Raw genomic sequence first — 99101 nt, forward strand, 5'->3', positions numbered from 1 at the left:
TGCTGCAAGTGTAGCAATACCTTCAACTAGTTTTTCAACATAGAATTCTACAGGTGATGCATAACCAGCTGTACGGGTCATTACCGCTGCACGAGTTTCGCGAGGCAAACTTTCAATGTTCAGAAGAGCTTTAGGGTGAACACCGATCATACGGTTAATAATGAACTCTAGACGAGCAAGTCCAATACCTTCGTTTGGAATTTGAGCAAAGTCAAAGGCACGGTCAGGGTTACCTACGTTCATCATGATTTTGAATGAAAGTTTAGGCATAGATTCGATAGAGTTACGTTGAACTTCAAAATCTAACGCGCCTTCGTAGATGAAACCAGTGTCGCCTTCAGCACAAGAAACAGTAACTTCTTGACCATCAGTCAATACTTCAGTTGCGTTACCACAACCTACGATTGCTGGTACGCCAAGTTCACGGGCAATAATTGCAGCGTGACAAGTACGGCCACCACGGTTAGTAATGATGGCAGCAGCACGTTTCATTACTGGTTCCCAATCTGGGTCAGTCATGTCTGATACAAGTACGTCACCGTCTTGTACTTTGTCCATTTCTTTAATTGAGTTAACAATACGGACTTTACCAGAACCAATACGTTGACCGATTGAACGGCCTTCACAAAGTACAGTACCTTTTTGCTTGAGTAGGTAGCGTTCCATTGTGCCGACATTTTGACGGCTCTTTACAGTTTCAGGACGAGCTTGAACAATATAGATTTGACCATCGTCACCATCTTTTGCCCACTCGATATCCATTGGAGCACCATAGTGCTTTTCGATAATAAGCGCTTGTTTCGCTAACTCTTGTAACTCGTGGTCATTTAACGCGAATTGTTGACGTTCTTGTTTTTCAACGTCTACAACTACAACAGATTTACCCGCTGAACCTTCTTCACCATAAATCATTTTCTGGTGCTTAGAACCAAGGTTACGGCGTAATACCGCGTGTTTACCTGCATTTAATAATGGTTTAGAAAGATAGAATTCATCCGGGTTAACGGCACCTTGTACAACCATTTCACCTAAACCGTAAGATGCAGTAATAAATACAACATCACGGAAGCCAGACTCAGTATCAAGGGTAAACATTACGCCTGCAGCGCCAGTTTCAGAGCGAACCATACGTTGAACACCAGCAGAAAGCGCAACTAGACTGTGTTCAAAACCTTGGTGAACGCGATATGCAATAGCACGGTCATTAAATAATGATGCAAATACTTCTTTTACAGCAATTAATACGTTATCAATACCGCGAATATTCAAGAAAGTTTCTTGCTGACCGGCGAACGATGCATCCGGTAAGTCTTCTGCAGTAGCAGACGAACGAACAGCAACAGCAATATCTGGGTTACCATTTGAAAGTGCAGCAAATGCTTCACGAATTTCTTGTTCTAAGCCAGGTGTAAGTGGAGTCTCTACAATCCATTGACGAATTTTAGCGCCAGTTTCTGCTAAGGCATTTACATCGTCAACGTTAAGCTCTGCAAGTTCTGCTTGAATTCGAGCGTTAAGACCGCTTTGGTCTAAGAACTCACGATAGGCATCAGCAGTTGTTGCAAAACCACCAGGTACCGATACACCAGCATTTGATAAATGGCTGATCATTTCACCCAAAGATGAGTTTTTCCCACCTACGAGTTCGACATCGTGTTTCCCTAATTTTTCTAGACCGATTACGCGCGCTTCCAAAGTTTTCACTCCACTTTTGCAGTATTAATGTCTATCTTGGCATGAAATTAAAAAATAAAGTGCTTAGTTGAGAATTTTACTAAGCGACAGTCATGTAAGATCAGTTTACTATAAAGATTATATAGCACTAAGACAAATGTTTAAGGAGAATTTTAATGTCAGAAAGTAAACAATTTAAGCGGAGTGTTTTTTTTATTTCTGATGGAACTGCGATTACTGCCGAGACCCTTGGACATTCGTTATTAGCCCAATTTCCTAACGTAGATTTTGATATTCACATCATGCCTTATATTACCACTGAAGAGGCCGCAATGGCAGTGGTGGTCGAGATTAACAAGTGTCAGACCAGAGATGGTTGCCTGCCATTAGTATTTGATACTTTGGTCGATCCGCATGTGCGAGAAATTATTAATACGGCTAAAGCGGTTAATCTGGATGTGTTTGAAGGGTTAATTAGTAAGCTGGAACAGGAGCTTGGAACCCCGCCTACAACTTTAGTAGGACAGACTCATGCCGTGACCGATTCGGAGTATTACAAAGCCCGGATTGATGCTGTTCATTTTGCGCTTGATAATGATGATGGAGCACGTACCCGCCATTATGACAAAGCTGATTTAATTTTAATTGGGGTGTCTCGTTCCGGTAAAACACCGACTTCTATTTATCTATCTTTGCAATTTGGTATCCGTGTTGCTAACTATCCTTTAACCGAAGAAGATTTAGATGATAATCGTTTACCGGCAGTTTTAAGAGAGCACCGCAGTAAATTATTTGGTTTGATGATTGATGCAGAGCGCTTGGTTGCCATTCGAAGTGAACGTAAAGCGAATAGCCGATATGCAAGTTTTAGCCAGTGTCAGATGGAGTTGCGAGCTATTGAAGGTATTTATATTTCTGAGGGAATTAAATACTTAAATGTTACCGAAATGTCGATTGAAGAAATTTCTACTCGTATTTTACAAATGACAGGTTTAAAACGTCGTATTGGTTAATTAAGTCAATTATTTATTTTAACCATTCAATTTAAAATTTATTAATATTATTAAATTGAATGGTTTTAAATATAAAACAAATTAAAAATAAAAGTTTTAAATATAAAACCATTTATATAAAAATGTTTTTGATTGGTTAATGTTAGGTGTGTTTTGTGCAAATTAAATATATTCAAAAAGAATAATTTTGAAAAGAAATGTATATAAAAGAATAATCTATATTTTTGTAAATGTTTGTTTTTAGGTGGCTTTTAAAAAAACAAATACTTTTTTTCTCCATATTTATTATTTGTGATTAAAGTTGCTAGTTATTTGATTATTGTGATGTATGTCACATTTTTAACTATACTTTCCCATCTCGATATGGGACTATTCGATTCTCAAAATGCTAAAGAAATGTGTTTTTTCATTGGTCTATCTCTTGCCAATTCATTTATACGCTGCTCAGGTTGATGTATTGCGTGAGCAAGCTATTCAAAATTATAGAGCAGGACAAACTCAACAAGCTGTATCTCAACTAGATCAATTGCTAAATAAATACCCGCATGATCAAAAGCTGCTTGCTGATTATCTGTTTATTATGTCAAGTGAAAAAAGGGATCTTACAAATTTTTCACGGTTTTTGGTAAATATTAATTATGCAGACTTTCCAGAATATGCAAAGTTACCTTTAATTCAAAATTTCCGTGATTTTAAGCATTTTAAAACTGCAATTGACTGGTCAAAAAAGTTCAATATTCAAAAGTCAGTTGATGGGCGTATTTTATTATCGGTTTTGTATGCTGAAGCTCAAGATGTGGCGAATGCTAAAGATCAGTTGTCGAAGATCGATATTAAAGGTTTAACTGCTGATCAGTTGGTACGGGTTGCATATGCTTATCGTTTAATAAATTTACCAGTAGATGCTTTAGCTACAGTTGAGCATGCTTATCAACAACAACCAAAATCCTCATCCGTTTTACAAGAATATGTTTACGATCTAATTGCTATTGGCTCATATAAAAAGGCGCAGCAATTACTGCAAGCGAGCGAAAAAACTGAACAAACAGTGCAAATGTTAAAGACTTTACAAGTTAGTGAGTTTTCTCAACATATCAACAATGCAATTGCTCGATATAAATATTTAAATCGCGAAGGTCTATCCGATGCTGAAAGCTTTGCTGAATTAGATAAAGTGCTGGAGCAAGGACAAAAAATGCATCAGCAAATGAATCCTTCCGATCCTAATTACTTACGGTTTTATTACGATTATTTATATGGATTAGATTTTAGAGGGCGTTCAAAAGCAGTTATAGAGAGTTTCACCCAGTTGAATATTCCACTCGAAAAATTACCGGCATATGTACGTCATGCAATTGCGGATAGTTATTTGGCGGAGCAAAAACCGAAACAGGCCGAGTTTGCTTATAAAACGCTTTTAAGTGAAAAGAATTATCCGGATATGACCGTTTATACGGGACTGTATTATTCTTATATTGAACAAGAAAAATATAAGGAAGCTGAACAACTTCTCGCTGAAGTTGATCAGCTTATTCCGACTTATAAATATAGTCAGGCTAAGGGTGTAGATAAAACCAGTCATCCTGATCGTGATGATTATATTGCTTTACAAGGAATGCATTTAGCCTACGCTAATCATCTGGATCAAGCTGAAAAGCATTTTCAAAAAAAAGTAGAGCAGGCGCCTGCGAATGAGAGCCTGATTAATAATCTTGCGCGTGTAGAACGTTGGAGAGAAAAACCGCTAGAGGCAAAAAAAACAATTTCTCGGTTAAATGGTATAGATCCGATTGCTAAAGACACCCGCATTAATGAAATGCAAAATGCTCAAGCTTTGGGTGATATTCCGACATGGCGAAAAACCACACAAAACTTAGTGCAATATTACCCTGATGATAGTGGGGTCATTAAAAGTCGAAAAGAATTAGAAGATCGTAATAAAGCCACAATTTCACACTCAACTACTTGGGGCCAAAGTAAAGCCGACAGTCACGATACTGTAAGTGGGCAGAATGGTTTAAAAGACCGTGAAATGGAAACGCGTCTTAATAGCCCTTGGATTAAGGATAATTATCGTTTATTCGCTTGGCATCAAGATCGTTATGGTGAGTACCGTTTTGGCGATGTCCATGACCAGCGTTATGGGGTCGGAGCAGAATGGCAGGCGAACCGTAAGGCATTGGCGGCAATTGTGTCGCAAAGTACGGATGGTGGACAAGCAGGAGTCCGTCTTGATTGGTCCCAATGGCTAAATGACCATTGGCAGTATCAATTGCAATATAACAGTCAGGCTGACATTCCTTTACAAGCCCTTGATGCAGGGGAAGATGGTCAATCTTACCGAGCTGCTGTCACATGGCAAAAAGATGAATCTCGCCAGATTGGCGCGAGTTACGGTTTAACTGATATTAGTGATGGTAACAAACAACAAGAATTTTCAACATTTTGGCGTGAAAGACTATTCGACGCACCTCATCATATTACTTATGGCACTGTTCGAGGTTTCTACGGTACTAACAGCCAAGATCAAACAGCTTATTTTAGTCCAAGTTCACATTACAGCGCTGAGTTGAACTTAAGTCATGACTGGGTGACTTGGCGTGAATATGAGCGTTCATTTAAGCAGCATTTTGAAGCGGGTGTAGGCCTTTATAAACAGGCCGATTACTCTGCTAAACCTACTTACTCTTTGCAATATCAACATCAATGGCAGCTATCACGGACATGGCAGCTCAATTATGGAATCGGTTGGCAATACCATCCTTACGATGGACATGATGAACAACATACCTACGGTATTTTTGGATTTGAAGGGCGTTTTTAATGAATAATTTATTGTCGAAAATGTTGGGCTGTGCCTTGGTCTCAACATTGTTGCCGCTGCAATTTGCATATGCCCAGATAGAAAAAGATTTACCAAAAAATCATACGGTTTCTTTAACCTTTCATGATGTGAGAGATGATGTCTTAAAAGAAGGGGATCGGGATATTTATGCAATCCAAACGAAAAATTTAGCACAGTTCTTTGACTGGTTAAGTCAATCTGACTGGAAACCAATTCGCTTAAAAGATATTGAAGAAGCGCGTAAACAAGGTAAGGAATTACCTCATAATTCTATTCTATTAACTTTCGATGATGGCGCTTTAAGTAGTTATAGCCGTGTATTTCCATTACTTAAGCAATATCAGATTCCGGCAGTATTTGCACTTCCGACCAGTTGGCTAAATGGGAATACACAAGCTGGCTATGAAGCTTATGGACAAGGAAATCTAGTCAATTGGAAGCAAGTGCGAGAAATGCAAGCTTCGGGCTTAGCAGAGTTTGCAAGTCATAGTGATGATTTGCATCATGGAGTATTGGCTAATCCTCAAGGGAATGAACAGCCTGCTGCGACTTCTTACACGTATTTAAAATCCCAAAAGCGTTATGAAACGGATGTGGAATATCAACAACGTATTTTGCAGGACTTAAAAAAATCATACGCCGTTTTAAAGAAGGAAGTGGGTGTTGAACCTAAAGCAATTATTTGGCCTTATGGTGCTGTGAATGAGCAATTAGAAAAATTGTCTCAAGAAGCCGGCTTTATTTTTTCTTTCAGTTTAGGGCGTGATGGAATGAATAGAGTGAGTGACTCGACTTTTAAACGTAGTTTAGTCACTAATAATCCTACAGCTGAGCAGTTAACAGAGGGTATGATCAATATTCTCAACTTTGAAGAATTAGATTTATTTAAGCAACCTCGCCACTTTGTGAGTATGGACTTAAAACAGTTAGCTGCTTCAACTAATACTCAGTCAGATGAGAAACTAGGATCATTGTTATCCAAGCTTTATAGCTTAAAAAATAACACATTGATATTGAAACCTTTAGATGATCAAGATGGCGATGGGCAGTATGACATTGCTTATTTCCCAACAACTCAACTAAGCGTCCAGCAAGATATTTTGAACCGAACTTTATGGCAGGCACAAACTCGTGCCGGACAGTCGGTTATTTTAGAGTTGCCTGTATATCCTCAAAAAAATAAACCGTCTTTGGCGGCAGATTTAGCGAAGGATATCGCACGTTTCAATAGTAATTTAAGTGGTATTCAACTTAATGCTGGAACTACTTTAAATTGTGCTATGCAAAGCACAACAATAAAAGAAAATGCCTGTGCTGACCAATTAAAACAGCTTACATATGTGAGCCAGCTTACTCAAAAGGCTGTGAAGCCTTATTTAAACATGAGTAATCAGGCTCAGTTTAGTTTAATGCTTACACCTGATTTTGAACATATCGAAAATTTACCAACGCTTTTAAAAACGCTGTTATCCCAACATGATTTAGTAAATCTTAAGTTCAATATAGTGGGTAAGCAAAAACAGTTTAATCACGTATTAGCAATTTTAAATACGCTTGATGCGAAATATAAACAGCGCATTATGCTGACTTTATCATTACCCGAAAATAGTCAGCAAAATGCCTGGCAAGAAGTGAAACAAGGTCTTTTCAATATTCAGCGCATAGGTATTCAGAAATTTGGTATTGATGGCTATACCAATGAAAACTCAAAAAATGTTCATGAATATTTATATAACCCGATTAGCTTGAATTCGAGTTCGGTCATATATCAACCCTTTGCAGGTCTCGCGACTGAGGGGAAAAAGTAATGAAAGTATTACTCGATATCTTATTTGCTTTTGCCTTTTTATATCCGTTGCTGATGGCTTGGACATGGATGGTAGGAGGTCTCTGGTTTTTCTTTAAAAGGGAATATCATGAGCAGCAACTGCCTGAGCCATCAAGTGAAGGGTGCAGTATTATTATTCCTTGCTTTAATGAAGAAGCTCAGGTCCGACAAACGATTCGTTATGCATTACAAACAAAATATCCGAATTTTGAAGTCATTGCCGTAAATGACGGAAGTAGTGACAGCACTGCCGAAATTCTTGATGAACTGGCAGCTCAAGATGCCCGATTAAGAGTTGTGCACCTGGCAGAAAACCAGGGTAAGGCAGTGGCTTTAAGATCGGGAGTGTTAGTAAGTAAATACGAATATCTAGTGTGTATTGACGGAGATGCTTTATTACATCCTCATGCAGTACTTTGGCTTATGCAGCCTTTTTTAAATTTTCCAAGAATTGGTGCTGTAACTGGGAATCCTAGAATTTTAAATCGCTCAAGTATTTTAGGTAAATTACAAGTTGGCGAGTTCTCTTCAATTATTGGCTTGATTAAGCGCGCACAAAGAACATATGGCCGTATTTTTACAGTATCAGGTGTAATTGCAGCATTTAGAAAGACTGCTTTGGTTCGCGTGGGCTTTTGGTCTGATGACAAAATTACGGAAGATATTGATATCTCTTGGAAGCTCCAAATGGACCATTGGGACATTCAATATATTCCTCAAGCACTTTGTTATATCTATATGCCGGAAACCTTTAAAGGCCTTTGGAAACAGCGTTTACGCTGGGCACAAGGTGGGGTAGAGGTATTATTAGAATATATTCCGAAAATGTTCAAACTCCGCTTGCGCCGTATGTGGCCGGTAATGCTCGAAGCTTTAGTCAGCATTATTTGGTCATATGTGATGATTATGATTTTTATTCTATTTTTTGTGGGATTGTTTGTGGATTTACCGCAACAATTTCAAATTAATTCACTCATGCCGCAGTGGTATGGCGTGATATTAGGTGGAACATGTCTTGTCCAATTTCTAGTAAGTTTATGGATAGACCATCGTTATGATCGTGGTCGGCTTTTTAGAAATTATTTTTGGGTAATTTGGTATCCATTATTTTTCTGGTTACTGACGTTATTTACCAGTGTTGTTGCAGTACCCAAAACAATATTTAACACCAAAAAACGTGCTCGTTGGGTAAGCCCTGATCGAGGCTTCCGTGGAGATCACTCATGAAAAATGATGCAAATATCGACGTAGAAGTTTTAGATATACCTGAATATATTGATCAGCCTGAATATGTGAAAAATAAAACTGCAAACTATACCTTACAAACAATAGGTTGGTTTTGTTTAATGTGGCTGCTTTTTCCACTCGTTTCATTATTTTTATGGATTTTTGAAGGGCACCTCATCTATGACTATGTGTGGGTCGATCATGTTTCAGAAGTGAAAACTTTATTGCACTTACTTCTGCTAATAGGTCTGAGCGCGCTAATTTTAATTTTATGGGCAAGTTATAACTGGCTTAGATTTCATGGGGATGATCGTCGCAGCAAAGCTCCGAATAGCTCTGTTGAGTTGCTGGCCTCACAATTTATGGTCAGTACCGAATCATTATCAGAATTACAAAAGTCTCAGCGCATCATCTTACATTATGATGAGCAGGGGTATTTAACTCGATATGATTTGAAATGAGTGAAAAAAGCATGGTCTATCAACCATGCTTTTTTATTTTTAAGGTGTAGTTCTGATAATGATATCAACGGGTCGTTGAGTGCCATCCATACTATAAATGGCTGTATCGGTAACTTTTACAATCGGCCAAGTTTGTAGTTTGCAATTTGGTCTTTGCAGTGCCGTATAGTAGCTATCCGATTTAAAAAATGTTTTATTTGCCCGTGCGGTATTGGGCGTCAAAAGTCGTTTAAGCCATGTTTCATTTACTTGGGTTTCAAGAAAACGTAGAGCTAAGATGCTTTTAACACGATTGTTAAATAACCTCCGGTTCTTGGCAATAAGTGGATGGGTAATTAATCGATGTATACCGATTTGACTGTGAGGTAAAATAAAGTGAGGCGTAATTTGAAATACCGTTACAAATTTTGCCTGTTGGCAGATTTTTTCTAAATGCGTTACGGTCTCCTGATCCGTTCCAATAATGGCTACATTTAAATGAGAAAAATCAAATTCTTTAAGTTTATTTGATGGCAGAATTTGACCAGTGAAGGCTTCAAAATCCTCAACTGTATTTTGAAAAATAGCTGATTTAGCGACATTATTTTTAAGGTCAATACTCATTTTCCAAAAGTCCTTTTGGTTTTCATTTATGATGATTTTTTATCGTTTTAATATAAATAACCAAGCAAGGAGTCTGGGTAAAGTATTTTCAGATAGGTGGTTATCTCATGCTTGATATAGATTCAAACATGAGATGTTGCATATATATTAATTTCCTGATTTTACTTGCATTAATTGGGTGAAACTATCTAAGCGTTTAGCTGTGTCGTATACATCACAAGTAAAAATAAACTCATCGACTTCATAAGTGTCCAGAAGTTTTTGCAGACCCGAACGTACTGTTTCAACTGAACCGATTTGTGCCATCGTATAGAAGTTTTCAACAGAAAGTTGTTCTGCCGTGTTCCATAATCCCTGCATAGATGTAACTGGTGGCTTAAGTTTGAGGCTTTCCCCACGAATTAATCCTAATACACGTTGATAAGCACTTGTTGCCAAGAACTGTGCCTCTTCATCTGTATCAGCAACGACAACTGGAACACCCATTGAAACGTAAGGTTTATCTAGATATTCAGAAGGCTCGAAATTCTCACGATAAAGTTCAATGGCTTGACCAAGCATACGTGGTGCAAAATGTGATGCAAATGAGTAGGGTAAACCAAGTTTTGCAGCCAACTGGGCACTAAATAAGCTTGAACCTAACAACCAGACAGGTACATGAGTATTTTGTCCAGGTGTCGCAATAATCTTTTGGCCCACTTGAGGTGCTTTGAAATATTGCAAGATTTCTACAACATCTCTTGGGAACTGATCTTCTGTTTCCTGATGCCCACGGCGTAGGGCACGCATGGTGACCTGATCTGTACCTGGAGCGCGACCTAAACCTAACTCAATACGGTCTGGATATAAAGTAGCTAATGTACCGAATTGTTCTGCAACCACTAAGGGAGCATGGTTTGGCAGCATGATTCCGCCTGAACCTAAGCGAATGCGCTGGGTATGAGCCGCGATAAAACCAAGTAAAACAGCTGTTGCCGAACTCGCAATTCCATCCATATTATGATGTTCTGCAAGCCAAAAACGGTCATAACCTAACTTTTCTGCATGTTGGGCAAGCTCTAGTGCATGACGTAATGAAAACTCAATAGTTTTATCATCACGTATAGGGGCAAGCTCCAAAATTGAAAATTTAGTATCTTGAAGTGATCGCATGCGATATTCTCGGAAAACGTTATATCGAAATAATACGATATAAAGAAGCCAATGTATATCGTTTTTTTTCGATATGGCTTTCTTCCTAAACTAAAAAAGCACCACTAGGGTGCTTTTTTAGTTTGATATATAAATTAACGATGTTTGTACCAACCACGGTGTAAACCGTTGTCATGACGGTAGTTACCACCTCTGTAATAACGGCGATCACCATCATAATATCTACGGTCATCACGATCATAACGACGGTCATAACGGTCATCATAGTTACGATCTTGGGCAACTTTACGACCTAGAGCAGAACCACCAGCGGCACCAACTGCTGCACCGATATATCCGCCATTTGTACCGCCCATGTTTTTACCAACGGTGTAACCTGCGCCACCGCCTAAAGCACCACCAATAGCCGCTTCTGTACGGTTACGACGGTCACTTGCTGCTGCTGCACCACCAGCACCACCTAAAGCTGCACCAATTGTTGCACCTGATGTACCACCGATACTTTTACCGATTGCTGTTCCTACTACACTACCTAGAGCAGAAGTTGCCGCTACACGGGTACCATTATCTGCATGAGCAACTGTAACCATAGATGTTGTTGCGATTAATGCACTTGCTAACCAAACATTCATTTTCATTGTGGAACTCCATGCTCTTTTCAATAACGAGCAATCTTTATGTCTTGAGCTAAATGTAATTAAAAATTTCGAGAAAATTATGAAGAAGGCACATGCGGATACGATAGTTTTGTGTCTGCTTTGTATTGTTTCTATTAATATATGGATAAACTATGAGCAACTATCTTAGAAACCAAAATTTTTAGTTATAAAAAAACACCCGAAGGTGTTTTTAAGCCGATTTCATCACGGTAATTAGTGACGATGATGACGGTGTTTTTTCTTCCAATACTTAGAAGAATGGTCTGCATCACGGTCTTTAGAAATTTTATTACCTAAAGCAGAACCACCAGCTGCACCTAAAGCAGCACCGATGTAACCACCGTTTGTACCACCCATGCTTTTACCAACAGTATAACCTGCACCGCCACCTAAACCACCGCCAATTGCAGATTCTGTACGGTGACGACGGTCACTTGCAACTGCTGCACCACCAGCACCACCTAAAGCAGCACCAATTGTTGCGCCAGATGTACCGCCCATGCTTTTACCAATTGCAGTACCAGCGATACTACCTAAAGCAGAAGCTGCTGCTACATGAGTTGTGTTGTCAGCATGTGCTACAGTTACCATAGAAGTAGCTAAAACAGCACTACATAATAAAGCATTTAATTTCATCATTTACTCCGTGTCCCAAGTTACAGGACCTTAATATCTTTCGTTACGGCAAATGTAACAAAACACTTCTCTTTAAATGTGGAGAACCTTCATTCGATTATTGGAGTTTAGTGTCTTCTTTGTATGCTTTCTATTAAAATGGAATATTTACTATTCACCTAGAAAAATTAAATACCATTTACATATATTCAGTTTAGCTAGTCATCATTTGAACATAAGAAATCAATTAAAGCACGGGTAGCAGAGGACATGTGTTTATGCTGCGCATATAACAAAGAAAAAGGACGTGTATGACCTGCATATGTAGTAAGTATAGGTTGTAGTTTTCCTTGTTGAATTTTTTCATTAACAATAAAGTCGTAACTTTGACATATACCTAGCCCGCTTTCAGCAAGAGTTACCACACCCACAATATCTTCTTTTACTAAAATTCGATTTGTTGGTATCCATTGAATTTCCTCATTATCATTTTTTAAAAACCATGGGGTTATTTTGCCGCTACTGGGCAATTCAAAGGCAATACATTGATGATGTTTTAATTCTTCCAAATTTTTTGGAATACCCATGCGTTTCAAATAAGCAGGTGAGGCAACAAGTTTTAAAGGAGCTTGCTCTAAAGGTCTAGCAATAAGGGTGCTGTTAGGAAGTTGTCCTTGACGGATGGCTAAATCAAAACCCTCAGCAATTAAGTCAACGTTTCGATTAGAAATACTAATTTCAATTTGAATGTCCGGATATTTCAAAAGAAATTTTTCTAATAAGGGAGGCAGACGATAGTGCCCATAAGTCGTAGGTACACTTAATTTAATTTTTCCAGAAATTTGTAGCTGTTCACCTTGAACCACGCGTTCAGCATGGTCAATTAACTGAAAAGCATGTTGCATTTTTTCATAGTAAAGCTGACCTGCTTCGGTCAGACTTAAATGGCGTGTAGTTCTTCTAAAAAACTGGATACCTAATTTTTTCTCGAGTCTTGTAATTGTTCTACTAATGACTGAAGGCGTTGTAGATAAATCAATTGCAGCTGCACTAATAGAAAGCTTTTCGGCCACAATTAAAAACACTTCAACATCGGCAAGATGGTCAAATTGGCGAGACATTTTGTCCTCAAACGCAAAAAAGATTTGTGAAATGAGTTGTTTTTCTACCTCTGGGGTAAAAATAGAATATATCCATCCCAGTTATAAATCTAGCAAATGCTTGGAATGAAGGTCGAATAATGAAGAAGTTAAATCAAATAATGTTTGCAATGATTGCAGCTTCGGCAGCATTAAGTGCAAATGCCGCTCATGTATTGGTTGTATTGTCTGATGAAGGACAGTTACAGCTAAAGAATAAGCAGGTTTTTAAAACGGGCTTTTATCTTAATGAGTTGATGCAGCCTACAAAAATGCTTTTAGATGCAGGGCATACCGTAACATTTGCCACTCCAAAGGGGAAAGCTCCAACGTTAGATAAGTCATCAAATAATGCAATGTATTTTAATCAAGATGAAAAAGCATTAAAGCAGTATGCTGGTTTATTACATGATCTAAAGTTAACTTCTGCTCAAGATTCTCCTGTTGTAAGTCTGGCGCGTATTGAGCAAATTGGTATAGATCAATTTGATGCTATTTATATTCCGGGCGGACACGCGCCTATGCAAGACCTATTAAAAGATAAACAGCTTGGAAAAGTACTTACAGCTTTTCATAATGCAGGAAAGCCTACAGCTTTGGTTTGTCATGGTCCTATAGCCCTGATGTCAACTTTACCTCATGCTGCGGAAGCCATTAAGCAACTTGAACAAGGTAAAAAAGTTAAAACTGGAGAATGGATTTATAAAAATTATCAGATGACAGTAATTAGCAATCAAGAAGAAGAGCAAGCGAAGAGCTTATTAAAAGGTGGTGAGATGAAGTTCTATCCACAAACTGCATTAGAGTCACTTGGAGCAAAATATCAAAGCAATACGAAAGCTTGGTCGCCAAATGTAGTGATGGATCGTGAACTTATTACTGGACAAAATCCAGCTTCGGCTGTTCTTGTCGGTAAATCTTTATTAGAAAAATTAAAATAACTATAGAGGTTAAAGAGACTTTATAAATAAAGTCTCTTTTATTATATGGATTTGGAAAGTTAACGTTTTAAAGGATTACATATGTTATTTAATCGGCATAAACTGTAAACTATGCGCTATTTTTATGATTTGGCTTATCTTCTTATATTTATCTAGATAAGTTTTTTGGACTTTTGAGATATTTCCTCTTATGAAAGCGTCACTCCGTTTACGTCTTGATCAACTCTGTGATCGTCATGAAGAACTTACTGCATTGCTTGCAGATGCAGAAGTGATTTCCGATAACAAACGTTTCCGTAAACTGTCTCGTGAACATAGTGATTTAACTGAAATTACCGAAGTTTGGGGCAAATACCGTCAAGCAGAAGAAGATATTGAAACTGCTGAAATGATGAAGTCGGACCCTGACTTTAAAGATATGGCAGAAGAAGAAATTCAAGCAAATAAAGCATTGCTTGAAGAATTAGAAAGCCAGCTTAATATTTTGATGATTCCAAAAGATCCAAATGACTCTAATGCTGCATATTTAGAAATTCGTGCTGGGACGGGCGGTGATGAAGCTGCAATTTTCTCAGGCGATTTATTCCGTATGTATAGCAAATATGCCGAATCGCAAGGTTGGCGTATTGAAGTCCTTTCTGAAAATGAAGGCGAGCATGGTGGTTTTAAAGAAGTCATTTGCCGTGTAGATGGTGATGGTGTGTATGGCCGCTTAAAGTTCGAAAGTGGCGCGCATCGTGTACAACGTGTTCCAGCAACTGAATCACAAGGTCGTGTGCATACGTCAGCTTGTACAGTAGCAATCTTGCCTGAAATTGACGTTGATACTAACGTTGAAATTAACCCGGCAGATTTGCGTATTGATACTTACCGTGCATCAGGTGCGGGTGGTCAGCACATTAACAAAACCGATTCGGCAGTCCGTATTACTCACATTCCAACCGGTACAGTCGTTGAGTGCCAAGAAGAACGTTCACAGCATAAAAATAAAGCTAAGGCGATGGCATTGCTAGTATCACGTCTAGAAAATGCTAAACGTGCAGCAGCCGATGCAGCAACTTCTGAAATGCGCCGTGATTTGGTCGGTTCTGGTGACCGCTCTGAACGTATCCGTACTTATAACTACCCGCAAGGACGTATGACGGATCACCGTATTAACCTAACTTTATATAAGTTAGATGCCATTATGGAAGGTGATCTAACGGAATTGCTCGATAGTTTACATCGTGAATATCAGGCAGATCAGCTTGCGATGCTTGCACAGGAAAATGGCGGCTAATGAATATTGCTCAAGCGCTTGCAATTCGTGGTGAGCCTGACAGTTATGAACGACAGGAAAATGCTTGGTTACTTGAGCATTTTCTAAAAATCAATTCACTCGAATTAAAGTTCAGACTTGAGCAAGAGTTAACAGCCCAACAAGAGCAAGATTACTTGGCTGGTCTTGAACGTATCCAAAATGGTGAACCTTTAGCCTATGTGACAGGTTCGCAGCCATTTTGGACGCTCGATTTAAAAGTAACGTCGGATACTTTAGTGCCACGACCAGATACTGAGGTTTTAGTTGAAACTGTTTTAAATCTAAATTTGCCAAAGAATGCAAATATCGTGGATTTGGGAACGGGAACAGGTGCAATTGCGCTTGCATTGGCAAGTGAACGTCCAGACTGGTTCGTCACAGCAACTGATATTTACGCACCTACTTTAGAAGTCGCAAAAGAAAATGCACAAACACATGGCTTGCATCATGTGAAATTTGCTTGTGGCGCTTGGTTTGAAGCACTAGAACCCCAACAATTTGATTTAATTGTTTCTAATCCGCCGTACATTGACCCTGAGGATGAACACATGCAAGCTTTGGCAACAGAGCCGCGCCGTGCATTAGTTGCAGACCATCATGGGTTAGCCGATATTGAAATTATTATTGCTCAAGGCAAAAACTGGTTAAAACCGCAAGGCTGGATTGCACTGGAACATGGTTACGATCAGGGGCAAGCTGTTCGAGGCATTTTCGCAGAGCATGGTTTTAGTGAGATTAGAACTATACAAGACTATGGCCGAAATGATCGAGTCACTTTGGCATGTTGGATTTAAAGTTATTTTTGTAGCGTATCACGCCAACGTAACAACCAGTTTTCTATAAGTTTCATAAAAGTATCGGTTATTTTACCCAATAGCGCCAATAAAATAATTGCAATGATAACAATATCTGGTCGAGACGTTTCTCGGCCATCACTGAGTAAATAGCCAATCCCTTGTGTGGCCGCAATCAGTTCAGCTGCAATCATAAACATCCACGATAAGCTTAAGCTGTTACGTAAACCCGTTAAAATGCCCGGAGAGGCTGCTGGTAAAATAATAGATATAATTCGCTGAAAAGCATTAAGCCGATAAACTTTTCCAACTTCAATGAGCTTTTTATCTACATTATGAATCGCTGCAACTGTATTGGTGTAGGTTGGAAAAAATGCTCCAATTGCAATAAGCGTAATTTTCGAACCTTCGTCAATTCCTAACCAAAGCAATAACAGTGGAATCCAAGCAAGACTTGGGATCGACTTAATTGCTGAAAAAGTTGGTTCTAAATATGCTTCTGCCTCTTTACTTAATCCAACCCAAATCGCAAAAATTAAACCTAAACCACTCCCTATAATAAAGCCGAATAGAACACGCCACGTACTAATATAAATATGGGCAAATAGGTCGCTATGAGCTAAATCTAAAAAAGATTGCCATAAACTAGACGGTGCGGGGAGTAGATAAGCATCGATATAGCCATTTCTGACTAAAAACTCACAAGCCGCTAAAAAGATGAGTGGAATGAGTAACGCTTTAAACCACCGTGTAAATTTATGGTTTAAATGCTTTTTCTGTGATTTTAGAGCTTGCTGAGCTAAGAAATGATTTAGCTCAGCTTTGTTAAATGAATCACTCATATACTATTTCACGACTTTTTGAGCAAAACGTGGATCTAATAACTGATCAACCACTTGGTTGACATTGGTGCCTTTTCTAACCAAGTCTTCTTCAGTCAAAATTTTCCCAGAACGTTTTAGTGCTTGTGCTTGAGTTGCTGTTGGAATACTTTGATCAAAGTTGGTTCGGCTCAATTGTAGTTTAGCCACGGGTAGAGGAAGTTTCGATTCTTGAGCTAAAAGTGCTGCCACTTTATCTGGATTGGCTTTTGCCCATTTTCGGGCTTGTTCGTAGGCTTTAATAACTGCTTCAACCGCTTCAGGGCTTTGCTTTGCAAAGTCTTCTTTCACGCTAAGCACGCTATAACTATTAAATGCTATATTACGATAAAGCAATTTGGCACCTGATTGAATTTGAGCTGAAGCCATTAAGGGATCAAGCCCCGCCCAAGCATCTACTTGGCCACGTTCTAATGCGGTTTTGCCATCTGGATGTTGTAAATGGACCAGTTGTACATCGCGTTTACTTAAGCCTACTGTTTCTAGTGCTTGTAGTGTAAATAAGAAAGGATCGGTTCCTTTTGTAGCTGCAATTTTCTTACCTTTTAAATCTTTTAGACTTTTAATGGGTGAGTTTTTTGCGACAACGAGGGCGGTCCATTCCGGTTGGCTTTGTACATAAACAGTTTTAATTGGACTTCCATTCGCTCGACTTAATACAGCAGCTAATCCAGCAGTAGAAGCAAAATCGATACTATTACTGTTGAGATATTCTAATGAGCGGTTACTGCCTTGGCTGAAAACCCATTTAATTTGGGTATTTGGTAGTGCTTTTTCGAGAAGTTTTTGATCTTTTACCACTAGACTGGTTGGTGCGTAGTAGGCGTAATCAAGTTTAAGTGTAGTCGGAATTGCGGCAAAAGTAGATGAAGCAAATACAAACCCCAATGTTGATGCCAACAAAGTCTTTGGTAGAGAAAATTTTGATTTTAAAGACATGATAAAAATAAAACCGAAAATGAAATAATAGATCATCCTTTCATGTGTTTAGAGGCTTACAAACTTAGTTATTTTGATTTGTAAATCAGTTTGAAAGATAAAAGTTTGGATAAAATTGTAAATCTCTGTTTTTATAGTAATTATTAATTTTTTAAATAATGCATTTATCTGAAATATTGAATTTAAAAGACATAAATATCATAAGCTTAAGCCCTAATGCCTTAAACTTCATTCGATGTATATGTTATTGCTTGAATGTAGTTAAGTTATCTCGATAAGCGCCGGGGCTAACACCTGTCCATTTTTTAAAAGCACGGTGAAATGCACTCGGGTCATGGAAATTTAAGTCTTCACTAATGTCTTGTATTGAATCATTGCTTTTGCTTAAGCGTTCAATTGCAATATCACAGCGAATTTCATTTTTGATTTGTTGATAACTCACTCCTTCATGTTTAAGTCGGCGTTGAACGGTAGCTTCTGAAATATTGAGCTGCTGTGCGACATCTTTGAGTTCAGGCCATTCGGCTGGGTGAAGTTTCAATAAATGACGCCGAATAACAACACTTAATGCATTTTCATTTTTAAAGCGAACTAAAAGATTTTGTGGAGTTTGCTCTAAAAAATCGTAAAGCGCTTTTTTATCTTTTTTAATTTTTATATCTAAATAGTGCGCATCAAATTCAATCTGATTTATCTCGGCATTAAAGTCTATATCTTCACAAAAGCGTACCAAATAATCTTGAATATCGTTCGGTTTTGGACAACGTACCGCAATACTGTTTAAACTAATTCTTTGATCAACTAACCAACACATAAGCCCATGTACCAACATTAAAAAGGTTGCGTAGGTAAACATACGTTTGGGTTGTTCTTGATCATGAATCACCAAATAAGCTTTTTCTTGTTCTCGAATGAGTTCTCCTCGTATATCGTCAAGCACAAAATTAAAAAACTTCAAAATATCGTAGAGTGCTTTTTCTAAAGTTTCAGCCGTACTGACGAGTTTTGTAAGTAATTTATAACTACCACGGCGCATAGGGTGACTATCCATGCCAAAAAACTCGTCATCCATGGCATTGGCAAGTTCTATCCATAATTGTGCATACGTTGCTACCGGAACACGCGCTTTAGGTGTCATAAGTAATTCAGCAGGAATGCCAGCTTTATTCAAAATAATTTGAGTATTGAGCCCTTTGGCATAAGCCGCACTTAATGCTTCATGTACCAGTGCAATCGAAATTGTTCCTTTACTTAAAGAAGATTGGACAACCATGTCAAAGACTCATTTTTTAGGTATTTCACGTGAAATATTTCATATTCAAAATTTGGATTGATCAAAAGCTGCAAGCATTTTGAGGTTTTTTGAAATTGTATCGGAAAAAAACAACTTTTACTCTCACTACTAAGGTTAAAGAACATTTCTATAGGACGTTACATAATGAAAATTCAAGGAAAACATTTTGTGATTACAGGTGGTGGCTCTGGTTTAGGGGCTGCAACTGCTGAGTATTTGGTAAAGCAGGGTGCCTCAGTCACATTAGTAGACATGAATATAGAAGCAGGTGAGCAGCAGGCGAAACAGTTAGGGCCAAAAGCTGACTTTGTAAAACTTGATGTAACCGATGAAGCAGCTGCTGAGCAGTTCTTTAAAGATGTGTTGGTTAAACATGGTCATTTGCATGGTTTGGTGAACTGTGCCGGTATTGGCCCTTCTGCAAAAGTAGTTGGTCGTGAGGGCGTTCATGACTTGGGATTATTTGCAAAGACTTTAAATATTAATGTCACAGGTACATTTAACATGTTGCGTTTTGCAGCAGATGCAATGAGCAAAAACACGGTTGAAGAAGGTGAAGAGGACCGTGGCGTCATTGTTAACACTGCTTCTGTTGCAGCATTTGACGGTCAAATTGGACAGGCAGCTTATTCTGCATCAAAAGGCGCTATTGTTGCGATGACTTTACCGATCGCTCGTGAGTTAGCACGACATGCCATTCGTATTATGACCATTGCACCGGGAATTATGGAAACTCCAATGCTTAAGGGTATGCCACAAAATGTACAAGATGCTTTAGGGCAAATGGTGCCGTACCCATCTCGTTTAGGAAAACCAGAAGAGTTTGCTCGTTTGGTTGCCCATATTGCTGAAAACTCTTACTTAAATGGTGAAGTCATCCGTTTAGATGGTGCAATTCGCATGGCAGCAAAATAATAAAATAAGGATGTTGAAATGATTCTAAATGCTGAACAAAGTATGGTTCAGGAGATGATGCGTAACTATGCGCAAAATCAGTTAAAACCAACTGCTGCACATCGCGATAAGACCCATGAATTTCCGGCTCAGGAATTAAAAGACTTAGGCGCCCTAGGCGCTATGGGGATGACTGTGCCCGATGAATGGGGCGGTGCCGGAATGGATTATGTATCTTTGGTACTCGCAATTGAGGAAATTGCCGCAGGCGATGGTGCTATTTCGACAATCGTAAGCGTACAAAACTCTTTGATTTGCGGTATTACACTGGCATACGGTTCAGAGCAGCAAAAACAAACCTATTTGCCAAAATTTGCTTCTGGTGAATGGCTAGGATGCTTTTGTTTAACTGAGCCACATGTCGGTTCCGATGCGAGCGCGATTTTATGCAAAGCTGAGCGAGATGGCGACCATTGGGTACTCAATGGCGTAAAGCAATTTATTACCAGTGGTAAAAATGCTCAAGTGGCTTTGGTATTTGCGGTTACAGATAAACAGGCTGGCAAAAAAGGAATTTCGTGTTTTCTTGTACCCACGAATACACAAGGCTATTTGGTGACTCGTATTGAAGACAAAATGGGTCAACATGCTTCGGACACCGCAACCATTACGTTAGAGGACTGCCGGATTCCTTTAGAAAATTTGGTGGGACAAGAAGGTGAAGGTTATAAAATTGCGTTATCTAATTTAGCGGCTGGACGTATTGGTATTGCTGCTCAGTCTGTTGGTATGGCAAGAGCTGCTTTTGATGCAGCCGTGCAATATGCAAACGAACGTAAGGCCTTCGGTGTAGAGCTGGTTCAGCATCAGGCGGTTGGTTTTCGCTTAGCCGATATGGCAACTCAGATTGAAGCGGCACATCAGCTAGTTTTGCATGCTGCAACTTTAAAAGATGCGGGACTACCTTGTTTAAAAGAGGCCTCAATGGCGAAACTCTTTGCATCAACTATGGCTGAGCGAGTATGTTCGGATGCAATCCAGATTCATGGCGGTTATGGATACGTCAGTGATTTCCCTGTTGAGAGAATTTATCGGGATGTCCGTGTAAGTCAGATTTATGAAGGTGCTTCTGATATTCAACGTTTGGTGATTGCTCGTGAAGTGGCTCAAGTTTAGATCATAAGGTATTGAGTTTTTAAACTTAAAACTGCAAGAAGCCGCACACCATGTGCGGTTTCTTGCAATTGAAATGATGCATTTTTGCTATTAGTTTTGTTTGAAATAGATGGAAAAGTTGAAGAAATATTCTTCGAGCTTTAGCTAAAACAATAACAGTCAGGACAGATTTTGTGGCCTTACACAAAATCAATCATCAAACGGAATGAAGGTGAGCATCATGAAAACTTTGGCAGAAGCTTATCAGCAATTTGATCTTACAAGGCTCATCGAAGAGCAACTTGTTGGGCATCCCCAAGCAATAAATGCTTATGTTGAGTGCTGTGAGCGTTATGTAGGAAAAAATAAAACAGCGCTTATCTGGGAAGGAAAAAACGGGCAGGCAGAGCACTATACGTTCGAACAACTTGCTGAACTTTCTGGAAAACTTGCTAACTTCTTTAAAGCACAAGGAATTCAAGCTGGAGATTGTATTGCAGGACTTCTACCAAGAACGCCTGAGTTATTAATTACAATTTTGGCAGCATGGCGTATAGGCGCTATTTATCAGCCTTTATTTACTGCCTTTGAAGCAAAATCGATTGATCACCGAATTACGACTGCTCAAACTAAATTGATTGTGACCAATGATGAACAGCGCCCTAAACTGAATACCTTGAATGTTCCGGTTATTGTAACTGTTCATCAAACAGGTCTTTTATCTGAGCATGACTTTGATTTTTGGCAATCTTTACAACGCTATTCTGAGCAATGTGAGCCAGTAAATCGTAGCTTTGATGATGACTTTTTAATGATGTTTACCTCTGGTACAACTGGACTTGCGAAGTCTGTACCTGTTCCACTAAAAGCAATTTTGGCATTTAAAGGTTATATGACCCATGCCGTTGATTTGCGTGAAGAGGATATGTTCTGGAATCTGGCAGATCCGGGCTGGGCATATGGTTTGTATTATGGCATTACCGGGCCTTTAAGCTTGGGTCATGGCATTATTATGGATGAGCGTTCATTTAATGTAGATCAGGCAATTGAGTTAATTAAAAAGTATAAAGTAAGTAATTTAACAGGATCACCAACAGCATTTCGAATGTTCTTTGGTTTTAAGGAAAAATTTGACCCTTCAATTAAACAACATTTACGCGTAGTCAGCAGTGCAGGTGAGCCATTAACTCCTGAGGTTGTGAACTGGTTTAAACAAGATTTAGAGGTCAATATTTTTGATCAATATGGCCAAACTGAGCTAGGCATGGTAATTGCGAACCACCATGCGCTTGAGCATCCATTAAAAGTAGGTTCAGCTGGTTTCGCAATTCCTGGACATCGTTTTGCGGTGTTAGACCAAAATTATCAAGAATTGCCAACTGGTGGTGTTGGTATTTTGGCAATGGACTCGGAGCAATCTCCATTGATGTGGTTTAAAGGTTATGGTGGCAATAATCGCAAAGCCTTTGTTGGCAAATATTATTTAACTGGTGACACGGTCACTTTAAATGAACATGGGGGCATTGATTTTGTGGGACGTGCTGACGATGTCATTACAACCTCGGGCTATAGAGTTGGACCATTTGATGTTGAAAGTACTTTATTAGAGTGTGAGGCCGTATTAGAGTCAGCAGTGATTGGTAAGCCAGATCCGGAACGAACCGAAATAGTCAAAGCTTTTGTGGTACTTAAGCCTGCTTATCAAGCGTGTGAAACATTAAAAGATAAGTTACAGCAATATGTTCGTAACCGTTTATCTCGTCATGCTTATCCAAAAGAGATTGAGTTTGTGGACAGTCTACCGAAAACCACGAGCGGAAAAATTCAAAGAGGACTGTTGAAGCAGCAAGAAATTGCAAAAATGCAGCAAGCCTACGCAAGCTAATTTGAACAAAGGGAAATATTTAGAATTTCCCTTTATTCTTTATATTAAAGATCGGCTTTCACTTCCTCGCCAATTAAATAAAATGTGCCACCAGCAATATAGTGCAGACTACGAAATTCTTTTGGTGCATCCTGAAAATGCCAGTGCCCATCTCTAAAAACGCGACTATCTGCCCATGCACCTACAACAGAACCAATAAATAGGTCATGGGCTGACTGATTATGTGGCTCAGGAATAACTTTACATACCAGCCAAGCGATGCAACCTGATACAAGTGGGCTACTCAGGCCTTCTTGATAGAATAGCTCAACCCCGCAGTGTTCAAGTTTTTGTGGGTCATCTAATTTGCTAATGGTACCAAGTTGCTTGGTCATATTGAGCTGTGCATAGCAAGGAACTTGTAGTGTGAAATAACCACTTTGCTCAACCAGCTGTCGGGTTTTAGTGCTTTTATCTAAAACGACAGTCACTTTGGCAGGCTTAAACTCTAAGGCACATGCCCATGCGGCAGCCATCACGTTACGGTCATCACCATGCTGAGCAGAGACTAGTACAGTAGGACCATGATTTAACAAACGATAAGCTTTTTCTAACTCTACTGGTGCAATATATGATTGGGACATATTTAGCCTAAGTAATACAGAAAATAGATAGCCTTATTGTTGCAGAAAGTGTGAGAGAAGTAATGTGATAGGGTATTAACCGAATAAAAAAAGTTGTTTGCATTTTATAGCTTTCATAATGATTGACTTAGTCATAAAATCATTTGGCTTCTAAGTGAAAGGATTAACGTGTGACCGAGCTTCAAGATATCGATTTTGTAGAGTTAAGTGATGAAGAAATGCATCTCTATAGCCGTCAGATTTTACTTGATGGATGGGATATTGAAGCTCAGGAAAAACTCAAACTTGCTAATGTGCTAATTGTCGGTGCTGGCGGAATAGGCTGTAGTAGCGCGGAACTACTTGCACGAGCAGGAGTCGGGAAAATTACCCTCATTGATGCAGATACCATTGAGATAAGTAATTTACAACGACAAATCGCATTTGGTCATGAAGATATTGGACGTTATAAAGCTGAAGTTTTAGCTAAACGGTTACAGAAAATTAACCCTTATATCTGTGTTGAATACTTTAATGAACGTTTAGACGAACATAACATTGATAAACTAGTTGAACATCAAGACGTCGTTTTAGATGGCTGTGATAACTTTACAACGCGTTATTTAGTGAATGCAGCTTGTAAAAAGCATCAGGTCGCATTAATTAGTGCTTCTGCAATTGGCTTTCAGGCGCAAATGTTTATGGCCGAAGGTGATTCAGCTTGTTATGAATGTTTGTTCCCGAAAGAACAACATGCCAATGAAGGGCTGCGATGTGCGGAATCTGGTGTGCTTGCGACTACACCTGTAATGATTGCGTCATTACAAGCACATCACACTTTATTGTATTTAGGACTAAACAGAACGCCGCTAAAACAAAAACTGTTACTTTGGGATGGGTTAAATATGATGCAACGTATTGTTAATTTTGATAAAGACATAAATTGTCCACTTTGTCAGGCAAGCTAATCAGCAAATAAACCAAAATTTGCTACACTTGATTTGAATATTCTGGTTTTAAAGAAATATGAAAAAAAATATTTTATTTGATGGATTGCGCTCTGTTGCCCGCATCGGTGAAACCGCAGTAGTTGCGGCTAAAGCCGGTATTAAGTATGCAACTGATAAGCCAAGTAATGCCAAACTCATGCGTGAGACTTTTGAGTCGCTTGGTTCAACATATATTAAGCTTGGTCAGTTTATCGCGAGTACCCCATCGCTATTCCCACGTGAGTATGTAGAAGAATTCCAAGGCTGTTTAGACCAGACCCCAACTTTACCTTTTAGCTATATTCAAGGTGTACTTGCGTCTGAGTTTGAAGGGCGTGATTTAAGCCAGATTTTTAGTTATATCGATGAAACACCACTAGCTTCTGCCTCAATTGCTCAGGTTCATGCGGCTAAATTAACTACTGGTGAAGATGTCGTTATTAAAGTACAAAAACCGGGTGTTGAAACCATTTTGTACACTGACCTAAATGTGGTGCATTGGGCTGCTAAATTACTTGAACGTGCGGTACCTAAAATTAAATTTGCCGCTCTTTCTGACATTGTTGATGAAATTAAAACCCGTATGGTGCGTGAAGTCGATTTCATTGAAGAAGCACAAAATTTAGATGACTTTGTGGAATATCTAAATATTTCCCAAAACCAAGCTGCTACTGCACCTAAAGTTTATCATCAGTTTTCTACGCGCCGTGTTTTGACCATGCAGCGTTTATATGGGGTACCTTTGACAGACTTTAGCGTGGTTAAACAATATGCTAAAGATCCATCGCAAGTACTCATTACTGCCATGAACACATGGTTTGGTAGCTTAATGCTATGCAAGAGCTTCCATGCTGACTTACATGCTGGAAATCTAATGCTGCTTGAAGATGGCCGTGTTGGTTTTATTGATTTCGGTATTGTAGGGCAGTTAAAGCCGGAAGTTTGGACAGCATGTATTGCATTTATGGATGCTTTACAAAAAACTGATTATCAGGCAATGGCTGAAAACATGCTCAAAATGGGTATGACCCATAATAAAATTGACGTTCAGGTTTTAGCACAAGATCTAGAGCGTTTATTTAATGGTGTGTTAATGGCTGATCCACAGCAGATTTTGGCTTCTAATCCAGCCGATTTAAACGACATCATGATGGATATGGTAGCTGTTGGTGAGCGTCATGGTATTAAATTCCCTCGAGATTTTGCCTTATTATTTAAGCAAATGCTTTATTTCGATCGTTTTATGCGCGTACTCGCACCTTATACTGATATTTATGCAGACCAACGTTTGAAAATGGTTCAAAATATGGAACCTGCTTCGTTGTTAAAGCACTAAGGTCAGTTTAAATTTATGGATGCCATTATTATTGAAGGCTTGAAGGTTGAGACAGTGATTGGCTGTTTCAACTGGGAAAGACAAATCATTCAACCTTTAATGTTGGATTTAACCATCCATAATGATTTGAGCCGAGCAGCAGCGTCTGACAAGCTTGAGGACACACTCAACTATGCCCAGATTTGTGAGTTATCGGCTCAAGCCATTCAACAAGCTAAACCTGAATTAATCGAGCATGCAGCACATTTGGTTTTACAATGTTTGTTTGAAACCTTTCCATCAATTGAAAAAATTACCATAACCATCCGTAAGCCAGCCATCATTGCAGAAGCAAATGCTGTAGGAATTCGTCTTGAACGCACCAGAAACAATTTTTGCGCTCGCCCTAGCGAGTAATTTAGACGCAGATCAGCACTTTACTTTTGCTTATACGCAATTGGCAACTTTGGGGAAAGTGCAGTTTTCATCTGTTTATCAAATTCCATGCCGAGATGGTATTGGAGATGATTACTGGAATTCGGCATGTCTATTAAAAAGCAATTTATCGTGTGAACAAATTGAATCTTTTCTAAAGAAACTTGAGTCAGATTCGGGGCGTGTTCGTCCGTCGCATCATATTTCTTTAGATGTAGATTTGATTGCATGGGGAAGTGATCTGGACCATATGCAATTTAATTCTAAAAAGCTACCTTTGGCACTCGATGTAAAAATTCCTTTATATGAACTTTGGCATTGTGAAACCTTAAAGGCTGATAGCATGATTTATCCAGTCGTTAATTTTAAAGTTTAATACCCTTCAAACTAAATTTTACGCAAACTTTACGCGGGCTTTGACTTCCTCAATAGAGAATTTACGGGCATTTTATCAATACTGAAATTCACTAAATTAGTGTTATTTCAGGACAATAAAGATGCTTATAAATTCTCAAATGCGCATCTTGCATCAGTCTGGCATTGTCTTATGCGGACTTAAAACAAATGATATTTCTCCATCTCTCCTTATTTCCAGTTTGGCAAATCAAGCCAAGGAGTATAGAGGAGAATAGCCATGTTAGAACTTATACTTGTTTTATTTATTGCTATTTTTCTAGCATGGTGCCTCAGTAAATATCTATCCAAAGTGATGGCAAATCAGCCGATGTGGGGTGATGGATTATTTCGCTGGATTGAAAATCCTGTATACCGCTTATTAGGTGTATCTCCACAACAACAAATGAACTGGAAACAATATTCTCTAGCATTTGTTGTGAGCTGTATTTTTCTTGCAGTGGCTATTCTTGCTATTTTTATGACGCAAGCATGGCTACCATTAAACCCGAACCATGCACCAAATATGAGTTGGGATTTAGCATTACATACGGTTATTTCATTTTTAACTAATACCAATCAACAGCATTATTCTGGTCAAGCTCAATTATCTTATTTGTCGCAAATGACAGGTATTGTAGGTTTGCAAGTCATTACTCCAATGATGGGGCTGGCTTTGGTTGTTGCGACATTAAGAGCTTTCTTTTATCAGCGTCCAAGCCATATTGCGGCCGATGTTGCCGAGCAGCCAGATCAAATTTTAATTGGTAATTATTGGGCAGATGTAATTCGTCCTACAGTTCGCTTTTTGCTTCCACTCTGTTTTGTCTGGTCATTATTGCTTAACAGCCAAGGCGTGCCAGCAACTTTCCAAGGCGGGCCAGAAGTACAGCTTATTGATAAAGCCAATACAGTTCAAACCCAAAAAATTCCTTTAGGACCAGTTGCACCAATGGTAGCGATTAAGCAATTGGGGAGTAATGGTGGTGGTTGGTATGGTCCAAATAGTAGTGTGCCTTTAGAAAATCCGACACCACTTTCTAATTTATTAGAAATGATTGCGATATTACTTATTCCACTTACCGTGATTTTTATGGTTGGGCATTTTACCCAGCGTAAAAAGTTTGCTTACTTTGTGTTTGGTAGCATGCTTTTCATGTCGATTATTTCAGGTGCGGCGGCTGTCTGGTCTGAGAGTATGTCATCGATAGCATCTCAACTTGCCGTAATGGAAGGTAAAGAACAACGTTTTGGACCAGCCGCATCAGCAGTTTGGGCAGCGATCACTACGCAGGTGAATAACGGTTCGGTCAATATGATGCATGATTCTTCAGCACCGCTTACCGGTTTAGTCGAACTCATTAACATGCTGATTAATGCCATTTGGGGTGGTGTGGGCTGTGGTCTGCAACAGTTTATGATTTATCTGTTACTCGCAGTATTTATTGCAGGTTTAATGACAGGTCGTACCCCTGAATTGTTTGGACGCAAGATTGAAGCGGCAGAAATTAAGTTGCTCGCGATTATTATCTTGATTCAACCTTTAGTCATTCTTGCGTTTACTGCATTAAGCCTCAGCATTCCAAGCATATCTGGAATTAGTAATCCAGGACCACACGGTATTAGCCAAGTGTTCTATGAATATGTTTCTGCGTTTGCTAATAACGGTTCAGGTTTTGAAGGTCTTGGAGACAACACTGTATGGTGGAATGTCACTTGTAGTATCGCTCTACTGTTAGGACGTTTCCCTACATTAATTTTGCCATTAATGATTGCCACACGTTTAGCAGCAAAAAGAAAAGCACCCGAAACATCAGGTAGTCTTCAGGTTGAAACACCAACCTTTGCCTTAACGCTGATTACGATAGTTGTGTTGCTTACCTTATTACAATTTATGCCAGTTCTTGTCCTTGGGCCTATTGCCGATCAACTTTTGTTGGTTAAAGGCTAAGGAGGCGAGTGAAAATGAATACACAAACTCATGTAAATAGCCATAAACAAACCATGGCAGTGCCAAATTTTGAAGTTTGGAAAAATGCATTTGTGAAACTGCTACCGCAGCACGCAATTAAAAACCCTGTGATGGCAATTGTATGGCTTGGAACAGTGGTTACAGGCATTAGTACAATCTTAGGTTACACCACGCTGTTATTTGGTTTAGTGGTTACAGCAATTTTGTTTATTACCATTTTATTTGCTAACTATGCCGAAGCAGTTGCAGAGGCTAGAGGCCGTGGGCAGGCATCTTCACTACGTGCAGCAAGAGAAAATTTAACAGCTCGAAGACTCAACTCTTTGACAGACCGTCAAGTGACTCAAGTTGTAGCGACCGAACTTCATTTAAATGATTTTATTGAAGTACATGCAGGTGAGCTTGTTCCAGCCGACGGTGAGATTGTAGAAGGCTTTGCGACCATTAATGAATCGGCTGTTACAGGTGAGTCTGCACCTGTGCTACGTGAAGCTGGAACAGACCGGTCAGGTGTTATTGGTGGAACCAAAGTCCTTACAGATCGTATTGTTGTGCAAGTGACTGCTGAATCTGGGCAAAGTTTCTTAGACCGTATGATTGCTTTGGTCGAAGGTTCAAATCGTCAAAAAACACCGAATGAGATTGCGCTTGGCTTCTTGTTAATGGTGATGACAATCACGTTTTTAATTGTCGTGATTAGCTTGCCATTTATTGCCAAGTATTTGCATATTGAACTTGATCCAGTCGTGCTCGTGGCGTTATTGGTCTGCTTGATTCCTACAACCATTGGTGGCTTGTTACCTGCGATTGGTATTGCGGGGATGAACCGTGCACTCAAAGCCAATGTTTTGGCAAAATCAGGTAAAGCTGTAGAAGTCGCGGGTGACATTGATGTGCTTTTACTCGATAAAACAGGAACCATTACTCATGGTGACCGTCAAGCGACTTCATTTTATCCCTTAACTTCGGTAACCGAGTCAGAGTTGAGAGCTGCTGCTTGGGTAAGTTCACTTGCCGACCCAACACCAGAAGGGAAATCAATTGTTAAGTTGGCAAAAGAGCAAGGCTTAAAACAGCAAGAACCAGAGCAAGCCGAATTTATCTCTTTTAGTGCTTCGACTCGAATTTCTGGCGTGAATTTACCGAATGGCGACCAAATTCGTAAAGGTGCTTTAGATGCAATCTTGGAATTTGTAGATGAAGATTATTCTCAAGATTTAGAGTTAAAAGCACGTGTTGAACAAGTTGCCAAAAAAGGAGCAACACCTTTAGTCGTCGCTAATCAACATCATGTGTTGGGTGTGATTGAGCTTTCAGATGTGATTAAACACGGTATTAAAGAACGTTTTGCTCGTTTAAGAGAAATGGGTATTAAAACTGTCATGGTTACAGGTGATAACCCATTAACTGCGGCCGCGATTGCTGCTGAAGCAGGGGTAGATGACTATATTGCCGAAGCAAAACCAGAAGACAAATTGGCTTGTATTCGCACCGAACAACAACGAGGTCGTTTAGTTGCAATGGTCGGTGACGGAACCAACGATGCGCCGGCATTAGCACAAGCTGATATTGGTCTAGCCATGAACTCGGGTACACAAGCTGCAAAAGAAGCTGGCAATATGGTTGATTTAGACTCAGACCCAACCAAATTACTTGCTGTGGTTGAGATTGGGAAACAGCAGCTGATTACCCGTGGTGCTTTAACAACATTTTCGTTAGCAAACGACGTCTCTAAATACTTTGCCATCTTGCCTGCATTGTTCGCTGCTGCGATTCCACAAATGCAAATATTGAATGTGATGCACTTAGCAAGTCCAAACAGCGCGATTTTATCTGCATTAATTTTTAACGCGATTATTATCCCGCTATTAATTCCAATCGCACTCCGAGGCGTCAAATTTAAACCTTCAACTGCAACTCAGTTACTACGTCGAAATATGTTGATTTATGGAGTGGGTGGTGTGGTTCTACCATTTATTGCCATCAAAGCGATTGATGTAGTGATTGTTCAATTATTTGGTTTGTAATCTGGAGTTTGAAATGAAAACTTATGCACAAAATTCAGAAGCAAATTTGGGTCAGACCTTAAGAGCATCTTTGGGATTATTAATTTTTACTCTGGTGGGTTGCGGTGCTATTTATAGTGCGATCGCTACAGGTGCGGGACAGGTGTTATTCAAAAATCAAGCAAATGGTAGTTTGATTGAAATAGACCATAAAGTTTTAGGGTCAAAATTAGTCGCTCAGCCATTTGTTGGAGAGGCTTATTTTCATCCACGTCCTTCAGCAGTCGCTTATGACCCGATGGCGATGGCAGGTACAAACTTAGCGCGTACTAATCCTGAGCTACAGCAACAAATTGATGCTCAGATTCTTGCTGTGAAAAAACAAGATCACACGGGCAATACACCTATACCAAGTGATTTGGTGACTAAATCTGGTAGTGGTATCGATCCGCATATTAGCCCTGAATCTGCTCAGTTACAGGTTGCTCGAGTGGCTCAAGCGCGTCATTTAGACCCTAAAGTTGTAGAAGAGTTACTTCAAAAGCATATTGAACCAGCTCAGTTTGGTGTACTAGGGCAAGCTCGTGTTAATGTATTAGAGCTAAATATCGCTTTAGATCAATTACAATCTACACATTAACTTAAAAATAAAGTTGTTAGTTTACCGGATGATATCAAGTGCAAAGCAATCGCGAAAATCAGGCTGAGGCCTTATTAAATCATGTTAATAGATATCAAGCCGGTCGACTAACGGTCTTTCTTGGTGCGGCACCAGGTGTAGGAAAAACCTATGCCATGCTCGCCCGCGCTAAAGAACTATTTCAACAGGGCACAGATGTTGTTGTTGGTATTGTTGAAACCCACGGAAGAATTGAAACTCTAAAAATTTTGGAAGGGTTGCCTCAAATTGCTAGAAAGGAAATGCAATATCAGGGGCATGCTTTAGAAGAAATGGACTTGGATGCTATTTTACTTAGGCATCCGCAAATCGTTTTGGTTGATGAGTTGGCTCATCGCAACGTCCCAAATAGTCGTCATGAACGACGGTGGCAAGATGTTAATGAGTTGCTAGACGCAGGTATTGATGTATTTACGACCATAAATATTCAACATTTAGAAAGCCTGAATGATGTGGTGTACCAGATTACGGGCATTCGAGTAAATGAAACGGTACCAGATCGGGTATTTGATCGTATTCGAGACATCCGCTTAATTGATTTACCCGTCAGTGAGCTCATTGAAAGGCTCCACCAAGGAAAAGTCTATGTGCCAGAGCAAGCAAATCTGGCATTACAAGGCTTTTTTAGCATTTCAAATTTAACGGCATTACGTGAACTGGCAATGCAATGCGTTGCTGAACATGTCGATTCAGATTTAAAAGAGAGCTATGCCTCTAAAGGTTTGAAGTCTATCTCGTTGCAAAATGAATTGATGATTGCGATAGATGGGCAAGGCTCTTCTGAATATTTAGTGCGAGCAGGCTGTCGTTTAGCAGAACGTAATGGTGCTACATGGACTGTAGTAAATGTTGCTAAAAGTTTGGACTTTGGACAGAGTTCAGTGGGTTCTTATAAAAAAGAATACATTGAGATTGACCGTGCGTTTGAGTTGGCTCGGCAACTCGGTGGCCGAACCGAGGTTTTATATGGGCCGCGAGTTGCGTCAGTGTTAATGGATGCCGCCGTTGATCGAGGTATTTCCAATCTGGTGATTGGTAAAAGTATTTCACCGTGGTGGTTAAAGTCATTTAAGAAAAATTTAGCTCAGCAATTATTAAATCAAGAAAACTCGATTGCTTTAACCATTCTGCATCCAGAACAGGGTACTAAAAAGATTAATCAGCTCGAAAAGCCTTCATTTTTATCATTAAAAGAAAGTGTTTTTGTTTTAGCTGTGACGTGCGGTAGCATTTTTCTAGCTCACTTCGCCGAAGTTCTATTTGGTATTGAAGACTTCTCTGTCATTTTTATTATTTCTGTTTTAATTGTTGCAACGAAAACCCGAATGCTTGCTGCTGTAGTGGCAGCCTTAATATGTTTTTTGGCTTATAATTTTTTCTTTATTGCACCGCGTTATACTTTTCAGATTTCAGCACATCAAGGGGTGGTCACCGTTGTTGCTTTTTTTGCAGCAGCTTTAATTGCTGGGCGTTTGGCTTCTCAGTTACGCCAGCAAGTTTTATCTTTAAAAGCTGCCAATGCCTACACTACGGTAATGCAAGACTTGGCACGTAAGCTTTCTAGTGCAGTGAATCTTGAAGAAGTCATGCAAACAGGACGTATGACTTTAGAAACACAACTTCAAACTAAAGTGTGGATTTCTATTCGAGATAAGGTAATTTCATCTGATATTGAGCTAAATGATAAAGAAAAAGTAGCCGCAGAATGGTGTTTGAAACACAAGCAGCCATGTGGGCGTTTTACCGATACGCTGAGTCAGTCAAATTGGTGGTTTTTACCACTTTTAGAACAAAAAAATAGCTTAGGTATTGTGGGAATTTACTTTAAGGATGACGTAGTTTCTCTAAATTTTGAGCAAAAGAAACTGACGGAAAGTGTAATTGAATATATTGCACAGGCAGCACTTCGGACCCAATTGGTCAATGAGCTAGAACAAGCAAAAGTCACCAGTGAAACAGAGCGTTTGCGTTCTGCTTTATTATCTTCGGTATCGCATGATTTACGCTCGCCACTTGCTTCTATCATTGGCGCAGCAGACACGCTAGCTAATTTTAAAGCTGATATGTCAGAACAAGACCAGCAAGATCTGCTTGAAACAATTCATTTAGAAGGTGAGCGCTTAGACCGTTATATTCAAAACTTGCTTGATATGACCCGTTTGGGCCACGAAGGTCTAACTTTAAAAAGAGACTGGATTGGCGTAGATGAATTAATTGGTTCGGCAACTCGCCGTTTAAAGCGCTATAAACCAGATACTCAAGTGTCGGTTGAATTACCTGAACAAGCGATTAGTTTATATGTACACCCAGCACTGGTAGAGCAAGCCATTTTTAATGTTTTAGAAAATGCGGCAAACTTTTCACCTCCAGATGAACCAGTCATGATTCGTGCTCATCTTTCATCAGAAGATGAAGTAAAAATAGAAATTGAAGATAGAGGTGCAGGAATTCCTGAAGACGAAAGAAACCGCATTTTTGATATGTTTTACACCATGGAGCGCGGAGACCGTGGAAAATTTGGTACAGGTTTAGGGCTAACAATCGTAAAAGCGATTATTGGTGCTCATATGGGTACAATAGAAGCATTTTCAGGACGCCAAAATAAAGGTACTTTAATTCAAATCAGATTACCCATTCATCCAGTAAAAGAATAAGTTGTAAAGTCATGATAAGTTCAGAAACATCACCTGTAGAAACACGTATTGTGATTATTGATGATGAGCCTCAAATCCGTAAATTTCTAGACATTGCTTTAAGAACTCAAAAATACAAAACCACGCTCTGCGAAACGGGGTACAAAGGCCTAGAGGCTTTGGCAACCCAAGGGGCTGATTTGGTGATTCTAGACTTAGGCTTACCCGATTTAGATGGAAAAGAAGTGCTTCAAGAATTACGTAGCTGGACGAATGTTCCCGTTATTGTGTTATCTGTACGTGCCGATGAGTATGAAAAAGTTGCCTTGCTAGACGCAGGCGCAAATGACTACATGACCAAGCCTTTTAGTGTGCAAGAGCTTTTGGCGCGCATACGTGTCATTCTAAGAAATCAACCGATTCAGCAAGAAGCACATGTGTATGACGATGGTTATCTCAAGGTTGATGTCATGCAACGTTTAGTTTGGATCGAGCAACAGCCAATTACTTTAACTCGAAAAGAGTTTCAACTTTTGACGTTATTAATGCGCTATCAAGGGCAGCTTTTAACACAGCCTCAGCTCTTAAAAGAACTATGGGGGCCAACTCATCAGGAAGATACGCACTATTTACGTATTTTAGTGGGCAAGTTACGTAGTAAACTGGGGGATAACGCAATTCAGCCACGCTATATTGCAACTGAACCAGGTGTTGGGTTACGTTTTTTAGCTAAACAGAAAAATCATTAATTAGATATAAAAAAACCTTAGGGTATTTCTCCCTAAGGGTTTGCAAAGTGGTTTATAGTTTTTTTGCTCTTTTTATTTATATATCCCAATGTTGTTCTGCTTCAGTCATTTGACTGTAAATATTTTGATATTCAGCCTGTTTAACCGTGTACCAATGTTCTACAAAGTCTGCCCCTAAATACCCTTTTAAAATAAGACTTCCTTTAAATATTTTTAAGGCTTCCGGCTGATTGTTGGCTAATAAAATGTGCTCATCTTGAAATTTTAAAAGATGTGCAGGTTTTGGTAGCGGTAACTTATGAGATAAGCCATAAGACGCGCCCGCTAAAATATTCGCTGTAACTAGATAGGGGTTACAGTCAGCTCCAGCAACCCGATATTCTAAGCGTTGATTTTGTACGTCTGAGCATGGAATACGGATTGCGACATTACGATTATTGGTATCCCAATTAGCTTCTAATGGCACGTGATGACCAATTTTAAAACGTCTATAAGAATTAATATTAGGCGCTAAAATCGCCATAGATGCAGGCATTAACTCAATGAGTCCGCTAATCGCGCTCAATAATTTGGCTGCAAGCTCACCTTTTTCTTCTTCTGAGCTAAATATATTTTGATGGTATTGATTCAGCATACTCATATGAAAATGCATACCACTACCAGCCTTTGCCAAGTTTGGTTTCGCCATGAAACAAGCGGTTAAGTCATGCTTTCTTGCAACTTGTTTAACAATTCTTTTTAAGGCATTAATTTGATCGCAGAGTTTTAAAATGTCATGGCTGTGTTGAAGGTTTAATTCATATTGTCCAGGGGATGACTCTGCAACAATAGCGGTAATTTCAATTGATTGTAGTAGGGCTGCTTTTTCAACTTCATCCAGAACTTGTTGGTAATTATTTGGCGCATCTATATCAAAACATTGGTTTTCTATGCAGGTTTCAGACTGATGCTGAGGTGAGAAAAGATAAAACTCTAGCTCGGCAGCCATGACAGGGAAATAATTATTAGCATGTAACTGATTTAATAGTTTTTTTAATATATTACGTGGTTCATAGCGACAGCCAGAACCATCTTCTTCTTGCATGGATAGGTAAAGCTGAGCATTTAATTCTGGGGATAAGGCACTGGGTTGCAAGCTGCCTAAAATGGGCAGGCAAAGTCTATCTGGTTCACCAATATATTTTCCCAGTCCTGTTTCTTCAATCACTTTTCCATCAAGGCTCATGGCATAAACAGAAAGAGGAAAATAACAACCATTAGATAGATTTTTCAAACTCTTAACATCAATACGTTTGCCACGAATATGCCCGTTTAAGTCATGTAGACAAATATCAATGTGCTGAGTGTGAGGATATAAACTTAAATATTCATCAACTTCTTTTAAAAAAAGATCTGCGTTGAAAGTATGATCTTGTGTCGGTGGAATAAAATCATCTGATATTTTAAATGCCTTAAAGTGAGGATCTTTTAAGTTTAAATTTGGGTAAATAAGCGTACTCATTATAAAAAACCTTGGTGGTTATTTAGCTCAAATCCTACCGTAGCCTTTGGCGTTAATCCCGTAAAAAAACAGTAAAATAATAAATAGTTTATTTATAAGTGAATTTAGTTTTTTATATTAATAATCAATAATTTAATTGTCATTTTTATGATAAGGCTTTAAAGTAAAATTAACGTATAAGGGCCATCAAAGAGTTGTCTGATCGTTCATGATTTCGCTTTTAAAAATTAAACATAATTAAGAATTGTGATCCTTAAATTTGGTGAGATGGTCAAACTGCTTTAAACTTAAACGCTTATCCAGTTAAACATTTATGTATAAATCTTGAATAGAGCAAGGCTTATATAGCACATGTACTGGAATTTTATTTTTTGCGTTTTTTTTAATTTTATTTTTGAGTTCTCTTAATATGAAAAATATCGGTTTAGCCATTCTGGCTATCAGCCTCTCGGGTTGTGCTGCAATGAGCGTAGAAGAATGTAAGACTGCAAATTGGTCATTAGTGGGTGAGAAAGATGGTTCGAAAGGTTCTTCGCCACGTTTAGATCAATATTATAAAGCGTGTGGAAAAGCCAATATTGTTCCAGATCAAAAGTCATATGAACGTGGGTATAAAGAAGGCCTAGGTTATTATTGCCAGCCAGCAAATATTTTTTATAACGCTTTAGAAGGTAACGGTAATATTAATGTATGCCCAGTTGAGCAGCGTAATCGTTTAAGACCTTATTATCGAGCAGCTTCCGATTACTACAATGCAAAAGCTGAATATGAGCGTTATGACGAAAAGTTTAAGCAATATTCTGACAGTGCTTATAACGAAAAATTAAAGCCAGAAGAGCGTGAACGTTATCGTAAGCTTTTAAGAGAATTACAAATTGATCGTGACCGTATTAACAGAAACTATTGGAACTCAATTCGAGATATCGAACGCTTCAAATATGATCATGGATTAAAATAATATTTTAAAAAAGGATTGATCTGAATGAGATCAATCCTTTGTTTTTTTTAAAGATAATAACTCGTTTTTGTCATTAACTTTGAAATAGCAGTCATTGTGATTTTTACTGCATATGGTAATTCAACACCACCTGCTTCAAGTGCAGTATGACGGTGATGCAATTCATCTTCATTCATTTGCTCTAGAATTTTGCGCGAGCGTTCATCTTGAGCTGGTAACTGGTTTAAGTGATCTTGCAAATGTAGACTAACTTGACGTTCAGTTTCAGCAACAAAACCTAAGCTATATTTATCACCTGCAATACCGGCAAGAGCACCCATACCATATGAAAGGCCATACCAAATCGGGTTCAATAAGCTTGTATGACTATTTAGCTCTTTTAAACGGTCTTCACACCAAGCTAAATGGTCTTGTTCTTCAATCGCTGCCTGTTGCATTTCGCGGCGTACATTTGGCAATTTCGCTGTCAATGCTTGCCCATGATAAAGTGCTTGAGCACACACTTCACCACTGTGGTTAACACGCATTAAACCTGCAACATGGCGGGCATCTTCTACACCAAGTTTTGCTTCTACTGTTTCAGCTGGATTTTGGCGCTGCGCTGCTGTTGCACCCGGAACAAGACTACGTAATGCTTGATCAAAAGAGTTAATAAGTTGATCAATTCCAGTATAGTGGCGCATAAATTAGTCCTCTAAAGAAAGGTGGGCTGTGGCAAGCATTGGTTTTAGTCTAGCGAGAAGCCAGATACTAAAGATTGCACTAAGTACAGCTGTAATAATAAATAGTATTTTAATATCAATTTTTAAAACACTTAAGATTAAGATTGAAAAAATTGCAGAAGAAACCATAAAAACGGCATTTAGGATGTTATTCGCTGCAACAACACGTGCACGATGTGAACGTGGTGAATAAGCTTGCATCATGGCATATAGGGGAACAATATAAAAACCACCGCTAATTCCCAATAAAGTCACAGCAATCATGACATGGTAGTAAACCCAGCCTTGGGTAAAAACATCTTTTAACGTAAGTAATGCCCCGGTTCTTTCTGGTACAAAAGCTAAACTGGCAGCAAGGTAGAGCGCAAAAACAGTAAGACCAATTGCACCAATCGGCACCATTTTAATATTAATTTCCGAACCACCAATTTTGCGGCAAAGAAGAGAACCCACACCAATACCGACTGAAAAGAAAGTCAGTAACAGGCTAACGACATTTTCTGATGCATGAAGGTTTTGCTGGGTAAGCTGCGGAATTTGAGTTAAATAAGTTGCGCCATAAAACCAGTACCAAGAGTTGCCTAGCAAAATTGTGAATACTAACGGTAAGCTTTTGGCATATTTGATGGTTTGGAAACTGGTACGAATGAAATTCCAGTCAATCTTTAAGTCAGGTGCAGCAACTTTTTGCGGCAAAATGAAGCGACTAAATAAATAGCCTATGCAAGCAATAGCCACTACGGTGATACTAATCCACAATAAATTCCCATCTGATGAGGCAATTACGGCACCACCCAAGATCATTCCGAATAAGATGGCCATGGATGTACCAGACTGAAACAGGGCATTGCCAGACATGAGTTCATGTGGTTTTAAGATTTCTGGCAAAATGGCATATTTAATAGGACCAAAGAAAGTTGAATGTGTGCCCATCAAAAATAGGGCTAAAAGAAGCAACCATAAATGCCCCAATAAAAAACCGGCAGAACCGATGAGCATAATAATGATTTCTAAAATTTTTATGCCACGGACAAGTTGTGAACGTTCATACTTATCAGCAATTTGTCCGGCAGTTGCTGAAAAAAAGAAATATGGCAAAATAAACAACAATGCTGCTAAATTATTGAGTGTGCTTACTGGGGCAGATTGTTGCTGAATCCAACCATAAGTAATGACTAACAATAAAGCTTGCTTATAAACATTGTCATTTAATGCGCCAAAAAACTGGGTAAAAAACATCGGTACAAACCGACGTGATGTCATCAGGGATTCATCTTGTTTCATCATGTGCAAGCTTCATTGAGTTTTATAAAAAAATGTGACGGAGTGTTAATTTGCATCTAAAACCATGTATGATATTTTTAACGCTTGATTAAATGAAAAATCAATGGTTTTGAGTGAGTTTTGTCCTCATATTGGTGCGTTTATTAAAAAATAAGTTTAGAGTTTTTCATGCCTTCTAAAATTAAGTTTAAACAGTCAACTCTTTCTCACTCTATGCATTTAATCTTAAAAATGCAGAGTATACCTAAACTTATTTGTAGCAGCTTATTATTAAGTTTATGTGTTACTCCTTGTTATGCTCAAAGTTCGGCTGAGACCGTTACACCAGAAGCAAACCAGACGGTAACAGATTCATTGGTACAACAAACTAATACAAATAACCCAAGTGATGTTCCAATTACCGATGTCGCTACTCTTGTAACTCAAGCACAGCAACAACAAGATAGCTTGGCTATATTGCAACAACAAGAACAATTTCCGAATCAGATTGAAGAATTTAAGCCAATTACGCTTGATAATCTTGAAGACTTACCTGTTATGCCTGTTGATCAGAATATGGCAAATGAAATTTATCAGGTAGCCGAAGAGGCAAAAAACGAGGCTCAAAACTTCCAGAATGGTACGCAAAAACAACCGGAAATGGTGGTGAATGACGCATCACAAGCAGAATTACATGAAATTAATCAGGCCCCTGTAAATATTGACCAGCTCATGCATGAGATTCAATCTGATAGTAAGATTGTGGTTGAAGCCAATGAAACAGGAAAAACTTTACCTGAGCTTACTGCTGCCGTTGAAGAACCACCCGAAGAAAAAGGTTTCTTTAGACGTATATTCAATAAAATCCGTCCACCTCGGGTAATTCCAATGGAGCAGATACCCCGTATTACTGCTGAGGTTACGGGTGCGCCAGATGATTTAGCTAAAAATATCAAAGGTAAATTATCTACATTTACCCAAGAATCATTTGAAGATTTTAATGCAGCGCTACCGCAACTTAGGAGCTTAAGTAATCAGGCTGCTCAAGCTGTAGGCTATTACAATGCTGAGTTTCGTTTTGAAAAGTTAAGTGCCAGTCGCGTACGCGTTAATGTAACGCCAAATGAACCAGTACGGATTAATGAACAAAACATTGAATTTACTGGTGCTGGTGCAAAACAGCCACAATTTCAGGTCATTCGTTTAGTTCCTGACCAAGATGTAGGTGATATTTTTAATCATGGCCTTTACGAAACCACAAAAAGCCGAATTGTCGATGCTGCATCGGATAATGGTTATTTTGATGCGTATTGGCGTTTACATGACGTAAAAGTGAGCCAACCTGAAAATAAAGCGGATATTAATCTCAAGTATGAGACTGGTGAGCGTTATAAGCTTGGTAAGGTTGAGTTTCGCATGAGCGATCCATCAAAACCATTACCTTTAAATATGAATATTCTTGAAAGCATGGCACCATGGAAAGAGGGTGATGACTATGCTTTTTGGCGTGTAAATGTTTTAGCAAATAACCTGACTAACTCACGTTATTTTAACTATACCTTGGTCGATTCAATTAAACCAGACCCAATTGAAAAACCACTTGAGTTACCACCCGATTTACAAGCGTTGGTCGATCAGCAGAATGTTGATATTGACGAATCGAAGCTGCTTCCTTTAGAGCAACAACAACTTGCCAAAGCACGCCAGTTGGCGTCCTCAAGTAAAGAAGTGACACAAAATGTGGTAGATGAAAAACAATTTGCCGGAACTGAAAGTGTACAAGCCGCACCCGCATCTTTAAAAGCTGCAACTGTACAGCATGAAGAACAAGAGTCTGAACAAGACCGTTTACAGGCTCAAGCTCGGGAAGAAAAACGTATACCAGTGATTGTGACGTTAAATGCCGATAAACTAAATAGTCTGGAAACAGGTATTGGTTACGGTACCGACACTGGCGCCCGTTTACGTAGTCAATATAGACGTTCGTTTGTAAATAAATACGGTCATTCATTTGATGCAAACTTGGAGCTTTCCCAAATTCGTCAATCTATAGATGGGCGCTATAGTATTCCTTATAAACATCCGTTAAATGATTACTTTAATATTGTGGGTGGTTACGAGCGTGAGACGAGGGATGATATTGGTCCGGATGTAAGCTTACTTACAGAATCGGCAGTTTTAGGGGGTGAGCGAGTTATTAAAAAACCACTCGGAAACTGGCAACATACTATTGGGGTACGTTATCGTCTCGACCGCCTAACTCAAAAGGGGAATGTGGATATCTCTGAGCTACCAGATGCATTTAAAACTGCTGCATCAGAGCAAGAAGCATTATTATTTAGTTATGAGACCTCTAAAACTTCAAGTAATACACGCTTAAACCCGACCAAAGCTTTTAAACAAACTTATAAATTAGAATTAGGTAGTGAAAGTTTACTTTCAGATGCCAATATGGCGATTGCAACTGCGGGTTGGAGATTTATTTATTCTTTAGGTGAAAATGATGACCATCAGTTTGTTGGGCGGTCCGATTTTAGTTATATTTTTACCGATGAGTTTGATAAAGTTCCATACAATTTAAGATTCTTTACTGGTGGTGACCAGACAATTCGTGGTTTTGATTATAAAAGTCTTTCTCCAGAAGATAATGGATATAAGATTGGTGGACAGGCTCTAGCAGTAGGCTCTTTAGAATATAACTATCAATTCAAAGAGGGTTGGCGAGCAGCTGTTTTTTCTGATTTTGGTAATGCTTACGATAAGAGTTTTAGTAATCCGACGGCCTATAGTGTGGGTGTTGGTATTCGTTGGAAGTCCCCAATTGGACCAATTCGTTTAGACGTGGCTTCTGGTATTTCTGATGATAACCATCCGATTCGTTTGCATTTCTTTATTGGTCCACAACTTTAAAAATAAAATTTTATTAGGTTTATTTTATGGCGGAAGTAGAACAGCAGCCCACTTCGGCACCTAGCTCTCCTAAGAAGCGACGTATTTTGCGTAGCTTCTTGCTGACAATCTTGATCATACTTTTATTACTTGTTGCTTCCATCATTATTATGATGTCGACTGACCGTGGAAGTCGTTTTTTATTAGATCGTGTTTTACAAGCTCAGCAAGTCATTAAATACGAGTATGAGGGGGGTAATTTACTCAGGGGAATTATTCTTAAAAATATTATTGTTCAGTTAAAAGAAGTTGACGTTACTTTAGATAGAGCTGATGTCCGTTTAGGGTGGCGTTCTTTAATATTAGAAAAAGAAGTGCATTTGAGCAATGCAGATGTCCGTAACTTAGTTATTATTAACAAAGCTCCGCCATCGGATAAGCCATTTGAGTTTAAACCCATTAAATTACCATTTGTGCTTCGTGTAGATGTTGGAGATGTTGATCATTTAGAAATTAAAAATTCAGGTTCTGTCGTAAATTTCCATGATGTTCATTTAAATGATGCTTTGTGGTCAGAGACAAAACTGAAATTTGAAAATTCAAGTATGGATATGGGGTATCTTTCTGTTCATAACGCAACAGGAAATATGGACTTTAGCGGCAAATACCCACTGAATGCGACTGCAGATTTAAGAATTCCTTCTTTAAAAAGTTTAAACATCCAAAATATTAAGGTGGCAGCGCGGGGTAGTTTAGATACCTTGCAAGCCGGTGTAGCAACGACAACACCAGATTTATTAACAGGTTGGGTTGTTTTACATCCTGTTCGTCATGAAGTGCCTATGCAAGGTGCATTGTTACTCAAAAATTATCACTTGCCTTTACTGGTTGAGCAAAAATTATTTGCTAAAAACGGTGTAATTAAATTTCAGGGTGATATTAAGCAACTCAACTTAGCACTTGAGACAGATTTAAAAGGGGAGAATTTACCTGAAGGCCAGTACAACGCCTTAATGAATACTGATCTGGTTCATCAGTTGAATATTACTGATTTTAACGGGCAGGTCATGAAGGGTGCAGTTAATCTTAAAGGATTAGTGAACTGGAAAGATCATGTCACTTGGGACATCAAAGGTCGCCTAGATCATGTTAATCCTAAAGACAAAGCTATTCCACAGGTCGTTCAGGATTTCTTGCCGCCAAGTCTAGATGCAGCCGTTTCTTCAACTGGTTCTTTGGAAAAAGGTACGGAAGTATTTGCCAATGTAGACTTTGACCGCTATGAATCTTGGAAACTTAAACTAAACCAAGCACCTGAAAAGAATAAGAAGCCACAACCTATGTTTATGAATGTGGCTTGGGCAAATATAGATCGTGCTATGCCATATATAGGTTGGTTAAGTAGTGATAGTGGTCAAGTTGATTTGACTTTGCGAGATGGTCAGCAAGATATTAAAGTTTCGACAAAAGTATATCAGCATGAACAGACCTTATTACCGGCTGGACAATATTTAGCAACTTTGAATGTTAAAGATAATATTCTTAATGTTCCTAGTTTTAGTTTTGCGGCTCAAAAGGGTAGCCTCACAGGTCAGGCCAAAGTCTTATTACCAAGTGAAAAACGTCAGCTGGCATGGAATGCATTATTAAATGCAAAAGACTTTAATCCACAAAGTATACATACAGCGGCGCCAGTTAACTTGCTCAACGGATCAATTAAAGCCAGCGGTTTTGCAAAGCCAAATCAACAAATTATTCAGCTTGAAAAAATTGATTTAAAAGGTCGCTTGGCTCAAGCAGGTCAAGAAATGGTTGCGCTAGCTGGAAAAAGTACAGCAGCTTTATTATTTAATGATGTTAAAGCTGGTGGCGGTTTTAAAGGCTTTGCGGTCAATTATGACGGATCTTTAAAAGCGCTTAATCAAGCTAATGGACTATTAAAGTTTTCTATTGCAGGTACCCCAGAATTTATCCGAATTAGTCAGTTACAACATGATGGTGTTGCTGGGAAAATCTATGCGACTGGGGCATTAAATTTAAAAGACCGTATTGCTTGGGATATTAATAGCTCGTTAGTACGCTTTAAACCTCAATATTTTGCCTCTAGTGTAAAAGGCGAAATTTCAGGAAATGTAAAAACACAAGGCATCTGGTCTGACAAGTTAAAGCGTATTGATATTCAACAATTGAACCTTGCGGGTTATTTGAATAATAAGCCAGTCAGAGGTAAAGGTAACTTATCCATACTTATGGATTCGAACCAAAAAGGTTTTTTACCTCAGCAATTTGAGGCAAATAATCTATTTTTAGTTTATGCACAAAACCAGTTGCAGGCGACTGGTAATGCACAGAATTTAAAAATTAAGCTGAATGCACCTGCGCTTTATGAGTTGTATCCGGGTTTAAGTGGACGTGCATATGGAGACTTGAGTGTCCAATCTCAACCGCGTTTGAAAGCTACGGCTAATATTGCGGTTGATAATTTTGCATTTAATACATTAGTCAGTATTAAAAAACTTCGTATCCAGGGTGAATTGCCTACTTCCGAAACAACACCAACTCAGTTAACAGCAAAATTAGACAATTTACGTAGTGGTAGCCGTCAAATTCAGTCTGCTGAGGTGAATTTAACAGGAACAAGAAAAGCACATTTATTAAAAGTGCAAGGAAATAATAATGTTTCTAAATTCTATGTTCAGTTAGCAGGTGGATTTAATGCGAAGAATGATTGGTTAGGGCAAATTCAAAAAGGAAGTTTTGATTCACGCCGAATTCGTCTAGCACAAAATCAAAATGCACCAGTTGTTTTCTCATCGGCACGTTCTGAATTATATGTTGGGCAACATTGCTGGCAAAGTACAAATAGTCAGTTGTGTCTTGACCAGCCTGTGCGTGTGAGTAAAGCACAAGGTAATATTTCATTTGTTACTCAGAATCTAGATTTAGGTGATTTTGCTGCGTTCATGCCGGAAGGTTTGGCTATGACTGGCCAACTTAATGGTTATGCTAAAGCCTCTTGGGTAAATGGCGGGCATCCTAAGCTTGATGCACGCTTAGTGACCAGAAAAGGTGAACTGGGCTTAGCAGCGGAAGACCCGCAAGATCCACCGACTACTTTGGCTTATGATGAACTGAGTGTAATTGCGAAAAGTATTTCAGAAGGCTTATTGTTCCGTGTCGATGTAAAAACACCTGATATTGGTACAGGATATGCGAATGTTATTATTAATCCATACCAATCATCTATGCCGATGCATGGAGAGGTAGCTTTTAACGATGTACAGTTAAAAGTGTTAAAACCATTCATTCAAGATGTACGTTCAATGAGTGGTACCTTAGCCTTAGCTGGCAAAGTGAATGGTACTTTGACCCAGCCACAGTTTACGGGCGAAATGCGTTTGAAAAACGGGGCGATCAGTATGATTTCCCTGCCGGTTAATTTAACCAATGTACAGGTGTATTCATCTATTCGTCAGGACATGGCAACAATTGATGGTGCATTCAATAGTGGACAAGGTGTAGGGTTACTTAAAGGTAGTTTTGACTGGAAAAATGCACCGCGTCTACAGTTAAACTTAAAAGGTGATAACTTACTTGTACGTCAAGCTCCATTAATTACGGCCATTGCAAATCCGAATTTGACACTTGATATGTATCCTTTTGATAAGCGTTTAAGCTTGAAAGGATCAGTAGATGTTCCTCGTGCACGTATTTCAATGCCTGAAACAACTGCACCGGTGGTTAACACATCTTCAGATGTTCGTATTGTTCGCCAAGGTCAGGACCCACTTGCAATTTTACGTGCGGCAAAACCGTGGGATATCCGTGCAGATATCTCGGTAAATATTGGCAATCAAGTCATCTTCCAAGGCTTTAACAGTAATATTCCTTTAGTGGGACGTTTGAATTTAACTCAACGCGGTTATGAAACGGCAATGCGAGCAATGGGTGCTATTGGTGTAAGTCAAAAAGTGAAAATTGAGGCCTATGGTCAAAGCCTAGATTTAAACCGTGCAATTGCCCGTTTTAATGGTCCATTAGCAAACCCGACGTTAGATATTGATGCGAATAAAAATGTTCAGGGTAGTATGGTTGGGGTTCGTGTCACTGGTACTGCTTCATCACCAAACATTCAAGTTTATAATGATGCAGGCCTTTCTGAGCAAGAGGCATTAAATGCACTCGTGACAGGGCGTATTAATGAAGGTGCAAGTGGTTTAAGTAATGCAGAAGGCTTTAAATCTGATGTGAACAATACAATTGCTGCTGCCGGTATTAGTATGGGCTTGGGTGGTACTCGTGCTTTAACGAATCAAATTGGACGTACTTTTGGTTTGAGTGGTCTTGCATTAGATGCTCAAGGTACAGGGGATGATACTCAAGTAAGTTTAACTGGGTACATTACACCTGATTTATTTATTCGTTATGGTGTGGGAGTGTTTACTCCAGTCAATAAACTGACGTTGCGTTATCAAATGAACCGCCGTTTGTATTTGGAAGCAAGTCAATCTTTAGAACGAGCAATAGATTTATTCTATAACTGGCGATTCTAAACGCTTTAAGAACACTAAAAACCGAGATGAAAACATCTCGGTTTTTTATTGAAGTTGGGCAAAAATAAAGACATATAAGTAGAATTTTTGCAAAGTCTGCCAGATTCAGTATGATGTGGGCAGCATAGTCTGTGTAGAGTAATGATGAAAAAAGTTTTATTTGTTTTAATGGGCATGTTAATAGTCGGCTGTACAGAAAAAAAGCCTTTAACACCTGAAGAGCAATGGCATGGCTATTGTACAAGTGTGGGGAATGCAGCAAGAAGTATTCTGTTTGATCGTCAGCAAGCAATTGAAAAGTCTCAAGCCATTGAGCATGCTAATAAAATTGAAGACGAAATTACGAAAAAATTCATCTTTAATATTATTGAAAAAGTTTACGCCATTCCACAAGACGAATTAAAAACGAATCCAGAAGCCTTGCAAGAAAAGATTAGAAAACAAATGACAGATGAGTGTTTGGTTACCCCACATGACAAAATGCCAAACTACAAAAAATTCTAAGTGTATAAGACATCGTCAAACACTCCACTAAGGTGGAGTGTTCTTTTAACTTAAAATACCGCATGATAAATCCATTATTAAGATCATTATTTATACACGGGTATTTAGTTACAAAATAATGGGCATCACGGAGAAACACCCCGCGCTCATTAACTTTTGGCTTGAACTCTAGTAAAATTTTGTAGTCCATATTACTTGTGAAGCTTTGTGAAAGCTGGAATTTACAAGTAATTTTTTAAAAAAAGAGGAATGAACACCGTGCTAGAAGCTTACCGCCAACACGTTGCTGAACGTGCCGCACTCGGAGTCCCACCGAAGCCACTTGATGATGCTCAAACTGCTCAACTTGTTGAGTTATTAAAAAACCCACCGGCAGGTGAAGAAGCATTCTTGGTTGATTTGCTTGAAAACCGTGTTCCTGCAGGTGTTGACCAAGCAGCTTACGTAAAAGCAGCTTTCTTGGCAGCGATTGCAAAAGGCGAAGCGACATCTCCGCTAGTTTCTAAAGAACGTGCAGTTTATTTACTAGGTACGATGCTTGGTGGCTATAACGTAGCGCCTTTAGTTGAGCTTCTGGATGATGCTGAATTAGGTAGCTTGGCTGCTGAAGCTTTGAAAAAAACATTACTTGTATTTGATGCGTTCCATGACGTAGCTGATAAAGCTAAAGCTGGCAATGCAAATGCAAAAGCTGTTTTACAATCTTGGGCTGATGCTGAATGGTTCACTAGTCGTAAAGATGTACCAGAAGAAATCAAAATCACTGTGTTCAAAGTAACAGGTGAAACAAACACTGATGACTTGTCTCCAGCTCAAGACGCATGGAGCCGTCCAGACATTCCATTGCATGCAAATGCAATGTTGAAAAATGAGCGTGATGGTATCAACCCTGAAAAACCAGGTGAAGTTGGTCCATTAAGCCAAATTAAAGAACTCATTGCTAAAGGCAATCAAGTTGCTTATGTTGGTGACGTTGTTGGTACAGGTTCATCTCGTAAATCTGCAACAAACTCTGTTCTTTGGTTCTTTGGTGATGAAATCGCTCACATTCCAAACAAAAAAGACGGTGGTGTGTGCTTAGGCGGTAAAATCGCTCCGATCTTCTTTAACACAATGGAAGATGCAGGTGCATTACCAGTAGAGATCGATGTTTCTAACATGAACATGGGTGACGAAGTTACTCTTAAAATCGATCATGCTGCTGCAAAAGTCACTGCGTTCAAAAATGGCGAACAAATCGCTGAGTCTGAACTTAAAACTCCAGTACTTTTAGATGAAGTACGTGCTGGTGGTCGTATTAACTTGATCATTGGTCGTGGCTTAACTGCTAAAGCACGTGAAGCTTTAGGTTTAGCTCCATCTACATTATTCCGTACTCCAGTACAACCGGCTGACACTGGTAAAGGTTTCACTTTAGCTCAGAAGATGGTTGGTCGTGCATGTGGTCTACCAGAAGGTCAAGGTATCCGTCCAGGTACTTACTGTGAACCTAAGATGACTACAGTTGGTTCTCAAGATACAACTGGTCCTATGACTCGTGATGAGTTAAAAGACCTAGCTTGCTTGGGCTTCTCTGCTGACTTAGTAATGCAGTCTTTCTGTCACACTGCTGCTTATCCAAAGCCAGTTGACGTACAAATGCAACATACACTTCCAGACTTCATCATGAACCGTGGTGGTGTATCTTTACGTCCAGGTGACGGTATTATCCACTCTTGGTTAAACCGTATGCTTCTTCCAGATACAGTAGGTACTGGTGGTGACTCGCATACTCGTTTCCCAATTGGTATTTCATTCCCAGCAGGTTCTGGCCTTGTAGCTTTCGCTGCTGCAACTGGTGTAATGCCACTTGATATGCCTGAATCAGTTCTTGTTAAGTTCAAAGGTAAAATGCAGCCTGGTATCACTTTACGTGACCTTGTACATGCGATTCCTTACTATGCAATCAAAGAAGGCGATCTTACTGTTGAGAAAAAAGGTAAGAAAAACATCTTCTCTGGTCGTATCTTAGAAATCGACTTAACAGAAATGGAAACTGACTTAACAGTTGAGCAAGCATTCGAACTTTCTGATGCTTCTGCTGAACGTTCAGCTGCTGGTTGTGCAATCACACTTTCTGAAGAGAAAGTTGCTGAGTACTTACGTTCTAACATCACAATGCTTAAGTGGATGATTTCACAAGGTTATGGTGATGCACGTACGATGGCTCGCCGTGTTGAAAACATGGAAAAATGGTTAGCAAACCCAAGCTTACTTAAAGCTGATGCTGATGCTGAATACACTAAAGTGTATGAAATTGACTTGTCAGAAATCAAAGAACCTATCCTTTGCTGCCCGAACGATCCAGATGATGCGAAACTTCTTTCTGACGTTCAAGGCGACAAAATTGATGAAGTATTCATCGGTTCTTGTATGACTAACATTGGTCACTTCCGTGCTGCTGGTCAGTTACTTGAGAAAGTACCAAGCGGTTCATTAACAACTCGTTTATGGTTGGCTCCACCAACACGTATGGACGAACATCAGTTAATGGAAGAAGGCTTCTATAACACTTATGGCCGTGCTGGTGCGCGTACAGAAATGCCTGGTTGTTCATTATGTATGGGTAACCAAGCACGTGTTGCGCCGAACACAACTGTTGTTTCGACTTCTACACGTAACTTCCCTAACCGTTTAGGCCAAGGTTCTAACGTTTACTTAGCGTCTGCTGAGCTTGCATCTGTTGCTGCTGTACTTGGTAAATTACCAACTCCGGAAGAATACCAACAATATGCAGCTCAAATTGACAGTATGTCTGCTGACATCTACAAATATTTGAATTTCGACCAAATGGGCGAATATACAAATGCTGCTGATAAAGTAGATACTAAGAAAATTGCTGCTGCTCAGTTGACTTAATAGGTCGATTTAGTACAAAAAAGGAGCTGATTATTCAGCTCCTTTTTATTTTAATGAGAATTGGTACATATTTTAATTCTTAAAATAATAAATTAATCATGTTTTATTCTAATAAAATGTAAAAATAAATATAACGCTAGATATTAAAGAAGATTTTGTTTTAAAATATTTGTATGAACTTAAAAATAATTAAAAAGAACATGGGTATTTTATATATGGAATTTAAAAATGCTAAAGACAATTGTTGAATTTAAATTTGATGATTATCAGCTATATGATCAAAATTTATCAGCAGAAGACGGGAATACTTTAGTACAGAAAACTGAAGATATTGCACAATATATTTATAGTATATTAAAAAATAGATATCACTTAAATATTGAGTTAAATGCTGAGCGTTGGGGCTGGGAAATAGAAGTGCCATTACCTGAGATTACGATGTATATCGGTATTAGCGTTTATGAAGAATACAGTAATGGTTTTGCAATATTCATTTCACCAAATACACCAATTTTAAGAAGATTTCTTTTTAGAAAGTTAGATATTACTCACCATATTATGTTGCTACAAAATTATATTAATGTCATTTTGAAGTCCCATGCCGGTATATATGATGTGCAATGGTGGGAGGAAAATGAGTTTAGATATGTTGCAGCGCATTAAAATATAATTAGTAAATATGAAATATTATTTATGATTGTTTAGCTAATACAATTAATAAAATATTTTATTGGCCGCAATAGTGGTGAATTTACGTATGTGAGCTTAATATATGTTCAATATAACGTGGTTCAGATCCGTATGCGAATTTTAGCATGGAAGACAGTACGTCGGTTCTTCTATAACAACCTTCATAATCATGATTACGAAACGACAGTAAGTCGATGTATTAACTACTTTTTAGTTTTCTTAATTATTGGGAATGTAGTTGCTGTATTACTAGAAACAGTAAATGATCTGTATTACAGCTACCGTATATGGTTTGACTACTTTGAAAATGTCTCAATTGCAATTTTCAGTATTGAATATCTCTTACGGCTCTGGAGTATAGTCGAGCGTGATCCGACACAAGCTGCATGGAAGCAGCGTTTAGCATGGATGAAAAGTGGTGAAGCACTGATTGACCTCATGGCAATTTTGCCTGCGTATCTAAATTTCTTTGTACGAATAGATCTTCGTATGTTAAGAATTTTACGGTTACTCCGATTATTAAAATTAACTCGTTATTTCATCTCATTGCAAATATTGCTATGTGTGATTAAGCGAGAAAAAGGTTCTTTTCAGGCAGTGATTTTTATTTTAATCATTATGATTATTATGACTGCCTCTGGTATTTATGTCGTTGAGAATAAAGCACAACCGGAAGCTTTTAGCTCTATTCCTAAAGCAATGTGGTGGGCGGTTGTGACTTTAACTACAGTCGGATACGGCGATGTCACACCAGTAACTAGTTTAGGAAAGTTATTGGGAGCCTTAATTACAATTCTAGGGGTAGGGATTGCTGCTTTACCGGCTGGTATTTTAGCTTCTGGTTTGGCCAATGAACTTAACCAGCGTAATCAGCGCCTTGAACAAGAGTTCCGTGAGTTACTTCAAGTGCGTGGTATTGATATCATGCATGATGAAGTTGAAATAGAACGTATTCGACAAAAAGTAGGGCTACCAAAAGAACAAGCGCATAATCTGATTATTCAAATTATGCGCGAAAAAGTATTAGAAGAGAAAGAAGCTGTTAGAGAGAAGAAATGTTATTGCCCGCACTGTGGTGAAAAGTTAACAGATTAGAGACTCAACGAAAGCCTGATCATACTCAGGCTTTTTGAGTTGCTTTTTCTACAGCAAATGCAATGAGTAAGATAATAAGGCCACCAAGGCTCAGTACAAAACCTACCCAGATTGGTGCAATCCAACCCATCTGATGGCTCAGTACCCAACCACCTAAAAAAGCGCCTAATGCATTAGCAAGATTAAAGGCGGAGTGGTTAAGTGAAGCTGCTAGCGTTTGTGCATCACCTGCAACATCCATGAGGCGTGTCTGTAAAGCCCCACCTAAACCCATAACGGTTAGGCCAATTAAGAATAAAGAGCCAATTGCGCTATAGATATTACTCATTAGAAAGCTTGCGACTACAAATGCGATCGCTGAGCTGATGAGTACGCCTACAATAGTTTTATTGAGGTTTTTATCTGCAAGCCAACCCGCAGCTAAACCACCAATCACCATCCCGATGCCCCACAGCGCTAATGCAATAGGAACAATCTGGATATTAACTTTAGTGTATTCAGTGAGAATTGGTGAGACATAGCTATATACCGAGAACATACCCCCAAAGCCAATTGCGCCGACTGCAAGGGTTAACCACATATTTATATTTTTAAGCCCAGCTAATTCTGTTTTTATGCTGGCAGTAGCTTGAACTGGAATATTCGGTACAAAGCAAGCTACAGCAATTAAAGTAAAGAATGCGATCGTTGCTGAAAATTCAAAACCTGCTCTCCAGCCAAAATGTTGACCTAACCATGTTGCTAAGGGTACGCCAATAACGGTAGCAACGGTCAGTCCCATCATCATTTGCGCAACTGCTGAAGCTCTTCGTGAAGGGCCTGCGAGTTCAGCCGCGACTAAAGCGCCGACACCAAAATATGCGCCATGAGGTAAACCTGCAATAAAACGGGAGACTAAAACGGTTTCTGGGGTATGTGCTAAAGCTGTGCATGCATTGGCAATACCATAAAACAGCATGAGGCAAAGCAATAGGGTCTTTCTAGGTACTTTGGCACCCAAAATGGCAATAATAGGGGCACCAATAACAACACCTAATGCATAAGCACTAATAAAATGCCCAGCTTCAGGTACTGTAATCTTTAAATTGTGTGCAATTTCCTGAATAAGACCCATTGCGACAAATTCTGTAGTGCCAATACAGAAACCGCCTACTGCAAGAGAAAAAATTGCCAAGAAGAGTGAGTAATGTCGAGGGGAAGAAGAAGGGGATTGGGGTGACGCCATAATAAATTAATAAAAGGAAACTCAAAAAAGAAAGTATAAGGGAAAAGAGACCAAAATAATAAAAAACTAGAATCTCGAGAGGAAGTTTGCACATTTAAAACCGGAATATTTTATCTATACATTCCAGCAAGGTTATTCAAAGTGGGTGAAAGTAGGTCGTGCATTTGGGCATGGGGTTGCAGATGTTGCCTCAATAGGTTTATGGGAAGTATTTGGAACTCCAGCTGAAGCATACTTTAATGGTAAAGAAACAACTTATGAAGTGACTTATGGTGAAGATGATTTAGTAAAAAGTTATAAGCTCATTGACTTTAATCAAGCTTTTCCAAAAGTAAAAGAACAATGAGAAAATGAAAGAGGCCACTTGGCCTTTTTCTTTTTATATAAAAATCTTTAACTTAAATTTTTTAATGATAATAAGAATTATTTTTATTTGTGTATAATACATTTGCTTATGATTTGTCTGTAAAAATTTAAATTTTCCTAATAAGGATCCAGAAATAATGAATAGATTATTAGTAACATCACTTGTTTTTGTATGTAGTTACAGCCTTGCTCATGAACCTTATGTTGCGCCATTAGCGTATAAAACTGAGCAGACACAAGTACCTGTAGTAGCTGGTTATGCTGAAGAAGCACTAAATAGTGAATACGCTTTAAAAGATGCCAAGCTTACCGTCATTACCCCTAAACAAGAGCCTAAAGTTATTAATGCTGAAGCCCTACATAAATCTGTAACTGTTTTCGATGTTGCTTTACCGGAAGACGGTACATATATTCTGCAAACTCAGGCGAGTTACCCTTTAAAATACGTATATGATCAAAAGGAGTGGCATTTATTTTTTGATTTACCAGCAGATAAAGCTCCGCCAAGAAAAGAGCGTGACTATCTAATTCCTGCTGATCTTAAAACTAAAAAAATTAAAACAGAGGAAGTAACAAGAGAATGGGTGTTACAAAGTTATCTTTCAAAAGGTAAAGTTTCAGATATTCAACTTCCAAATACACCAGTTAAAGTTAATTTTTCTGTTCATCCTAACCAGCTTAAAGTTACCCAAGCAGTTCAGCTAACCATAAGTGAAAAAGGCCAGAACCTACCTTATGCTGAAATTAATTTAAGAGAAAAAGGTGCAACTGATAAACAAGTACTACATTTTAAAGCTGATGATAAAGGACAAGTTGAACTTAAATTTCCAAAAGCTGGAGAATATTTAATGGAAGTCACAGCTCCAGTGGATTTAAAGTTAAAGCCTAAAAATCAAAATTATACGATTGTTAGCTTACAAGTTACCGAGTAAGAATATTCTCATTTTATAAAAAATAGATCTGAATGGGTCTATTTTTTATTTGTTAGTAAACTTCATATGTAATTAACAAAAACTTATGTTGAGACAAATTAATTAATTTTGTGATAAGATGAATGGTATTCATTAGTGATGATTTATCTCCGTTAACTCTGTTTAGTAATAAACAAGAGATAACTTAAAAATTTATAGATAAATTTATGTATTCAGGCTTGTGCCCATGTTAGAAATTCGACACCTTAAAACTTTAGTTGCTTTACGTGAACATGGTTCACTGGTCGCTGCAGCTAATGACCTATGCTTAACGCCCTCGGCTATTTCTCACCAATTAAAAGAATTAGATCATTGGTATGGGGTAGAGGTGGTTAATCGCCGCAGTCGACCTGTTAGTTTTTCTAATGTAGGACAGCGCCTACTTAAGTTAGCTGATGATGTATTGCCGCAAATTCAGATTACTCAGAGTGATATTACACGTATTGTGCACGGACAAACGGGCAGAATTATTTTTTCATCTGAATGTCATAGCTGTTTTGACTGGCTAATGCCTTTACTTAATCAGTATCGTCAGCAATATCCAGACGTCGATTTAGACTTTGCTTCGGGGTTTGAAGCGAATCCACATGAACTTTTACAAAATGCTGAGTTTGATTTACTTATTACAGCCGATCCGATCGCACTAAAAGGAATCGAATACTTCCCGATTTTTGAATATGAGTCGCGTTTGGTTTTATCAAATACTCATCGATTGGTGCGTGCTGAAAATATTACTGTTCAGGATCTCGCAGAAGAGGTTCTTATTACTTACCCGGTTGATAAGCACCGTTTAGATATCATGTCGAAACTGTTTATACCTGCAAATATTCAACCAAAACAAATCCGAACAACAGACTTAACGCAAATGCTTATTCAACTTGTTGCGAGTGGCCGAGGTATTGCTGCTTTGCCAGATTGGGTAGTCAATGAATACGAACAAAAGGGTTGGGTGACTAGCCGTCGTCTAGATTGTGTTTCTTCAGCAGGTTTAAGACGTACATTGTATGCAGGTTATCGAACTGAAGAAAAAGAGAAGAGCTACTTTGAAGGTTTCTTAAAGCAGCTAGAAAAGTTTTCTTTAAAACGCACTTCTTACTATTCAGGCTAAAAGTACTTATTTAGCCTAAGCATTTATTAAAAGGTACCTTCGGGTGCCTTTTATTTACCTATAAACAAAGATAATAGACCTGCTGCAATCAGCGGGCCAACAGGTACACCACGGAGTAACGCTACACCTGCAACCGTACCAATAAGTAAGCCTGCCACAACATCAGGTTGGCTCGACATAAGTTTTACACCACGACCACCTAGCCACGCGACGAGCAGACCAATTGCAATAGCGACTAAAGATTTAAAACTAATAAAGGATTTTAAAATACTCTCTCCACTAAGCTTGCCACTTGCAATAGGGGTGAGTACGCCAATTGTTAGAATAAGTATGCCTAAGTTTAGTCCATGTGCCTGAATATAAGGAAAAAATTGATTTAATGGCGTGATTTTTATGACGATTAAAATACCTGCTGCGATGGTTACAGCTGCATTTTGACTTAGTAAACCGCAGATAAGTAAAACTAATAAAACAACTAAATTAACATCAAATTGGGCAAGCATGAGAAGCGGCAAGAAAAGCAAATAATTTGAATTGTATAATAATTGAGAGCCAAAATGTCAGAGCTTTTAAGGTTAAAAAAGATCAAACAAAGGCTTTTTAGTGGAAATTTTCTTGTATATGACTCAATGATAAAGAGTTTTATCTGTGGTTACGCTTGGAAACAATGTTATATAAATTAACAACTTAAAAAGTATTCTTTTGAGAGAGTGTGATATAAAAATAATCACTACTCATGAGTACAGGATTAATCTTATGGATATTATAGATATCAAGATCAAAGACCAATTTGATCAAATTCATGATGCGAAAGCTCAATTAAAGAAGAATTTAGTTGAACATGAAAATGAGCCTTTAAAGCTAAGTCAGCGTATCGAACATATTATTGTAGATAATGAGGTGATCTTACCCACTACAGAATTGCTATTTGAAAGTGAACAAAACGAAAAAATTTATCGCGTTATTGAAGAGTAATTCAAAGTTAATGAAGTTAAATGAGAAGATGATAAAGCAGAAGGTAATAAAACACTAAAATTACGTTAAAATAATGGTTTCGTTTTAAAGAGAAAGCTTTATGCTGCTGGAAAAAATTTTACAATCACAAGGGTTTGGTTCACGTAAATATTGTCAGCAGTTAATAAAAAATGGTTCAGTAAGTATTGATGGGGAGGTTGTGGGTGATCTCAAAAAGCAGTTCTCCCCAGAAAATTTTGAGTTTTCCGTTTTTGGCCAAAATTATCAATATAGAGAAAAAATTTATATTGCTCTAAGAAAACCTCAAGGTTTCGAGTGTTCTCATCATCCTCAGCATCATCAAAGTGTTTTTAGCCTACTGCCTGAAACCATGATTCATCGTGGTGTGCAGGCGGTTGGACGCTTGGATCAAGACACAACGGGTCTGCTTTTACTTACTGATGATGGTAAATATCTACAAGCTTTAACTCATCCTCGTAAACATGTACCAAAGGTTTATCACGTTACAACTTACGACCCCGTAACCCCTGAGCAAATTGAAATGCTTACTCAGGGTGTTAATTTACACCAAGAAAAGGGGGTATTTGCTGCCACAGATGTAGCACTACTAGGAACTCATCAATTAACGATGACTATTCATCAAGGTGTTTATCATCAAGTTAAAAGAATGATTGCAGCCGTAGGCAATAAAGTCGAGAAGTTACATCGACATCAAATTGGTCAATTGGTTTTACCTGAAATTGAGGAAGGGGGCTGGGTATATTTGTCGGAGCAGGAAAAACAACTCGCCCAAAATATTATTTAAGAAAACAATGAAATGTCTGAAACTCACTGTCTCTAATAAACCCCATTTTTTCATAGAGGCGGTGAGATTCATGATTATTCGATTGGGTTTCTAGGCTAATACGTAAAGCATTTTCTTGTTTTGCAAATAAAATCGCTGTATCAATGAGCTGTTTTGCCGAGCCTTGACGACGGAATAGGGGGGTAACATATACATCATCTAAGATGTAGTAAGTTGAACAAGCAACTGAAGAAAAACCTAAATAAAGCAATACGAACCCAGTAATTTTTTCGTCCTTAATATGGATAAAAAATACGCTCTCTTTATTCTCAAAACGTTGTTTTAAAAAATGATGGGATTCTTCGAGATTAGAAGATGCACCATAAAATTGTCGGTATTCATCAAATAGGACAGCGAGTTGGCTTAGATCTTCATAGGTCGCTCGTCTTACAATCATTAGGCGCTCCTTGTATTTATGTTTATATTTTTACAAAGAGAGCATAACTAAAAAAAGAAGCGAATTGACGTTAAAAGTTGTTTAAAAATGCAACACCGTTAAGTTTTGTCACTTTCACCTAATAGTGCATTTAACTCTTCAAATAAATCTTCATGGTCATCATCTTCATTTAAAGTTGAAGCGTTCTGATTTAATGAAGATGCTTTTGCTTTTCTCAGTTTTAATAATTGTTCCATATTAATATTCTGGTTTTCGATCGCAAAAGGAATAGATTTGGTTAAGACGACTTGTTTAAAGAACAGTCGCACTGCTTGGGCAGGGGTAATCCCCAATTGTTTAAAAACAGCAAAAGCCTGTTTTTTCTCTTGGGAGTCAAGTCGAACCTGATAAACTTCTGTTTTTCGCATGAATAACAAAACCAAATGATTTTTAATTTTTAGGGATTTATTTTAAACCATCGGAATGTAATTTCAATGTCTTTCAGCATAAAAAATAATCTTTTTGTCATTACGATGCGATTACAGTGTCAATTCAAGCTGTGAATTGAAAACCATTTCCTGTTTTGTTAGCGGGTCTATAAAAGAAATTTGCTTAGCTAGAAGCTGTAAGGGCTGAGAAAAATCATCATCGGCTTTATGTTGAACTATTGGATAAAACGGATCATTTTTAATCGGAATTCCCAAATGATTTAAATGGACGCGGAGTTGATGCTGTTTTCCGGTGGTTGGCGTTAAACAATATTTAGCCCATGAGTGATTATGTTCAATCAGCTCAATTTTAGTTTCGGTATTGGTTTTTGTATGTGCAATCACCTGCATTGTATAAAAGGGTGTACCTTTATCTAAATACAGTTTTAAACTCTGAGGAAATTTTAATTCAGCTTTATATGGAGCGATTGCATGGTAAATCTTATTGACTTGACGATCTGCAAATAACTGTTGGTAAATTCCACGTGACTGCGGTCGTTTGCAAAATAAAACGACACCGGCAGTTTCACGATCTAATCGGTGGATCGGGGTTAAAAACTCATTACCAGTTTGCTTTTTTAATCGGACTAATAATGTTTCTTGTACATATTGTCCTGTTGGGCTAATCGTTAAAAAATGGGGTTTATCTACAACAAGCAAGTCATCATTTTCAAATAAAATCTGATGCTCAAAGGGAACATGTACTTCGTTAGCAAGGAATCGGTAATAAAAAATATGTGTGTTTGCTATATAAGAGCTGTTTAATGTTAATTTTTCGCCATTTGCCGCGTAAATAAGCCCATCTTGAAAACGCTGCTGCCACTCTGTTGCTTTTATATGAGGAAAATTTTCGCAAAGAAATTGATAGATGGTTTGTGCTGTCGTTTGTGGAGGAAGATAGACTTGGCTTGCGCTTACGCCATCAATCATAGGTGGGAAAAATTCAATCGGGTTAGACATAAAAGTGTGTCAATATTTAATAAATGTGATGTAAAAAAAGCCAACGTTAAGCACTTAAGTAGGCTTTAAAGCAGGGCAATGGTATCATATCGATTATTTTGAATCATGTTATGTGTGTTATGTCGTATTCATTGAAAATGGTCTTAAATCATGAAGAAGATACCCAGCGTTTAGCTCAGGCATTGGCGCAGCATGTTCAAGCTGGCGTGATTTATCTGATTGGAGATTTGGGCGCCGGTAAAACGACATTGACCCGTTATTTTTTGCAAGCTCTAGGGCATAAAGGCTCGGTTAAAAGTCCGACGTATACGTTGGTTGAACCATATAAAATCAATAATAAAGAAATTTTTCATTTTGACTTATATCGTCTCAATGATCCGTACGAACTTGAATTAATGGGAATCCGTGATTATCTAGATATTCAGGATGCACTATTTTTATTTGAGTGGCCATCGAAAGGTGGAGACGAAATCCCTGAAGCAGATATCATCATTGATATTCAAAAATCAGATGATGAACTCAATCGTTTCGTCACCTTAACTTTACCAACAGAGCATTTGTACCAGACTTTGCAGGAACAGCTTCATGACTGATGAAAAGCTAACACAACGTCGTATTCATACATTAGACGCCGCGTTAGCGAACCAGATTGCTGCCGGTGAGGTGATTGAACGTCCTTCATCGGTCGTAAAAGAATTATTAGAAAACTCAATTGATGCAGGTGCAACCGAATTAATTGTGCGGATTGCACAAGGCGGCTCAACATTAATCGAGATTATTGACAATGGACATGGGATTCATCCTGATGATTTACCATTGGCAGTGATGCGCCATGCAACCAGTAAAATTAAAACAGCAGAAGATTTACATGCCATTGTTAGCTTAGGTTTCCGTGGTGAAGCACTTGCTTCTATTGCAGCAGTTTCACGATTGACTTTAACCAGTAGCCAAGATGAAAGCGGAATTGGTCATCAGGTTGAGGTGAATGGTACCGCCTTTGATCATCAACAAGTCCAAGCTGTTGCTGCACAAAAGGGCACCCATATTCGAGTTCAGGACTTGTTTTTTAATGTGCCCGCTCGCCGTAAATTTTTAAAAAAACCAACCACTGAATTTGGGCATATTGAAGAAATTGTACGCCGTTTAGCTTTAACGCATTTTGATATACGTTTTGTACTTGAGCATAACGATAATATTCGAATTAATTTACCAATAGCAGATAGCGGTGAATTAAGATTTCAGCGTGTACAGCAATTATTGGGTCAACAGTTTGTTCAAAATGCTTACTGGATCGATGCCGAAAGTATTAACATGCGTTTGTCAGGTTGGCTAGGGCATCCTTCAGATGCACGTGCCCAAGCAGACTTACAATATGTGTATGTAAATGGCCGAATTGTGAAAGATAAAACCATTTCACATGCTTTAAGAATGGCATATGACGGTATTTTACATGGCCATCAGCATTCATCTTATTTACTTTTCTTAGAAGTCGATCCTGAAAATATTGATGTTAACGTTCACCCGACGAAACATGAGATTCGTTTTCTAAATCAACGTGAAGTACATGAGTTTATAAGACATTATGCTAAAGAAACGTTAGCACAATTTCAGACAGCTAGTGCTGATTTAGCACAAGCCATGAAAGTGGACGATACTCAAAGTCTTTCGGTACAACCTCAGCCTAAATACCAAGAACAATTTACATTGCACCGTACAGCGCAAGCCGCTGATACAGTAGTAGACACGCCAAATGGTTATCAGCCTTCTACTGAGCTTTTAACTGATTTTAATAATAGTCGTCCCCAAGCTGTTCATTATGCGGAACAAACTCCAAAATATAATGGTTCTGCGCAGTTGAATAATGCATTAAAAACTTACTTGGCTCCATTACGTGATCAACCTGCTAATTTTTCAGTTGATGAAAATATTGAGCCTGTCGCTAAGGTAGATGAATTTCCATTAGGTATTGCCATTGCCCAGCTTCATGGAATTTATATTTTGGCGCAAAATACTGAAGGCTTGATTATTGTTGATATGCATGCAGCACATGAGCGTATTTTGCTGCAACAAATGAAAAATGCTTGGGATAAACCTGAGTTTTGGACATCTCAACAGTTGCTTATCCCTAAAGTGATCTCAATTAGTCGTATGCAAGCTGTTCGTGTTGAGGATTTAAAACCTCAGCTTGAACGCTTAGGGTTAGAGATTGATTTATATGGCGATGAGCAAGTCATTGTGCGTGGTGTGCCGGCTATTTTGCAAAAAGCGGATTTTGAAAATCTTATTCCCGAACTTCTCAATGACTTAGATCCAAATGATGAAGCACAAGGTTTATTGCAAAAGCGTGATGAACTGTTAGCTGGTATGGCGTGTCATGGTGCAGTACGTGCTCATCGACAACTTAGTCTCTCAGAAATGAATGCTTTACTTCGCCAAATGGAACAAACCGAATTTGCGAGCCAATGTAACCATGGTCGCCCAACTTGGCGTGCATTTCCATTATCTCAACTAGATAAATTATTTGCTCGAGGAGAGTAGTTTTACATGTCAAACCAATTGCCCGTCATCAATTTAATGGGACCGACTGCAAGCGGAAAAACCGCTTTGGCATGTGAACTCTATGAACGTGGAAATTTTGAATTAATTTCAGTTGATTCTGCACTTGTATATAAAGATATGGATATTGGTACGGCTAAGCCAACACGTGAAGAGCAGGAGCTATATCCACATCATTTAATTGATATTATTACTCCACTTGAGGTCTATTCGGCTGCTCAGTTTGTTGAAGATGCTTGTGCTTTAATTGATGAGATGCATTCACGTGGCAAAACTCCTATTTTGGTAGGAGGAACCATGCTGTATTTCAAAGCTCTTTTAGAAGGATTATCAAGTAACTTGCCAAGTGCAGATGCAAATGTTCGCGCAGCAATTGAAGAAAAAGCAGCAAATGAAGGGTGGCAAGCTGTTTATGATGAGCTGGTAGCAGTAGATCCGGCGGCTGGAGTAAAGTTTAAGGTTTCTGATAAACAAAGAATTATTCGGGCGTTGGAAGTTTACCGTATTACAGGTCAACCAATTACCAAATTGCAGGCAGAACAACCAAAAAATGTACCATATCGATACACATTTCATAACTACGCTTTACTTCCAGATCGGTTAGAATTACATCAACGCATTGAGCAAAGATTAAGCAAAATGTGGGATATCGGTTTTTTGAGTGAAGTCGAGTCTCTAATTGAAAAATACGATTTAGATGAAAATTTACCCTCTATGCGTTCTGTTGGTTATCGACAAGCTCTAGAATTTCTATTAAAAAGTGATATGAGTCTCAAAAAAAAGCAGGAAATGGAGGATAAAGCCTTATTTGCAACACGACAACTTGCCAAACGTCAATATACGTGGTTACGTTCTTTGCAAGAAATACACGATTTTAAAACTTACTTGACGATAAAGCAGGCGAAAGAAGACTTGCGAAACTCTTATGGATAAAGCAAAATTTGCACACTGTCTTTTTATAATTTTTAGTTGAAAAATAAAGATAGTTTTTTTGCGCTGATTTAAAAATTTTTTTTTGGAGTTAAAAATGTCTAAAGGTCAAACTTTACAAGATCCGTTCTTAAATTCTCTCCGTAAAGAACGCATCCCAGTTTCTATTTTCCTTGTTAACGGTATTAAATTACAAGGTCATATTGAATCTTTTGACCAATATGTTGTTTTATTAAAAAATACTGTAAGTCAAATGGTTTACAAACACGCAATTTCTACAGTTGTTCCAGCTCGTAACCCACGTCCAGCAGGTGCACAAGGTGCAGGTTTCCCAGCTCAGGGTGGTAGTCAAGGTGGCTTCGGTGGTCAAGGCGCTGGCTTTGGTGGTGCTCAAGGTGCTGGCTTTGGTGGTCAAGGCGGCTTCGGTGGTCAAGGCGGCTTCGGCGGTCAAGGCGGCTTTGGTGGTCAAGGCGGCTTCGGTGGTCAGGGCGGCTTCGGTGGTCAAGGCGGCTTCGGTGGTCAAGGCGGCTTCGGCGGACATCAAGGCGGTTTTGATAACGATTCTAAATTTGAAGATGGTCAAGACGACGAAAACAATCGTTAATTGATTAGCTTGAAAAAAACCAGTCAGTGATGACTGGTTTTTTTATGGCTTTAAAAATATAAAAAAGCATATTAAAGCTACCTGCGGTCCATCTCTGTTTCTTAAAATTTAGATTAATAGGTTCTTTGCAAATGGTATTAATATTTGCTGCAGCATTGTGCAGTGTTCTGGTTTCTGTACTACTTAAAAATTTAAAGAAAAAGGGATATCAACCCATGCAAATGATTGCATGGAATTACGCAAGTGCCAGCTTGCTATGTTATCTGTGGTTTAAGCCAGATATTCAGCATATTTCTATACAACATATACCTTGGTGGCTAATTGTGGCGTTAGGCGTCATTCTACCGAGTATTTTTTTATGCCTTGCTAAATCTTTAGAGTACGCAGGTATTGTCAAAACCGAAATTGCTCAGCGGCTGTCCGTGGTACTTTCTTTATTGGCGGCTTATTTCTTTTTCCAAGAGCAGTTTAATTCTCTTAAATTATTAGGGATAGGTTTGGGAATTTTTGCTGTTCTCTTAATTTTATTAGGTCATTTCAACGAGTCTTCCGGAGCTCGGTCAAAAAAAGCAATTTTTGCTTTGATGAGTGTCTGGTTTGGATATGCCGCTGTAGATATCTTGTTAAAATATACGAGTAGCTTAGGCCTACAGTTTACTTTGACTTTAAATCTAATTTTTATAACGGCCTTTGTTTTATCGATTATTTATTTAATATTTCAAAAAAATTCAGCATGGCATTTTAAAAATACTTTTGCTGGGTTAATGCTAGGCGTACTAAATTTTTCGAACATTGCCCTATACGTTAAAGCGCATATTTTACTCAAAGATTCTCCAGCCATTGTCTTTGCGAGTATGAATATTTTGGTTGTGTTACTTGGAATAGTTTGTGGCGTAGTTTTATATAAAGAAAAATTAAAACTCCCAACGATTTTAGGAACGATTTTGGGAATAAGTGGATTGGTTTGTTTAGCCTTAGCTATGAAATAGGAGTTCAAAAGACTGTTCTTTTGAACCCCACTAAATTCTTATAAATGTGTAAAAATCACTTCATCCGGCAGACGAGATTTTGGCAATTTCGCATTGAAGTCATTTTCGCTTCTATAACCCAGTGAAACAATTACAGAGCTACGCAAACCTTTTTCTTTTAAGCCAAATTCTTCATTTAAAACATCTTCGTCAAAGCCACCCATTGGAGTTGCATCTATACCTTCAAGACCAGCTGCAAACAGTAGTTGTCCTAAAGCGATAAAAGTTTGATTTTCCATCCAGCCGAATAAGTTCTTTTGCTCATTACGGTAAAACTCAACATAGCCATGACGAGTATCCTTTTGACCAAGTTTGGCTTTCTCATCTTTAAAACGACCACTTAAATCATCTTGTTCAAGTAACTGGTTTAAATATTCGGGTGAAATATCTGTTCTTGTACAAAATACAAGGGTATGTGATGACTCAAGAACCTTGGGTGCATTGTAGGCATATCGTCCTGTTAAGGCTTTGGTAATGCGTTCTTTAGCAGTAGGATTGTCTGCAACCAAGAAATGCCAAGGTTGAATATTCACTGAAGAAGGGGTAAAGCGTAAAATTTCTAATAACTTATTGAATTTTTCTTGAGGAATTTTTTTCTCGGGATCGTACGCTTTGGTAGTGTAGCGACTTTTAACCGTATTTAATAAATCCATACTTTACTCCATATCAATCTTATTACAATGGAAGGGTTCTAATCTTTGGCATCATACGCGATTTTAGAGAAAAACATCTGCATTTTAATGTGATAAAGAAATATAATACTTATATAAATTTTTTACTAATTTATTGAAAATGTTTGAATTAATACCAATTAATCGGAAAAGTAAGCTGCGAGAAATTAGAATTATTAAAGCCTTTCTAATTTTTGCATTTGTATTGTGTCTTTTAATTTTATATATCGAATATCAAAAGTATGCACATATAAACTAGAAATTTGTATATATTACCTGTCTATGTATGATTTGGGATTTTGATTTAAATAAAAAAATTAAAGAATTGAAAGTTCAAATAAAAAGTGATTAATTTCTAGCTAATAATTCCAGACAATCAATTCGAGCTGTTGCGTATTTGAAGATGGATCAATTTCCAGAATATAAGCCTGATCTTCACGCCAATCGCCAAGAACAATCCGCTGTTTATGTTGTAATTGATGAATTGCTGGACGGTGAGTGTGTCCATGAATAAGTATATCTACATCTGTGAGGGCAGAGAGAACAGCTTGTTCATTTACATCCATAATTTCATAACTTTTTTGCTGTTTGTCTGAATGACTTCTTTTGCGAAAACCATTGACCAGTTTTGTACGGAAACTCAAGGGGGTACAGCGTAAAAAAGCAACTAGGAAGGGATTTCGAATAATTTTTTTAAATCTTTGATAGGAAATATCATCAGTACATAACGCATCGCCATGTTCCAAACGGTATTGGTGACCTGCAATGTTGAGATAATAAATATCAGGAAGTAATACACCATTAAACTTATCAAGGAAAACCTGATTTAAAGCAAAGTCTCGGTTACCCACTTGGAAATAAACGCGATTCCCTTTTTGGTTAAATACTTTTAAAGCCTCGACAATTTCGTCGAGCCAAGGCGCTGAATAGTCATCACCAATCCAAGCATTAAACCAATCACCTAAAATATAAAGCTGTGTTTGTTTATTTTGATAATGTACCAACAAATCTAAAAACCCTCGAACGAGTCGAGGGTGTTCAGGTGACAAGTGTAAATCTGAAATAAACAGATAAGTCACAGCTTTATCCTAAAATTATTCAGAAATAATTTTAGCAGATTCAATAACAACGTTTTCTAAAGGAACGTCAGCGTGATAACCACGGTTACCTGTACGTACGCCTTTGATTGCTTCTACAACGTCCATACCTTCAACAACTTTACCGAATACAGCATAACCCCAACCTTGTGCAGTTTTTGAAGTATGGTTCAAGAAAGAGTTATTTTTTACGTTGATGAAGAATTGTGCAGAAGCAGAGTGTGGAGCTTGAGTACGTGCCATTGCAATGGTACCTACATCGTTGCTTAAACCGTTGTCAGCTTCGTTTTCAATCGCATCACGAGTTGCTTTTTCTTTGAAGTTTTCGTCAAAGCCACCACCTTGGATCATGAAACCGTCAATAACGCGGTGGAAAATCACGCCATCATAGAAACCGTCACGTACGTATTCTAGAAAATTAGCAGCCGTTTTCGGTGCTTTTTCAGTGTTAAGCTCAAGAACAATACGACCTTTGTTGGTGTTTAATTCGACTTGAGGAAAACTCATTACATTAATCTCCTAAACATGGGCAAATTGACCATGGGTTTTTGGTTGAGAGAAGCATAAGCAAACTGTAAACTACAAGGCAAGTAAAAAACGTTAAAATCTTTGTGAAAAATGAAGATAGCGTTTATTTTTTCGAAATTTTATCTACAAAGAAGTGATTGATACACTATGAAGCCTAATGATGTTGTCTCGAACCTGCCAAACAACCCGACACCGAATACTCATGCCTCTGTCGATTCTGCGCAGCAAGAACAACAGGCTGGATTAGATTTTGTTCGCCAAGTCATTACCGATGATTTAGCTGCCGGACGTGCCAAACAAATCGTAACGCGTTTCCCGCCAGAACCAAATGGTTATTTACATATTGGTCACGTAAAAGCAATTTGCCTCAACTTTGGCGTTGCTGAAGAGTTTAATGGTCTTTGTAATTTACGTTTTGACGATACCAACCCGGATGCGGAAGAACAAGAGTATGTTGATGGGATCGCCAATGATGTGAAATGGCTTGGATTTAGCTGGAATGGCGAACCACGTTATGCTTCTGGTTATTTTGACCAGCTTTATGCTTGGGCAATTCAGTTGATTGAACAAGGCGATGCATATGTTGATTTGCAGTCTCCAGAAGAAATCAAATTAAATCGTGGTAGCTTTGTTGAGCCAGGTAAAAATTCGCCATATCGTGATGCTTCTGTTGAAGAAAACCTTGCTCGTTTTGAAAAAATGCGCAATGGTGAACTTAAAGAGGGTGAAGCTGTTTTACGTGCCAAAATTGATATGGCAAGCCCGAATGTACATATGCGTGACCCAATTTTGTATCGTGTTTTACATTCAGAGCATCACCAAACAGGCGATAAGTGGAAAATCTACCCAATGTATGACTATGCTCATCCATTGTCTGATGCGATCGAAGGAATCACACATTCACTTTGTACATTAGAGTTCCAAGACCACCGTCCGTTTTATGACTGGATTGTTGAAAAAGTTAAGTCTAAAGCTGTGCCGCACCAGTATGAATCTTCTCGTTTAAACGTAGATTACACCATTACGTCTAAACGTAAATTACGTAAATTGGTTGAAGGCGGTTATGTGAATGGATGGGATGATCCTCGTATGCCAACGGTTGTCGGTATGCGTCGCCGTGGTTTCACACCAGAAGGCCTACGTGATTTCTGTAAACGTGTAGGTGTGTCTAAAACTGACGGTATTGTGGATGTCGCAATGCTTGAGTTCTGTATTCGTCAATCTTTAGAGAATACGGCAGCACGCGGTATGGCAGTGTTAAATCCATTAAAAGTAACACTTACGAACTTACCAGAAGATTTAGACCTTACCCATGCTCGTCATCCTAATGTCGATATGGGTGAGCGCGTGATTCCATTGACTAAAGAAATCTATATTGACCGTAAAGATTTCGAAGAAGTACCGCCAAAAGGCTTTAAACGTTTAATTCCTGATGGTGAAGTTCGTTTACGCCATGCATATGTGATTAAGTGTGATGAAGTCATTAAAGATGCAAACGGTGAAGTCGTTGAGCTGAAGTGTTCGATCGATCCGGATACTTTAGGTAAAAATCCTGAAGGTCGCAAAGTAAAAGGCGTAATTCACTGGGTATCTGCAACTAAAGGTATTCCTGCTGAAGTACGTATTTATGATCGATTGTTTACAGAAGCTGACCCTGAAACTGGTGATGATTTCTTAGCAAACTTAAATCCAGATTCCTTGAAAGTGGTTCAAGCTGTGATCGAACCTGCTTTAGCTCAAGCGAAGCCAGAAGATCGCTTCCAATTTGAACGCGAAGGTTATTTCGTTGCTGATCAATACGATCATACTCCTGAGAAGCCTGTGTTTAACCGTGTTCTTGACTTAAAAGACAGCTTCAAGCCTGAGAAAAAGTAAGAGATTGATTATCTCTTACTTTTTCGCAAGACGAATACCATGTGGTGAGTAAACAGCAGATATAAAAAAGCCCAACTGTAAAGTTGGGCTTTTTATTTAGGAGTCTTCTCATATTTTCTTTTTCTTTATGATTAACGTCCTTGGCAAAGTAGCTTAGGCCGGGTTAATCACATAAAAATAAAGAACTAATAGTATGAGAAGCATAGTTGAAAGCATTAAATAAGTATTAACCGTATTAAAGCTTTTAATAAACTTCCAGATATCCATAGTAAATCAGCGTATATTTTATGTTACAAATTAATAATACACTGAAATTTTTCTGAAATGTTTCTAAAAATAAAATATAAAGCTTTTTTGCTTAAAAAACAATCAAAAAATACGAGGTAGTAAAAAGCTATATTTAATGTGGATTAAAAATCACTCATTTAAGCACTATATCCAATTCTTTTTAAGAATTTTTGAATGATTTCAAATGCAGCTTGCTCAAGTGCAGGGGCATATTCAATATTTTGCTCACGCAGTTTTGGAATTGAAATTTTGGCATTACGAAGTTCACATGTATGACCAATGAGCCATTTCTCAAAATTTTCTTCTGTTGTTTCAATATGAAACTGCAAGGCAAGAATATTATTTCCAACTTCAAATGCCTGATTAGTATAAATCTCTGAACTAGCTAATAACACTGCGTTTTCAGGCAGGTCAAAAGTGTCGCCATGCCAGTGTAAAACATGCACATTATTAAGCAAAGGCGATAATACCTGATTAGGACGTAAACTTAAGCTTAAGGCTCCCCAGCCAATTTCTTTTTGATGGCCTGCATATACTTTGGCGCCAAGTGCATGCGCAATAAGCTGTGCGCCTAGGCAAATACCAAGTGTAGGTTTATCTGCTGCCAAGCGTTGTTTAAGTAAAGCGATTTCATCTTTTAAAAACGGATAATCTTCGGTTTCATAAACTCCGATTGGGCCGCCTAAAATAATAGTTAAACCGTCATGTGTAAAAGCAGGGGTTAAATCATCCACACCTGCTTCAAAATAGCGGACACGAAACCCAAGTTGATAAAAAACATCTTCTAATGAACCTAGGTCTTCGAAAGCAAGATGCTGAATGGCATAAATAGTTTTAGGGAAGGCGTTTGTTGTGTTCATACAAATGATTTAGAGAAGATCAATAGGTGGAGTATAGCGATAAATATAAAGAAGAAAATATCCATACAAATCGTCAATACCTGAAAATTGCTATTTTTCGTTAAGATAATCTTGTTACGCATAAATATTTTGTAGGGAAGAAATATCTACGCGTAACTGCTATTTAAAATAAAAGCTTTGCGTTTTCATTATGGTCGATATTTGAAAGTTGATGTTCATCTTTTAAATTCACTCCTGAAAAGCCAAGCTGTTTCGATTTTCTCATTAATGCCATTAAACGTTGTACAGCAACCGGAATACTTAAACCTGCTGAGCGAACATTTGAAATACAGTTGCGTTTGGAATCGAGACAGCCTGAATATGCATTCCATGTGTAGTAAATCCCCATACTGTCAGGAGAGCTTAAACCAGGGCGTTCTCCAATCAGCATGACTAACATGGATGCTTTAAAAATTTCTGCAACTTCATCGCCTAAAGCAACTCTGCTTCCTGTTGCAAGTACAATCGGGGCAAGGCTCCAATTTTCTTGCTGAATTTGTTCACTTAGCGCTGCAATAAATACAATAGCATTTGCTTCAATCGCTCTTGCAGAGAGACCGTCACCTACCACAATACAAACATCATACTGTTGCGGGTTTTCTGCATACTTCTTAATTAAGGTATCTTTTGATGGATTTGAAAGTTGGCGCCCCAAATCCGGGCGTTTAAGATAAATTTCTTTATTAGGTGCATTACTTTGTATATGAAAACTTTGCAGCTGCTGCTGTGCTAATTGCTCCGAGAGGTAGGAAACATCCATCTCTTGATAAACAGCATCTTTTGCTTGTGCATGAGACAACTGAAACTCAAGTAAGGCGCGTGTTGGGATACTACAACCTGCACGACCCAGAGCAATGCGGGCATCGGTAAACTGTTTGAGCTTTTCCCACTGATCCTGATGGGTAGAGGATGGATATTGAATATCACGATTAAGTTTCATGGTGTTCTCCCTAGTTCATAAGCAGACGAGAGAATTGGTCAGGCATATGGTCTGCCCAACAAATTTGAGAGTTTTGCTGTTTAAAAATCCCTTGTTGTTCAAGCCAAGCGGAGAACTCAGGAGCGGGTTTTAAACCTAAGAGTTGTCTTAAATAGAGAGCATCATGAAAGGAAGTGGTTTGATAGTTAAGCATGACATCGTCTGAACCCGGAATCCCCATAATAAAGTTAATGCCTGCGGCGCCAAATAGAGTAAGAAGTACATCCATATCATTTTGGTCGGCATCGGCATGGTTGGTATAACAAATGTCGCAGCCCATTGGCACGCCAAGTAACTTACCGCAGAAGTGATCTTCCAGTCCCGCACGTATAATTTGTTTACCGTTAAAGAGATATTCGGGGCCAATAAAACCAACGACTGTATTCACTAAAAGCGGATTGTATTTACGGGCCACTGCATAGGCACGAGTTTCTAATGTTTGTTGGTCTACTCCGTGATGAGCATTGCTTGATAGGGCACTGCCTTGACCCGTTTCAAAGTACATGACGTTTTGTCCAATGGTTCCGCGTTTAAGTGCGAGGGTGGCTTCATATCCTTCTTGTAGTAAATCGAGTGAGATTCCAAAACCTTCATTAGCCAGTTGGGTGCCGGCAATTGATTGGAACATTAAATCAATCGGTACATTTTTTTCAGCCAGTTGAATGCCTGAGCTGATATGCGTAAGTACACAAGATTGCGTTGGAATTTGATATTCCTGAATGACATGATCAAGCAATTTCAGTAGCTCTGACAAATTATGAAGGTTATCCGTGGCAGGGTTAATGCCAATTACGGCATCGCCATTGCCATACATCAAACCATCTAAAATACTGGCTGAAATACCGAGCACATCATCGGTAGGATGGTTGGGTTGTAAACGGGTAGAAAGATGGCCTTTTAAGCCAATTGTGTTGCGAAATTGGGTGACCACTTCACATTTGCTGGCGACATAAATCAAATCTTGATTGCGCATAATTTTACTGACAGCAGCCACCATTTCTGGAGTTAAACCCGATGCTAATGCTTTTAAGCTTTGGGCAGTGGCATCTTCTCCAAGTAGCCAATTTCTAAAATCGCCTACTGTAAAGTGTGAAATAGGGGCAAAGGCTGCCAGATCATGTTCATCAATAATCAGTCGTGTAATTTCATCAGTTTCATAATCGATTACAACTTCATTTAAAAAGGTTTTTAATGGCACATCAGCCAAAGTCATTTGTGCCGCAACATGTTCGGTTGCATCTCTGGCAGCTACACTGGCTAACTCATCGCCTGAACGTAACGGTGTAGCTTTGGCCATTAACGTTTTTAGGTCAGCAAAGTGATACTGTTGATTGGCGACAATATTGCGATAACTCATAGTTACATCCTTTTATTTATAGTTCTTGTTCTGCGGCTTTAATATTTGCAAACTCTTCTTCTGGTGTTCCTTTCACTAAATGATAGCGGCTGTAGAACAAAAAGTAAGCAATAAATACGACATAGATACCGGCAGCAATAAACCACACTTTCGGATTAACAACAAAACCTGCGACCACAGCAGCGACTGCTAAAACTAGTGCAATGCTTGAAGTGATGATTCCTCCTGGAGTTTTATAAGGACGAGGCATGTTGGGTTTAGATAAGCGCAGTTTGATGTGGGATAAAAGAATCAGCACATAAGAAATAGTTGCACCAAAAACCGCGATTAAAATGAGTGAATCGCCTTCTTTTGTGAGTGAAAGTAAGAACCCGATAATGCCCGGAATAATAATTGCCAGATAAGGAGCTTTATTTTTGTTAGTTAACGAGAGTGAAGTAGGTAAGTAACCAGCTCGTGACAATGCAAAGATTTGACGTGAATAGGCATAGATAATTGAGAAGAAACTTGCGATTAAACCAGCTAAACCCACAAAGTTTACGAATGTCGCAAGCCAAGTGTTGGTGCCATAAACTTTAACCAAAGCATCTACCAGAGGGGCACCTGAGTTTTGTAAAGTACTTGCACCTGCTGCGCCTGCACCCAAGAACAAAATAAGCATGGCAAATGCTGTTAAGATGAGCATTGCACCGATTAAACCGCGTGGCAGAGATTTGGCTGGATCTTTTGCTTCTTCTGCTGCTAACGGAACACCTTCTACTGCAAGAAAAAACCAGATAGCAAAAGGAACCGCGGCCCAGATGCCCAAGTAGCCATGAGGTAAAAAAAGACTTGCGCCAACACCTGTACTAACTGGAATATCAAATAAATTTTGTGCATTAAAGTGTGGAATCATTGCCCCAATAAACACGACAAGGGCAACAGCGGCGACAAGTGTAATCGCAAACATGATTTTTAAAGCTTCGCCGGCACCTTTGAGATGTATACCCATAAAAATGGCATAACAGGCGAGGTAAATCATCCAGCCATTAATACCAAATAGAGATTCGCAATAACCACCAATAAATACGGCAATAGCAGCAGGCGCAATTGCGTATTCAATTAAAATCGCTGTGCCTGTTAAATAACCACCAAAAGGTCCAAAGGCAGCACGTGCAAAACTATAACCGCCACCTGCTGTCGGCATCATGGTGGACATTTCTGACATAGAAAGACATAGACACAGGTACATCAAGGCAGCAAGAGCAGTGGCAATAAACATACCACCCCAACCACCTTGGGCAATACCGAAGTTCCAGCCGGCAAAATCACCTGATATCACATAAGCTACGCCTAAACCAATCAGGAGTAACCAACCCACGGTACCTTGTTTAAGTTGGCGCTGAGCAAAATATTCTGCTGATGAGACTTCTGCACTTGAAGAAATAACGGAAGCTGTTTCTGGTTGATTCATACAATACTCCTGCGAGTTGGTTTGTATGAATGAATGCAAAAGCAATGCCTAAATGATGTGCTTTAAATATTAGATGATACTTTTTTATTCGACATAGTAAAAATCTGAGAGCTGACTGTACTAAATAAAAAAGCCAGCAATTTAAATTACCGGCTTTTTATACAATTAATGATCTTGCTTCCTTCTAGCATTGATAGCTTGGTATCAACTTGGTGCGAAACTTAGAAGAAGCCCATTGGTTTGGTTGAATAACTCACCAACAAGTTTTTGGTTTGTTGATAGTGATCTAGCATCATCTTATGGTTTTCACGACCAATACCAGACTTCTTGTAGCCACCAAATGCAGCATGCGCAGGATAGATGTTATAGCAGTTTGTCCAGACACGACCCGCCTCAATAGCACGACCAGCGCGGTAAGAAATATGGGCTGAACGTGACCATACACCTGCACCTAAACCATACATAGTGTCGTTGGCAATTTTGATTGCATCGTCAAAGTCTTTAAATGTTGTCACAGCCAGTACAGGTCCAAAAATTTCTTCTTGGAAAACTTGCATGCTATTGTGGCCTTTAAAAATAGTCGGATCAACATAGAAACCATCACCTACTTCTTTACGGCCACTACCACCAAGTAAGAGTTCTGCACCTTCTTCTCGGCCCGTATTAATACAACGTAAGATTTTCTCTTGTTGTTGCAAAGATGCTTGAGCACCAATCATGGTTTCAGTATCGAGAGGATGACCAGTTTTAATACGTTTTACACGTTCAACAGCCAACTCTAAAAATTGATCAGCAATACTTTCTTGTACTAAAGCACGAGAAGGGCAAGTACATACTTCACCTTGGTTTAAGGCAAACATGGCAAAACCTTCCAGCGTTTTTTCTAAGAAGTCATCTTCTTTATCCATGATGTCTTCAAAGAAAAGGTTCGGTGACTTGCCGCCAAGCTCTAGCGTGACTGGAATAATATTTTCGGTCGCATATTGCATCACCATTTGCCCAGTTTGAGTTGAACCTGTGAACGCAATTTTTGCAATACGTGGGCTTGTCGCTAACGGACGGCCAACTTCTGCACCGAAACCATTCACAATATTAAGTACGCCCGGCGGTAAGATATCTTGGATGAGTTCGGCAACCAACAAAATACCTACCGGAGTTTGCTCAGCTGGCTTAATCACCACACAGTTACCAGCCGCTAAAGCTGGTGCAAGCTTCCATGCAGCCATTAAAATCGGGAAGTTCCATGGAATGATTTGACCAACCACACCTAGCGGTTCATGGAAATGGTAGGCAATGGTATCTTCATCAATTTCAGAGATGCCGCCTTCTTGAGCACGAATACATCCTGCGAAATAACGGAAATGGTCGATTGCAAGTGGAAGGTCAGCTGCTAAAGTTTCACGAACTGCTTTACCGTTGTCCCAAGTTTCTGCAACCGCAAGCATTTCAAGATTTGCTTCTAAACGATCAGCAATTTTTAAAAGTATATTAGAACGTGTAGTCGGTGAAGATTTATTCCATGAAGCTTTCGCTTTGTGTGCTGCATCTAAAGCAAGTTCAATATCTTCAGCACTAGAGCGTGGAATGCGTGTGAAAGCTTTTCCATCCACTGGTGACACATTATCAAAATATTCACCCTTTAGAGGTGCAACCCATTCACCGCCAATAAAATTTTCATATTGTGATTTAAATTGAACTTTTGAGCCTGGTTGATTTGGATCGATATAGCGCATATAAATATTCCTTTGCTTTTTTAGGACTAAAGACTAACAAGAACCCTGTCAGTAAGTACTTTCGTACTTTGTATAATTAGGATATAAAGAAGAAGGTTGGAGAAAGGTTGGAATAGAAATGTGAATATATAAGGAATTTACAAATGTTCACAAAAAAGGATTTATTGCAGCAACGGATGTTGATTGATCAACTGCGCACGCAAAATAGTCTCTCTCCTCAGAACGCTGCCAAACTCGGCCAAAGTATTGCAAGCTCGTGGGAACGATCAGCTTCTGCTGCGATTCCTAAAGAACGATTTGCAGCACCTCTACTTGAAAGAAAATCTGCTTCACAAAATGCTTTAGATCTGGCACTAAGCCAGTGTGCTGATGACTTACGTCATATTGCAGAGCAATCTTCTATGGTCATTGCTGTAGGTGACATTGGTAGTACCATTATCTGGACAGCTTCCAGTGCTCAAATGCAGAGTGCCGCTGAACGTGTACATTTTGTACAAGGTGGTCAATGGCGTGAAGAATTTGTAGGTACGAATGCATTGGCGTTATCTTTAAAAACTCAACAATCAAGCTGTGTTTTTTCCAATGAACATTATATGGAGTCGATTCACGATTGGGTTTGTTATGCGGCACCCATTATCGATCCATACTCAAAACAAACCTTGGGCGTGGTAGATTTATCAACCACATGGAAAAACCATAATACCTTGGGTATTTTGGCCGCTGAGCGTTGTGCCTCCATTATTCAATCTGCCTTGTTAGAACAACAGCGCCAGCACTTACACATCCGGGCATTTTCGACGCCGCAAGTCAAATTTAACGGCAAAAGTTTATTATTGACGCCGCGTCAAATTGAAATTTTAACGATATTGGCACTATGTCCACATGGTTTAACCTTAGAGCATCTCTATCAGGCACTTTATGGTGAGCGTAAAGTAAGCATGGGTACGCTTAAAGCTGAAATGTCTCAATTGCGAGATATATTGGGAGGTTTGCTTGGTTCACGTCCATATCGGTTACTTGTGCATGTTGAGGCCGATTTTTTACAAGCTGAACAAGCGCTTGATGCTGGCTATGTCGCCTCTGCATTGCAGCTTTATACGGGCGTATTTCTGGCAAAAACCGAAAGTCCGTTTCTGTGTGCATGGCGTGACTGCCTTGAGTCGCGCTTAAGTGATGCGATTTTTAAAACCCAAGAAACAGATTTATTACTTAAGCATTTAGCTCATTTTCCCGAAGCAATCGATGCGGTAGAACGTCTTATGGAGTTATTACCGAGTGAACATCCTGCGCATCAATTGCTAGTGAAATATATTGACTCACCTAAGCTAAGTTAGGTGACTTTTTGATCCAGCCATTGGAATAGTTGCTGATAGACTTGTTCCCGTACTGGCTGGGCCGAAAGGACTAAATCGTGTAAACCATTGTGAATAGAGACAACTGAGACATCGCCCTTTATTTTTTTACCGAATTTCGCAATGTCTTTAACATCTAAAATAACATCGCTTTGAGTTGCATCGGGTCCCCATTTGCGTGGGTTTTTAGTTTGGTGCGAATGCATAATCAGGGCTGGAATATTCAATTTAACACCGCGGTGAATTTCTTTTTGCGCAGTATGAATTGCATGTACAAAGCTGAGTTGAACTGTAGGGGCAGAGGTTGGTTTCCAATCGAGGTTGAAATCCCATTCACCTTTAAGCTGCTTATGAAGACTGGTGGTGTACCATTTGTTCAGTTGGCTTGGAAATTTAACTTTTGGCAGATATTTTCCTACTCGACTGAGCATTGGAATACCAAACTTCTTTTCGACTAAGCTTAAATTAAAATCGTAAAACGGACTATTCGCCCAGAGTGCTTTAATGAGGGGATGATCAGGATGATGCGCAGCATAAAGCGTTGCCGTTAAGCCGCCTGTTGAGTGACCTGCAAGTAAAACTTGTGTATGTTTTTCTTGGCCAATAATCTCTAATGCTTGAGTAATTTCGGCATCATATTCATTTAAATCGAGCACATTATAGAAAATTTGATGAGGCAGTTTTGAGCGGCCATATTTTCTTAAATCGAGTGCATAGAAGTCATAACCATGGGCATTGAATTGCTCGGCCATTTCGGTTTGAAAGAAATAATCTAAAAAACCATGAATATAAAGTACGGCTTTTTGAGTCGATTGAGTGGCTTTTTTACGAACTAAGGTGGCTACAACTTTACCTTCATAATCATCTGGAAAGTTGAGCGTTAGCTGTTCATAGCCGGCACCTAAAATATCTGGGGCGTAATTGTGTTTAGCTGTAGATGTATTCATTTTTATCGAGCTATTGTCATTAAGTCATGTTAAGTATCCTTCAATGAAATGGGCAAATTGTCAATTAGGTTTAGAGAAGGTTGGAGTATAGGTTTTAAAAAAAGGGAATACCGCTGGAGCTAAGTATTCCCCAAAAAGTAAGTCAACGGTCGGAGGGATTTGACTTACTACAGGAACATAGCGTTACATCAGTATTAAAGTGCTGCTTTGAAAATCTCCACAACTTGTGCATGGTTTGCTTTACGAGGGTTGGTGAGCATACATGCATCTTTTTGAGCATTTTCGGCCATCACCGCGAGGTCCTCAGTTTTTACGCCCAGTTCTGTTAGGCCAGATGGGATACCAATTGAAGAAGACAGTTTACGAATGGCATCAATTGCAGCATACGCAGCTTCTGTTACGGTGAGACCGTGGGTATTTACACCCATTAATTCTGCGATTTTTGCATAACGATCTGGACAAGCAATTAAGTTAAATTCACAAACATGTGGTAGCAAGATTGCGTTACATACACCATGAGGTAGGTTGTAGAACCCGCCCAACTGGTGTGCCATTGCATGAACATAACCTAAAGATGCATTGTTAAATGCCATACCAGCCAAGTACTGCGCATAGCTCATCGCATCACGTGCCTCGATGTTTTCGCCATTTGCGACAGCGGGTTGGAGCCACTGGCTAATCATGGTGATTGCTTTTTCAGCACACGCATCGGTAATTGGGTTTGCTGCTGTAGATACATATGCTTCAACTGCATGGGTTAATGCATCCATACCTGTTGCAGCCGTTAAACCCGCCGGTTTTGCAATCATGAGTTTCGGGTCATCGATCGCAATGAGTGGGGTACAACGCCAGTCCACGATAGCCATTTTTACGTGAGTATCTGTATTGGTAATAATACAGAAACGAGTCATTTCAGATGCAGTACCAGCCGTTGTATTCACTGCAATCAATGGCGTCATCGGTACTTTACTTTTATCGATACCTTCGTAGTCACGAATATGACCACCACCTGCAGTCACTAAGCCAATCCCTTTTGCACAGTCATGAGATGAGCCGCCGCCTAACGACACAATAAAGTCACAGCCATTTTCGTTATAGGCATTCACACCGTTGTGAACATTAATATCGGTTGGGTTAGGTTCCGCGCCCGGGAAAATATGGCTCGCTACGCCTGCTTCGGTTAAATAGCTTGCGATAAGATCTGCAACGCCAAATTTAAATAGCCCTTCATCGGTCACAATTAATGCTTTTTTTGCGCCGAGGTTCTGCGCCTTTGTTCCAATTTCTTTGGCACATCCTGGTCCAAAGAGTGATACGCAAGGAATATAAAAACCGTTTGTTTGATCTGCAATATTTTTAAAAGCCATGGAGTGATTCCTTTTTCCATAAATCCATTGTTTGTTATTACAGGTGAGCCTCACCATGGCCTTAGTATTGTGATGTGTAGATTATTTTCCTACCTACCAAAAACCTACCAAATACCAACTTGATATTAGTTATTGATTTATATTGTTTTTATAGAAAATTTGGCTCATTCATTTAAATTTTTCGGGAAAATCGTTAAGCTATGGGCTGTTGAAGATGTACATATGAGATTATGAAACAGGAAACTGCACTTAAACTGCTAAAAGCAGGTGAAAATGTTTTTTTAACCGGTTCGGCTGGTGCAGGGAAAACCTATACACTCAATCAGTACATCCATTATTTAAAAGCGCGTAAAGTACCTGTAGCGATTACAGCATCTACTGGTATTGCTGCAACGCATATGAATGGCATGACCATTCATACATGGGCTGGTATTGGCATCAAAGATCATCTAACTGACGATGACTTGAAACGCATGAGAGAGCGTAAATATCTCAAGGAACACCTTGAAAACGCGCAAGTTCTTGTGATTGATGAAATCTCAATGCTCCATGCGAAGCAACTTAATCTGGTCAATCAGGTTTTAAAATATTTTAAAGAAAGTGATGAAGCATTCGGTGGCATTCAAGTGATTGTAGCTGGAGATTTCTTCCAGTTGCCACCCGTAGGCCGTAATGGTGAAGCCAATCGTGACAAGTTCTGTTTTATGTCTGATGCATGGGTCGAAGCCAAATTTCGGGTATGTTATTTAACAGAACAACACCGCCAAGATGATGAAATTCTGAATCAGATATTAAATGCGATTCGTGCGCAAAGTATTCAAACCGAGCATTTGCAAGCTTTGCATCAATCCCGTAGTCATGACATTGGCGAAACCTTTACTCGTCTTTATACGCATAACATGGATGTCGACAATATCAATTATCAGCACTTAAATGAAATTGATAATGAAGGACATCAATTTAATGCGGTTTTAGATGGTAATGAAAAGTTATTAGAAACTTTAAAGTCTTCAGTTCGTGCTCCGGAAGAACTCACACTTAAAAAACATGCCAAAGTGATGTTTGTAAAAAACAACTTTGATATGGGTTATATCAACGGAAGTTTAGGTGAGGTGATCGGTTTTGAAGAAGATGACGAAAATGGGTTATTGCCAAAGGTAAAATTAACCGATGGTACAACTTTGCTGGTAGCGCCTGAAACATGGTCAATTGAAAATGAAGCAGGAAAAGTCATTGCAAGTTTCCAGCAAATTCCACTTCGTTTGGCGTGGGCGATTACCATTCATAAAAGCCAAGGTATGACTTTGGAAGCTGCTGAAATTAACCTGATGCATACCTTTGAAAAAGGGCAAGGTTATGTTGCGCTCTCACGTTTGAAGTCTTTAACAGGGTTAAAATTATTAGGTTTTAATGAACAAGCTTTGGAGTTAGATAGTCTGGCTGTAAAAGCTGATCGCCGTTTTCAAGAACTTTCTAAAGAAGCCGAAGATAATTTTGCTAATGTCGATTTAACGGCTCAACATAAAGCCTTTATTCGTCATTGTGGTGGAACCTTAAATGAAACTGAAATTTCAAGAAATGAGAAAAAACTAGCGAGAGGCGAGAAGCAAAATTACGCCTCAGCGACTTTGGACGAAACTCGTGCATTGTTTGAAGAAGGCTACGAAATTGAAGATATCGCACATGAACGAGGTCTAACACCTGCAACCATTATTAATCACTTGGCTCGACTTCATAAAGAACAAAAGCTGGATATTTCGGTTGCCCATCCAGGCGAAGAAGTAGTCGAAGAAGTGCGTAAAATTTATAAGAAGTTGAAAAAGCGTCAAAATCCAGATCATTTTTCTGATGATGGTTCGATCAAACTAAGACCAATTGTTGAAGCAACTAGCCCTCGAATGGGATATGATCAAGTTCGATTAGCTTTATTATTTATTGAATAAAGTTCAATGGGCTTAATGACTTATTATATAAATTGAGGTGGCTATGCCGCACGTTGTAGTTGATTATTCAGATAACTTAACTGGACTAAATGCAAAACAATTACTTGAAGAAATTAATACCACGCTGATTGAAACAGAGTTGTTTAGTCCAGAAGACATCAAAAGCCGTGCACGTAAAGATGAAGTTTTTCTGATTGGCTTAGGGGTCGATCAAGCTTATATTCATGTAAAGGCGTATATTTTGTCTGGAAGAACTGCCGAACAAAAACAGCTTATGGGGGAGCAATTGTTGGCGGCGCTCAGCAACAAAAAATATCTACCCCAAGAGTTTAATAAAGAAATTCAGTTGTGTGTTGAGCTTATCGACATGCCAAGAGATGATTATTTTAAGCAAGTTGTATAATTCTAAAAAACGCAATTTCGATCAAGAATAGCGATGAGCACTATGTAAAAGTAGTGCTATCGAATGAACAGACATGAATGTATGGCTGTATATACACAAAAGCTGCAACTGGTTTGCAATTATATTCAAAGACATTTAGATGAAGACCTAGATGTTGATCGGTTGAGCCAGATCGCAGCTTTATCTAAGTTCCATTTTCATCGCATTTTTGCCATTCATATTGGTTTAAATGTGATGAAGTTTATTCAACTTTCTCGTTTAAAGCGGGCCTCTTTTCAATTGGCTTTTGAACCTGATCTCAAGATTATTGAGATTGCATTACAAGCAGGGTTTGATAGTCCAGAGGCATTTACTCGTGCATTTAAGCGTTCATTTGATCAAACTCCTCGAGCTTTTAGAGATAAACCGGACTGGGAATCTTGGCATCAGAAGTTTGTTTTTACGATTCCGAAAAGTGAGTTAAAAATGAATGTAAATATTGTTGAGCGACCTGCTGAAAAGATTGCGTATTTATCGCATTTAGGAAGCCCTGATAAAGTCTTTGAAACGGCTGCACGTTTTATTGCTTGGCGCAAAGAAACAGGTTTGTCACCAGTGACCAAGTCTAGAACGTATGGTATTCCTTTTGCTGACCCTGAGCAGACACCATCTGATGAGTTTCAATTTGATATTGCTGGTTCAATTGAAAAGGCTGTACCTGAAAATACTTATGGTGTACAGACAGGTGAAATTCCTGCGGGGCGTTATGCAACCGTAAGACATTTGGGTAGCCATGACCAGATTAAAGATAGCGTCTATTACATCTTTAGAAACTGGTTACCTGAGCAACCAGAAGAGGCAGGGGATTATCCGGTTTTCTTTCACTATCATAACTTTGTGCATGATGTGAATGAATGTGACCTTGTGACAGATATCTACTTACTTTTAAAGTGAGTCTAGTGTCATTCAGGCATAACTTAGGTTATGCCTGTTTATTTAAAAGTTTGATATCTGCATATTGCTCAATCAGATTGTCATCTAGCATATGGATATAATCCATAAATATGCTACTAAAACTACCCATCGTTTGTGCTTGATTTGCAGCAAGTTTACCTGCAATTGCAAAATGAATATGAGCTGAAAGAGCTGCAATAGTTGGTGTCGTCACAGCGCTATATGCTGCAATTAATGCACCCAAAGCGCAGCCAGTTGCAGTAATTTTGGGTTGTAACGGGCTTCCGCCGTTTACTTGGATCACAGCATCTAATTCTCTAGATAAAATATAATCTGACTCACCTGAAATAGCGATACAGTCTGCATGTGCTAATAGTGCATAAGCCTGTTGATAACCTTGGTCACTGCTTAAAGTGCTGTCTACACCTTTTGATTGAACCTGATTGCCTGCAAGCGTGCTAATTTCTGAGGCATTACCACGTATAACGTTTGGTTTGAACTGCAAAAGCTCGTCTGTCATTTGACTGCGCCAAGCTAAAATTGGTCCGTAGCCCACCGGATCGAGTACCCACGGTACTTCATTAAGCTGTGCGGTCTTAGCAGAGATTTGCATGGCTTGCATTTGCTCTAAAGTCGGTGTACCTAAATTAATGCTTAAAGCCGATGAAATTTTGGTAAAACTTTCTGCTTCATAAGGATTATCAATCATGGCAGGTGAAGCACCGGAAGCGAGTAACACATTGGCTGTATAGTTGGCAGCAACGCTATTGGTAATACATTGCACAAGAGGCGTTTTTGCCTGCATGTTTTGCCAAGCTTCAATCACCTGTTCAATGAGGTTGGATGTCGAAGTCATCTGATAATCCTTATTAAGCCAGAGATAAGAAAGTTAACGGGTAAAATAGTGATCTTGATGTTTGCAATTTTGGCAAATCAACGACACATAATCTGATGCATCATAGTCCACGCTTAGATCATTTGAACCACAGTACATACAACGTTTAACCGAGTAAAAGTTTAAACGAGGTTCGATTTTTCGCCATGCTTTCCATACAGGTTGTACAAATATCTGTTCGTCATAACCTAAAAAGCGGTTAAATAATATATGGCTCATTTTACTGTAAGGAATATTGTAAGGGCGGGGCAACATCGAAGTTTCCCACTTTTCAGCCAAAGCTCGTTCCCGATATTGCTCTAAAGTTTTCTTTAATAGATTGGTGTTAATAAATTTTTCGTTTCGTGGCTGTAGTGCCTTTTGTTTATAAAGATATTCAAGTGCAGTCTGAATAAGATAATAAATTTGACCAATCGCCAATGAGTCCATTAAACGGTAGCAAAAGGCTTGAAAATTAGAGCTTCCTGCAATTTGGATACCCCAAGTTCGGCAATAGAACTGAGTGAACTGAATAATTTCTTGATAGAGCACCTGAAACAGCACGTCTTTCACTTCATCGGCACTACGAAATGGAATACCAAGACTTAGGTTTTCATAGAACCAGTGGCGTAATTGCTGAGCTACACTAAATAAACTTGGGTCGCTATAGCCATCTAGACGAATATTTAAATAAAAGCACTGTGGTTCATCGGTTTGATCTTGTGCATTTAAAATCCCATCTTTATGAAGCTGTTTAATGAGATGGTTCTGGAACATCCAGTTGGGGGTAATAGGCTGATATTTTATCTGGTCCCAGTGAATATATTCGTCATGTGCAACATCGTCTCGTGCATAGTCATCGAGCAGACTAAGCAGAAAAAGTTTATTTAAAAAACTAAGTTGCTCCAGAATGCGCTGAGGTTGGTCTTTTGACTTAAATTGGCGTTGTTCTTGTAGGCGTGTTTGCTGTAAAAGCTTTTTCCGTTGTTTTGTGCATTGGTCGCAATGACACGTCATTTTTGTGTCTTTAAATACACGGTGTTGGCAATGGCTACATTCATGAAATTGAACGTCTTGCTCAAATTGTTCGGCATCTACCCAGTACATCGATGCTTGGCAGAGAGGGCAATGGCTACTTTCATCTAGCTGTTTTTGTAGAATTTGTAAGGCCATTTCGCTCCGAACGTTTAAATTAATCATGACTGACCTATTATACACAGCCGCATTGCCAATAGATGAGATTGTCTTTTTGTTTGGTGCAAAAATAGAAAACCTAAAGTCTTTGTTTTGACTTTAGGTTTTTATAAGAGGTTACAAGTTAAGATTAAACAGGGCACGGCAAGGTCTCATCATTTTGTCCAAGTTTTTTGGCATTGATCAGTGCCTGCACTTTTTTACTTGGTAATTTCACTTTACCTAAGGCGTCATACGTATTAACGATAGTGGTTACCTCCTGAGCAGTCATTGAAATACCTTCGGCAGACAAGAACACGGCAATTACATGGTGGTCGAGTCCTGCTGCATTTAGATCATGAATCGCTTTAATGTTTTCTAGTCGATGTAAATAAGCTTTTAATTCCATAGTGAGTTCCTCTTGTTCTGATTGAAATACTTATACTGGTATATTGGATAAGGCAAGAACCATGCCCAAAATGTAAGCAGCTCCTCAAAAATGTTAAAAGCGAAAGGAGTTTTATTTTTATTGTATAGATTGATTATATAAGCAGCGATTATCGTAATTTTGGTCTAATCTGTGCTAATAAAAGACGATTCTAATTTGAAATGTATAAATGAAGTCCCATTAATTTTATAAAGGTAAACAAACACAGTATGTATGAATGTGTATGATCAAGTTCATAAAATTCGTACTACGGTTTCCGAAAAGTATATAAGGAATAAAGATGAATATTGCGGCGCAGCCTCCAGTTCAGGCAGATCAAACAGTTTATTTAAAAGATTATCAAAAACCTGCGTTCTTGGTCGAATCAATTAATCTTGATATTCAAGTCTATGACGATAAAACAATTGTTGATTCAACATTGGTCATGAAGCGTCAAACTGCTGGAGACTTGGTGCTACTGGGCCGTGATCTTGAGTTGCAATCTATTCAGCTCAATGGCCAAGATCTTACTCCTGCACAATATTCACTCGATAGTGAACAACTGGTGATCACTGATGCACCAGATGAAGTCATTTTACAAACTCAAGTGATTATTCACCCGGAAACCAACACTCAGCTTGAAGGTTTATATAAAGCTGGCGACTTATTTGTAACGCAAAATGAGCCTGAAGGTTTCCGTAAAATTACGTTCTATCCAGACCGTCCAGACGTACTTTCAGTTTTTACTACACGTGTAGAAGCAGACAAAAAATATCCGGTTTTACTTGCGAATGGTAACTTGCTTGAAACAGGTGAAGTTGGTGAAAACCGTCACTTTGCGATCTGGCAAGATCCAACTAAAAAGCCAAGCTATTTGTTTGCTTGTGTGATTGGTGATTTAGCTGTATTGAAAGACCGCTATACGACTTCGGAAGGACGTGATGTCGCTTTAGAAATCTATGCCATTGAGAAAGACATTCCAAAATGCCATATCGCAATGGAAGCTTTAAAACATTCTATGCGCTGGGATGAGGAGCACTATGGCCGTGCCTATGATCTCGACAACTATATGATTGTTGCGGTGAGCCAGTTCAACATGGGTGCTATGGAAAATAAAGGTTTAAATATCTTTAACACCTCATGCGTACTTGCCGATGAAGAATACACAACTGACGCAGCGATTATGCGTGTACAGTCTGTGATCGCCCATGAATATTTCCATAACTGGACAGGGAACCGTATTACTTGTCGTGACTGGTTCCAGTTGTGCTTAAAAGAAGGCTTAACGGTATTCCGTGATCAATCTTTCTCGGAAGATTTACAATCTGCTGCGGTTCAACGTATTGACGATGTCGCTGTTCTTAAATCGCATCAATTCCCAGAAGATGCAGGTCCATTGTCGCACCCACCACGCCCAGACCACTTTGTCGAAATTAATAACTTCTATACAGCGACTGTTTATGAAAAAGGTGCGGAAATTAACCGCATGATGTCGACATTACTGGGTAAAGAAAAATTCCGTCAGGGAACGGATGAATATTTCCGCCGTCATGATGGACAAGCCGTAACTGTTGAAGACTGGGTTGCTGCACTCTCTGCAGGTTCAGGTGTTGATTTATCTGCATTCTTAACTTGGTATAACCAACCAGGTACACCAAAGCTTGAAGCGAAAGGTGAATATGATGCAGCAGCGCAAACTTATCGTCTAAGCTTTAAACAAAGCCTAAAAGCACATCCTAAATATCCAAACTTAAAAGCTGTTCCGATTCCTGTAGCGTTGGCATTATTTAATGCGAAAACAGGTGAACAATATACGCTCCAAAGCGAAAGCCTATTTGTAAATGGTGTTAAAGATGGCGTGTATTTATTTGACCAAGACGAGGCAGCTATTGAGTTTACAGGGGTAACTGAGCAACCTGTTGTTTCACTACTACGTAATTTCTCTGCACCTGTAAATCTGGTATTTGATTACAGTGATGAAGAATTAGCATTCTTAATTCAACATGAAACAAATGGTTTTAACCAATGGCAAGCAACACAAACCTTGCTTGAACGTATTTTGTTAGAAGATCACTCTGCGGATACCTATATTCAAGCTATTCAAAGTACATTGCCTGAATTGGTTGGTCGTGATCCACTTTTAGCATCGCGTTTGTTTGATGTACCAACTGAAGGTTATTTGGGTAGCCGTATTGATCAAAACTATGCACCAGCCGATACTCATGTAAAACGTGAAGCCTTACTCAATCGTTTGGCACAAGAGTTGGGTTCGTTCTGGAAAGATACGTACCTTACACTTGACCCAGACTTGCAAAAAGAATTCTCTTTAGCGATGGGTGTACGTGCATTAAAGAACATTATGCTCATGATGATGGCGCGTCAGGGTGATCAAAGTGCATTTGAATTAGCTTATGAGCAATATCAAAGCACGGGGAATATGTCTGAACGTTTAGGTGCCCTGCGTGTACTAGTGTGGCAAAGTGCGCCTCAAGCACAAGAAGCCCTAGCTGATTTCTATAACCGCTTTAAAGATGAAGCATTGTCTTTGGACCAATGGTTTATGATTCAGGCAGCAAACCCAAATGCTACAGTTGAGACAATTGAATATCTAACTCAGCATCCTGATTATGACTTAACCACACCAAACCGTATTCGCGCCGTGAGTGGTGGTTTGTCAAATAACCCTGAAAATACATGGGGCTTTGGTGTAGCTCACTTTATTAATCTTGCAGAATATCTGGACGAGAAAAACCCGATTTTAGGTTCACGCTTATTACAGGTGTTATCTCGCTGGTATACGCTTGCCGAACCTCAGCGCACTCAAGTGCAACAGGCTTTACAAGCATTGCAGCCTAAAGTGAAATCTAAAAACGTTTCTGAAACTTTAAATAGTATGCTGAGCGTTTAATAATATTTAAGCATATTGAATAGAGGCCTCTTGAGGGGCCTTTATTTTTATATAATTAACTAAATCAAAAAAATATAAAGAAATAGGAATTATATCTCAATTAATAATTAATGATTTATTTTAAATATATCTTTTAATTATTCTTAAAAATAGAGACTAGCTTATCCATTAATTAGAAAAATATTTTAAATTATTCTATAAATTTTATTTTTATTCTTATAGTTTTTGCTAAAAATATTGAAATATTTATTTAAATTTTTTCTAAATTATTTTATTGGTATTTAATTAAATTAATAAAAATCAATTATTTGTTTTTTGTATTGTTAATGAATTGTTAATGAAGGGTTAGAATGGGTAATTGTATTTTATTAATTGAAAATTGAAATAAAAACATACTCATACAATTTAAATTTTTTTATGTATGATGCCAAAAATAGAGTAAAAAATATAAGCTTTAAAAGAGCAGTCGAATAAAAGTGATTGTAATGGTGAAGATTAATTTTTTTACATCTATTAATTCCAACAATTTAATGTAAAAAGGTTTTAACCATGAAAAAGACTTTTTTTTATTTATCAGCATTTGCTGTAGGATTATCTTCTCTCAATGCAGCCAATGCCGCTACAGCAACAGGCACCTTGACGGTTAGAGCTACAGTAACAAATAGCTGTGTCCTGAATACCTCAGCTACTGGTACGACAGCTAATGCAGTTCTAGACTTTGGCACCTTAAGTTCTCTGGCTGGTAATGTAGACGCAGATACTACGACTACTGGTGGTACTCCAATTAGGGTGTTGTGTAACAACACTGTGCCATGGACTTTGTCATTTGATGGTGGACAAAATGTTCTATCAACTCAACGTCGTATGATTGGTGGCGCGTCTACTACAGAATATATTCCTTATAACCTTTACTCTGACACAGGGCGTGCTACGGCTATTGGAGTTGCAACAACTGCTTATAGTGGAACAGGCACGGGTAATGTCCAGACAGTTAACGTGTATGGCCGTATCCCTGCTGGTACAACTTTACCAAGTGCAGGTAGCTATGTTGACACTGTGACAGTCACAGTAACTTATTAAATTTTATAAATTATAAATATAGTTAGCCCTTTAAAAGGGCTAATACTTTAGAAAGATATATACTTGGGTTAATTATGAAAAAAAACATTTTTATTATTACGGGATTATTCTTATCTTTATCGAGCACTATTTATGCCGCTACAATTCGTCTTTCACCCGTAACGGTGGAAATTTTAAGTAATCAAAGTGCTTCTTCGATTAGTTTATATAATCAGTCAAATGAAAGTACCGATTTACAGGTGCGTGTATTTGAGTGGAGTCAAAACAATGGACACGATCAATTAACCCCTACGGATGAAATTGCGGTTAGTCCACCTTTTTTAAAATTACAACCTAATGACTCTTATAATTTACGTGTAGTGAGGGTTAATCCAACACCAGTTTCTGGTGAAAAAACCTATCGTATTATTATTGATGAGCTGCCAAAACCTATGGATAGCCGCAAAGTTAGTCAAGGTATAAATGTCTTACTTCGCTCATCATTACCTGTATTTGTAGTGAATAAAGATGCGATTACTCAACTAAATTGGAAAATTGATAATAGTCAAAAAACCACTTCTTTAAATATCAGCAATATTGGAAACAGGCATGCACTTTTAAATGACTTAAAACTTGTAGATCTAACAGCAAATAAGAGTTACTCCATTAAAGTAAATACAGTGAATGGTTATATTCTTGCAGAACAATCACGAAGCTATCCGATTAGTAATTTTTCATATCAGCCCGACCATAAATACAGTATTTCCTTAACAGTTAATGGTAAGAAAGTCACGCTATAAGAGGCTTATATGAAATATATTATAGGTGTCTTATGTGTTACATATCTTCCTGCATATGCTTTTGCTGAACAGTTACAGGACAATACGAATGTGCCGGTTCCAAGTATTCCGGATACGATTGACAGCAAAAGTAAAAACACGCAGATAAAGATGAATGAACAGGAGCAAGATAATAACGTTGCACAGCTTTTTTTAAATATTTCTATTAATTCCAACCCTTCTGAGGATTTAGTAGCCGTAAGACAAGATCAAGATAAAAAATTATATATCCGTGCCCGTGACTTAAAAACTTTAAGACTAAAAATGGATGATTCCATTTCTGATAGCCAATGGATTTGTCTTAATGAGCTTAAAGATATCCGGTTTAAATACTTGGAGAATGAGCAGTCTTTAAACTTACAAGTACCTCCTCACATGATGACAGGCTATTCGGTTGACTTAAAAGGGCAGCAGATCACCAGTCCGCAGCTACTTAAAATAAAGCCTTTAAACGCTGCAATCCTGAACTATAGCCTGTATCACACCATAACTAATGATGAGAATGTTTTCTCTGGTTCGGCAGAGGGAATTTTCAACAGTGCGATCGGTAACTTTTCGTCTGGTGTGTTATATAACGGAAATGATGAAAATAGTTATAGCCACGAAAAATGGGTACGTCTGGAAAGTAAATGGCAATATGTAGACCCTGAAAAGATCAGGATATATACCCTAGGGGACTTTATCTCCAATAGTTCAGATTGGGGCAGCAGCGTCCGCCTTGCAGGCTTTCAATGGTCGAGTGCCTATACTCAACGTGGCGATATTGTCACTTCGGCACTGCCACAATTCTCCGGTTCAGCCGCACTGCCTTCAACACTGGATTTATACGTTAACCAGCAAAAGATTTATTCAGGACTTGTCCCGTCAGGCCCTTTTGATATTAAACAGCTCCCGTTTATTTCCGGAAATGAGGTCACACTTGTAACTACGGATGCCACTGGACGGCAGAGCATTACCAAAAAGCCTTACTATTTTTCATCCAAGATTCTGGCAAAAGGTATTAATGAGTTTTCAGTGGATGTTGGGGTTCCGCGCTATAACTATGGCCTATACTCGAACGATTATGACGATGCTACCTTTGCATCAGGGGCAATTCGATATGGTTACAGCAACTCATTAACCTTAAGCGGTGGGGTGGAGGCTTCAACAGATGGTTTGTCTAACATTGGAACAGGCTTTGCCAAGAACCTGTTCGGTATTGGGGTGATTAATGCTGATATTGCAGCAAGCCAGTATAAAGATGAAAACGGTTATTCTGCCTTGTTGGGTTTAGAAGGTCGGATTAGTAAAAATATTTCTTTTAACACCAGTTACCGCAAAATATTCGATAACTATTTTGATTTGGCACGCGTATCTCAGGTTCGATATTTAAAAGATAATCAGAGCGATGCTGAGTCACAAAACTACCTCAACTACAGTGCGCTGGCAGATGAAATTTTTAGGGCAGGAATTAACTATAACTTTTATGCAGGTTATGGGACCTATCTGGGGTATAACCAGATTAAATATAGTGATAACCAATATAAACTGCTATCGGCCAATTTAAGTGGAAGTCTGAACAAGAACTGGGGATTTTATACCTCTGCCTATAAAGATTATGAAAATCACAAGGACTACGGTATTTACTTTGCGCTGCGATATACACCTTCGAATAAATTCAATGCCATTACTAGTGTTTCTAGCGACAGCGGTAGATTGAGTTATCGACAAGAAATTTTCGGTTTGTCGGACCCGCAAATTGGGTCATTTGGATGGGGAGGCTATGTTGAGCGAGATCAGGATAACCACGACAACAATGCATCGATCTATGCCTCTTACCGTGCCCGTGCTGCTTATTTGGCAGGTCGCTATAACCGAATTGGAGATAACGATCAGGTTGCTCTTTCGGCAACGGGATCTTTGGTAGCTGCAGCAGGACGGCTCTTTGCGGCCAATGAAATTGGAGATGGATATGCTGTTGTCACTAATGCAGGCCCACAAAGCCAAATCTTAAATGGTGGAGTAAATTTAGGCTTTACGGATAAATCAGGGAGATTTTTGATTCCTAGTCTCATGCCATATCAAGAGAACCATATTTATTTAGATCCTTCATTCTTGCCTCTAAATTGGAGCGTTAACTCCACTGAACAAAAAACTGTTGTAGGTTATCGCCAAGGAACAATGATTGATTTTGGCGCACATCAGGTCATCTCAGGATTAGTGAAACTTGTTGATAAAAATAACTCACCGTTATTACCGGGGTATAGCGTTCAAATTAATGGACAGCAAGATGGAGTGGTTGGCTATGACGGTGAAGTGTTTATTTCAAACTTATTAAAACAAAACAAACTTGTAGTCGATCTTCTTGATCATGGCTCATGCCAAGTTGACTTTACCTATAACAGTAATCAGTACTCAACTAAAAAATTGGGACCTTATGTATGTCATTAAATTTTATGAATAAGGCTCAAATAGAGAGCTATAAAAAACTTCCACGGTCTTTAAAATACTTCATAGGCATTTGCTTATTTTATCTCGTTTATGCATTTTTTAGTCCTGCACAAGCTGCTTGCACGGTAAGCGGGACTACAAATAGTACTTTTAATTACACTGCAGCAAATATTAATAGTGATGCAACCGTAAACCTTTCAGGAACAATTACTTGTACGAATTTAGGACTTCCCCAGATTTCTAATTTTATGTGTATGAAAACCGTATTTACAGGAGCAACCACTGCGAATAATAGTGTGACTTTACCCTATACAGTTACTGCAACTGTAGGCGGGGCTGGTTCTTCTACTACCAACCAAACCTCCAATGTGTGGTATGGTCCAGTAGCAACAGTCGCATCAAATAATATTGTGAGTTACTCGGTAAATATAAAAGTACCAGCTCGAACGGGGTCTCTCATTGCATATCCTAAAGGAACCTATACGGCTTCGGTTCGGTTGTATTGGGATATGGATCTTTTGGGTTTGTCATGTGGTGATTTACTTGGTGGCTGGGATTCTGGTGATACATTACTAACAGCAAACTTTGTGGTCCCAAGTCTGTGCCAATTAAACTCAACTTCAACTGTAGATTTCGGCAATATTAATGATATTGGTACGACTAAGCGTGATTACACAGCTCAAGGAGCAGTGAATACTACCTGCAACTATGGAACACCTTATAGCATTTATTTAGGGGATGGAAACCACCGCATAGCTGGTGGTTTTAGGCGTATGATTCATGACAATAATGATTATATTCCCTATCAGCTATATAAAGATTCTAACTATAGTACGGTATGGGATGCCACAGGAGGTGTAACCAATGTTGGTGGTTCAGGTGGAGTCTCAAAAACTGGTACAGGTAGCGCCCAAAGTACACCCGTTTATGGAAAAATTCCGCAAGGTACTTCCATTTCAACTAAACCGGGAAACTATTCTGATAGTGTTGTTGTGACAGTGACTTATTAATTTTAAAACTATACGTGGATCTTTTATTTCAATAGATCCGCGTAATACCTTTGATATTGTCCAAAATAGTTTGAGTATAAAAAGAGAAAGTTAAAATATTCTTAGTTTTTGAAACTTGGTCGTCATCAAAAACAGTTTGACTTAAAAAGACATTCTGTATATTTAATAATTAGTTCCAAAAAGGAACTGAATAGCAAAACAGGCAATTAAAAATAAAGGTGAATAAATGTCGGATATTATTTTGCATCAATGGGAAATTTCTCCATTTTGCCAAAAAGTTGCAAGAGCTTTGAAATTTAAGGGAATCCCATACGAAACGATTAATTACAACGGTATTCTTGGAGCGAAAGTACCTTTGCTCAGTAAAGTGGGCAAAGTACCTGTTATTGACCATAAAGGACAGCGTATACAAGACAGTACCCGTATCGCTCGCTACCTAGACGAAACTTTTCCGGATACACCTCGACTTTATCCCGAAGATCCAAATCAAAAAGCACTTGCAGAACTTTGGGAAGACTGGGCAGATGAATCACTCTATTTTTATGAAGTATATTTAAGGGTAAATGATTCGGAAGCTTTAGAAGAAGCAATTCGTATTAGCAGTATTGGCCGCCCTGCATATGAAAAACCTATGGTGAAGGGTTTTATTTTAGCTGAACTAAAAACACAGCTTTTCTTTCAAGGCTTGGGCAGAATGAAAGCTGAAAATGTTGAAGAAGAATTTATACGACACCTCGACCGTGTTGAGCAGGTTTTATCACAAAGTGAATGGTTAGTAGGTGAGAATCAAACGATTGCAGACATAGCTGTAGTTGCTCAACTTGGTGAAGTCATTCGTACAAGTAAGAAGTTTGGTAAGGAAATCTTGGATCGTCCATTTATGGCAACATGGTATAAAAAACAAACAGGTTGAGACGACTATGGCATCAGCAACACCAGATAAAATACGAGATTGTGCAGTTGTTATTGGCGTTGGGGCATCACAGGGCATTGGTGCTGCCGTATGTCATCGCTTTGCAAAAGAGGGCTTAAAAGTTTACGTTGCTGGACGTACTTTCCAAAAAATTGAGGCAGTAGCTGTCGAAATTCATGCCAATGCAGGTGAAGCTGTGGCATTTCGTTTAGATGCAGAAGATATCAATCAAGTACAGGCATTGTTTGACACCATCATAAGTCAGAATGAACGCATTACTGCAGTTATTCATAATGTTGGGGGAAATATTCCCTCAATTTTTTTACGCAGTCCGTTATCGTTTTTTACTCAAATGTGGCAATCCACTTTTTTATCAGCCTATTTAGTTTCTCAAAGCTGTTTAAAAATATTTAAAGAACAAAACCACGGTACGCTTATTTTTACCGGAGCCAGTGCTTCGTTGCGTGGAAAGCCTTTTTTTGCAGCTTTCACTATGGGGAAATCTGCCTTGCGGACTTATGCATTAAACTTAGCTCAAATTTATAAAACTCAAGGCATTCATATTGCTCATGTCATTATTGATGGAATGGTGGATGGCGACAGAATTAATAAAGCTTTATTTGGTCTAGGACGTTTCATTCGACTCACACGGGGAACGGGTGGACTCAATATTAATGCAATAGCTGACAACTATTGGATGCTCTACCAGCAAAGCCCTGAGCTTTGGACACACGAGCTAGATTTATGTCCATACCAAGAAAAATTTTGAGAGACTCATATGCTAAAAACAATATTTCAGAAGTTTCAAAAAAAGCAGGGCTGTGTGGTTATTGCAGGTCATGATATAGAACTACTCGACCAGAACTTTGTAATTTTAGACAAAAATGAGCAATCTCCATTGCATGTCTATCAAGCTGTGCATGATTCTAGCGTTCAGAATATACAAGTAAACCGTGTAAATGATGGCATAACGAGTGTCCGTTTAAACTTGGTGAATACTGAGCATATAAAAAGCTTACTAAAATATATTGCCAGCCATAGTCATAATATTGAGTTATGCGTGTTTCAGCCAAATTTTTCATCTGCGCCAAATATTGAAGCTTTATCTTTAGAAGAAATTGAGCACAGTTGGCAAACAACGGGTTTAAGCGCAGTGAGCGTGTCACAAGCAGTGATTAAACTAATGCTAAAGCAGCAGCGAGGCACTGTTATTTTTCTTGGAGCGCCATCTAATAACTCGACTCACTACGATGTGTTAAGTCAAAGCATGTTTGCGAGTATTCGAGCGTTATCACAGTCATTGGCAAGAGAGTTTCAGCCCAAAGGAATACACGTGACATATTGCATGGTGGAAAAATGGGATGGGCAAAACCAGCACTTTATTTCATCTGTTAAACAAGTCTGTCAGCATATCTATCAGCAGCCAAATTCTGCATGGAGCCAAGAGCTTAGCGTGTCTTGAGATTTTACTTTCGAGTGTTCTTAAAATAGAGTACTGCTTTGGAATGACAACAGAACAATAATTTTGAAGGTACTTAAATGTTAAATATTAAGAATATTCAACAAACGGTTAAAGTAGCGACTACAGTGGCAGCTTTGATGTGCTTTTCTTCACTGGCACAAGCATATCAATATGAGCAAACCGCGCGTTTAATTAACGAACGCTTATCTTATATGAAAGATGTCGCAGGTTATAAGGCAGAGCAGCATTTACCGATTGAAGATTTAACACAAGAAAAGAAAGTACTCGATCAATCGCTTTCTGAAACCGACTCTTTTGGGCTTAACAGCGAAACAGTAAAGCCATTTATAGTGGCGCAAATGGATGTGGCTAAAGCAATCCAGTACCGTTATCGCGCCGACTGGTTGTCGAGTCCGGAAACCAACTGGAAGCCTCAAGACTTAAGCGAAGTACGCGTAAAAATTAGCGCTTTAAACACGGAGCTGCTAAAAAATATCGCCTATGAACTTAAGAAAAATAATAATAAAGCGCCTCATAGCTGTAGCTATATGTGGCCTGTTCAGCATCCTCAACTTAAAGAAGCTGACAAGAGGGCTTTATGTGTAACATTGAATAAAATCAAATTAAAACAATGAACCACCCAAAGCCGTTCCTATAAGCAAATTATTCAATCAACATTAAATCGGCAGTATTGGCAGATTTAAGTGGTCGTAAAGCAAAGGTTGAACGCGTGTGGCGGATTCCTTTAATCGAGTAGAGCTTTTTACGTAAAAAACGTTCGTAATGCTCGGCATCTTTTACGGCTACTTTCACCAAATAATCATAGTCGCCCGTAACTAAATGCGCTTCGACCACTTCCGGAATGTCTGCCAAAGCCTCGCTAAAGTTTTCTAACATTTCATCATCGTGGCGTTCTAGGGTAATTTCAATAAAAAACAACTCATGAATGCCAATCGCTTTGGGGTTTACGTTTACGGTATAGCCTTCAATAATTTTTAGACTTTCTAAACGTTTGAGTCGAGTCCAGCAAGGCGAAGATGAAAGCCCGACTTCTTCGGCGAGCTGTGCAACCGTTAAACGGCCATTTCTACGTAGGGCAGATAATATTTTCCGATCTATGCGATCTAGTGTGTATTCTGTGCTGTTCAAAATATAAACCAAAGAAGATTCTTCTGTTAATTTTAAATATACGTGATTTTTATGCTGATATCATTTAAAAAAACTGAAAATTCAGTAAACATTTTGAGCGACACAGCCATACACTATTTCTATGCATCGGACTCTACTGGATAGGAGTTGTGATGAAGCAAAGAGCACTGTTTCAGTAAGGGTGACTAAACAGTGCTCTTTGCGGATCTTACCCAAAAAATCAAATATTAGGAATTTTTGATTCATACATTAGAATCATCAAATACTGGTTTAATAATAATCATAAATATATTCTTATTGATCATAGCGCTCATCTTTCCAAAAATCTTATTAAATATCCTAAATGACTAAATATTATTATTGAAATTCATAAAAGCACATACTTTAATCCCTAACCAAAGTACTAATTTAACACTTAAATAGGGAAGTAAAATAAATAATATATACTTGTTAAAACTTAATCACCTAATTTTAATAAGGTGATTAAATATTCGAAAGAGAAGAAGGTTATCCTGTTTTCTTTATTATTAATAGACACTTAGAGATAATTATTATTTAATACGCCCGCAATATTATGACTAATACTTTTAATAACTTTGTCGGGGAAATAATGCGTAATTTTTTAGTAACGATTTTCACTTTATTAGTAGGAACATCAATTTATGCGAGTCAAGAATCTAAAAATCTTCTAGAGCAAACACAATGTGAGAAAGCAGTAGAGCTTCATGGTTTTTTAAGCCGAGCTCAACTTGACTGTAACTATCACTATTATTCAGAAGAGTTAAAAGAGGCTGCCGCAAAATGTACTAAACATGATCTCGGCGAAAAATATGGTAGAGAGGTTATGAAATTTGGGATGAAGGAATTTGAAGAGCGGAAGAAAGAGGATGCACAAGGCCACTTTTGTCATAAGGTTTTAAAAGAATTTCCAAAATATATTAAACAATAAAAAAATAAGGTTTTAAAAACCTCTTCTAGCAAGCCGATAAGATGGATTTAATTATTCATTTTATCGGTCTATAAATTTACTAGTTAAATTAGAGAATAATTCTTAAAAAATTAGCTAATATAAAACTTCACCTTGTTTTAGATCTAACAATAATCATTTTTTAGTTTGAATCCCTTATTGTAACCATAAAAATAACATTTCCTTCCTTGGATTAGCCGTTCGTTAAGAGGTGGTCCCACATGTTTGAACAACTAAAAGCTTATTTATAAGTGATACTCTGCTCTAGTTAAGCTACCTTATTTTGTTGTGGTAGCTGGTCATAGTAAAACTCATCTGGAGTCATTTTGTCCAGACTCGAATGAGGTCGTTTCAAATTATAAAATTCAAAATATGCGTTTAATTGCTTCTTCGCATCCAAAACATTGCTGTAGGCTTTGAGATACACCTCTTCATATTTAACGCTCCGCCATAATCGTTCAACCATCACATTATCAACCCATCGACCTTTACCATCCATGCTGATTTGGATGTCATTTGATTTCAATACATCAATAAATGCATCACTGGTAAACTGACTGCCTTGGTCTGTATTAAATATTTCAGGTCGACCATATTTTTCAATAGCTTCATTTAATGTTTCTATGCAAAATGTAACCTCCATACTAATCGATACTCTATGCGCAAGTACCTTGCGGCTATGCCAATCAATCACAGCACATAAATAAACAAAGCCTTTTGCCATAGGGATATACGTTATATCCGTAGACCACACTTGATTACTGCGCTGAATAGCCAATCCTTTGAGCAGATATGGATATTTGCGGTGAGCTTGATTAGCCTGGCTTAAATTTGGTTTGCAATATAACGCATTAATGCCCATTTTCTTCATTAAAGTACGTGTATGACGTCGTCCTATATGATGTCCTTGACGATTCAACAAATCACGCATCATACGGCTACCTGCAAAAGGGTATTGCATATGTAACTCATCCATACACCGCATCAGCTTCAGATCTGATGCACTCACAGGTTTTGGGCGATAGTAATAACAACCACGGGAGACTTTCAGCAGCTGAGCTTGCTTAGATACTGAAATCTGAAGTGAGTCATCGATTAACTTTTGTGGTTGAAGCGGCCCAGTTTCTTCAACACACCTTCTAAAAAATCAATTTCTAATGCCTGCTCACCGATTTTTGCATGTAGTTTTTTTAGATCGATGGGTGGTTCTGTTGGAGCTTTTGATTGATCGAAAGCTTGCGAGGAAGCTGAAATCAGTTGATTTTTCCAGTCGATAATTTGGTTTTGATGAACATCAAATTCAGCACTCAATTCAGCAAGTGTTTTTTCTGCTTTAATCGCAGCAAGTGCTACCTTAGCTTTAAAATCATTTGAATGATTTCTTCTTGGTCTACGTGCCATAAAATACTCCATATATTGATGTTTATAACATCATTTGGGGAGCAAAATATCACTTATAAGTGTTGTTCAAATTTCCTGATCCACCTCT

Annotated in this window: 84 protein-coding genes and 2 pseudogenes (1 of these 86 only partly in view); 53 read left to right on the plus strand and 33 right to left on the minus strand. The window is 38.6% G+C overall.

Translation table 11 applies throughout. The features are described from left to right. Window positions 1–1704: the 5' portion of a phosphoenolpyruvate synthase gene (gene ppsA / locus MKL36_RS14565; RefSeq protein WP_000853480.1), read on the minus strand. The gene continues 684 nt to the left of window position 1, outside the view; only the first 1704 of its 2388 coding nucleotides appear in the window; the start codon lies at window positions 1702–1704; its stop codon lies off the left edge, out of view. 146 nt (window positions 1705–1850) lie between these two features. Between ppsA and ppsR the strand changes: the two genes are divergently transcribed. The 5 genes from ppsR (at window position 1851) to pgaD (ending at window position 9048) form a co-directional block, all read left to right on the plus strand. After that, window positions 1851–2687, plus strand: a complete 837-nt coding sequence (ppsR, locus tag MKL36_RS14570) for a posphoenolpyruvate synthetase regulatory kinase/phosphorylase PpsR (RefSeq protein ID WP_000004354.1) — start codon at window positions 1851–1853, stop codon at window positions 2685–2687. A 385-nt stretch (window positions 2688–3072) separates the two neighbouring features. Further along, a complete protein-coding gene (gene pgaA / locus MKL36_RS14575) occupies window positions 3073–5511 on the plus strand; it encodes a poly-beta-1,6 N-acetyl-D-glucosamine exporter porin PgaA (protein WP_021510407.1) in 2439 nt (812 codons plus the stop codon). Next, window positions 5511–7340, plus strand: coding sequence for a poly-beta-1,6-N-acetyl-D-glucosamine N-deacetylase PgaB (gene pgaB / locus MKL36_RS14580; protein ID WP_021510408.1), 1830 nt, complete (start codon window positions 5511–5513; stop codon window positions 7338–7340). Before pgaA ends, pgaB begins: the two co-directional genes overlap by 1 nt. Next, window positions 7340–8587, plus strand: coding sequence for a poly-beta-1,6-N-acetyl-D-glucosamine synthase (pgaC, locus tag MKL36_RS14585; RefSeq protein ID WP_000866237.1), 1248 nt, complete (start codon window positions 7340–7342; stop codon window positions 8585–8587). The genes pgaB and pgaC overlap by 1 nt, the downstream gene beginning before the upstream one ends. Continuing rightward, on the plus strand, window positions 8584–9048 hold the full coding sequence (pgaD, locus tag MKL36_RS14590; protein ID WP_000786639.1) for a poly-beta-1,6-N-acetyl-D-glucosamine biosynthesis protein PgaD: 465 nt from the start codon (window positions 8584–8586) through the stop codon (window positions 9046–9048). Before pgaC ends, pgaD begins: the two co-directional genes overlap by 4 nt. 39 nt (window positions 9049–9087) lie before the next feature. On the opposite strand, the gene MKL36_RS14595 is transcribed toward pgaD, so the two are convergent. The 5 genes from MKL36_RS14595 to MKL36_RS14615 form a co-directional block, all read right to left on the minus strand. After that, window positions 9088–9651, minus strand: a complete 564-nt coding sequence (locus MKL36_RS14595; protein WP_000020766.1) for a hypothetical protein — start codon at window positions 9649–9651, stop codon at window positions 9088–9090. A 147-nt stretch (window positions 9652–9798) separates the two neighbouring features. Then, window positions 9799–10803: an LLM class flavin-dependent oxidoreductase gene (locus MKL36_RS14600; RefSeq protein ID WP_001257201.1), complete on the minus strand. Its 1005-nt coding sequence runs from the start codon at window positions 10801–10803 to the stop codon at window positions 9799–9801. Between the two features lie 134 nt (window positions 10804–10937). Next, on the minus strand, window positions 10938–11441 hold the full coding sequence (locus tag MKL36_RS14605; protein WP_000783724.1) for a hypothetical protein: 504 nt from the start codon (window positions 11439–11441) through the stop codon (window positions 10938–10940). Window positions 11442–11675: 234 nt separating this feature from the next. Continuing rightward, the gene (locus MKL36_RS14610; protein ID WP_000772604.1) at window positions 11676–12098 is read right to left on the minus strand and encodes a glycine zipper domain-containing protein; all 423 of its coding nucleotides are present in this window, start codon (window positions 12096–12098) and stop codon (window positions 11676–11678) included. Between the two features lie 197 nt (window positions 12099–12295). Further along, window positions 12296–13198 (minus strand): LysR family transcriptional regulator, encoded by a 903-nt coding sequence (locus MKL36_RS14615; protein ID WP_000089870.1) that lies wholly within the window; start codon window positions 13196–13198, stop codon window positions 12296–12298. Between the two features lie 119 nt (window positions 13199–13317). Here MKL36_RS14615 and MKL36_RS14620 point away from each other — a divergent pair, with 119 nt between their 5' ends. The 3 genes from MKL36_RS14620 (at window position 13318) to prmC (ending at window position 16251) form a co-directional block, all read left to right on the plus strand. Further along, the gene (locus tag MKL36_RS14620) at window positions 13318–14157 is read left to right on the plus strand and encodes a type 1 glutamine amidotransferase domain-containing protein (RefSeq protein WP_021510409.1); all 840 of its coding nucleotides are present in this window, start codon (window positions 13318–13320) and stop codon (window positions 14155–14157) included. A gap of 190 nt (window positions 14158–14347) precedes the next feature. Next, window positions 14348–15436, plus strand: coding sequence for a peptide chain release factor 1 (gene prfA / locus MKL36_RS14625; protein WP_000648005.1), 1089 nt, complete (start codon window positions 14348–14350; stop codon window positions 15434–15436). Next, window positions 15436–16251, plus strand: a complete 816-nt coding sequence (gene prmC, locus MKL36_RS14630) for a peptide chain release factor N(5)-glutamine methyltransferase (protein WP_021510410.1) — start codon at window positions 15436–15438, stop codon at window positions 16249–16251. Before prfA ends, prmC begins: the two co-directional genes overlap by 1 nt. A gap of 2 nt (window positions 16252–16253) precedes the next feature. Here the strand turns inward: prmC and MKL36_RS14635 are convergent, their stop codons facing one another. The 3 genes from MKL36_RS14635 to MKL36_RS14645 all read right to left on the minus strand — a co-directional run bounded on the left by MKL36_RS14635 (window position 16254) and on the right by MKL36_RS14645 (window position 19344). Then, on the minus strand, window positions 16254–17093 hold the full coding sequence (locus tag MKL36_RS14635; RefSeq protein WP_021510411.1) for an ABC transporter permease: 840 nt from the start codon (window positions 17091–17093) through the stop codon (window positions 16254–16256). A gap of 3 nt (window positions 17094–17096) precedes the next feature. Next, window positions 17097–18071 carry an aliphatic sulfonate ABC transporter substrate-binding protein gene (locus MKL36_RS14640; RefSeq protein ID WP_000054100.1) on the minus strand — a complete coding sequence of 325 codons (975 nt, stop codon included), beginning with the start codon at window positions 18069–18071 and terminating at the stop codon, window positions 17097–17099. Between the two features lie 244 nt (window positions 18072–18315). After that, a complete protein-coding gene (locus MKL36_RS14645; protein WP_002055849.1) occupies window positions 18316–19344 on the minus strand; it encodes an AraC family transcriptional regulator in 1029 nt (342 codons plus the stop codon). A 165-nt stretch (window positions 19345–19509) separates the two neighbouring features. On the opposite strand from MKL36_RS14645, the gene MKL36_RS14650 reads away from it, so the two are divergent. The 3 genes from MKL36_RS14650 (at window position 19510) to MKL36_RS14660 (ending at window position 23299) form a co-directional block, all read left to right on the plus strand. Continuing rightward, a complete protein-coding gene (locus tag MKL36_RS14650) occupies window positions 19510–20280 on the plus strand; it encodes a 3-hydroxyacyl-CoA dehydrogenase (RefSeq protein ID WP_021510412.1) in 771 nt (256 codons plus the stop codon). 18 nt (window positions 20281–20298) lie between these two features. Beyond that, window positions 20299–21435, plus strand: coding sequence for an acyl-CoA dehydrogenase family protein (locus MKL36_RS14655; RefSeq protein WP_000602467.1), 1137 nt, complete (start codon window positions 20299–20301; stop codon window positions 21433–21435). A gap of 220 nt (window positions 21436–21655) precedes the next feature. After that, a complete protein-coding gene (locus tag MKL36_RS14660) occupies window positions 21656–23299 on the plus strand; it encodes an AMP-binding protein (RefSeq protein WP_000853306.1) in 1644 nt (547 codons plus the stop codon). 44 nt (window positions 23300–23343) lie between these two features. Here MKL36_RS14660 and MKL36_RS14665 read toward each other — a convergent pair whose 3' ends face one another. Next, window positions 23344–23922, minus strand: a complete 579-nt coding sequence (locus MKL36_RS14665; protein ID WP_016685217.1) for a flavin reductase family protein — start codon at window positions 23920–23922, stop codon at window positions 23344–23346. A gap of 170 nt (window positions 23923–24092) precedes the next feature. Between MKL36_RS14665 and MKL36_RS14670 the strand changes: the two genes are divergently transcribed. The 9 genes from MKL36_RS14670 to MKL36_RS14710 all read left to right on the plus strand — a co-directional run bounded on the left by MKL36_RS14670 (window position 24093) and on the right by MKL36_RS14710 (window position 35072). Then, a complete protein-coding gene (locus MKL36_RS14670; RefSeq protein WP_021510413.1) occupies window positions 24093–24869 on the plus strand; it encodes a HesA/MoeB/ThiF family protein in 777 nt (258 codons plus the stop codon). A 58-nt stretch (window positions 24870–24927) separates the two neighbouring features. After that, entirely contained in the window at window positions 24928–26226 is a 1299-nt protein-coding gene (locus MKL36_RS14675) for an ABC1 kinase family protein (RefSeq protein WP_000739367.1), read from the plus strand. A 15-nt stretch (window positions 26227–26241) separates the two neighbouring features. Next, window positions 26242–26622, plus strand: coding sequence for a dihydroneopterin aldolase (gene folB, locus MKL36_RS14680; protein ID WP_000338776.1), 381 nt, complete (start codon window positions 26242–26244; stop codon window positions 26620–26622). Next, a complete protein-coding gene (locus MKL36_RS14685) occupies window positions 26579–27016 on the plus strand; it encodes a 2-amino-4-hydroxy-6-hydroxymethyldihydropteridine diphosphokinase (RefSeq protein WP_000993399.1) in 438 nt (145 codons plus the stop codon). Before folB ends, MKL36_RS14685 begins: the two co-directional genes overlap by 44 nt. 258 nt (window positions 27017–27274) lie before the next feature. Then, a complete protein-coding gene (gene kdpA / locus MKL36_RS14690) occupies window positions 27275–28984 on the plus strand; it encodes a potassium-transporting ATPase subunit KdpA (protein ID WP_021510414.1) in 1710 nt (569 codons plus the stop codon). 8 nt (window positions 28985–28992) lie between these two features. Then, entirely contained in the window at window positions 28993–31032 is a 2040-nt protein-coding gene (gene kdpB / locus MKL36_RS14695) for a potassium-transporting ATPase subunit KdpB (RefSeq protein ID WP_086374162.1), read from the plus strand. Window positions 31033–31045: 13 nt separating this feature from the next. Further along, window positions 31046–31651 carry a potassium-transporting ATPase subunit KdpC gene (kdpC, locus tag MKL36_RS14700; RefSeq protein ID WP_000860564.1) on the plus strand — a complete coding sequence of 202 codons (606 nt, stop codon included), beginning with the start codon at window positions 31046–31048 and terminating at the stop codon, window positions 31649–31651. Window positions 31652–31689: 38 nt separating this feature from the next. Beyond that, the gene (locus MKL36_RS14705; RefSeq protein ID WP_147506133.1) at window positions 31690–34344 is read left to right on the plus strand and encodes a sensor histidine kinase; all 2655 of its coding nucleotides are present in this window, start codon (window positions 31690–31692) and stop codon (window positions 34342–34344) included. A gap of 11 nt (window positions 34345–34355) precedes the next feature. Further along, complete coding sequence (locus MKL36_RS14710) at window positions 34356–35072, plus strand: response regulator (RefSeq protein ID WP_021510417.1); 717 nt, start codon at window positions 34356–34358, stop codon at window positions 35070–35072. A gap of 76 nt (window positions 35073–35148) precedes the next feature. Here MKL36_RS14710 and MKL36_RS14715 read toward each other — a convergent pair whose 3' ends face one another. Continuing rightward, a complete protein-coding gene (locus MKL36_RS14715) occupies window positions 35149–36573 on the minus strand; it encodes a glutamine synthetase family protein (RefSeq protein ID WP_002046906.1) in 1425 nt (474 codons plus the stop codon). Window positions 36574–36982: 409 nt separating this feature from the next. Between MKL36_RS14715 and MKL36_RS14720 the strand changes: the two genes are divergently transcribed. Then, the gene (locus MKL36_RS14720) at window positions 36983–37531 is read left to right on the plus strand and encodes a DUF2799 domain-containing protein (RefSeq protein WP_000789248.1); all 549 of its coding nucleotides are present in this window, start codon (window positions 36983–36985) and stop codon (window positions 37529–37531) included. Window positions 37532–37578: 47 nt separating this feature from the next. Here MKL36_RS14720 and coq7 read toward each other — a convergent pair whose 3' ends face one another. After that, window positions 37579–38214 carry a 2-polyprenyl-3-methyl-6-methoxy-1,4-benzoquinone monooxygenase gene (gene coq7, locus MKL36_RS14725; RefSeq protein ID WP_001216787.1) on the minus strand — a complete coding sequence of 212 codons (636 nt, stop codon included), beginning with the start codon at window positions 38212–38214 and terminating at the stop codon, window positions 37579–37581. Window positions 38215–38217: 3 nt separating this feature from the next. Beyond that, window positions 38218–39540 (minus strand): MFS transporter, encoded by a 1323-nt coding sequence (locus MKL36_RS14730; RefSeq protein ID WP_021510418.1) that lies wholly within the window; start codon window positions 39538–39540, stop codon window positions 38218–38220. 165 nt (window positions 39541–39705) lie between these two features. On the opposite strand from MKL36_RS14730, the gene MKL36_RS14735 reads away from it, so the two are divergent. The 6 genes from MKL36_RS14735 to MKL36_RS14760 all read left to right on the plus strand — a co-directional run bounded on the left by MKL36_RS14735 (window position 39706) and on the right by MKL36_RS14760 (window position 52145). Continuing rightward, window positions 39706–42426 (plus strand): autotransporter assembly complex protein TamA, encoded by a 2721-nt coding sequence (locus MKL36_RS14735; protein WP_021510419.1) that lies wholly within the window; start codon window positions 39706–39708, stop codon window positions 42424–42426. A gap of 26 nt (window positions 42427–42452) precedes the next feature. After that, window positions 42453–46958, plus strand: a complete 4506-nt coding sequence (locus MKL36_RS14740) for a translocation/assembly module TamB domain-containing protein (RefSeq protein ID WP_000852513.1) — start codon at window positions 42453–42455, stop codon at window positions 46956–46958. Window positions 46959–47099: 141 nt separating this feature from the next. After that, window positions 47100–47462, plus strand: a complete 363-nt coding sequence (locus MKL36_RS14745; protein WP_000976734.1) for a hypothetical protein — start codon at window positions 47100–47102, stop codon at window positions 47460–47462. A 258-nt stretch (window positions 47463–47720) separates the two neighbouring features. Next, entirely contained in the window at window positions 47721–50360 is a 2640-nt protein-coding gene (locus tag MKL36_RS14750; RefSeq protein ID WP_000888596.1) for a bifunctional aconitate hydratase 2/2-methylisocitrate dehydratase, read from the plus strand. A 228-nt stretch (window positions 50361–50588) separates the two neighbouring features. Continuing rightward, window positions 50589–51023, plus strand: a complete 435-nt coding sequence (locus MKL36_RS14755) for a hypothetical protein (RefSeq protein WP_000920881.1) — start codon at window positions 50589–50591, stop codon at window positions 51021–51023. A gap of 138 nt (window positions 51024–51161) precedes the next feature. Beyond that, on the plus strand, window positions 51162–52145 hold the full coding sequence (locus tag MKL36_RS14760) for an ion transporter (protein WP_001221035.1): 984 nt from the start codon (window positions 51162–51164) through the stop codon (window positions 52143–52145). 25 nt (window positions 52146–52170) lie between these two features. Here the strand turns inward: MKL36_RS14760 and MKL36_RS14765 are convergent, their stop codons facing one another. Beyond that, the gene (locus MKL36_RS14765) at window positions 52171–53370 is read right to left on the minus strand and encodes an MFS transporter (protein ID WP_002014361.1); all 1200 of its coding nucleotides are present in this window, start codon (window positions 53368–53370) and stop codon (window positions 52171–52173) included. Between the two features lie 112 nt (window positions 53371–53482). Here MKL36_RS14765 and MKL36_RS14770 point away from each other — a divergent pair. From MKL36_RS14770 to MKL36_RS14780, 3 genes and pseudogenes are all read left to right on the plus strand, one after another. Continuing rightward, a pseudogene (locus tag MKL36_RS14770) lies at window positions 53483–53716 on the plus strand (hypothetical protein); the annotation flags it as partial. A 157-nt stretch (window positions 53717–53873) separates the two neighbouring features. Beyond that, entirely contained in the window at window positions 53874–54668 is a 795-nt protein-coding gene (locus MKL36_RS14775; RefSeq protein WP_001080992.1) for a DUF4198 domain-containing protein, read from the plus strand. Window positions 54669–54894: 226 nt separating this feature from the next. Then, window positions 54895–55815 (plus strand): LysR family transcriptional regulator, encoded by a 921-nt coding sequence (locus MKL36_RS14780; protein WP_000890091.1) that lies wholly within the window; start codon window positions 54895–54897, stop codon window positions 55813–55815. A 50-nt stretch (window positions 55816–55865) separates the two neighbouring features. Here MKL36_RS14780 and MKL36_RS14785 read toward each other — a convergent pair whose 3' ends face one another. Next, window positions 55866–56318 carry a DUF441 domain-containing protein gene (locus MKL36_RS14785; RefSeq protein WP_000880860.1) on the minus strand — a complete coding sequence of 151 codons (453 nt, stop codon included), beginning with the start codon at window positions 56316–56318 and terminating at the stop codon, window positions 55866–55868. 253 nt (window positions 56319–56571) lie between these two features. Between MKL36_RS14785 and MKL36_RS14790 the strand changes: the two genes are divergently transcribed. Further along, complete coding sequence (locus MKL36_RS14790) at window positions 56572–56790, plus strand: hypothetical protein (RefSeq protein WP_000351255.1); 219 nt, start codon at window positions 56572–56574, stop codon at window positions 56788–56790. Window positions 56791–56890: 100 nt separating this feature from the next. Further along, window positions 56891–57595, plus strand: a complete 705-nt coding sequence (locus MKL36_RS14795) for a pseudouridine synthase (protein WP_000923630.1) — start codon at window positions 56891–56893, stop codon at window positions 57593–57595. Here MKL36_RS14795 and MKL36_RS14800 read toward each other — a convergent pair. The 3 genes from MKL36_RS14800 to MKL36_RS14810 form a co-directional block, all read right to left on the minus strand. Beyond that, the gene (locus tag MKL36_RS14800) at window positions 57588–58031 is read right to left on the minus strand and encodes a GNAT family N-acetyltransferase (protein WP_000637089.1); all 444 of its coding nucleotides are present in this window, start codon (window positions 58029–58031) and stop codon (window positions 57588–57590) included. The genes MKL36_RS14795 and MKL36_RS14800 overlap by 8 nt on opposite strands. A gap of 98 nt (window positions 58032–58129) precedes the next feature. Continuing rightward, on the minus strand, window positions 58130–58438 hold the full coding sequence (locus MKL36_RS14805) for a type II toxin-antitoxin system RelB/DinJ family antitoxin (protein ID WP_001232531.1): 309 nt from the start codon (window positions 58436–58438) through the stop codon (window positions 58130–58132). A 111-nt stretch (window positions 58439–58549) separates the two neighbouring features. Next, complete coding sequence (locus tag MKL36_RS14810; protein ID WP_017725017.1) at window positions 58550–59458, minus strand: pseudouridine synthase; 909 nt, start codon at window positions 59456–59458, stop codon at window positions 58550–58552. Window positions 59459–59577: 119 nt separating this feature from the next. On the opposite strand from MKL36_RS14810, the gene tsaE reads away from it, so the two are divergent. The 5 genes from tsaE to MKL36_RS14835 all read left to right on the plus strand — a co-directional run bounded on the left by tsaE (window position 59578) and on the right by MKL36_RS14835 (window position 64537). Continuing rightward, complete coding sequence (gene tsaE / locus MKL36_RS14815; protein WP_031944287.1) at window positions 59578–60051, plus strand: tRNA (adenosine(37)-N6)-threonylcarbamoyltransferase complex ATPase subunit type 1 TsaE; 474 nt, start codon at window positions 59578–59580, stop codon at window positions 60049–60051. After that, window positions 60044–61996, plus strand: a complete 1953-nt coding sequence (gene mutL, locus MKL36_RS14820; protein ID WP_021510420.1) for a DNA mismatch repair endonuclease MutL — start codon at window positions 60044–60046, stop codon at window positions 61994–61996. Before tsaE ends, mutL begins: the two co-directional genes overlap by 8 nt. 6 nt (window positions 61997–62002) lie before the next feature. Further along, on the plus strand, window positions 62003–62947 hold the full coding sequence (gene miaA / locus MKL36_RS14825) for a tRNA (adenosine(37)-N6)-dimethylallyltransferase MiaA (protein WP_000070779.1): 945 nt from the start codon (window positions 62003–62005) through the stop codon (window positions 62945–62947). A 94-nt stretch (window positions 62948–63041) separates the two neighbouring features. Continuing rightward, window positions 63042–63548 (plus strand): RNA chaperone Hfq, encoded by a 507-nt coding sequence (gene hfq, locus MKL36_RS14830; RefSeq protein ID WP_000033651.1) that lies wholly within the window; start codon window positions 63042–63044, stop codon window positions 63546–63548. 131 nt (window positions 63549–63679) lie between these two features. Further along, a complete protein-coding gene (locus tag MKL36_RS14835; protein WP_021510421.1) occupies window positions 63680–64537 on the plus strand; it encodes a DMT family transporter in 858 nt (285 codons plus the stop codon). Between the two features lie 38 nt (window positions 64538–64575). On the opposite strand, the gene nfsB is transcribed toward MKL36_RS14835, so the two are convergent. Then, the gene (nfsB, locus tag MKL36_RS14840; protein WP_021510422.1) at window positions 64576–65229 is read right to left on the minus strand and encodes an oxygen-insensitive NAD(P)H nitroreductase; all 654 of its coding nucleotides are present in this window, start codon (window positions 65227–65229) and stop codon (window positions 64576–64578) included. A 139-nt stretch (window positions 65230–65368) separates the two neighbouring features. On the opposite strand from nfsB, the pseudogene MKL36_RS14845 reads away from it, so the two are divergent. Then, window positions 65369–65599: pseudogene (locus MKL36_RS14845) on the plus strand (hypothetical protein). A 7-nt stretch (window positions 65600–65606) separates the two neighbouring features. Here MKL36_RS14845 and MKL36_RS14850 read toward each other — a convergent pair. Together MKL36_RS14850 and MKL36_RS14855 are read right to left on the minus strand one after the other, a co-directional pair. Next, window positions 65607–66326, minus strand: a complete 720-nt coding sequence (locus tag MKL36_RS14850) for a UDP-2,3-diacylglucosamine diphosphatase (protein ID WP_021510423.1) — start codon at window positions 66324–66326, stop codon at window positions 65607–65609. A 15-nt stretch (window positions 66327–66341) separates the two neighbouring features. Next, on the minus strand, window positions 66342–66851 hold the full coding sequence (locus MKL36_RS14855; protein ID WP_000009660.1) for a peptidylprolyl isomerase: 510 nt from the start codon (window positions 66849–66851) through the stop codon (window positions 66342–66344). Window positions 66852–67019: 168 nt separating this feature from the next. Between MKL36_RS14855 and MKL36_RS14860 the strand changes: the two genes are divergently transcribed. Further along, window positions 67020–68747, plus strand: a complete 1728-nt coding sequence (locus MKL36_RS14860) for a glutamine--tRNA ligase/YqeY domain fusion protein (RefSeq protein WP_000803938.1) — start codon at window positions 67020–67022, stop codon at window positions 68745–68747. Between the two features lie 425 nt (window positions 68748–69172). Here the strand turns inward: MKL36_RS14860 and MKL36_RS14865 are convergent, their stop codons facing one another. The 5 genes from MKL36_RS14865 to exaC all read right to left on the minus strand — a co-directional run bounded on the left by MKL36_RS14865 (window position 69173) and on the right by exaC (window position 75456). After that, window positions 69173–69895, minus strand: a complete 723-nt coding sequence (locus tag MKL36_RS14865; protein WP_021510424.1) for a glutamine amidotransferase — start codon at window positions 69893–69895, stop codon at window positions 69173–69175. A gap of 163 nt (window positions 69896–70058) precedes the next feature. Further along, window positions 70059–70874, minus strand: coding sequence for an ethanolamine ammonia-lyase subunit EutC (gene eutC / locus MKL36_RS14870; RefSeq protein WP_000774021.1), 816 nt, complete (start codon window positions 70872–70874; stop codon window positions 70059–70061). Between the two features lie 10 nt (window positions 70875–70884). After that, window positions 70885–72270, minus strand: coding sequence for an ethanolamine ammonia-lyase subunit EutB (locus MKL36_RS14875; RefSeq protein WP_021510425.1), 1386 nt, complete (start codon window positions 72268–72270; stop codon window positions 70885–70887). 16 nt (window positions 72271–72286) lie between these two features. Next, window positions 72287–73723, minus strand: coding sequence for an ethanolamine permease (gene eat / locus MKL36_RS14880; protein WP_001075438.1), 1437 nt, complete (start codon window positions 73721–73723; stop codon window positions 72287–72289). Between the two features lie 221 nt (window positions 73724–73944). After that, window positions 73945–75456 (minus strand): acetaldehyde dehydrogenase ExaC, encoded by a 1512-nt coding sequence (gene exaC, locus MKL36_RS14885; protein WP_001269055.1) that lies wholly within the window; start codon window positions 75454–75456, stop codon window positions 73945–73947. Between the two features lie 143 nt (window positions 75457–75599). Here exaC and MKL36_RS14890 point away from each other — a divergent pair, with 143 nt between their 5' ends. Further along, entirely contained in the window at window positions 75600–76790 is a 1191-nt protein-coding gene (locus MKL36_RS14890) for a helix-turn-helix domain-containing protein (RefSeq protein WP_000494374.1), read from the plus strand. Here MKL36_RS14890 and MKL36_RS14895 read toward each other — a convergent pair. Together MKL36_RS14895 and mdh are read right to left on the minus strand one after the other, a co-directional pair. Beyond that, the gene (locus MKL36_RS14895; RefSeq protein WP_021510426.1) at window positions 76787–77755 is read right to left on the minus strand and encodes an alpha/beta hydrolase; all 969 of its coding nucleotides are present in this window, start codon (window positions 77753–77755) and stop codon (window positions 76787–76789) included. The genes MKL36_RS14890 and MKL36_RS14895 overlap by 4 nt on opposite strands. 194 nt (window positions 77756–77949) lie before the next feature. After that, complete coding sequence (mdh, locus tag MKL36_RS14900; protein ID WP_000874704.1) at window positions 77950–79122, minus strand: iron-dependent methanol dehydrogenase; 1173 nt, start codon at window positions 79120–79122, stop codon at window positions 77950–77952. Between the two features lie 230 nt (window positions 79123–79352). Between mdh and MKL36_RS14905 the strand changes: the two genes are divergently transcribed. From MKL36_RS14905 to MKL36_RS14915, 3 genes are all read left to right on the plus strand, one after another. Next, entirely contained in the window at window positions 79353–81065 is a 1713-nt protein-coding gene (locus MKL36_RS14905) for an AAA family ATPase (protein ID WP_021510427.1), read from the plus strand. Between the two features lie 43 nt (window positions 81066–81108). Beyond that, window positions 81109–81468, plus strand: a complete 360-nt coding sequence (locus MKL36_RS14910) for a 5-carboxymethyl-2-hydroxymuconate Delta-isomerase (protein ID WP_001120983.1) — start codon at window positions 81109–81111, stop codon at window positions 81466–81468. 81 nt (window positions 81469–81549) lie between these two features. Then, window positions 81550–82401, plus strand: a complete 852-nt coding sequence (locus MKL36_RS14915; protein WP_021510428.1) for an AraC family transcriptional regulator — start codon at window positions 81550–81552, stop codon at window positions 82399–82401. 28 nt (window positions 82402–82429) lie between these two features. Here MKL36_RS14915 and thiM read toward each other — a convergent pair whose 3' ends face one another. The 3 genes from thiM to MKL36_RS14930 form a co-directional block, all read right to left on the minus strand. Then, entirely contained in the window at window positions 82430–83257 is an 828-nt protein-coding gene (thiM, locus tag MKL36_RS14920) for a hydroxyethylthiazole kinase (RefSeq protein WP_021510429.1), read from the minus strand. A gap of 33 nt (window positions 83258–83290) precedes the next feature. Continuing rightward, a complete protein-coding gene (locus tag MKL36_RS14925) occupies window positions 83291–84448 on the minus strand; it encodes a hypothetical protein (protein WP_021510430.1) in 1158 nt (385 codons plus the stop codon). A gap of 151 nt (window positions 84449–84599) precedes the next feature. Beyond that, window positions 84600–84857: a hypothetical protein gene (locus MKL36_RS14930; protein ID WP_021510431.1), complete on the minus strand. Its 258-nt coding sequence runs from the start codon at window positions 84855–84857 to the stop codon at window positions 84600–84602. Between the two features lie 319 nt (window positions 84858–85176). Here MKL36_RS14930 and pepN point away from each other — a divergent pair, with 319 nt between their 5' ends. The 9 genes from pepN to MKL36_RS14975 all read left to right on the plus strand — a co-directional run bounded on the left by pepN (window position 85177) and on the right by MKL36_RS14975 (window position 96131). After that, window positions 85177–87783 carry an aminopeptidase N gene (pepN, locus tag MKL36_RS14935; RefSeq protein WP_021510432.1) on the plus strand — a complete coding sequence of 869 codons (2607 nt, stop codon included), beginning with the start codon at window positions 85177–85179 and terminating at the stop codon, window positions 87781–87783. A 549-nt stretch (window positions 87784–88332) separates the two neighbouring features. Then, complete coding sequence (locus tag MKL36_RS14940; protein WP_000750672.1) at window positions 88333–88863, plus strand: Csu type fimbrial protein; 531 nt, start codon at window positions 88333–88335, stop codon at window positions 88861–88863. Between the two features lie 74 nt (window positions 88864–88937). After that, on the plus strand, window positions 88938–89642 hold the full coding sequence (locus tag MKL36_RS14945) for a fimbrial biogenesis chaperone (protein WP_021510433.1): 705 nt from the start codon (window positions 88938–88940) through the stop codon (window positions 89640–89642). A 9-nt stretch (window positions 89643–89651) separates the two neighbouring features. Beyond that, window positions 89652–92111 carry a fimbria/pilus outer membrane usher protein gene (locus tag MKL36_RS14950; RefSeq protein WP_021510434.1) on the plus strand — a complete coding sequence of 820 codons (2460 nt, stop codon included), beginning with the start codon at window positions 89652–89654 and terminating at the stop codon, window positions 92109–92111. Then, window positions 92102–93121, plus strand: coding sequence for a Csu type fimbrial protein (locus tag MKL36_RS14955; protein WP_000055764.1), 1020 nt, complete (start codon window positions 92102–92104; stop codon window positions 93119–93121). Before MKL36_RS14950 ends, MKL36_RS14955 begins: the two co-directional genes overlap by 10 nt. A gap of 226 nt (window positions 93122–93347) precedes the next feature. Continuing rightward, window positions 93348–94034, plus strand: a complete 687-nt coding sequence (locus MKL36_RS14960) for a glutathione S-transferase family protein (protein ID WP_021510435.1) — start codon at window positions 93348–93350, stop codon at window positions 94032–94034. A 7-nt stretch (window positions 94035–94041) separates the two neighbouring features. Beyond that, a complete protein-coding gene (locus tag MKL36_RS14965; protein ID WP_021510436.1) occupies window positions 94042–94803 on the plus strand; it encodes an SDR family NAD(P)-dependent oxidoreductase in 762 nt (253 codons plus the stop codon). A 9-nt stretch (window positions 94804–94812) separates the two neighbouring features. Then, entirely contained in the window at window positions 94813–95496 is a 684-nt protein-coding gene (locus MKL36_RS14970) for an SDR family NAD(P)-dependent oxidoreductase (protein WP_021510437.1), read from the plus strand. 77 nt (window positions 95497–95573) lie between these two features. Beyond that, complete coding sequence (locus MKL36_RS14975; RefSeq protein ID WP_021510438.1) at window positions 95574–96131, plus strand: chorismate mutase; 558 nt, start codon at window positions 95574–95576, stop codon at window positions 96129–96131. Between the two features lie 28 nt (window positions 96132–96159). Here MKL36_RS14975 and MKL36_RS14980 read toward each other — a convergent pair whose 3' ends face one another. Further along, window positions 96160–96645, minus strand: coding sequence for an Lrp/AsnC family transcriptional regulator (locus tag MKL36_RS14980; protein WP_001089197.1), 486 nt, complete (start codon window positions 96643–96645; stop codon window positions 96160–96162). 610 nt (window positions 96646–97255) lie between these two features. Between MKL36_RS14980 and MKL36_RS14985 the strand changes: the two genes are divergently transcribed. Next, window positions 97256–97594, plus strand: a complete 339-nt coding sequence (locus tag MKL36_RS14985) for a hypothetical protein (RefSeq protein ID WP_031222469.1) — start codon at window positions 97256–97258, stop codon at window positions 97592–97594. Between the two features lie 286 nt (window positions 97595–97880). Here the strand turns inward: MKL36_RS14985 and MKL36_RS14990 are convergent. Continuing rightward, window positions 97881–99025 (minus strand): IS3 family transposase gene (locus MKL36_RS14990; RefSeq protein ID WP_085944219.1). Its coding sequence is split into 2 segments (ribosomal slippage): window positions 97881–98761 and window positions 98761–99025, totalling 1146 coding nucleotides; the frame shifts between segments, so codons are not numbered across the junction. Window positions 99026–99101 lie beyond the last annotated feature (76 nt).

Source organism: Acinetobacter sp. AOR12_HL, from assembly GCF_027855275.1.
Taxonomy (GTDB): Bacteria; Pseudomonadota; Gammaproteobacteria; order Pseudomonadales; family Moraxellaceae; genus Acinetobacter; species Acinetobacter baumannii.

Excerpts from the sequence above, each read along its gene's own strand:
- MKL36_RS14720 (WP_000789248.1), top strand. The coding sequence starts at position 36,983 with ATGAAAAATATCGGTTTAGCCATTCTGGCTATCAGCCTCTCGGGTTGT.
- pgaA (WP_021510407.1), top strand. The coding sequence starts at position 3,073 with ATGCTAAAGAAATGTGTTTTTTCATTGGTCTATCTCTTGCCAATTCAT.
- MKL36_RS14970 (WP_021510437.1), top strand. The coding sequence starts at position 94,813 with ATGCTAAAAACAATATTTCAGAAGTTTCAAAAAAAGCAGGGCTGTGTG.
- MKL36_RS14835 (WP_021510421.1), top strand. The coding sequence starts at position 63,680 with ATGGTATTAATATTTGCTGCAGCATTGTGCAGTGTTCTGGTTTCTGTA.
- MKL36_RS14860 (WP_000803938.1), top strand. The coding sequence starts at position 67,020 with ATGAAGCCTAATGATGTTGTCTCGAACCTGCCAAACAACCCGACACCG.
- kdpA (WP_021510414.1), top strand. The coding sequence starts at position 27,275 with ATGTTAGAACTTATACTTGTTTTATTTATTGCTATTTTTCTAGCATGG.
- exaC (WP_001269055.1), bottom strand. The coding sequence starts at position 75,456 with ATGCGCTATATCGATCCAAATCAACCAGGCTCAAAAGTTCAATTTAAA.
- MKL36_RS14650 (WP_021510412.1), top strand. The coding sequence starts at position 19,510 with ATGAAAATTCAAGGAAAACATTTTGTGATTACAGGTGGTGGCTCTGGT.
- MKL36_RS14745 (WP_000976734.1), top strand. The coding sequence starts at position 47,100 with ATGATGAAAAAAGTTTTATTTGTTTTAATGGGCATGTTAATAGTCGGC.
- MKL36_RS14890 (WP_000494374.1), top strand. The coding sequence starts at position 75,600 with ATGTTCACAAAAAAGGATTTATTGCAGCAACGGATGTTGATTGATCAA.
- MKL36_RS14875 (WP_021510425.1), bottom strand. The coding sequence starts at position 72,270 with ATGAGTTATCGCAATATTGTCGCCAATCAACAGTATCACTTTGCTGAC.
- pgaC (WP_000866237.1), top strand. The coding sequence starts at position 7,340 with ATGAAAGTATTACTCGATATCTTATTTGCTTTTGCCTTTTTATATCCG.
- MKL36_RS14655 (WP_000602467.1), top strand. The coding sequence starts at position 20,299 with ATGATTCTAAATGCTGAACAAAGTATGGTTCAGGAGATGATGCGTAAC.
- eutC (WP_000774021.1), bottom strand. The coding sequence starts at position 70,874 with ATGAAACTTAATCGTGATATTCAATATCCATCCTCTACCCATCAGGAT.
- nfsB (WP_021510422.1), bottom strand. The coding sequence starts at position 65,229 with ATGGATTTATTAAATACGGTTAAAAGTCGCTACACTACCAAAGCGTAC.
- MKL36_RS14595 (WP_000020766.1), bottom strand. The coding sequence starts at position 9,651 with ATGAGTATTGACCTTAAAAATAATGTCGCTAAATCAGCTATTTTTCAA.
- MKL36_RS14755 (WP_000920881.1), top strand. The coding sequence starts at position 50,589 with ATGCTAAAGACAATTGTTGAATTTAAATTTGATGATTATCAGCTATAT.
- coq7 (WP_001216787.1), bottom strand. The coding sequence starts at position 38,214 with ATGCGCCACTATACTGGAATTGATCAACTTATTAACTCTTTTGATCAA.
- MKL36_RS14780 (WP_000890091.1), top strand. The coding sequence starts at position 54,895 with ATGTTAGAAATTCGACACCTTAAAACTTTAGTTGCTTTACGTGAACAT.
- MKL36_RS14715 (WP_002046906.1), bottom strand. The coding sequence starts at position 36,573 with ATGAGTACGCTTATTTACCCAAATTTAAACTTAAAAGATCCTCACTTT.
- MKL36_RS14865 (WP_021510424.1), bottom strand. The coding sequence starts at position 69,895 with ATGAACACAACAAACGCCTTCCCTAAAACTATTTATGCCATTCAGCAT.
- MKL36_RS14975 (WP_021510438.1), top strand. The coding sequence starts at position 95,574 with ATGTTAAATATTAAGAATATTCAACAAACGGTTAAAGTAGCGACTACA.
- eat (WP_001075438.1), bottom strand. The coding sequence starts at position 73,723 with ATGAATCAACCAGAAACAGCTTCCGTTATTTCTTCAAGTGCAGAAGTC.
- MKL36_RS14795 (WP_000923630.1), top strand. The coding sequence starts at position 56,891 with ATGCTGCTGGAAAAAATTTTACAATCACAAGGGTTTGGTTCACGTAAA.
- MKL36_RS14915 (WP_021510428.1), top strand. The coding sequence starts at position 81,550 with ATGGCTGTATATACACAAAAGCTGCAACTGGTTTGCAATTATATTCAA.
- thiM (WP_021510429.1), bottom strand. The coding sequence starts at position 83,257 with ATGACTTCGACATCCAACCTCATTGAACAGGTGATTGAAGCTTGGCAA.
- MKL36_RS14955 (WP_000055764.1), top strand. The coding sequence starts at position 92,102 with ATGTCATTAAATTTTATGAATAAGGCTCAAATAGAGAGCTATAAAAAA.
- mutL (WP_021510420.1), top strand. The coding sequence starts at position 60,044 with ATGACTGATGAAAAGCTAACACAACGTCGTATTCATACATTAGACGCC.
- MKL36_RS14615 (WP_000089870.1), bottom strand. The coding sequence starts at position 13,198 with ATGTCTCGCCAATTTGACCATCTTGCCGATGTTGAAGTGTTTTTAATT.
- MKL36_RS14775 (WP_001080992.1), top strand. The coding sequence starts at position 53,874 with ATGAATAGATTATTAGTAACATCACTTGTTTTTGTATGTAGTTACAGC.
- MKL36_RS14605 (WP_000783724.1), bottom strand. The coding sequence starts at position 11,441 with ATGAAAATGAATGTTTGGTTAGCAAGTGCATTAATCGCAACAACATCT.
- MKL36_RS14790 (WP_000351255.1), top strand. The coding sequence starts at position 56,572 with ATGGATATTATAGATATCAAGATCAAAGACCAATTTGATCAAATTCAT.
- MKL36_RS14660 (WP_000853306.1), top strand. The coding sequence starts at position 21,656 with ATGAAAACTTTGGCAGAAGCTTATCAGCAATTTGATCTTACAAGGCTC.
- mdh (WP_000874704.1), bottom strand. The coding sequence starts at position 79,122 with ATGGCTTTTAAAAATATTGCAGATCAAACAAACGGTTTTTATATTCCT.
- MKL36_RS14735 (WP_021510419.1), top strand. The coding sequence starts at position 39,706 with ATGCCTTCTAAAATTAAGTTTAAACAGTCAACTCTTTCTCACTCTATG.
- kdpC (WP_000860564.1), top strand. The coding sequence starts at position 31,046 with ATGAAAACTTATGCACAAAATTCAGAAGCAAATTTGGGTCAGACCTTA.
- MKL36_RS14940 (WP_000750672.1), top strand. The coding sequence starts at position 88,333 with ATGAAAAAGACTTTTTTTTATTTATCAGCATTTGCTGTAGGATTATCT.
- MKL36_RS14855 (WP_000009660.1), bottom strand. The coding sequence starts at position 66,851 with ATGAGTTTTCCTCAAGTCGAATTAAACACCAACAAAGGTCGTATTGTT.
- MKL36_RS14925 (WP_021510430.1), bottom strand. The coding sequence starts at position 84,448 with ATGGCCTTACAAATTCTACAAAAACAGCTAGATGAAAGTAGCCATTGC.
- MKL36_RS14600 (WP_001257201.1), bottom strand. The coding sequence starts at position 10,803 with ATGCGATCACTTCAAGATACTAAATTTTCAATTTTGGAGCTTGCCCCT.
- MKL36_RS14985 (WP_031222469.1), top strand. The coding sequence starts at position 97,256 with ATGCGTAATTTTTTAGTAACGATTTTCACTTTATTAGTAGGAACATCA.
- MKL36_RS14760 (WP_001221035.1), top strand. The coding sequence starts at position 51,162 with ATGCGAATTTTAGCATGGAAGACAGTACGTCGGTTCTTCTATAACAAC.
- MKL36_RS14620 (WP_021510409.1), top strand. The coding sequence starts at position 13,318 with ATGAAGAAGTTAAATCAAATAATGTTTGCAATGATTGCAGCTTCGGCA.
- MKL36_RS14645 (WP_002055849.1), bottom strand. The coding sequence starts at position 19,344 with ATGGTTGTCCAATCTTCTTTAAGTAAAGGAACAATTTCGATTGCACTG.
- hfq (WP_000033651.1), top strand. The coding sequence starts at position 63,042 with ATGTCTAAAGGTCAAACTTTACAAGATCCGTTCTTAAATTCTCTCCGT.
- MKL36_RS14950 (WP_021510434.1), top strand. The coding sequence starts at position 89,652 with ATGAAATATATTATAGGTGTCTTATGTGTTACATATCTTCCTGCATAT.
- MKL36_RS14800 (WP_000637089.1), bottom strand. The coding sequence starts at position 58,031 with ATGATTGTAAGACGAGCGACCTATGAAGATCTAAGCCAACTCGCTGTC.
- tsaE (WP_031944287.1), top strand. The coding sequence starts at position 59,578 with ATGTCGTATTCATTGAAAATGGTCTTAAATCATGAAGAAGATACCCAG.
- prfA (WP_000648005.1), top strand. The coding sequence starts at position 14,348 with ATGAAAGCGTCACTCCGTTTACGTCTTGATCAACTCTGTGATCGTCAT.
- MKL36_RS14610 (WP_000772604.1), bottom strand. The coding sequence starts at position 12,098 with ATGAAATTAAATGCTTTATTATGTAGTGCTGTTTTAGCTACTTCTATG.
- prmC (WP_021510410.1), top strand. The coding sequence starts at position 15,436 with ATGAATATTGCTCAAGCGCTTGCAATTCGTGGTGAGCCTGACAGTTAT.
- MKL36_RS14895 (WP_021510426.1), bottom strand. The coding sequence starts at position 77,755 with ATGAATACATCTACAGCTAAACACAATTACGCCCCAGATATTTTAGGT.
- MKL36_RS14740 (WP_000852513.1), top strand. The coding sequence starts at position 42,453 with ATGGCGGAAGTAGAACAGCAGCCCACTTCGGCACCTAGCTCTCCTAAG.
- MKL36_RS14945 (WP_021510433.1), top strand. The coding sequence starts at position 88,938 with ATGAAAAAAAACATTTTTATTATTACGGGATTATTCTTATCTTTATCG.
- miaA (WP_000070779.1), top strand. The coding sequence starts at position 62,003 with ATGTCAAACCAATTGCCCGTCATCAATTTAATGGGACCGACTGCAAGC.
- MKL36_RS14640 (WP_000054100.1), bottom strand. The coding sequence starts at position 18,071 with ATGTCTTTAAAATCAAAATTTTCTCTACCAAAGACTTTGTTGGCATCA.
- MKL36_RS14930 (WP_021510431.1), bottom strand. The coding sequence starts at position 84,857 with ATGGAATTAAAAGCTTATTTACATCGACTAGAAAACATTAAAGCGATT.
- MKL36_RS14675 (WP_000739367.1), top strand. The coding sequence starts at position 24,928 with ATGAAAAAAAATATTTTATTTGATGGATTGCGCTCTGTTGCCCGCATC.
- MKL36_RS14805 (WP_001232531.1), bottom strand. The coding sequence starts at position 58,438 with ATGCGAAAAACAGAAGTTTATCAGGTTCGACTTGACTCCCAAGAGAAA.
- MKL36_RS14635 (WP_021510411.1), bottom strand. The coding sequence starts at position 17,093 with ATGAGTGATTCATTTAACAAAGCTGAGCTAAATCATTTCTTAGCTCAG.
- pepN (WP_021510432.1), top strand. The coding sequence starts at position 85,177 with ATGAATATTGCGGCGCAGCCTCCAGTTCAGGCAGATCAAACAGTTTAT.
- pgaB (WP_021510408.1), top strand. The coding sequence starts at position 5,511 with ATGAATAATTTATTGTCGAAAATGTTGGGCTGTGCCTTGGTCTCAACA.
- MKL36_RS14730 (WP_021510418.1), bottom strand. The coding sequence starts at position 39,540 with ATGATGAAACAAGATGAATCCCTGATGACATCACGTCGGTTTGTACCG.
- MKL36_RS14765 (WP_002014361.1), bottom strand. The coding sequence starts at position 53,370 with ATGGCGTCACCCCAATCCCCTTCTTCTTCCCCTCGACATTACTCACTC.
- MKL36_RS14785 (WP_000880860.1), bottom strand. The coding sequence starts at position 56,318 with ATGCTTGCCCAATTTGATGTTAATTTAGTTGTTTTATTAGTTTTACTT.
- MKL36_RS14905 (WP_021510427.1), top strand. The coding sequence starts at position 79,353 with ATGAAACAGGAAACTGCACTTAAACTGCTAAAAGCAGGTGAAAATGTT.
- MKL36_RS14965 (WP_021510436.1), top strand. The coding sequence starts at position 94,042 with ATGGCATCAGCAACACCAGATAAAATACGAGATTGTGCAGTTGTTATT.
- MKL36_RS14810 (WP_017725017.1), bottom strand. The coding sequence starts at position 59,458 with ATGTCTAACCCGATTGAATTTTTCCCACCTATGATTGATGGCGTAAGC.
- MKL36_RS14910 (WP_001120983.1), top strand. The coding sequence starts at position 81,109 with ATGCCGCACGTTGTAGTTGATTATTCAGATAACTTAACTGGACTAAAT.
- MKL36_RS14665 (WP_016685217.1), bottom strand. The coding sequence starts at position 23,922 with ATGTCCCAATCATATATTGCACCAGTAGAGTTAGAAAAAGCTTATCGT.
- folB (WP_000338776.1), top strand. The coding sequence starts at position 26,242 with ATGGATGCCATTATTATTGAAGGCTTGAAGGTTGAGACAGTGATTGGC.
- pgaD (WP_000786639.1), top strand. The coding sequence starts at position 8,584 with ATGAAAAATGATGCAAATATCGACGTAGAAGTTTTAGATATACCTGAA.
- MKL36_RS14960 (WP_021510435.1), top strand. The coding sequence starts at position 93,348 with ATGTCGGATATTATTTTGCATCAATGGGAAATTTCTCCATTTTGCCAA.
- ppsR (WP_000004354.1), top strand. The coding sequence starts at position 1,851 with ATGTCAGAAAGTAAACAATTTAAGCGGAGTGTTTTTTTTATTTCTGAT.
- MKL36_RS14710 (WP_021510417.1), top strand. The coding sequence starts at position 34,356 with ATGATAAGTTCAGAAACATCACCTGTAGAAACACGTATTGTGATTATT.